We start from the raw sequence: 86,866 nt of genomic DNA, 5'->3' as shown, positions 1-86,866 counted from the left end.
ATGCGCCCCAAACCTGGCGTGGGTTGGGTGGTTGGGTGGGGTCACGCCGGAGGGCGGATGCCGAAGGCGCGGAGCCGGGCGGCGAGGGCATCCGGGCTGGCGATGTCGGACCAGCCCCAGCGCACGAAGGCGCACTGCCGGATGCCGCGGATCCAGTCCTCCCGCTGCTTCTCCTCGTCGATCACCTGCCGCGGTGCCCGGCCTCGGAGTATGTCCGGATCGGTGTACTTGATACCGCCGTCGAACTCCCCCAGCCATGCCTCTTCGCCACCGCCGACCGCGAAGTCGACCCAGTAGTCCCGACCATCGGGCGCAGAGACACGTTCTTGCAGCACGATGCGCCGGAAGCCGAGCTCGATCAAGCGGATGCGGCTGATGCTCTCACCCGGCAGATGCGCCCGCCCATCGGCGAAACGCATCACCCGTCGTGCGCGCGAAAAGCCGTGCGCCGACCGCGAGGCGATGGTCAGCACCTCGCGACGGAACTCCTCCGCACGCGCAGGGTGCTCCGGCCCGGGCCGCGCCCCACCGACATGGCGCAGCGCGGCATCCGCAATCACGACGGCCTGCTCGAAGTCGGCGGTTCGCGCAACATCGGCAACGGTGCGCGCGAGGGACGTGACGCGCGAGCCATCGATCTCGATGACCTCGTCGTCGCGCAGGCGCGCACGGTGACGGATCGTCGCGAGGGCGCGACCAGGACGACCCTCCCCCAGGCTGATGTGCAGATGGGTGGGATGCGGACGGAACAGCGGCAGTCCGTGCATCGCAGCTGCGGACTCGTGCGAGATCACGGGCGTTTCCGCGGACGTCAGGGTCAGCGCCCGTGCGCGCGCGATCACGCGCCCCTCCGGCCGTGCTCTGCTCCACTCGCCTTCGTCGGCAAAGACCCCGGGACGCACCCGGACGAGGGCGCCGGCGGCTGCCGCGGAGTGGTACCCCGACGCGCGACGCCGCACGGTGCCGAGGTCATCGGTCGTGAGCAGGGTCGGTATGAAGCGCATCCGCACAGGATGCCGCGCCCGCGGGCATCTGCCGCTGCTGTTTCCCGGCCCGTGTGCACAACTCCCCCGCCCCACCTCCCTGTGCGCAGCGAACGTCCCACCCGGCCCCGCGCCGTCTTCCGGGCCGGATTGCGCCGGGTTTGGGGCGCGGTCTCGCGTTTGGGGCGCCCTGGTGCCGCCCCAAACGCAGGGATCCGCCCCAAACCCGGCAGAGGGTTGTCGGGGTACCGGGGTGGGGCGCCCAGGGGCGGGGACGGACGGGAGAAAGGAGGGGTTAGCGGTCGAAGCCCTCGGCGATGATCTCGACGAGCTCCTCGCGCTCCTCCACGGGGAGGAACGCAGCCGCGGCGGCGTTGAACTGGAACGCCTCGAGGTCGTCGAGGGTGTAGTCGAACGTCGCGGCGAGCTGCGAGAGCTCCTTCGTGAGCGACGTGTCACTCATCGTGCGGTTATCGACGTTGACCGTCACCGAGAATCCCAGCTGGTACAGCAGGTCGAAGGGGTGATCGCCGAGACCCGTGCCCCACGCCTCGATCGCCCCGGTCTGCAGGTTCGATGAGGGCGACAGCTCCAGCGCGATCTCGCGGTCGCGCACCCAGCGGGCGACGGGACCGAGCTGCACCTGCACGTCATCGCCGTTGCGGTCGACGATCAGCAGATCCTCGGCGAGCCGCACACCGTGCCCGAGGCGCAGCGCGCGGCCGTCGAGCAGTGCGGAGCGGATGGAATCGAGCCCGGCGGCCTCACCGGCATGCACGGTCACGGGGAAGAACTGCTCAGCCAGGTAATCGAACGCCGCTCGGTGCGCCGAGGCGGGGAATCCGTCTTCGGGGCCGGCGATGTCGAAACCGACGACGCCCTCGCCGCGCATCGCGACGGCGAGCTTCGCCATCTCGAGCGTGTGGTCGGTGTGGCGCATGCCGCTGATCAGCTGTCCGACTCGGATGCTGCGCCCCGCAGCATCCGCCGCATCGACGCCCTCTTCGATTCCGCGCTGCACGGCCCGTACGGCCTGCTCTGGGCTGAGGCCCGCGGTCAGATGCTGCTCGGGGGCCCAGCGCATCTCGCCGTACACGACACCGTCGGCGGCGAGGTCTTCGACGAACTCCCGGGCGATGCGGGTCAGCGCGCCCTCGCTCTGCATCACGGCGGTGGTCAGTGCGAAGGTCTTCAGGTACTCCACCAGCGAGCCAGAGCCGCACTGGTCGGCGAACCAGCGGCGCAGCCCCGCCGCATCGGATGCCGGAGCGGCGATGCCGAACTCGTCGGCCAGCTCGATGATCGTGCCGGGCCGCACACCGCCGTCGAGGTGGTCGTGCAGCGACACCTTGGGAAGGTCGCGCACAGAGCGCCCCTGCACCGTCACGTCGTTCTTGGCCATGATGCTCCTCCGATCGTTCAGGCGGTGATGCGCTCGCGCACGATGGGACCCGCCGGCACGGCGGTGTCGCCGATCTCCCAGGCGCCCTCCAGCGCCTCCAGCGCACGCGCGAAGCGGGCGTCGTCGTCAGCCGACAGCGTGAACAGCGGCTGTCCGGCACGCACCTCGTCGCCCGGCTTGACAGCAAGGTCGATGCCGGCGGCGAAGATCACCGGATCCTGCGCGCGCGCACGTCCGGCGCCCAGACGCCAGGCGGCGATGCCGAACGGCAGCGCATCCATCCGAGTGATCACGCCATCCGCGGGCGCCGTGACCACATGGGTCTCCTTCGCGACCGGCAGCGGCGCGGTCGGGTCGCCGTCCTGTGCCCGGATCATCGCGTTCCAGCGGTCCATGGCGCGTCCGTCGTCGAGGGCGGCCTCGACATCGGCATCCGGCTGCCCCGACAGCGCGAGCATCTCGCGAGCGAGAGCGATCGTCAGCTCACGCACGTCGGCGGGTCCGCCACCGGCGAGGATCTCGACCGACTCACGTACCTCATTGGCGTTGCCGATCGCCAGGCCCAACGGCACGTTCATGTCGGTGAGCAGCGCGGTCGTCGCGACCCCGGAGTCGGTGCCGAGCGCGACCATGGTGCGGGCGAGCTCGCGCGCACGGTCGATGTCCTGCATGAACGCGCCGTTGCCGACCTTCACGTCGAGCACCAGTGCGTCGGTTCCCTCGGCGATCTTCTTCGACATGATGCTCGACGCGATCAGCGGAATCGCCTCGACCGTTCCGGTGACATCGCGCAGCGCGTAGAGCTTCTTGTCTGCAGGGGCAAGGCCCGAGCCCGCAGCGCAGATGACCGCGCCGACATCGCCCTGCATCTGCGCGAACATCTCCTCGTTCGACAGGGCCGCACGCCACCCGGGAATCGACTCGAGCTTGTCGAGGGTGCCCCCGGTGTGCCCGAGGCCACGACCGGAGAGCTGCGGCACCGCCACACCGAAGACCGCCACCAGCGGCGCCAGCGGCAGCGTGATCTTGTCACCCACGCCCCCGGTGGAGTGCTTGTCGACGGTCTTCTTGCCCAGGCCAGAGAAGTCCATCCGCTCGCCCGAGGCGATCATGGCGTCGGTCAGCACGCGGATCTCGTCACGCTCCATGCCACGCTGGAAGATCGCCATCGCGAACGAGGCCATCTGGGCGTCGGAGACGTAGCCGCGCGTGTAGGCGTCGACCATCCATCGCAGAGCGGGCTCCGGCACCGCTCCGCCATCGCGCTTCGCGCGGATGACGTCGACGGCGTCGAAGGGTTCGATCCGGGTGGGTTCGGCGGTCATCTCAGATACTCCTCTGGCCCTGAACCTGTCGCAGGCTCAACGGGCGTCTTCCAGGTCGCGCGGCCCGAACGCGTCGGGCAGCACCTCATCGATCGTGCGGATGCCGGAGACGGTCTCCAGCAGCATCTCGGGCATGGCGTGTTCGTACAGCAGCTGACGGCAGCGCCCGCAAGGCATGATCGTCTGGCCGTCGTTGTTGACGCAGACGAATGCCACCAGCTGTCCGCCACCGGACATGTGCAGGTCACCGACCAGCGCGCACTCCGCGCAGAGAGTGACACCGTAGGAGGCGTTCTCGACGTTGCATCCGGCGACGATGCGGCCATCGCTGACGAGCGCGGCAGCTCCCACCTTGTAGCGCGAGTACGGCGCGTACGCCTTCGTCATCGCCTCGGTCGCGACCTGACGCAGCTCGTCCCAGTCGATATCGGTCATCGGCCCTCCTAAGACTTGATGTACGGCACGCCGTCGGCCGCGGGCGCCCGCGAGCGTCCAACAAGTCCGGCCACGGCGAAGATCGTCACGACGTACGGCAGCATCAGCATGAACTGGCTGGGCACCGGAGACCCGATGACCGACAGCACACCCTGCAGGTTGGTCGCGAAACCGAACAGCAACGCCGCGAGCGTCGCCTTGATCGGGTCCCACTGGCCGAAGATCACGGCGGCCAGGGCGATGAAGCCCGCCCCGGCGGTCATCTCCTGGTTGAACCGCGGCACCGAGACGAGCGTGTAGAACGCGCCGCCCATACCCGCGACCGCGCCGGCCAGCAGAAGCGCACGGTAGCGCGTGGCCTGCACCTTGATGCCGACGGTGTCCGCGGCCTGCGGGTGCTCGCCCACGGCGCGCAGACGCAGACCCCACCGGGTGCGGTACAGCCCGAACCAGACCAGCGCGACCACGACGTACATCAGGTAGACGATGAACGACTGGCGGAACAGGATCGGTCCGATCACCGGGATCTCGCTCAGCAGCGGGATCGCGATGGTGTTGAACGTCGCGGGGCTGTTCAGCGTCTCTGTGTTCGGGGCGAGCACCTGGCGGAACAGGAAGGTCGTCAGACCGATCACCAGCACGTTCAGCACGACGCCGACGATGACCTGCTCCACGTAGTAGGTGATGGTGAAGAGGCCGAGCACGAGGGCGACCAGCGTGCCGGCGACCATCGCGGCGATCAGACCCGCCCACGGGCTGCCTGCCAGCGAAGATGCGACCGCGGCGCTGAAGGCTCCCGCCAGCAGCTGTGCCTCGATGGCGATGTTCACCACACCTGCACGCTCGCCGATCACGCCGCCCAGGGCTCCGAAGATCAGCGGGGTCGCCAGCGCCAGCGCGCCGCCGAGCAGGCCGATCATCGGCAGCGTCTCGCCCGCAGCGGCCCAGGCCAAGAACCCGAGCAGCAGCGCGGCGACGTACACCACGATCAGCCAGAGCGGGGTGTGTCGGCGCGAGCGCACCAGCCAGACGGCGTACGCCGTCGCCGCGGCCATGATCAGCACTGCGACCCACGCCGTCGCGTTGGCGGGCAGAACGACGTCGGGGATGGCGAAGAAGGCCGCGCCCGAGGTGAGGCGGAACGTCGTGGCGCCCTCACGCGGCGCCAGCAGCGGGAGCAGCGCGATGAGCACGGTGAAGATGCCGAAGATGATCGGCACCTTCCACGACACGACCGTGACCGTGCGGGGCGCGTCGATCTGCGCGTCGGCGGTCGAGACAGCGGCGCTCATGCCGACACCTCCTTCTTCTCTGCGCGCTTCTGCGCACGCTTCGCGGTCCGCGCCGTGTTGCGAGGCTTGCGCCCCGGCTGCGGCAGACCGAACATGGCGCGCACCAGCGGCGGCGCGGCGATGAACAGCACGATGAGCGATTGCACGACCAGCACGATCTCGATCGGGATGCCCTGCGAGGACTGCATCGTGAAGCCACCGGTCTTGAACGCGCCGAACAGGAGACCTGCGGCGAGGATGCCCAGCGGCGAGGAGCGACCGAGCAGCGCGACCGTGATGGCGTCGAAGCCGATGCCGGCGTCGATCGCACCGCCGAAGCCGCTGACCTCGGTTCCGAGGATCTGGCTGATGCCGGCGATACCCACCAGGGCGCCGGCGATGAGCATGACCACGAAGTACATGCGTCCGACGTTGATGCCGGCTACGCGAGCGGCATCCGGGTTCTCACCCACGGCACGGAAGCGGAAGCCGAGCGAGGACCGCTCCAGCAGCCACCACGTGAACGCGACGGCGGCGAGGGCCAGCAGGAAGCCGGCATGCAGCTTGTACTGCGGGCCGAGCAGCTGCGGCAGCTGTGCCGATTCGGGCATCGGCGCCGTCTTGGGGTTGTTCGACCCGTCGGCCTGCAGCAGCCCCTGGGTGGCAAGCATCCAGGCCAGCAGGTAGAAGGCGATGTGGTTGAGCATGATCGTCGTGATCACCTCGTGCGCGCCGGTGCGCGCCTTGAGGAAGCCGGCGATACCCGCCCACAGGGCCGCCGCCGTCATGCCCGCGATGATCGCGGCGATGAGGTGCAGCGGGAACGGCATGTCGAGCTGCGTGGCCACGTATCCGCCGGCAGCGGCCGCCATGAGCATCTGGCCCTGACCACCGATGTTGAACAGACCGGCGCGGAACGCCAGGCCGACGCCGAGGCCGGCCGCGATCAGCGGCGTCGCGAACTTCAACGTCTCGGTGAGGGGACGGATGCCCTTCGCGAAGGTGTCCGCGTTGTAGTTGTAGATCGACCCGCGGAAAAGCGCGGCATAGGCGCCGGTGACGGCCTCCCAGGCGGCGGCGATCGTGTCCATCGGCCGCGAGAAGAAGTATCCGGCGGCCTCCTGCACCTCTTTGTTCGTGGCGGCGATCATGATCGAGCCGACGACCACGGCGATGAAGACGGCGAGCACGACGATGATCGCGTTGCCCGTCGCGACGCGCATCCACGCCTCACGCCACTTCGACGGCGCCGGGACGTCGTTCGTCTGGGTCGCCGGGGTCTGGGTCTGTGCGGCGCTCATGCGCTCTCTCCGTTCGTGACCATACCGGCCATCATCAGACCGAGCTCGTCGCGTGAGGTGTTGCCCGGGACGATGCCAACGATACGTCCGCGGTACATGACAAGGATGCGATCGGCGAGGGCGGCGACCTCGTCGAGCTCGCTGGAGATCACGATCACCGGAACACCGCTATCGCGCGTCTCGACGATGCGCTTGTGGATGAACTCGATCGAGCCGACGTCGACGCCGCGGGTGGGCTGGGCGGCGACGAAGAGTGCCAGGTCGCGGCTGAGCTCGCGCGCGAGGACGACCTTCTGCTGGTTACCGCCCGACAGGCGACCGGCCGGCTGGCTCGGGCCCTGCGTGCGCACGTCGAACTCGGCGATCTTCTCGCGGGCGAACGCGTCGAGTGCGTTGCGGCGGATCGTGCCTGCTGAGACGAAGGGCTCCCCGTGGGAGCGGTCGAGCATGAGGTTCTCGGCGATCGAGAACTCCTTCACGAGCCCATCGACACTGCGGTCTTCCGGCACGTAGCCGACGCCGGCATCGAGGATCTGACGCACGGTGCGGCCGACGAGCTCCTGCCCGTCGAGGCGGATGCTGCCGCGCACGTGATCCTGCAGGCCGATGATCGCCTCGGTAAGCTCCGTCTGGCCGTTGCCCTGCACACCGGCGATGGCGAGCACCTCACCGCCGCGCACCTCGAAGGTGGCGTCGTCGACGAGCACGGTGCCGACGCGGTCGACGACGGTGAGGCCGGAGACGACGAGGCCGTTCTCCTGCAGCTGCGGGGCGTCCTTGTGCACGGTCAGTTCGACGGCACGGCCGACCATGAGCGAGGCGAGTTCCTCGTTGGAGGCGGTCGGGGATGCTTCACCGACGACCTTGCCCAGCCGGATGACGGTGATCCGGTCGGCGACCTCGCGCACCTCGCGCAGCTTGTGAGTGATGAACACGATCGACGTGCCCTGCGACTTGAGCTGGCGCATCGTGGCCATCAGCTCGTCCGTCTCCTGCGGGGTGAGCACGGCGGTGGGCTCGTCGAAGACGAGCACTTTGGCGTCGCGGGAGAGTGCCTTGATGATCTCGACGCGCTGCTGCACGCCGACGGGAAGGTCTTCGATCACGGCATCCGGGTCGACGTCGAAACCGAACCGCTCCGAGATCTCGCGCACCTTCGCGCGAGCGGCGTTCAGGTCGAGGCGACCGCCGAAGGTGGTCTCCTCATGGCCGAGCATGACGTTCTCGGCGACCGTGAAGACGGGGATCAGCATGAAGTGCTGGTGCACCATGCCGATGCCGGCGTTCATCGCGTCGCCGGGGCCGGCGAAATGCTGCACGACGTCATCGAGCAGGATCTCGCCCTCGTCGGCCTGGTAGAGGCCGTAGAGGACGTTCATCAGCGTCGACTTGCCGGCACCGTTCTCGCCGAGAAGGCAGTGGATCTCACCTGCTTCGACGGTGAGATTGATGTGGTCGTTGGCCGTCAGCGCGCCGAACCTCTTTGTGATGTCGCGCAGTTCAAGCTTCATGTTGTCGATCCTATTCAGCAGACCGGTCGGGCCGGGAGGGTCGCCCGGCAGGAAAAACGGGGAGGCCGACGTCAGCCGGCCTCCCCGTTTCAGGGTGTCACTCGCTCAGGTACGAGGTGACGGTCACCTTGCCGTCGATGATGTCCTGCTGCAGCTGCTTGACCTCTTCCTGCAGGCCGGCGTCGACCTTGTCAGCGAAGTTGTGCAGCTCGGCGATGCCGACGCCCTCGTTCTCGAGGGTTCCGACGTAGGCCTCGGGGTCGAACTCGTCGTTGCCGCTGGAGAGCACGGCCTGCTCGACCGAGAGGTCCATGGCCTTGAGCACCGAGGTGAGCACGATGTCGGCGGTGCTCGGGTCGGTCACGAACAGGTCGGCGTCGGCGCCGATGAGGGCGATGTCCTCACCCGACTCCTTGATGGCCTGCTGTGCGGACTGGTAGATCGGGCCACCAACCGGGAAGATCACGTCGACACCCTGGTCGAGGATGTTCACGGCCACCTGCTTGGCGTCCTGGTTGGCCTCGAAGCCACCCGTGAACGAGCCGGTCTTGCCGTCCCAGCCCACGACCTGGACGTCGGTGCCCTTGACCTCGTTGTAGTGGTTCACGCCCTGGAGGAAGCCGTCCATGAAGATCGTCACGGTCGGGAACTCCATGCCACCGAAGGTGCCGACCTTGCCGGTCTCCGAGTAGCCGGCCGACAGGTAACCGGCCAGGAACGCGGCCTGGGCGGTGTCGTACAGCAGCGGCTTGACGTTCTCGGCATCCTTCTCGCCGTTGAAGTCGTTGTCAGCCGCGTCGTCGACGAGGATGAAGTCGACGTCGGGGTTCGCGGTCGCGGCCTCCACGGTGGCCGCCGAGAGGGCGAAGCCGACCGAGACGATGGCGTTGCAGCCCTCGTCGACGAGGTTGGTGATGTTGGGGCCGTACTCGGTCTCGGCGTTGGACTGCACGGGTTTGAGCTCGACACCGAGCTCCTCAGCGGCAGCGGTCGCACCCTCGAACGAGAGCTGGTTGAACGACTTGTCGTCGAAGCCGCCCATATCGGAGACGATGCAGGGCAGGAAGTCGGGGGCTGCTTCGCCGCCTCCGTTTCCACCCGACTCGGTCGGGGCCTGGCCGCAGCCGGCAAGTGCGAAGATCACGCCCGCGGCGACAGTCGCCCCGAGAAGCTTCTTGGTGGTGGAGATGGTCAACTCATGCCTCCCTCAACGAACCCGCGGCCATCGCGGATCGATCAAAGTTACCCAGTGTTGCGGCCAGTTTGCACGCCGCTTCCGGGGGCACCTGGGAATGGTTACCAACCTGAAATCATCGCAACAGATGAGCACGCTAGCGTGCTCATCAGAGCATGTCGCGTCAGAGCACGTCCCCGCGCCCGGTCACCTTCAACGACTCCACCACGCCCTTCACGCGCTGCGCATGCTCAACGGTCGTCACCAGCAGCGCGTCCTCGGTGTCCACGACGACGATGTCCTTCACCCCGACCAGGCTGATCACGCGTGAGGTCTGGCTGACCAGGATGCCGCTGGCGGCATCCGTCAGCACGCGCGCCTTCGGCCCGAGCACCGCAAGGTCGTTCTTGCGGCCGTGGGTGATGAGCTTGGTGAGCGAAGCGAAGTCACCGACGTCATCCCAGTCGAAGTGCCCAGGGATCACCGCGAGCCGGCCGCGTTCGGCCGCGGGTTCCGCGACCGCGTAGTCGATGGCGATCTTCTTCAGCCGGGGCCAGATGCGGTCGACGGCCGGCCCGCGCAGATCACGGTCGTCCCAGGCTGCGGCAAGCTCGACGAGCCCCGCATGCAGCTCGGGCTCGTTCGCGGCGAGCTCTTCGAGCAGCACACTCGCCTTGGCGATGAACATGCCGGCGTTCCACAGGTAGCTGCGGTCGGCGAGATACTCCTTCGCCGTGTCGAGGTCGGGCTTCTCGACGAAGCGCTCCACCAGCGCCGCCTCCGGCGCCCCGTCGACGACAATCTCATCGGCCTTCTTGATGTAGCCGAAGCCGACCGACGGTTCGGTGGGCGGGATGCCGATGGTGACGATGTATCCCTGGCGAGCGACCTGCACGGCCTGCTGGACCGCCCACTCGAACACCTGCGTGCCGCGGATGACGTGGTCGGCGCTGAACGAGCCGATGATGACCTCGGGGTCGCGGCGATGCAGGATCGCGGCGGCCAGCCCGATCGCGGCAGCTGACTCCCGCGGTTCGGACTCGAGGAAGACGTTCGCGTCGGCGATCCCTGGCAGCTCGCCCTCGACGGCGGCGCGGTGCGCGCGGCCGGTGACCACAGCGATGCGGTCGGGGCCGGCGAGCGGCTCAAGGCGATCCCAGGTGTCGCGCAGCAGCGAGTGCCCCGACCCGGTGAGATCGTGCAGGAACTTGGGCGCATCGGCTCGGGAGAGCGGCCAGAGCCGGCTTCCGATACCTCCGGCGGGGATGACGGCGTAGAAGTCCGGAATCACGTGAGCCATGCAGCCAGGGTAATGGCACCCGGCGACGTGACCCGGACTGCTAAGGGTCGCCTTCGTCGCTCCCAGCGTTCAGACAGGAATAGGATGGTTGGGGAATGGGCGTGCCCTGAGGTGTGCCCATGTCATCGCATCGATCAGGGAGGACGACGTGTCCACGAGCACCCGCTTGACACCGTCGATTTCGGAGACGACTTCGAAGACACCGCGCGGAACCCTTTACCGCGGGAACGAAGGAATGTGGTCGTGGGTGCTTCATCGCATCACCGGCGTCGCGATCTTCTTCTTCCTGCTGGTGCACGTGCTCGACACGGCACTCATCCGGGTCTCCCCCGAGGCGTACAACGCGGTCATCGGCACTTACAAGAACCCGATCATGGCGTTCGGTGAGGTCGTCCTGGTCGCCGGCATCGTCTACCACGCCATGAACGGCCTGCGCATCATCCTCGTCGACTTCTGGTCGAAGGGCGCGAAGTACCAGCGTCAGCTGTTCTGGGTGGTCATCGGCGTCTGGGTCGTGCTCGTCGGCGGCTTCACGTTCCGCCACCTCTCGCTCGCATTCGCCGGATTCGGAGGAGGCCACTGATGTCCGCTGAGACACTCGCACCCGCCCGTCGCCGCAGCGGCGTCAACCTCGAGAAGTGGGGTTGGGTCTTCATGCGCGTATCGGGGGTCGTCCTCGTCGTGCTGATCTTCGGCCACCTGATCAGCAATCTGCTGGTCGGCGACGGCATCCACGCCCTCGACTTCGCCTTCATCGCCGGCAAGTTCGCCACCCCGTTCTGGCAGTGGTGGGACGTGCTGATGCTGTGGCTCGCCCTGATCCACGGCGCCAACGGCATGCGCACGATCGTCAACGACTACGTCATCAACCCCCGCGCCCGCAAGGCGCTGGTCTGGGCGATCGGCCTCGCCGCGGCCCTGCTGATCGTCCTCGGCACCCTCGTGGTGTTCACCTTCGACCCCTGCCTCGGCTTCGAGCCGGGTGGCGCACTGGACGAGGTGTGCAGCTGAGCTGCGCGGGCACCGCCATCGAGGACTGAGAAGAGAGCAAGAGAAGTGACCACGCAGACCCACGAGTCCGTCGTCCGCGACGGCATCCACTACCACGAGTTCGACATCGTCATCGTCGGTGCCGGCGGCGCCGGAATGCGCGCCGCGATCGAGGCGGGCCCCGGCGCCCGCACCGCCGTGATCACCAAGCTCTACCCCACCCGCTCGCACACCGGTGCAGCCCAGGGCGGTATGGCTGCCGCACTGGCCAACGTCGAAGAGGACAGCTGGGAGTGGCACACGTTCGACACGGTCAAGGGTGGTGACTACTTGGTTGACCAGGATGCCGCCGAGATCCTCGCCAAAGAGGCGATCGACGCCGTCATCGATCTCGAGAACATGGGTCTGCCGTTCAACCGCACCCCGGACGGCAAGATCGACCAGCGTCGGTTCGGCGGCCACACCGCAGAGCACGGCAAGACGCCGGTGCGCCGCGCGTGCTACGCCGCCGACCGCACGGGCCACATGATCCTGCAGACGCTGTTCCAGAACTGCGTCAAGCTCGGCATCAACTTCTTCAACGAGTACTACGTGCTCGACCTCATCACCGTGAAGGACGACGAGGGCAACACCCAGGTCGCTGGCGTCGTGGCCTACGACCTCGCCACCGGCGAACTGCACGTCTTCCACTCCAAGGCCGTCATCTTCGCCACCGGTGGCTTCGGCAAGATCTTCAAGACCACCTCCAACGCCCACACCCTCACCGGTGATGGCGTCGGCATCGTGTGGCGAAAGGGGCTGCCGCTGGAGGACCTGGAGTTCTTCCAGTTCCACCCGACCGGCCTCGCCGGCCTCGGCATCCTGCTCACCGAGGGCGCCCGCGGTGAGGGCGCCATCCTGCGCAACGCCTCGGGCGAGCGCTTCATGGAGCGCTACGCCCCCACCATCAAGGACCTCGCTCCGCGTGACATCGTCGCCCGCTGCATGGTGCAGGAGGTCGCGGAGGGCCGCGGCGCCGGTCCGCACAAGGACTACGTGCTGCTGGACTGCACGCACCTGGGCGCCGAGGTTCTCGAGACCAAGCTGCCCGACATCACCGAGTTCGCCCGCACCTACCTGGGCGTCGACCCCGTCGTCGAGCCCGTGCCGGTGATGCCGACCGCGCACTACGCGATGGGTGGCATCCCGACCAACAACGCCGGTGAGGTGCTCGCCGACAACACCACTGTCGTTCCCGGCCTGTACGCCGCGGGCGAGTGCGCCTGCGTCTCGGTGCACGGCGCCAACCGTCTGGGCACCAACTCGCTGCTCGACATCAACGTCTTCGGCAAGCGCGCCGGCCGCAACGCGGTCGAGTACGTCAAGACCGCCGAGTTCGTGCCGCTGCCCGAGAACCCCGCCGCGTTCGTGCGCGACATGGTCGAGGGCCTGCGCAACAACCAGGGCACCGAGCGGATCGCCGTGCTGCGCAAGAAGCTGCAGGACGAGATGGACAAGGGCGCGCAGGTGTTCCGCACCGAGGATTCGCTGCAGCACGTGCTCGGTGTGATCGAGGAGCTCCGCGAGCGCTACAAGAACGTGCACGTCGACGACAAGGGTCAGCGGTTCAACACCGACCTGCTCGAGGCCGTCGAGCTGGGCTTCCTGCTCGACATCGCCGAGGTCGTCGTCTATGCCGCGCAGAACCGCAAGGAGAGCCGCGGCGGCCACATGCGCGATGACTACCCCAAGCGTGACGACGAGAACTTCATGCAGCACACGATGGCCTACCTGGTCGGCGACCCGCACTCGTCGGATGCCGCGGATCACATCAAGCTCGACTGGAAGCCCGTCGTCGTGACCAACTACCAGCCGATGGAGAGGAAGTACTGATGTCCACTGCGCTCGTGGATCCGGAGTTCGCCGCTGAGGCAGAGGCCGTCGATGCGGCCGCAGACAGCGGGGTGCAGTCCTTCCTCGTCACCTTCAACATCCGCCGCTTCGACCCCGAGGTCGACAGCGAGCCGCGCTGGGTCGACTACGACGTCGAGCTGTACGCCACCGACCGTGTGCTCGACGCGCTGCACAAGATCAAGTGGGAGGTCGACGGCTCGCTGAGCTTCCGCCGCTCGTGCGCGCACGGCATCTGCGGTTCGGATGCCATGCGCATCAACGGCCGCAACCGCCTGGCCTGCAAGACGCTGATCAAGGACCTCGACATCTCGAAGCCGATCTACGTCGAGGCCATCAAGGGTCTGCCGCTGGAGAAGGACCTCATCGTCGACATGGAGCCGTTCTTCGCCTCCTACCGCGAGGTGCAGCCCTTCCTCATCGCGAACTCCAAGCCGGAGAAGGGCAAGGAGCGCATCCAGTCGATCGTCGACCGCGAGGTCTTCGACGACACCACCAAGTGCATCCTGTGTGCTGCGTGCACCTCGTCGTGCCCCGTCTTCTGGACCGACGGACAGTACTTCGGACCGGCCGCGATCGTGAACGCGCACCGCTTCATCTTCGACTCGCGCGACGATGCCGCCGACGTGCGCCTCGACATCCTCAACGACAAGGAAGGCGTATGGCGCTGCCGCACGACCTTCAACTGCACCGAGGCATGCCCGCGCGGCATCGAGGTCACCAAGGCCATCGCCGAGGTCAAGCAGGCCGTCCTCGCCGGTCGCCGCTGAACGGCATCCGGCGCCCCTCCGATCGCCCCGACGTCTCCCCTCACCCGGATAGGGTGGGTGGCGTGACGGAGGGGCGATCGCTGCGTATGCGGCTGGAAGGGCGCATCGAGCGGGCGTCGCTGTGGCGCGACCGTACCCTGGCGACATTCCCCGTGCGCGTGTGGCGCAATTTCTCGTACAACAACGGATTCCTGCTCTCGGCGGGCATGAGCTACTACGTGCTGTTCGCCCTGTTCGCACTCCTGTACATCGTCTTCGCAGGCGCGGGATTGTGGCTGGGCGCGAGCACCCGCGCGATCGACGCGCTCGTCGACGTGATGAACACGTACATCCCTGGGCTCATTGGTGAATCAGGGCTGTTCAGCCGTGAGCAGGTGACCCAGGTCGCCAAGGAGTCGACCGGGGTGCTCGGGATCACCGGTGCGATCGCCGTCGGCGTCGCGCTCTGGACCGCGATCAGCGCCGTCACCTTCACCCGCCGCGCAGTGCGCGACATCTTCGGACTCCCGTTCGACGCCCGCAGCTACTGGCTGCTGAAGCTGCGCGACCTGTTCGCCGCGGTCATCTTCGGCGGGGCGATGCTGCTCGGCGCGGTGCTCAGCTGGGCGGGTGTCTGGGCGGTGGAGCAGTTGTTCCACCTGCTGAAGTGGAACACAGGGTCGCTGTTGTTCCAGATCTCGGTGCGCGCGATCTCGATCTTCGTCGCCTTCGTGCTGGATGCCGGCGCGCTGGCGCTGCTGGTGCGCTTCCTCACCGGCACCTCCCTGCGCTGGCGATACATCTGGCCGGGCGCGCTGCTCGGCGGCGGCGCGATGGTCGTGCTGCAGCTGGGCGCCGGGCTGCTGCTCTCTCGCGCCCCGAGCAACCCCCTGCTGGCCTCGTTCACCGTGATCGTGGGTCTGCTGCTGTGGTGCCGGTGGCTGGCGATCGTCGTGCTGATGGCGTCGTCGTGGATCGCCGTGACGGCCTCGGACAATGATCAGCCCCTCGAGCAGGCCGATGAGACGGCCGCGCGGCAGGCTGCTGAGCGGGCACTGCTGATGGATGCCCAAGTGCGGCTGCGGCACGCCCAGGACGAGCTGGACAAGGCTCCGTGGTACCGGCGATCGGCCGCTAAACGAGGGGTGCTGCATGCCGCGCAGGCGGTCTCCGCGCTGCAGGCGAAGCACACCGCCGCCACCCCTGCTGCGCCGAGCGCTCCCCCGGATGCCGCTGCGGATGCCGCCGGCGGCGCGTCGGGCGATGTCGGAGGTCGCCCGTAGGCTGGGAGCATGCCTCAGCTTCGTGTCGCTTCTGTCAATGTCAACGGCATCCGTGCGGCGGTGCGCAACGGGATGAGCACCTGGCTCGACGCCTCGGGTGTCGATGTCGTCACCGTGCAGGAGGTCCGCGGGCAGGACGAGCATCTCGAGGCGGCGTTCCCCGGCTGGTCGATCGTGCACGACGAGGCGACGGCAAAGGGGCGCGCGGGGGTCGCTGTGGTGAGCCGCGAGCCGGCGCTCGCGAGCCGTACGGCACTCGGACCCGATGACTTCGACTCGAAGGGCCGTTGGATCGAGGCGGACTTCACCCTCGGCGGCACACCGCTGACCATCGTCAGCGCTTACGTGCACAGCGGCGAGGCCGACACCCCGAAGCAGGACGAGAAGTGGCGCTTCCTCGACGCGATGAGCGAGCGGATGGCCGAGCTCGGTTCGGCAGGTGCGCTCGCGCTCGTCACCGGTGACCTGAATGTCGGGCACCGCGAGCTCGACATCAAGAACTGGCGCGGCAACCGCACCAAGGCCGGCTTCCTGCCCCGCGAGCGTGCGTACTTCGACCGTTTCCTCGGCGCGGCGGGCGCCGAGGTGACTGGCGTGGACGGCACCACAGGCCCGGGTCTGGGCTGGGTCGACATCGGCCGCCGACACCACGGCGACGTCGAGGGTCCCTACACGTGGTGGTCGATGCGGGGCAAGGCGTTCGACAACGACAGCGGCTGGCGCATCGACTACCACCTGGCCACGCCCGCACTGGCCGAACGGGCCGGCGGTTACACGGTCGCCCGCGCCGAGACCTACGCCGAGCGATGGAGCGACCACGCCCCGGTGATCGTCGACTACTCGTACTGAGCCGCGCCGGCAGCGGTCGTGCGGCCTGGTCGCGGCACGAACCAGCCGCGATACTCCAGGAGTGTCCCTGCGAGCGGATGCCTCGCTGTCATGTCGATCGTGCGGCGGGCGTGCTCAGCATCCCACCCATCTCGCACCTGAATCTCGGGTCGCAGGCCGCGCGGCAGCGGCACGCGCAGACGGCCGAGCCGGATTGCGATGCTGCGCGAGGTGAGCGCGAGGGCACCATCTTCCGTCACGGTGCCATGCATGATCACCTCGACGCGCTTTCGTGCCCCGAGCAGGCTGCGCAGCTCGCCCTGACGCCCGGTCGGAGAGACGGCGTCGAGCAGCGTCTGCTCTCCCCCAGCGAACCGGAACCGGCGCGTCGTGTGCAGCACGGGGCGCCCCGCGGCATCCGTCGTCGCTGAGAGCTCGACCTGGAAGGGCACGTCGGTGTCGTAGCAGGTCACCACGGCCGACGCACCGACCATCGGGCGTGCCAGCGCAGCCCATCGCCCCGCGCGGCACCCGGCGCGATAGAACACTCCCGTCGCGGTCTGACGGGAAACGCGCTCACTCAGACTCGCCAGATGCGGCGCCGACAGGCGCAGCGCCTCGTCCCCCAGCGCGACCAGGAAGACCTCCCCGATCGCGGTCATTCGCGGGGCTCTTCGCGATACGGCTTGGTCGCGGCGGGTGCATCCGTGAGGGCAGGGAACTCGCAGACGAACTCGCCTCGATACCCGAAGAGCAGACCGAACAGTCGGTTGCGCACTTCGAGGTCGATGACGAAGCACTGCTTGTCATCGTCGAACCGCTCGGTGAGATGGGCGGTGCCGCTGAGCAGCATCGGGAAGCGGAAAGCCACCGGGCCCTCGTAGAAGCGCTGCTCGCCCGAGGTCAGCCGCAGCCCACCGTCGTCGGTCACTGACAGGGCGAGGTCGACAGCCAGATGCTGATGCGTGCCGAGGTAGTCGACGATGCGGCCCCGCGCTTCGCTGTAGATCATCGTGGCATCGAAGCGTCGACGTCTGCCCGGTCGAATGGTCATGGTGCGCACGAACGTGACCGTCTCGCGTCCGAGGCTGTCGACGTACGGGTGGTTGTCGATGATGAACGGGATGTCCCTGCCGCGTTCGGGGAACATGATGTTGCGCGCGGCGCCCAGCATGAGGAACGGCAGCGTCCACCACGGCCCCCGGCGGACCTCCGACATGACGCCGCGCCCGATGCATCCGTACCCCGCACCGACGCCGACCCCGAAACGCCGCTGAAGCTGCGGATGCAGGCGATCGAAGTCCGCCCCCATCGCGCGACGGAAGACGCCCTCGTCTGTCGCGCTCATGCGGCGAGCCCCGACAGCGACTCAGGCGCATCGGCCATGACGTCGGTGCCAGCGCGTCCCGGCGGTCGGGACAGGCAACGTCGAGCACTCGCGCGAGGCCCGGATCCCGGCAGGAGCGCGCGCCACCAGCGGGTGCGTTCCGGGGGAATCCCCTGCTCGGCCCACAGGCGCAGCCGATCGAAACTCCACGCGGTCAACCACCACACGAACCGGCGAGTAATCAGCGGGTCCAGCAGACGACCCAGTCGCCCCCAGCCTGGCGCGTAGTCGTACCCGGTGAAGAAGCGCACCCCATCGGGCGTGGGCACGTAGCGCCAATACCCGCGCCCGGCGCCCAGCGGCGAAAGGGCATCTGCGGTGTCGAACAGCAGCGCCGAGGTGCGCTCGCCCCCGCGACCCTCCTTCGTCCCCACAGAGATCCCCGTGCCGCGGATGGTGTGGATGCCGAGCCCGAGCGCGTAGTCGAACTCCTGCGCACCGTCTTCACGCAGGGAGGTGGGGGTGATCGAGGTGAATCGCGCATCCCAGCGCACATGCGCCTCGGGACTCTGCGTGAGCTGCCACACGACCTCCAACGGAGCGCTGATGTGGATCTCCACGTAGAGCGCGTCGCGTCTGCCCACCATGGCTCCACCCTAGGGCCGCTGGGGGCGACGGTGAGAGCAGCGCTCTGAGTCGCCCCATAGGATTGACGGGTGACCAAACCACGCCTCTACTCAGGAATGCAGCCCTCCGCCGACTCGCTTCAGGCCGGCAACTACATCGGGGCTCTGCTGCAGTGGCGTGACCTGCAGGACTCTTACGACGCCTTCTTCTCGGTCGTCGACCTGCATGCGCTGACCCAGCCCAACGACCCGGCCGCCCTGCGAGAGAAGACCCGCCGCACGGCGGCGCAGTACATCGCCGCGGGCATCGAGCCGTCACGCTCGACCCTGTACGTGCAGTCGCACGTGCGCGCGCACGCCGAACTCGCCTGGATCCTCAGCACCATCACCGGTTTCGGTGAGGCAGGGCGCATGACCCAGTTCAAGGACAAGTCGCAGCGCTACGGCAGCGACGCCACCAGCGTCGGCCTGTTCACCTACCCCGTGCTCATGGCAGCCGACATCCTGCTGTACCAGACCGAGGTCGTCCCTGTCGGCGACGACCAGAAGCAGCACGTCGAGCTCACCCGTGATCTCGCCGAGCGCTTCAACTCGCGCTACGGCCAGACCTTCACCGTGCCGAAGCCCGTGATCCAGAAGGACACCGCCCGCATCTACGATCTGCAGAACCCGACGTCGAAGATGTCGAAGTCGTCCGAGAGCGACGCCGGCGTGCTGTGGCTGCTGGATGAGCCGTCGAAGACCGCGAAGAAGATCATGCGGGCCGTCACCGACGCCGAGGGCTCTGTGCGCTTCGACCGCGAGGAGAAGCCGGGCGTCTCGAACCTGCTCACGATCTACAGCGCACTCACCGGTCGCTCGATCGAGCAGCTCGAGTCGGAGTACGCCGGCCGCGGCTACGGCGACTTCAAGAAGGGGCTCGCCGAGGTCGTCGTCGAGGAGTTCGGTCCGGTGCGGGAGCGGGTGCTCGCGTTGCTCGACGATCCGGCCGAACTCGACCGGATTCTTGCTGCGAATGCCGCTAAGGCCGATGAGGTCGCCGACGCCACACTCAGCGACGTCTACGACAAGGTCGGCCTGCTGCGGCGCGTCTGAGGCCGTCACCTGCAAGGATGTCCTCGTGAGCGATCCGATTCAGCCGCCGTCCGCCCCGCAGGTGCCACCCGCCTACCAGGCCCCGCCGCCCGCTCCCGGGTATCCGGCGCCTCACGGCGCCCCGACGTATCAGCCGGGCTACCAGGCACCTTCGGGCTACCAGGCGCCTCCCGGCGCCTATCCGGTGCCGGTGGGTGGCTATCAGGCGCAGACCGGCAGCGGATACGAGGTGCCGAGCGCGCAGGCCCCGGCCTCGTCCTCCCTCGGACTGCTGGCGCTGATCGCGGGCCTCATCGCCGCCGTCATCACCCCGATCGTCGCGGGCATCATGGCGTACCAGATCGGTTTCGCCGTACCGGATGCCGTCACCGACGGCACGATCGACGCGGGGTCACTGGCAATCCTCGCCCCCGTGCGCGATCAGGTGCTCTGGGCGGAGATCTCGTTCTGGGTCGGCACCGTGCTGGGCATCTTCGCTCTCGTCGCCGGCATCATCGCGATCGTGAAGCGGCGTGGACGCGGCCTGGGCATCGCCGCTGTGGTGGTCGCGGCACTGGGCCCGGTGATCTACTGGCTCGTGCTCATCTTCCTGCTCACGATCGGCGCCAGCGCCGGGGCGATGTCCACCTTCGGCGGTATCTGAGACTCGGCTCTCGCCGCGAAGTCAACCGCGCGAATGGTGCGTCTGCTGCGCGGCGGTGAGCCCCTCGCCGACCAGCTGCTCCACGGCATCCGCCACATCTGAGACGAAGATCGGCAGGGTCTCTCGCTCGGCGGACCCGAAGGGCGCGAGCACCCAGTCGGCCGGGTCCTGACGTCCGGGCGGGCGACCGATGCCGGCACGGACGCGGGGGAACTCCGGTGTCGCGAGCGCGCGTGCCACGTCGCGGACGCCGTTGTGTCCGCCGTGCCCACCCCCGACCTTGAGCCGGATGCTGTCGTAGGGGATGTCGAGTTCGTCGTGCACGATGATCACCCGCTCCGGTGGAACCGAGTAGAACTTCGCCAACGCCGCGACCGGGGTGCCGGAGACGTTCATGAAGCTGTTCGGCTTGGCCAGCACGAGCTTGTCCGCACCGGGGCGCAGCCAGGTCTCGACGACCCGCGCTCCGCCCTTGTGCTCCCGGAAGCGTTCACCGCGCCGGCGCGCCAGTTCGTCGAGCACTATCTGTCCGATGTTGTGCCTGGTCGCCTCGTAGCGCGGCCCCGGGTTGCCGAGCCCCACCACCAGCCATGTGGATGCCATCTCGCCTCTCCTGATGTGCGTTGCGCGGATATGACGAAGGGGACGCGATGTGCTCGCGCCCCCTCCCTCCTAGAACTGTCAGCGGATCACTCCGCGGCGGTCTCCTCGGCGGCTTCCTCGGCAGCCTCGGCGGCCTCCTCGGTCTCCTCCACCTCGACGGCGGGGATCGAGACGGCCACGACGAGCACCTCGGGGTCGGCGAGCAGCGTGACGCCCTTGGGCAGCTTCACGTCAGCAGCGGTGACGTGTGCGCCGTCCTCGAGGCCCTCGACCGACACCTCGACGTTCTCGGGGATGTGGGTGGCCTCGGCCTCGACCGAGAGGGTCGTGGCGTCGAGGTTGGCGATGGTGCCGGGAGCCGGCTCACCGGTGACGACGACGGGAAGATCGATCGCGACCTTCTCGCCCTTCTTCACGACGAGCAGGTCGATGTGCTCGATGACCTGGTGCACCGGGTCCTTCTGCACGTCCTTGACGAGCGCGAGCTGGCCCTTGCCCTCGATGTCGAGCTCGAGCAGCGCGTTGGCGCGACGGATGATCAGCGAGACCTGGTGACCGGGGAGGGCCACGTGCACGGGCTCGGTGCCGTGACCGTAGATGACGGCGGGGATCTTGCCGGCAGCGCGCAGACGGCGGGCGAAGCCCTTGCCGAAGTTGGTGCGCAGCTCGGCGTGGACCTTGGTGTCTTCAGACATGTGAGGTTCTCCTTCAGGACACGCGGTGGTGGGCCGCGCGGTGGTCGTGGATCGGCGTCTCGGACACGGACACGAGACGAGAAGCCACCGGGCTCACATCACCGCGTCGATAACGGATGCCCGCGCACGCGCGTCATCCCTCGCCGAGGAACTCCTCAATGGTACCCGAAGTGCCGCTAGGCTGGTGACCATGATCGATGGCGCATTCCTCTCGCACGCAATCCTCTGGCTGATCGGCGCCATGGCGGTCTGCGGCGTGATCACGTCGTTCGGCGCGATGTTCGCCATGGGTCGCTCCAGCTACCGCAAGGACTGATCCGCCCAGGGCGCAGCGCGCGGCTCCGCGCCGCGCGCGACACATCCGAGCACCGACCCGGCGCACAGCGATACGCTGAGAGCATCCACTCTCACGATCGAGGAGCCTTCTGTGCCCGAAGCATCAGCGAACATCGGAGTCGTCGGACTCGCCGTCATGGGCTCGAACCTCGCCCGCAACCTCGCCAGCCGCGAGGGCAACACCGTGGCGATCTTCAACCGCAGCTATGAGAAGACTCAGACGCTGCTCGACGAGCACCCCGAGGCCGGATTCGTCCCCGCCCACACCTACCAGGAGTTCGCGGACTCGCTCCAGAAGCCGCGCACCGCGATCATCATGGTCAAGGCCGGCGGCCCGACCGACGCCGTGATCGACTCGCTGCTCGAGGTCTTTGAACCCGGCGACATCATCGTCGACGGCGGCAACGCGTACTTCCCCGACACCATCCGCCGCGAGAAGGCCGTGCGCGAGACGGGCATCAACTTCGTCGGCGCCGGCATCTCCGGTGGCGAGGAGGGCGCCCTCCACGGCCCCTCGATCATGCCCGGCGGCTCGGACGAGTCGTGGGTCACGCTCGGCCCGATCCTCCGCTCGATCGCCGCGGTCGCGCCCGAGGATGGCGAGCCCTGCGTCACTCACGTCGGCCACGACGGTGCCGGCCACTTCGTGAAGATGGTGCACAACGGCATCGAGTACGCCGATATGCAGCTGATCGCCGAGGCGTATGACCTCATCCGCCGCGGCACCGGCAAGACGCCGGCCGAGATCGCCGACATCTTCGCCGAATGGAACAAGGGCGAACTGGAGTCGTACCTCATCGAGATCACCGCCGAGGTGCTGCGTCAGATCGACGCCTCCACCGGCAAGCCGCTCGTCGACGTCATCCTGGACCAGGCGGGCGCCAAGGGCACCGGTGCATGGACCGTGCAGACCGCCCTGTCGCTCGGTGTGCCGGTCTCGGGCATCGCCGAGGCCACATTCGCCCGCTCGCTCTCGTCGCACCCCGAGCAGCGCGAGGTCGCCCGCATCCTTCCCGGCCCGGACGAGGAGTTCACCGTCACCGACGTGGACGGCTTCATCGAAGACGTCCGCCGCGCCCTGTACGCGTCGAAGATCGTCGCCTACTCGCAGGGCTTCGACGAGATCCGCGCGGGCGCTGTCGAGTACGGCTGGAACATCGACCTCGCGGCGATCGCGAAGATCTGGCGTGCGGGCTGCATCATCCGCGCGCAGTTCCTCAACCGCATCGCCGACGCGTACGTCGAGAACCCCGACCTGCCCGTGCTGATGACCGCGCCGTACTTCGTCGACGCACTCACCCGCGGTCAGGCCGCGTGGCGTCGCGTGGTCTCGACGGCCGCCGAGTCCGGCATCCCCGCCCCCGCCTTCTCGTCGTCGCTGGCGTACTACGACGGCATCCGTGCCGACCGCCTGCCGGCGTCGCTGATCCAGGGTCAGCGTGACTTCTTCGGCGCGCACACCTACAAGCGCATCGACAAGCCGGGCACGTTCCACACCCTGTGGTCCGGCGACCGCACCGAGATCGAAGCCGAGGACACCCACTAACCCTCCCCTTCTCTCCCCCCTTTCCTGCCGGGTTTGGGGCGGATTCTCGCGTTCGGGGCAGCCGTAGGGCGCCCCAAACGCGAGATGACGCCCCAAACCCGGCGGTGGTTTGCGGGGAGGGGGCGGGTGGGGCGGGGGTCACAGATGGTACATAGGAAGTGCTTGGGAAACGCCAAGGGATGCCGGGGATGATGTACGCATGAGCCTCGAGCACCCCGAACTTCGCCGCCCTGACGGATCCCCTCTGCGCATCCTCGCCGTCGATGACGAGCCGATGCTCACCGACCTGCTCGCGATGGCCCTCCGCATGGAGGGCTGGGAGGTGCGCACCGCCGGCTCCGGTCTGGAAGCGCTGCAGGTGGCACGCGAGTTCGAACCCGACGCGCTCGTGCTCGACGTGATGATGCCCGACCTCGACGGCATGGGCGTGCTGCGCCGGCTGCGCGAGTCGGGCAACACGGTGCCGGTCGTCTTCCTCACCGCGAAGGATGCCGTCAGCGACCGCATCGCCGGACTGACCGCCGGCGGCGACGACTATGTCACCAAGCCGTTCAGCCTCGAAGAGGTCATCGCCCGCCTTCGTGCGGTCATCCGCCGCTCCGGTCAGGTGCGCACGGACGATGAGCAGGCGATCCTGCGCGTCGCCGACCTGTCGCTGAACGAGGACAGCCATGAGGTCGTCCGCGACGGCGAGGAGATCGAGCTCACCGCCACCGAGTTCGAACTGCTGCGCTACCTCATGCGCAACGAGCGCCGCGTGCTGTCCAAGCCGCAGATCCTCGACCGGGTCTGGAGCTACGACTTCGGCGGCAAGTCGTCGGTCGTCGAGCTGTACATCTCGTACCTGCGCAAGAAGATCGACGCCGGCCGCACGCCCCTGCTGCACACCGTGCGCGGCGTCGGCTACATGATCAAGGCCCCGCAGTAAGGGGCCATGGTGCGCCGCCCCCTCACCCTGCAAGCGCGGCTCATGGCCGCCGTCATCGGGTTCGTCTCGCTGATCCTCGTCATCGTCGCCATGATCACCAGCGCCACGCTGGGCAACACGCTCGAAGACCAGCTGGAACGTCAGCTCGACGCCACCGCCGACCAGTTGACCCAGCGGGTGCAGCAGTACGCCGTGCAGGCCAATCTGCTGAACGTGCCGCTCACGGCCGAGTACACGCTGGGCAATGTCGGCCCCGGCCCGGTGCGCGACGATGTCTTCCTCGCCGTGGTGCCCGCATCCGGCGACCCCAGCGGTGTCATCGTCACCGATGACGGTGCGACAAGCCTGACCAGCGCGCAGCTCTTCGAGGCGCTCTCGGGCGTCGACACCGCCTCCCCCGACCGCGGCCCCGTGCACTACAGCACGGTGAACGTCGGCGAGTCGGGCTCGTACCGCGTGACGGTCGACCAGCTCAGCGACGGCACCCTCGTCGTGACCGGCCTCTCCCGCGCCGAGATCCAGGGCACCATGACGCAGCTGTTCACGGTGATCGCGCTGGCGACGCTGGGCGGCCTCATGCTGCTCGCGGTGACCACCGCACTGACGATCAGCGTGAGCCTCCGCCCGCTCCGCGTGGCCGCCGCCACCGCCACCCGGGTCTCGAGCCAGCCGCTCGACCGGGGCGAGGTGTCCATCACCGAGCGCGTGCCCGAGTCGGAAGCCGACCCGCGCACAGAGATCGGCCGGGTGGGTGCGGCGCTGAACACGCTGCTCGATCACGTCGACTCCTCGCTGTCCGCGCGCCAGCAGAACGAAGAGCGGATGCGGCGCTTCGTCGCCGATGCCAGCCACGAACTGCGCACACCCCTGGCCTCCATCCGGGGATACTCCGAGCTGTCGCTGCGTGCTCTCCCCGCCGAGCCGGAGCAGGCGCCGTCACCGGCGACCGTCGAGCAGACACGCACGGCGCTCGACCGCATCCAGGCCCAGTCGCTGCGCATGACCAGCCTCGTCGAAGACCTGCTGCTGCTGGCCCGGCTGGATGAGGGACGCGAGCTCGTGCACGGCACGGTCGACCTCACCCAGCTCGCCGTCGAAGGCGTGGCCGATGCCCGCCCCACCGCGCCGGACCACGAATGGAACCTGCAGGTGCCGGCAGACCCGGTGATCGTGCTCGGCGACTCCGGCCGCCTGCACCAGGTCGTGACGAACCTGCTCGCCAACGCCCGCACGCACACCCCGCCCGGCACCCGCATCACCCTGAGCGTGGCACGCGTGAACGGCGGCGCCGAGTTGCGCGTGCACGACGACGGCCCCGGGATCGACCCGCAGGTGCGCGACGAACTGTTCGCCCGCTTCGCCCGTGGCGACAGCTCCCGCGCGCGTCAGACCGGCGGCACCGGCCTCGGGCTGGCGATCGTGAAGGCGATCGTCGAGGGGCATGGCGGCAGCATCCGGGTGGAGAGCGAACCGGGCGACACGACCTTCATCGTGACACTGCCCTCCTCACCGACGGCCGACCGCGCCGAGTGAGCCGCCTTCGCCTGGTGAGCGCCCTTCGCCCGGTCAGTACCCGGCGAAGGCGTCGGTGGTCAGTGACCTGGCCTTCTGCAGCGCGGGCGCCAGGTCGGCGATCAGGCGCGGCGGGCCGGAGATGAACGCATGCCGGGCGCTGACGTCAGCGACGTGATGCTCGAGCGACTGCGCATCCAGCCGCGCGCCCTGCGCCCACGTCCAGTGCGCGGGCAGGTCGGCGGGCTTGTCGCGAGTGAACACGATCACCCGCGCGCAGGTCTCGGCGAGCTCATCGCGGAAGGCCAGCTCCGCAGCATCCGCCGCCACGTAGACGAGCACGACGTCGCGCTCGACGCCGGTCGCGTGCAGCTGCCGCAGCTGTGACACGAACGGTGTCACGCCGATGCCGGCCGCGACCATGAGCACCGGCGAGTCACCGCGGGGCAGCACGAAGTCCCCCCAGATACCGGTGACCGCGAGCACCGTGCCCGGCTGGGCGGCGGCAAGGGCGCGCTTGTAGCTTGACGGATGCTTCTGATCGCCGTCCTTGTAAGCGATGCGCAGGGTCGGCAGATCAGCGGGCGCCGAGACGATGCTGAACTCGCGCCGCGTGCCGCGGGCATCGGGCCGGTGGTGCGGCACGTCGAGTTCCAGGTATTGGCCCGCGACGAACCGCAGGCGGCTCTTGGTGCGGAAGGTCAGCTCCTGCGCGGTCGGCGTGACGAACTGCCGCTTCTCGAGCACGAGACGAACGGAGCCGCGCACGGCGAACGCGAAAGCCAGCAGGTTGCCGAGCAGCAGTGCGCGCTCCTGACCGAGCGTGAACAGCCCGCCGATCGCGATCGGCCAGCCGGCCAGCACGCCCACGAGCGCCGCGACGCTGAACTGCTGCCAGCGGCGCGGGGGCAGCGTGAGGGGCTCAGAGAGCATGAAGGCGCCGAGGAAGAGATACGGCGACTGCGCGAGTGCGAGCCAGACGGCATCCGTCACGGCGAAGTCGAGACCCACCGCCTGCGCCTGCACCGCCTGCCGCACCACGCTCACCCCCACCGCGAGCAGCAGGAAGACAAGCACGATCCGTACCTTCTCGGTGCGCCACAGCACGAACAGCCCGAGCACGGCCACAGGCACGGCCATCGCGGGGGTGCCGATCCACCACGATGAGTACGTGCCGACCGCGTCGACCGGTAGGAAGGAGCCGACGATCGTCACCACCGCCGCGCCGAAGGCGGCGGGGTTGAGGATGTGCCGGCCACGCCACGCGATGAGGTACTTCGACAGGCTGGCGACGACACCGGCCAGCGCCACCGCCGCGAGGCCCCGCAGTTCGACGCTCGGCTGCAGCACGAACAGCAGGATCAGCGCCGTCACCAGCGAGGATTCGATGCGCCACGGCAGCCGCAAGATGCGCTGCGCCGCCGCATCGACGACAGAGATCACCACGGCGAGCACGACGAAGGTGGCGAGCAGCTCGACCGCGGTCGGCGCGACCAGGTCGGCGAACGAGAGTCCCGCCGCGATCAGCGCCAGGGTGGCCAGAGAGAACAGCACGAGCCGGTACATGGAGATCGCGCCGAGCAGAGCGAGCACCCGCTGCCGCAGCGCCGTGAGAGAAGTCAGCACCCCTCTACTCTTCCCCATCCCCGGGTGAAGAGCTCCCCGGAGAAGTCTGTGGAGCGCTGCACACGTCCGTCGGTCGACATGCGCACCCACTGCACACCCCAGGCCTCGGCGAGGTCGGGGCCGCCGTCGAAGAACAGCGCCGTGGCGATGGCGTCGGCCCGCATGGCGTCCGGGGCGATCGCCCACGTGGCGGCCCAGGTGCGGACGGGCTCGCCGGTGCGGGCGTCGAGCACATGATGCAGCCCGCTCCCCCAGGCGCGGCGGTTGGTCGCCGACGCGCACAACGCCTCGTCTTCGATGCGCACCACGCCGATCGCGCGGGTCGCATCGTAGGGGTGTTCCAGGGCGACCCGGATGCCTCCGCCGCGCACGAGCATGTCGCCGCTGGCGTCGACGATCACCGGCCCCCTGATGCCGGCGAGGGTGGCGTGGACGAGGTCGACGAGCCGCCCCTTGCCCAGGGCTCCCACGTCGATCGTCGCCGGGGTGGTGAGGGAGAGATCGGATGCTGACCAGCGCAGCATCTCCTGCCAGTCCTCCGGCGCCGGCTCGGACGAGCCGTGGTGCAGCGTGAGCGCGGCGTTGTAGCCCAGCGCCGCCAGCCCCTGCCCGATGAGCGGGTTGACGGCACCGTCGGTCGCGTCCGAGAGCTCACGGTACGCGTCGAGCATCGCCACGGTGTCGGCAGGGGCGGGCACACGGCCGCCGCCCGCACCGAGGCGGGAGATCACGGAGTCGCCGCGGAAGCGCGACCACTCCGCGTCGAAGGCTGCGATACGGGCCTGCACGCCCACGCGGTGGACGGCAGGGAGCTCCGCCGCGGTCTCGATCTCCCAGCGGGTGCCGATCGCGTCGAAGCTCCACGTGGTCATGCGGCCGCCTGTTCCTTGATGCTCTCCACCGCCTTGTTGAAGCCGCCGCTGGTCAGCGATGAGCCGGCGACCCGGTCGACGCTGAGTTCGTCGATGCTCACGCCGACCACCTCGTCGGCGATGCCGGAGATGAACTGGCCCTGGTACTGCTCGCTCTCGCGCGCCTGCGGGTCACCGGTCACCTCGACAGCGGTGACGGTGCCGTCTTCGAGAGTGAGGGTGACACTGATCGTCTCGACCGTCTCGGGCGTCTGGTACGACCCCTCGGCGGTGTATGTGCCGTCGGTGTACTCGCCCGCGGTGGTCGACGAACCCGACGAACTCGATGTGGTGCTCTCGTCGGTGGACGTCTCGGCGTCGGCCGTGCCGGAGCATCCGGCGAGGACGAGCGCGCCGGCGATGCCGACGAAGGCGGTTCCGGTGCGCAGGGCTGCGATCTTGTTCATGTCACCCAGGATGGGCGACATTCCTATGAAGAGTCTTCGCGTCGGCTACGCGTCGCCGCCGAACATGCTCGTCACCGAGCCGTCCTCGAAGACCTGGCGGATGCCGGTGGCCAGCAGCGGCGCGATCGGGAGGATCGTGAGGTTGTCCCACTGCCGCGATGCGGACAGCGGGATGGTGTCGGTGATGACGACCTCGTCGATCGAGTCGTCCTGCAGGCGCTCGGATGCCCGGTCGCTGAAGATCGCGTGCGTGGCCGCGACGATGACGCGGTGCGCCCCGTTGGCCTTGAGTGCCTGCGCGGCCTTCACGATCGTGCCACCGGTGTCGATCATGTCGTCGACGAGCAGGCAGGTGCGCCCCTCGACGGTGCCGACGATCTCGTGCACGGACACCTGGTTGGCGACCTTCGGGTCGCGACGCTTGTGGATGATCGCCAGCGGTGCGCCGAGGCTGTCCGACCACGTGTCAGCCACGCGCACGCGTCCCATGTCGGGCGAGACGACGGTGAGGATCTCGCGGTCCTCGGGGCTGAGCGTGCGCTCGAAGTAGTCCAGCAGCACGGGCTTGGCGAACAGGTGGTCGACCGGGCCGTCGAAGAAGCCCTGGATCTGCGCTGCGTGCAGGTCGACGCTCATCACGCGGTCGGCGCCCGCGGTCTTGAGCATGTCGGCCACAAGGCGGGCACTGATCGGCTCGCGGCCGCGCCCCTTCTTGTCCTGGCGGGAGTAGGGGTAGTAGGGGGCGACGACCGTGATGCGCTTGGCGGAGGCGCGCTTGGCGGCATCCAGCATGATCAGCGTCTCCATCAGCCACTCGTTCACGGGCGCGCCGAAGGACTGCACGATGAACAGGTCGCACCCGCGAATCGACACCTCGAAGCGGGCGTAGATCTCACCCGAGGCGAACGTGCGGTGCTCGACCGGGGCGATCTCGGTGCCGAGGGCTTCGGCGATCTGCCTGGTCAACTCGGGGTGCGAGCGACCGCCGGCGACGACAAGCCGCTTCTTCGTCTTCGCGATCAGGCCGGGAGCGATGTCGTTGTCCCGGTCCAGTTCCACCGTCTTCTTCTTGCGCCCCATCGGTCCGCCTATTCCGCCGATCGTGCCCGGGTTGCCGCGTCTGCGGCACCCGTGCCTGCTCTGTTCTTCTCGACCCACCCCTCGATGTTGCGCTGAGGGGCGACGCTCATGGCCAGGGCTCCGGCGGGGACGTCCTTACGGACGACGGCACCGGCACCGGTCTTCGCTCCAGCACCCAGCCTAACGGGCGCGACGAGCACCGTGTGCGACCCGGTGTGCACCTCGTCGCCGATCTCGGTGCGGTGCTTGTTCACATCGTCGTAGTTGGCCGTGATCGTGCTGGCGCCCAGGTTGACGCCGCGCCCGATCGTCGCGTCTCCGACGTACGACAGGTGCGGAACCTTGCTGCCCTCACCGATCTGCGCGTTCTTGGTCTCGACGTAGGCGCCGATCTTGCCGCCCTCGCCGAGCACGGTGCCTGCACGCAGGTACGAGAACGGGCCGACGGTCGCGTTCGCGCCGATGACGGCGAGGTTCGCGTCGGTGCGGCGCACGACGGCATCCTCCCCCACCTCGCAGTCGACGAGGGTGGTGTCGGGGCCGATCGTGGCACCGGCGGCGATCGTGGTCGCCCGCAGGATCTGCGTGTTCGGCAGCACAGTGACATCGGGCGCGAGGGTGGCGTCGTCGTCGATCCACGTGGTGGCGGGGTCGACGATCGTGACGCCTTCGCGCTGCCAGTGCCGAACGATGCGCGCGTTGAGCACTCGGCCCGCCTCGGCCAGCTGCGCACGGTCATTCACACCGAAGGTGGCGGCGACATCGTCGGCGACCTCGGCCGCGACCGGCTGGTTCGCCTCGCGCAGCAGACCGATCACATCGGTCAGGTACATCTCACCCTGCGCGTTGTTCTGGTCGACGCGTGCGAGGAACGTGCGCAGCAGCGGCGCGCGGAAGACGTACACACCGGCGTTGATCTCGGTGACGGCGGCCTCATCCGGCGTGGCATCCTTCTGCTCGACGATGCGCGCGACGCCGCCCTCGGCGTCGCGGATGACACGGCCGTAGCCCGTCGGGTCGGCCAGGTGCGCGCTGAGCAGGGTCGCTGCGGCGTGCGCGGCGTGATGCGCGTCGATCAGGGCACGCAGGGTGCTGGTCTCGAGCAGTGGCACGTCGCCGGAGAGCACGAGCACATCGCCACCGAACTCGTCCGGCAGTTCGTCCAGCGCGACCTGTACGGCACGACCGGTCCCGGGGATCTCGTCCTGGTCGACGATCCGCGCGGCCGGGTAGCTCTCGGCGAGCGCGGCGACCACCTGGTCTCGCTCGTGCCGCACCACGACCTCGACGATGTCGGCGCCGAGCGCGGTCGCCGTGGTGAGCACGTGGCCGACCAGCGGGCGTCCGCTGATCTCGTGCAGCACCTTGGGCAGGCGCGACTTCATGCGGGTGCCCTGTCCTGCGGCGAGGACGATGATGGCGAGGTTGTTCTCCGTCATGCTCCGCCGCCAGGACTCGAACCTAGACCTCACAGCTCCAAAGGCTGTCGTGCTGCCATTACACCACGGCGGACCACGGCCACCGGGGCCGCGAGACAAGTCTGCCATGTTCGCGGCGCCGCACTGTCGTGCGAGCCGTGTGCGATGACAGGGCGAGCCGGAAGGTGACCGTCATCCCCTGGAAACATGCGTCTGCGATCCTGTCGCCATGCCCCTCGAGATCGAGCGCGTCCGCACGGCGACCCCGGCGCTGGCCGCGTTCCTCGCCGACCATCACGCCGACATGGCCGGCACCGCTCCCCCGGAGAGCCAGCACGCCCTCCCCTTGGACCGTCTGCTCGCGCCGGAGATGCGGTTGTTCGCGATGGTCGATGACGGTCAGCCGATCGCCACCGGTGCGCTCGCCCCGATCGAGCCCGGCCACGAGGAGCTCAAGTCGATGCGCACCGCCCCCGACCGGCGCGGCGAGGGTCTGGGTGAGCGGATGCTGGGATTTCTGATCAGGGATGCCGCGGCGCGCGGCATCCGGCGCATCTCTCTGGAGACCGGCAACGACAGGTTCTTCCAGTCAGCGCACCGGCTCTACGCCCGTGCCGGCTTTGTCGACTGCGACCCGTTCGGCTCGTACCTGCCCGACCCGAACAGCCTGTTCATGACACTCGCCGTGTCGCCCGTTCAGCCGCCTGTGGGAAGGTCGACGGGTAGCGAAGGCGCCAGCCGTCGCAGCCGCTGATACGTGGGCAACAGCGCGTCGTACAGTTCGTCGAAGACCGGCAGCAGCGAGGAGTAGACGGCAGCCTGCGCCGGTCGGGGACGCACCACGCGCTCGACCGGCTGCATACTCGCGGCGACGTCGATCGAGTCGATGAGTCCGAGGGCCTGCATGCCCAGCAGCGCCGCGCCGAACCCGGAGCCTTCTTGGCCGGCGAGCAGCCCGATCGGGGCTCCGAACGTCTCGGCGAGTGTCTGCTGCCAGAGCGGATGCTGGATCACCCCGCCCGTGGCCCGGATCTCGTCGATCTCGAGACCGGCGGCCCGCATCGACTGCAGCACGAGGGCGAGTTGCATCGCCACGCCCTCGACCGCTGCGCGCACCAGGTGCTCACGTCGGTGCGCCCTGGTCAGGCCGATGTACGCACCGCTGGCGATGCTGCTCCAGTGCGGAGCGCGCTCGGAGAGCAGATAGGGCAACATCAGCAGCCCGCCCGAGCCGGCCGGTACCTCGGCGGCCTCGTCGAGCAGCGTCTGGATCGGTGTGTCCGGCTCGGCGATCTCACCCCGCACCCAGTCGAGGGTGACGCCGCCGTTGTTGATGGCGCCGCCGATGACCCAGCGGTCCTCGGTGAGCGCATAACAGAAGACGCCCCCGCGCGGGTCGACGGCAGGGCGGTCGACCGCGACGCGCAGCGCGCCGCTGGTGCCGATCGAGCAGGCGGCGACACCGGGTCGCACGGCCCCGACGCCGAGGTTGGCGAGGGGTCCGTCGCCGGCGCCGACGACGACCGGGGTGTTCATCGGCAGCCCGGTGGCGGCCGCCCCCTCTTCGGTCAGCCCGTCGAGCACGGTCGTGGTCGGCACGAGTTCCGGCAGCTGCTCGGCGCGGATGCCGGCGAGCGCGAGCGCCTCGTCGTCCCACCGGAGGCGATGGATGTCCATCAGCCCTGAGCTTGACCCGAGCGAGTGATCGGTGACGAGCGCACCGCACAGGCGCAGCAGCACCCAGTCTTTCGCGTTCGCCCAGATGGCGGCGTTCTGGCGGATGCGCGGCTCCTGTTCCCGGAACCAGACGAGCTTGACCAGCGGAGACATCGGATGCACGGGGGTGCCGGTGCGGCGGTGCAGTTCGAGCCCGCCCCCCGAGGCGCGGATGCGCTCGGCCTGCACCGCACCACGGGTGTCGGCCCAGGTCACCACGGGCGTGATCGGCTCGAGCTGAGCATCCAGCGCCATCAGGCTGTGCATGGCCGCCGAGAACGACAGGCCGGCGACCCGGTCAGTGCCGATCTCGGCGACGACCTCACGCACGGATTCGTACACGGCGCCGAGGATGAGGTCGGGATCCTGCACGGCGTGACCGGGGAACGGCTCCTCGAGCGGGTACCCGTGCGAGGCCGAGGCCACCAGCTCGCCGGTGACGGAGTAGGCCACCGCCTTGGTCGCGGTCGTGCCCATGTCGACGCCGATGACGATATCGCGTGCGGTGCTCATGATCAGAACAGAGCGTAGACCACGAGGACGAGCGCGAAACCGACGACCGATTCGATGGCCTGCTGCACGGTCCACGTCTTCAGCGTGGTCTTCACATCCATGCCCATCAGACGCCCGACCAGCCAGAAGCCGGAGTCGTTGACGTGGCTGGCGAACACCGATCCGGCAGCGGCGGCGAGGGTGATCGCAGCGACGTCGATCACGCCGAAGCCACCGCTGGTGACGGCCGGGGCCAGCAGGCCCGCCGTCGTGACAAGCGCGACGGTCGCCGATCCCTGCGCGACACGCAGCGCGACCGCGATGAGGTAGGCGGCGAAGATGATCGGCAGCCCCAGGTCGCCGAGTGTCGTCGAGAGCGCGTCGCCGATGCCGGAGGCGCGCAGCACGCCGCCGAACATGCCACCGGCGCCCGTGATGAGGATGACCGATGCCACGGAGCCGAGGGTTCCGTCGACGAGCTTCTCGAGGGCGGTGCCGTTCTCGCCGCGGAACTTGCCAAGCACGAGCAGGGCGACCAGTGCCGTGATGAGCAGCGCAACCGGCGAGGTGCCGATCAGCATGAGTGCCTGCACCCAGGTGGCCTCGGGATCCACGGCACCGACGCTGCCCAGGGCGTTCAGGCCGGTGTTGAGGAAGATCAGCACGAGCGGCAGCAGCAGGATCGAGATGACAGTGCTGACGCGGGGCGGGTTGACCGGCTGATCGTCGTCCGTGGTGCCGAACAGCGCGGGCACGATCATCGGGTGGCGCGAGTTGACGAACTTGCCCCACAGGTAACCGGAGAGGTACCAGGTGGGGAATGCGATGACCAGACCGATGAGCATGACCACGCCGAGGTTGGCACCGAAGAGCTCGGAGGCAGCGACCGGGCCAGGGTGCGGCGGCAGGAAGACGTGCATGACCGAGAAGGCCGCCGCGCCGCTGAAGCCGTACAGCAGCAGGTTCTTGCCGCCGATGCGGCGGGCCACAGCGAAGATGATCGGCAGCATGACGATCAGACCCGCGTCGAAGAAGATCGGGAAGCCGAGGATGAGCGAGGTGACGCCAAGGGCGAAGGCCGCGCGCTTCTCTCCGAAGATCGAGACCATCTTCTCGGCGATCACCCGGGCGCCGCCGCTGGATTCGACCAGCCGACCGATGATGGCGCCCAGTCCGATGAGCAACGCCACCGACCCGAGCGTGCCGCCGAAGCTCGTGACGAGCACTTCGCCGACGATCGCGTCCAGCGGCAGGCCCGTGGCGATGGCGGTGAGCAGCGACACCACGATGAGCACGAGGAAGGCGTGCAGGCGCACCTTGATGACCAAGAACAGGATGAGCAGCACCGCTGCGGCGGCGATCGCGAGCAGCGGCCCCGTGCCGAGGGTCTGAGTCCAATCTTCCATTGATTTCTCCGTTGAAAAGGGATGGATACGGCGTAAAAGTACTACTTAATGCGACCAGGGTCAATCGTAGTATGAATCTCGAACGCGGGGCCCGATCTGCGTTCGAGGAGGAATGATGATCCCCAAAGGCCTGCACGGCGACGTCTTGGACGCACTCGGTCACCGCATCGCCTCTGGCGACCTCACTGAGGGAACAGTCCTCACGCTCGCGCACCTCGAGGAGTCGTACGGCGCGTCACGGACCGTCGTCCGCGAGGCAGTGCGGGTGCTCGAGAGCATGGGGATGCTCGCCTCTCGCCGTCGGGTCGGCATCACGGTGCAGCCCCGCGAGCGCTGGGACGAGCTTGACCCGAAGGTGATCCGGTGGACCCTCGCCGGCCCCGCGCGCCAGCAGCACCTGGAAGCGCTGATGGAACTGCGGGTGGCCGTGGAGCCGATCGCCGCCGCCCTCGCCGCGCAGCGCGCGACGCCCGAGCAGCGGGCGGAGCTCATCCGCCTCTCGGACGTGATGACCGAGCTCGGCACCCAGGGCCAGGCAGACACCGCTCCCTATCTGGAGGCCGACCTCGCCTTTCACTCCCTCGTGCTCACCGCCTCGGGAAACCCCCTGCTGAGCGCTCTGGAACAGCCCGTGCGAGAGGTGCTCGCCGGTCGCACGCACTTCGGGATGCATCCGAAGACGCCCGCCCCCGGCACTCTCGAACAGCACGCCACGGTCGCGGCCGCGGTCGCCGAGGGCGATGCCGCGGCCGCCGAGCAGTCCTCCCGCGCACACCTGCGTGGCGTGTGGGAGGAGATCCTGCCCGGACGTGGTGCGGCGCCGCAGGACGGATAATGGAGGGGTGAGCGAGGCGGATGAGGTCGACCGGATCGTCGGCGCGTGGAACACCCAGCGCCCCGACCTGGACTTCTCGCCCCTCGAGGTGCTCTCCCGGATGGACCGCCTCTCGCGCCATCTCGACCGGGCCCGCCGCGAGGTCTTCCATCGCAGTGACCTCGAGTCGTGGGAGTGGGACGTCCTGTCGGCCCTGCGCCGCGCCGGCTCGCCCTTCCAGCTGAGCCCGAAGCAGTTGCTGCAGCAGACCCTCGTCTCCAGCGGCACGATGACCAACCGCATCGACCGGCTCGTCGAACGCGGACTCGTGGTGCGCGAGGCCGACCCGGATGACGGGCGCAGCGTGCTCGTGACCCTCACCGACGACGGCCGGCTGCGCGTGGATGCGGCGATCACCCGCCTGGTCGATGCCGAAGCCGATCTGCTGCGCGCACTCCCCCGCGGTGATCGCGACCGGCTAGCGGCGTTGCTGCGCAAGCTGAGTCTGAGCTTCGACGCATGAGGTCGCACTGATGGGCATGCCCTCTCCCCTGCCCGTGCGCGATGGGGTGGGCGCGACCCGCCTGCACGTGCCGATGACGGGTGCGTGGCCGACCATCGGCGCGTACATGGCAGAGCGCTTCTTCCACCTCGATCCCGAACGGCTGCTGACCCGGTTCGATCGGGGTGAGATCGTCGGCCGCGACGGCACGCCGCTCACCCGCGAGACGCCGCTGGGCGCCCACGAATTCGTCTGGTACTACCGCGAGCCGCCCGTGGAGCGGGAGATCCCGTTCGAGATCGACGTGCTGCATCAGGACGACGACCTCGTCGTCGCCGACAAGCCGCACTTCCTGCCCACCACCCCCGGCGGCAAGTACCTGCAGAACTCTGCGCTCGTGCGGCTGCGCAACAGACTCGGCATCCCCGAGCTCACCCCGATCCACCGGCTCGATCGGGCGACGGCGGGCCTGCTCATGTTCTCGGTGCGCCCGCAGACCCGCGGCGCGTACCAGCTGCTGTTCGAGAACCGCCAGGTCGAGAAGGTGTACGAGGCCGTCTCGGCACTGCCGGAGGGCTGGGATGCGGCATCCCCGACGCTTGGCGGCCGCGCGTTCCCCCGCGTCTACCGCAACCACATCGAGAAGCTGCGCGCGCACGTGTGCGTGCGGGTGGATGCCGATCGCGAGCCGAACTCCGAGACGCTGATCGAGCTCATCGGATTCGATCAGCACGTGCTGCACACACGGCTGCGCCCGCACTCGGGCAAGATGCACCAGCTGCGCGTGCACCTGGCGGCGCTCGGCGCCGGCATCCTCAACGACGGCTTCTACCCCGAGCTGCTGCCCGAGGCGCCCGACGACTTCACCCGGCCGCTGCAGCTGCTCGCTCGCGAGCTGCGCTTCATCGACCCGCTCAGCGGTGCGCCGCGCGCGTTCGTCACGCGGCGCACGCTGCAGGAGGCACCTACCGGCGCATGATCTTTCGGGCCAGTCGTGCTCCGAGCGTCTGCACGAGGTGGACGAACGCGACGATGAGGATGATCGCCGCCCACATCACGACCGGCTCGAACTGGCGGAAGCCGTAGATCTGCGCGAACGCACCGAGTCCACCGCCGCCGACGAGACCCGCCATGGCGGTCATGTCGATCAGCGCGACGACGATGAACGTGTACCCGAGGATCAGCGGGCCGAGCGATTCGGGGATCGCGACGGTGAAGAGGATGCGCCAGGGCCCCGCGCCCATGGAACGAGCCGCTTCGATCACGCCGGGCGAGACCGAGACGAGGTGCTGTTCGACAATGCGTCCGATCGCGAACGAGGCAGCGATACCGATCGCGAAGGCTCCCGCGTTCACGCCGATGCCGATGCCGATCACGGCCCGCGTGACGGGCATGAGCACCGCGATGAAGATGACGAACGGGATCGGGCGGAAGAAGTTCACGAAGAAACCGATGATGGCATTCAGCACACGGTTGGGCATGAGCCCTCCGGCGCGCGTGACGTACAGGCCGATGCCGATGATCGTGCCGAGCACACCGCTGAGCGCGAGCGCCACGGTGGTCATGTAGAGGGTCTCGAGGGCAGCCTGCCAGAACTCCGGCCACAGCTCGTTGAGGCGATCCATCAGCGTGCCCCTTCCTCGTCGGTGGCGTCGATCTCAGTGACCGACGCGTGGCTGCGGATGGATGCCAGTGCGGCGTCGATCGCGGCATCCGTGCCGCGGATGGCGAGCGTGAGGTGACCGAACGCGCGGCCGCGGATGTCGTTGATGCCGCCGTAGACGAGCTCGAAGTCGAGGCCGGCCTGCGCGAGGTCGACGAACACCTGCGCCTGCGACGAGTCGCCGTCGCGGAACGAGAACGTCACCAGACGCCCGCGGTGGCGCTCCCGCAGCGAGGCGCGCTCGGCCGGTGACGGGATGCCCTTGATCACGGTGCCCACGAAGCGTTGCGATGCCGGGTTCTGCGGGTCGGAGAAGACGTTGAACACGTCACCCTTCTCGATCACGCGTCCGTTCTCCATCACGGCGACCTTGGTGGCGATGGTCTGGATGACGTCCATCTCGTGCGTGATCACGACGATCGTCACGCCCTGCTCCTCGTTGACACGCTTGAGCAGGGAGAGCACCTCGTGCGTGGTCTGCGGGTCCAGGGCGCTGGTCGCCTCGTCGGCGAGGAGGATCGCGGGACGGGTGGCGAGGGCACGGGCGATGCCGACGCGCTGCTTCTGACCGCCGGAGAGCTGCTCCGGGTAGGCCTTCGCCTTGTCGCTGAGGCCGACGAAGGCGAGCAGCTCGGCGACGCGTTCGTCGATGTCGGCCTTGGACCAGCCGGCGAGCTTGAGCGGGTAGGCGATGTTCGCCTTGACGTTCTTCGAGGAGAACAGGTTGAACTGCTGGAAGATCATGCCGATGCCGCTGCGCACCTGACGCAACTCGCGCTCACGCAGTCGGGTGATGTCGACGCCGTCCACGACGATCGATCCGCTCGTGGCGGGTTCGAGGGCGTTGATGAGCCGGACGAGGGTGGACTTTCCGGCACCGGAGTAGCCGATGATGCCGTAGACGTCGCCGGCGTCGATGTCGAGTGAGACGTCGTCGACCGCGACGACGGTGCCGCCGTCCGGCGTCGTGTACGACTTCGTGACGCCGTTCAGACTCACGAGGGGCATGGGGTCCTCCGGGTGGTGGAGCGCGGGAATCGGGCGGTGCGCTCACACGCACCGCCCGATTCTCTCGCACTGGGTGCGGGAAGGCTGAGGGTCAGCCCTGTGCAGCGGTGTCTTCGAGCACCTTCTTCAGCGACGCCTGCAGGTCGGCGGCCGGCGTCTTCAGGGCCACCGCGGTGTCACCCGACGAGGCGAGCAGGCCCGCCTGCACCTCGGGGTCGGTCTGGAAGATCTCGACGAGCTTGAGGTAGGTCTCGTTGTCCTTGTCCTCCGCACGCGCGGCGAAGATGTTCACGTAGGGCAGCGCGTTCGGGTCGGCCGGGTCGTCCTGCGCGATGGCGTCTTCGAAGCTCAGCCCGGCCTGGGTCACGAAGTCGTTGTTGATGATCGCGGCGGCGACGTCGGGCAGAGCGTTCGGGATGAGCGCGGCCTCGAGCGCGGTGACCTTGACCTTGGACTTCGCCTCGTCGACGTCGGCCAGGTCGGAGAAGATCGTGCCGCCGCTCTTGAGCTCGATGAGCCCGGCGGACTGCAGCACGAGCAGGGCGCGCGCCTGGTTGGAGGCGTCATCCGGGACGGCGACGGTCTCGCCCTCGGGGATGTCGGCGACATCCTCGAACTTCTGCGAGTACAGGCCCAGCGGGTAGATCGCGGTGGAGCCGATCGGGGTGAGGTCCTCACCCGAGGCGTCGTTGTACTGCGCGAGGTAGACGATGTGCTGGAACTGGTTCAGGTCGAGCTCACCCGCGGCCAGCGCCGGGTTGGGCTGCTCGTACGAACCGAAATCGACCAGTTCGACGGTGATGCCCTCGTCGGCGGCGGCCTCGACGAAGGCGGGCCACTGCTCGTCGCTCTTGCCGACGACGCCGATCGTGACGGTCTCATCCTCGGTCGAGCTGCTGTTCGACCCCGCATCGGTGGAACCCGAAGCGCACCCCGCGAGGGCGATGAAAAGCGGTACGGCGGCGAGCGCGGCGATGACAGAAGTGGTGGTGCGGCGGGTCATGTGAAGGGCTTCCTCTCTTGGGGGACTCGGATACGGTACGTGCGCGCCGCAGCACGCACCGAATCGCTCCGTCACAGAACGTCACGCGCGGTGAGAGCCCGTCTCAGTCGAACTCCTCGATGCCCTGCAGACGCACCTGCTCGAGGTCGAGACGGGCCGCGATCCGCCGGACGATGAGGTCGTCGACCGCCCCGGATCGACGAAGACCCAGCAGCACCTCCCGCTTGTGATCGAGCATCGCGAGCTTCAGCCTCGTGAATTCGGCGTGGCGGATCAGCGGCGAGCGCTGCAGCAGGTCGACGTCGGTGGAGGTCGCGATCATCTGCAGGGTGACGCCGTCGATGACCGGGGTGGATCCGGCCGCGCCCGTCTCGTCGAGCGGCGCCTCGACGCGGGACGGCTCGCCGGGGACGGCCAGGGGGTCGGGCTCATCGAGCAGGGCATCGAGGGCCTTGGCTTCGGCATCCACCAGCGCCTGTTCCCTGGCGAGCGCCCTGGCGTTCGCGTACTCGAGAAGCAGGTAACCCTCTTCGCGCACCCGGTCGCGCACCTCCTGGCCGACGCCGTGCTCGACGGCCAGATCGTCGATCACCGCCAGAGACGCACCCGAGATGGCGCGCTCGGCCAGTTCGAGCTCCTCGTCCTGGCTGTGGTCGACCGGCATCCGCGCCCACCGCAGCACCGCGGGCAGCAGCGGCCCCTGCACGAGCAGGCTGAGCAGGATGACGCCACCGGTGATGAACACGATCGCGTCGCGACCGGAGACACCGCCGACGAACCCGACGGTGCTCGGCACCGACAGCGCGATCGCGAGCGAGACCGCTCCGCGCATGCCGGCCATGGTCGAGACCACCCGTGCGCGGGAGCGCAGCCCGCGCGGGATGGTCGTCGACCGGCTTTGGAAAGGCGTGTTCAGCAGCTGGAACAGGAAGCGCACCGCGAGCAGGGTCGCCCAGATGGCCACCGAGACGAGAGCCAGTCGTCCGATCGCAGCGGCGGAGATCTCATGCAGCACGAACTGCACTTCAAGGCCGATGAGGATGAACAGCGCCCCGTTGAGCAGGTACACCCCGAACGGCCAGACGGCGTCGGTCTGGCGCCGGGAGGACGCGGTCGTCACGCGGGGTGAGACGTAGGCGATGATCAGGCCCGCCACCACCACGGCCAGAACACCGGAGGCCTCGACGATCTCGGCGACGAGGAACGCCGTGAACGGCACCAGCAGCAGAGTGACGTTGATCGCCATGGTCGAGCTCACGCGGCGCAGCAGCAGGTAGGCGGCCCCTGCGACCACGACGCCGACGACGATACCGCCTCCGTACGACAGCAGCACCGCCCCGGTGACCGACAGCGGTGTCACCTGGCCCCCCACCGCGATGGACACGGCGATCGCGTACAGCACCAGGGCGGTGCCGTCGTTGCTCAGGCTCTCGGCCTTGAGCTTCATGAACATCCGCTGCGGCAGCATCCGTCCCAGCGCCGCGACAGCGGTCGCATCCGGCGGGGCGACGGCGGCGCCGAGGATGAGCGCGATCTCCCACGGCATCCCGCACAGCACACCTATTCCGGCGACGGCGAAGGCCGAGGCGACGACGAGCAGGGTGCTCATCGGCAGGATGTACCGGAAGTCACGACGGATCGACCGCAGCGAGGTGGTCAGGCTCTCCCAGAAAAGCATCACCGGCAAGAACAGCAGCAGCACCGTCTCGGGCGGCAACTGCACGTCACGCAGCGCCGGCACGAAACCGAGCAGCAGTCCGAGCACCACCAGCACGAGCGGCAGGGCCAGCCGCACCCGCGGTGCGAGCAGGGTGCCCACGAGGATCGTCAGTCCGAGCAGGACGGTGACCTCGAGTCCTTCCATGTACGTCTCCCAACGACAGCGAGAGAAGAAGGTTATCCCTACTTGATGCTGCCCTGGGTCAGTCCGCCCACGAGCCACTTCTGCAGGAACAGCGCCAGCAGGTAGATCGGGATGAGGCCGGAGAGGCTCGCCGCGGCCATCTGCCCGAACATCACCTCGCGCCCGCCCTGCATGAGGGCGATGCCGACCGGCAGCGTCTGTGACGCGACGCTCTGCGTGAGCAGCAGCGGGATGAGGAAGTCGTTGTACACGAGGATGAACACGATGATCGAGACGGCGATGATTCCGGGGGCGGTCAGCGGCAGGATGACCGACACGAGGGTGCGGATCGGCCCGCAGCCGTCGATCTGCGCGGCCTCGTCGATCTCGAACGGGATCGCGCGGAAGAAGCCGTCCAGCAGCCAGACGGCGACCGGGGTGAGGAGCAGGCCCTCGATGATGCCGAGGCCGATCACCGAGTCCATGAGGCCGGCGGCGCGCACGAGCACGAACAGCGGGATGATCGCGACGATGGGCGGCGCGACGTATGCCGAGACGATCAGACCGAGCGTCTGCTTGCCCCCGGCACGGAGCCGGGCGATCGCATAGTTCGCGGGGATCGAGATCGCCAGCGCGACGATCACCGCCACCAGCGCCGCGCCGAGCGAGTTGCGCAGGTAGATGAGGATGGGCCACTCCCCGAACGCCGCTGTCCAGTTCTCGAACGCCAGCCGGGAGGGAAGGATGCGGGTGGAGAGGATGTCGTCGGGGCTCTTGAACGACATGCCCACCATGTACAGGATCGGCAGGAGCGAGAGCAGGATGGCGATCACGATCACGGCGGACTTCAGCACCGTGACCAGCGCCGGCGGGCGACCGGGGCGCGAGATGTTCGCGGTGCGGACCTTCACGCGTCGGCGCCGACGCGCGGGCGGGAGCACGAGAGTGCGGGTGGCGCTGTCGTCAGCGACCGAGGAACCAGGGAACGTCTGAGACATGACTCAGCTCTCCTTGTGCAAACGCTGACGGGCGGCGTTCAGCGGGACGATGATGATCGTGACGAGCACGAGGAATGCGATGGTCTGCGCCGCGGCGGCACCGACGTCGAACGTCTGCAGACCCGTGCGGTAGATCTCGTAGCTGCTGACAGTGGTGTCGAAGCCGGGCCCGCCGCTGGTCATTATGAAGACCAGGTCGAAGACCTTGAAGGAGACGACGAGCTTGAGCAGCAGCACGGTGACCAGGCTCGGCAGCACCAGCGGGAAGGTGATGCGCCAGAAGGTCTGCCACACCCCCGCGCCGTCGACCTGCGATGCCTCGTATACCTCGGTGGGGAGCGTCTGCAGGGCCGCGAACACCAGCAGCACGCAGAACGGGGTCCACTGCCAGGCGTCGACGACGATGAGCGAGATCATCGCCGCGGGCGTCGACCCGAGAAAGAGGAAGGGCTCCGAACCCGGCGCGAGGGTCTGACCGATGTTGTTGAGCAGACCGCCGGTGGGGGCGAGCATGAGCTTCCAGATGACGCCGGCCATGACCGGCGGGGTCATCAGCGGCAGCAGCAGGAGCACACGGATGATGCGTCCGCCCTTGACTGCGGCATCCAGCGAGAGGGCCACCACCAGCCCCGCGATCAGGGCGATGAGCGCGGACGGGATGGCGAAGATGAGCGACCTGCCGAGGGACGGGAGGGTGACCCCGTCCCCCAGCAATGCCGTGAAGTTGTCGAACCCGACCCAGTCCGAGAAGGGCCGGCCCAGCGACGACTCCGAGAAGGAGGCGGCGATGATGTACCCGAGCGGGTAGATCGCGATGATCGCGACGGCGATGATGGCCGGCGCGAGCAGCGCGCGACCCGCCCAGGGAGCGCGCCGTGTGGCGCGGTCCCCGGTGACGAGCTGCGACATGGGTGGTCCTTTCTCAGAGGGGGGTGGGGAACGACGCCGGGCTCACTTAGCGAGCGTCTGCCACTGGTCCCAGGTCTGCTGCATGGCCTCTTCGGCGGTGATGCTGCCCTGCAGCATGAGCGCGAGGTTGTCGTTCAGCGACTGGATCATCTCGGGCGCCTCGGGCGAGGTCGGCCAGGACTGCGCGTTGGGCAGCACCTCTGCGGCGACGGCGGAGACCTCAGGAGCGAACTCCTGGTAGGCGGCGCTGTCCAGCGTCGAGGTGCGGATCGGGTCGACGCCCGAACCGGTGGTCGTGATGAGCTTCTCGTTCACGCCCTTCGACGAGGCGAACGCGACGAACTCCTTGGCGAGGTCTTCGTCGCTGGCGCTCGGGCTGATGCCCATCGCCCAGCCGGCGTTCAGCGCGCCGGAGACCGATCCCTCCGGGCCGACGGGCAGCGGGGCGACGCCCCAGCCGTCGACGATCTTCGACTGCTCCGGGTCCTGCGCGAACACGCCCAGGTCGGTCCAGAACTCGATCATGCCGACGGAGCCGGACAGGAACTGCGGGAGGGCCTGTTCAAAGCCGACCTCGAGCGGGCTGGGCAGGGCGTACGGTGCGGCGTCGAGCATCGACTGAGCCGCCGCGACGGCGGCATCCGTGTTCAGCTGCGGCATCTGCGGATCGATCGGGTCGGGCGACATGGTCGCCAGTCGGTTGAAGAACGTCGAGCCGATGTTGAACGCGTTCTTCGAACCGAGCAGCGCGTTGCCGTAGACACCGTCGGCCTTCTCCGCCTCAGTGATGGTCTTCGACACCTCGATGTACTCGTCCCAGGTGGTCGGGACCTCGACGCCGTTACGTTCGAAGATGGCCTTGTTGTAGAAGAGCACGTGCGTGTCACCGTCGATCGGCAGACCGTAGGTGGCGCCTTCGTACTGCGTGTACGGGGCGAACACCGCCTCGATGAAGTCCGGCGCGTCGATCTCATCGTCACCCTCGACCCAGTCGGTGATGTCGGCGAGGGCGTCGGATTCGGCGAGGGCACCGACCGAGGTGTACCAGTACTGGATGACGTCGTAGTTGCCGGTTCCGGACTGGGCGTCGAGGATCGCCTTGGTCTGGATCTGGTCGTAGGGCACGACCTCGACCTGCACGTCTACGCCGTCGTGCTCGGCCTCGAAGTCGGCCTCGAGGATCTTGCCCGCCCCCTCCTGGGGCGCGGCGATGAGAACCTTCAGGGTCTTCTCTCCGCTGTCGGAAGTCTCACCGCTGCCCCCGCCGCAGCCAGCGAGCGTGAGGGCGGCGACCGTGGTCGCGGAGACCGCCAGGGTCAGCCGGGTGGGACGGGAGAAGAGGGTTGAGGAGCGTCGTTGCACACTCATGGTGTGTCCTTTCACTGTGATGCGGGTTGGGGGTGAGGGTCAGGATGCGGACGCGTCGGGCGTCCACGGCTTGTCGACCTTGTCGCCGTCGACCCAGGGGGTCTTCACGAACACGGCGCGGAAGGTCTCGTCGAAGGGGTTGCGCACGAAGTGCTCCTCGTGCGGTACGGCATGCAGCACGTCGCCGGCGGAGAGGATCGCCGGCGCTTGCCGGTCGATCCAGAACTCGGCGCGTCCCTCGAGCACCACGAACGACTCGGTGTGGTGCTCGTGGATGTGGTTGCCGAACTCGTCACCAGGTCGCAGGACGACGACGCCGAAGGCGGCGTCATCCGACTGGGAGAGATATCCGGGACCCCAGTCGCCGAAGCGCAGCGCCGCATCGGCGGAGCGCAGCACCTCGGAGCTCATGCCGAGACCGTCGTCTCGCTGGCGCTGCGGAACAGCTCGAAGGCCTCGGCGGGGTCGAGGTCGTCGTGCACGACGGCGCGCACCGCGGTCATCATCGCCGCGGGGTTCGCGCTCTGGAAGATGTTGCGCCCCATGTCGACACCGGCCGCCCCCGCGCGCACGGCGCGGGATGCCATCGTCAGGGCGTCCAGTTCGGGCAGCTTCTTGCCACCGGCCATGATCACCGGCACGGGGCATCCGGCGACGACATCCTCAAAGCCCTCGTCGCAGTAGTACGTCTTCACGAGCTGGGCGCCGAGTTCGGCGATGATGCGGGTGGCCAGGCCCAGGTAGCGAGCGTCGCGGACGAGCTCCTTGCCGACCGCGGTGACGCCGAGCACGGGGATGCCGGCGGCGTAACCCTCGTCGACCAGGGTGGTGAGGTTGCGGATGCTGCGCGACTCGTGCACGCCGCCGACGAACACCTGCACGGCGACGGCATCGGCGTTGACCCGCACCGCGTCCTGCATGGCCATGGCCGTGTACTCGTCGGAGAGGTCCTTGAGGATCGACGGGCCACCCGATGCACGCAGCACGAGGCCGGCCTGCGTCGCCGGCGGAATCGAGGTGCGCAGTGCACCGCGCGTGCACATCAGGGCGTCGGCCTGTGCCGCCAGCGGGGCGATGTTGAGGTCGATCCGCTCCAGGCCCGACGTCGGACCCTGGAAGTAGCCGTGGTCGAAGGCGAGCATGACGGTGCGGCCGGTCTGCGGGTCGAGGATGCGGGCAAGACGGTTCTGCATGCCCCAGTCGAGGTTCGACGCGCCGCGGATGGCGTGGGTGAACGAGGCGGCGGGTACGTCGGGGTGGAACTGCTTGGCGGCGGAGTTGCCTTCGAGATCTGCCATGGGTTTCTCTTTCGTCGAGGTCAGCCGAGGGTGTCGGCGGTCGTGGGGCGGTGGGCGAGCGCGGCGCGGGCCGCGCCGGGCGGGGTGAACAGGGGGGTCAGGTCGGTGCCGGAGATCGAGAGCACGTCGCGGTAGACGCGGTGCCAGCGTTCGGCGATCAGCCGGTAGGCGTCGTGCTCGGCCGCGTCGGCACGCACGACGCGATCAGGCTCGCCCATCGGGGGGAGATCCGCGCCCACACCGCGGGCGGCGAGGCGCGCCGCGCCGTAGGAGGTCGCCTCCGGCGCGGGGGTGACGAGCGTGTCGAGGCCCGTGACGCCCGCGATGATGGTGGGCCACAGGGAGCCGGCGCTCGACCCACCTGTGAACGTCACGGTTCCCTCTGCCACGGCACGCCCGTCGGTGAGCGCCGAGAGGATGTCGAGGTGGGCACCGGCGACGATGGCCGCGGCCTCCTCGATCGCTCTGATGAACGCGCCGCGCGAGGAGTGCGCGGCGTCGTTGATGTCGAAGCCGACGAAGGCCGGAGCGGCCTGATGCCAGGCGTCGGCCTGCATGACGTTCGCCATGGTGGCGACGATGCCGTGGGATCCGGCCGGGACGCCGGCAGCCCACTCCTCCATGACGCTGAACGCGGACCGGCCGGTGAGGGCACCGGTGGCGGCGGCATCCGGGCACATCGCGTCGCGGAACCAGCGCATAGCCAGGCCGGAGAGGAAGCCGATGCCCTCAACCATCCAGGTGTCCCGGTCGACGTGGCACAGGGTGCGCAGGCGACGCTCGGGGTCGATGAGCGGCTCGGAGACGACGGCCGTGGTCTGCCAGAACGTGCCGGCGACGATCGTCGGCACCCCTTCCCGTGCGGCGATGCCGTGCAGCGCCAGCTGGGTGTCCGCGCCGCCCGTGACGACGGGGGTGCCAACGGGCAGGCCGGTGGCCGCGGCAGCGGCAGCGGTGACCGCGCCGACGATCTCGCCGCATTCGACCACCGGGGGCAGGATGCTGCGGTCCACGCCGACGAGGTCGGCGAGGTGGGCCGACCAGGTGCGCGAGCGCAGGTCGAACAGTGCCGAGCTGGAACCGCACGTGGGGTCGGTCACGAACTCGCCGGTCAGCTTCGTGGTTACCCAGTCGCTGATCATCCCGATGTGCCGGGCCTGGGCGAGCAGGTGCGGCTCGTGGCGGGCGATCCACCGCAGACGTGCGGGAGCGGTGATGGAGACCCAGTCCCCGGCCGTGGCGTAGATCTCCTCGGCGATGCCGAGTGCGACCAGTTCGTCGGCCTCGGCGCGGGAGCGGCCGTCGGTGTTGGGGCAGGCCCACAGCTCCTCCCCCGCAGACCCGTAGAGCACGAAACCTTCGCGCATGCTCGACGCGGCGACGGCGGCGACGCGACGGTCGCCCAGCGTGGCCACGACCTCGCGGATGGCTCCGCCGACCGCCGCCCACCCGAGGTTGGTGTCGAAGGTCGTGCCGCCCGGGTGGCCGGGGACGGCGACGTGCGTCCACTCGCGGGCCGCCTGTGTCACCAGGCGCCCCTCGGTGTCGAACGCGAGCGCGCGCGCCGAGCCGGTGCCGGCGTCGATGGCGAGGAAGACGTCGCTCATCGTTCCCACCGCAAGGGGTCACCGGCGACGAACGCCTGGATCTCGGAGGCGAGCATGTCGGCGCCGCGGGCGAGCGTCTCGTAGGTGGCGCCGGCCAGGTGCGGGGTGAGCAGCAGGTTCGGCTCGGCGACGAGCTCTCGCCACGGACCGTCGGGCTCGTTCACGTCGAGGGCGACGCCGCCGAGCTGACCGCTGCGCAGCGCCTCGAGCATCGCCTGCTCGTCGACCAGGGACTCGCGGGCGGTGTTGATGAGGAACGAGCCGCGGGGCATCAGGGCGATCTGCGCGGCGCCGATGAGGTGCCGGTTCTCGGCGGTGGCCCTGGCGTGCACGCTGACGACGTCGCTCTGGGCGAGCAGCGTGTCCAGGTCGCCGACGATGGTGGCGTCGGTGACCGACGCCGGGTCGACGAACGGGTCGTAGGCGAGGATCGTGGCCCCGAGTGCCCGAGCGCGCTCGGCGACGAGACGGGCGACGTTGCCGTAGCCGATCAGCCCCAGCCGCAGGCCCTTGACCTCCCGGCCGAACCAGCGGGCGCCCTCGAACGTCGACTCGGCGAGCGGGCGTCCGTCGGCGACGCGCTCGTCGACGTCGCGGACCGAGGCGGGGACGTTGCGCACGAGAGCGATGAGGAATCCGATGGTGAGGTCCGCCACGGCGTCGGCATTCTTGCCGGGGGTGGTGGTGACGCGCACGCCGCGTTCCTTCGCCGCGGCGAGGTCGACGTTGACGGGGCCGCCGCGAGCGCAACCGGCCAGACGCAGCTCGGGCAGGGCGGCGAGAACCTGGGCGGTGAGGGGGGCGGCGTGGAAGGCGATGACGTCGTACCCCTGGGCCACAAGGGCGACTTCGGCCGGGTCGCCCTCGAACTCGTGGATCTTCGAGGTGTCCCAGGTGGGGTCCGCGATCGTCATGGTCACGGCGTCGGCGGCGAGTCCGCGCTGCTCGAAGGCGCGCAGGAACACGTCGGCGCTCATGTAGCTGTCGCCGATGACGAGGATGCGGGGGTCGGTCATGTCGTGGTCTCCGTTTAGGTCGGGCGTCAGCGTGACGGTCGGGTCTCGGTGCGTCCGTCGGTCGGACGCGAGGCGGTCGGGTAGCGGCCAGAGGCGGTCTCGTTCGAGATGCCGCCGGCGTCGAAGCCGGTGTCGACGCTCACGCGCAACCGATCGGTGCGCACCGAGGCCCGCGAGATGTCGATCGGTTCGCCGTGCTGGTCGTAGGCGACGGCCTCGACGACGACGATCGGATGCCCGGGTTCGACATCGAGCAGGCCGGCGAGCACACGGTCGGCGGCGACGGCCTCGATGGTGCGGTGCATCCGTGCGATCCGAACGCCGACCACGTTGGTGATGGCGGCGTACAGGCTCGCGCGCGGGTCGCGGAGGTCGGGCAGCACCCCGGCGAACCGGGTGGGGAGGTAGTTGATCACGTGCACCGCGGTGCGGGAGCCGACGGCGCGCACTCGCTCAAGCACGAAGCCGGTGCCGTCGGGCGAGGTGCGACCGACGACCGCGGCAGCCCACGACGGGAGCGGTTCGATGCCGGCCCGGAGAATCTCGGATCGCAGCGCACTGCGCCCGTCTTCGCTGTACTCGCCGAGCAGGCTCGGAGCAGACGGCAGGGTCCACGCGGATGGACCCTGAGCGCGCTCGACGAAGGCGCCCTTGCCCTGCTGGCGCGAGATGATGCCCGCGCTCTCGAGCCGCGACAGCGCCTCGCGCACCGAGGTGCGAGAAGCGGAGAAGTGCGCGCACAGCTCGCTCTCACTCGGCAGACGGTCACCCGGCGCCCACGTGCCGTCGGCGATCTGCACCTCGATGGCGCGCATGATCTGGAACCAGATGGGGGCCGTCGACGCACGGTCGAGCGGGGGCAGCGTGAGCGCAGACATGCGGCCTCTTCGGGGAGCGGGTGCGGGGGCACGATTCGGGGGTTCGTGGTCGGGCATCGGTGCCTGACATGTATCGATCTTGAGGCACAACTCGTATCGAGAATAGATACAAGTCAAAAGTCTCCGACGGACTCTTGCAGGGATCTTGAAATAGTTGTTGACCAGGTTTTTTTAGATCATCTACTCGGCGGACGCCGATCCGAAGGGCCCCGCGCTCGCCCCCCGGCGGCGGGCTGACCATACAAGTTCGACACGAGATCAGGCCGCAGGGACCGCGAGGGCGAGCGGGCGCCCGGAGATGGGGCTGTGCCGGGCGGCCTCGAGGGCTATCGTGTGCCGTGTGGGGGTCGGTCACACCGATCGAAGGAGCAGTCATGAACGTGGCACCGTGGAGCACGATCGGCGGCGGAGTGGACTGGGCTCCCGTCCGCGCCATCCAGTACCTTCTCCGGGCACACGGCCACGCGGTCGCGGCGGACGGGGTGTACGGCCCGGCCACGACCGCGGCGGTCTCGGCGTTCCAGGGCGGCGCGGGTGTGAGTGTCGACGGGATCGTCGGGCCGGAGACCTGGGTGGTGTTGCACATCGAGACCGCGCAGGGGCAGACGGGCGATGCCGTGCGCGCCGTGCAACAGTTCGGACTGGTGCCATCACCGGGCATCGAGCCGCTGATAGTGGACGGCGACTTCGGTCCGATCACGCGCGAGCGCGTTCAGCACTTCCAGACGTCGTGGGGGCTGTCGATCGATGGCATCGCCGCCTACGAGACCTGGTCGTTCCTGAGCTCACTCGTCCCCGGCTTCCAGCGCTGGCCTCTGGTCAAGGTCGGATCGACGCAGGCCAGCAACTGGCGGGTGCTCGCTGCGCAGTACCTGCTGCGCCATCGCGGCGCGGGCATCGTCGCGGATGGCGTGTTCGGGCCGCTCAGCGGCGCGGCGATCCAGGCCTTTCAGCAGACCCTGCGCGCCACGTTCATCGGTGACACGGTCGGTCAACTCGACTGGCCTGCGCTGATCGAGACGGTGTCCCTCGGCGCTTCCGGCGACGCGGTGCGGGCCGCGCAGACGCTGCTGCCAGGATCCCTGACGGTCGACGGCGCCTTCGGCCCGGTGACGGATGCGGCGGTGCGCGACTTCCAGACGATGTTCGCGCCGCCCGCAGACGGCATCGTCGGCCCGGTCACCTGGCACGCGCTGACTCAGCCGATCTTCGACTGATCGGTACGACGTCTCAGCCGATCTGCTCGGTGAGGTCGAACCACTGCTCTTCGAGCGCGGCGATCTCGGCCTCCTGCGCGGTGATCACAGCCATCTTCTCGCCGAGCCCGGCATAGTCGGACTGGTCATGGTCGACGAGGGCGTGCTTGGCAGCATCCACCTGCTGGGTGAGCTTCTGGATCCGCCGCTCCAGCGCCGCGACCTCCTTCTGCGCGGTGCGCAGGGCTGCGCCGTCGAGACCGGGAGCGGATGCCGTCGCCGCCACGGTCGCGGAGGGCTGATCGGCCTGCTTCTCCTGCAGCTCGCGCAGGCGCAGGTACTCGTCGACGCCACCGGGCAGGTGGCGCAGTCGGTGGTCGAGGATCGCGAATTGCTGGTCGGTGACGCGTTCGAGGAAGTACCGGTCATGACTGACGACGAGCAGCGTGCCCGGCCACGAGTCGAGGAGGTCCTCGATGGCGGCGAGCATGTCGGTATCCATGTCATTCGTGGGCTCATCGAGAATCAGCACGTTGGGCTGCTCGAGCAGCACGAGCAACAGCTGAAGGCGTCGCTGCTGGCCACCGGAGAGGTCTTTCACCGGTGTGGACAGCTGCGCGGACGAGAAGCCCATCCGCTCGAGCAGCTGACCGGGCGTGAGGTCCTGCGCCTTGGAGCCGGTGCCCAGGGTGTACGACGTGCGCAGCCGCGAGATGACCACGCGTACGGGGTCGTTCCAGACGGCGTCGAGCTCGTCGAGGCGCTGGGTGAGCGTGCGCACCTGCACGGTCTTGCCGTGCTTGACACGGCCACTGGTGGGAGCGATGGTGCCGGCGATGAGGCCGAGGAGCGTCGACTTGCCCGCACCGTTCACGCCGAGGATGCCGGTGCGCTCCCCCGGCGCGATGCGCCACTCGACGTCTCGCAACACGACCTGGGTCCCTGAGCCTGTCGAAGGGTCTGAGCCTGTCGAAGGGTCTGAGCCTGTCGAAGGGTCTGAGCCTGTCGCCCGCGACGGGTAGCTCACCCCGGCATCCAACAGGTCGACGACATCTTTGCCGAGCCGCGAGACCGCGAGTGACTGCAGCGAGACCTTGTCGCGGATCTCGGGCACGTCTTCGATCAGCTGGTTGGCCGCCTCGATGCGGAACTTCGGCTTGCTCGTGCGGGCGGGGGCGCCCCGGCGCAGCCAGGCAAGCTCCTTGCGGGCAAGGTTCTGCCGCTTGGCCTCGGTGGCCGCGGCCATGCGGTCGCGCTCGACGCGCTGCAGGATGTACGCCGCGTAGCCGCCCTCGAACGGCTCGACGATGCGGTCGTGCACCTCCCAGGTCGTGGTCACGACCTCGTCGAGGAACCATCTGTCGTGCGTGACGACGAGCAGCGCGCCGGCGTTCTTGGCCCACCGGGTCTTGAGGTGCCCGGCAAGCCACGTGATGGCTTCGACGTCGAGGTGGTTGGTGGGCTCGTCCAGGGCGATGATGTCCCAGTCACCGGCAAGCAGCTTCGCCAGCGAGACGCGGCGGCGCTGGCCACCGCTCAGGGAGGAGACGGGCGCATCCCAGGGCAGGCCGCGCAGCAGCCCGTCGATGACATCACGGATGCGGGCATCCCCCGCCCACTCGTGATCGGCGGCGTCGCCGACCACGGCCGCGCTGACCGTCAGCGAGTCATCCAGGGTGTCGGCCTGGTCGAGCACCCTGATGCGGGTGCCGCCGCGGAACGTCACGCGTCCGGCATCCGGTTCCTTGGTGCCGGCGAGCATGGCGAGCAGGCTCGACTTGCCGTCACCGTTGCGACCGACGATGCCGATCCGGTCGCCCTCCTCGATGCCGAGGGTGATGGAGTCGAAGACGACGCGGGTGGGGTATTCGAGGTGGAGGCCTTCGGCCCCGAGAAGATGTGCCATGTCCTTACCAGGATAGGCGCCGGCCTGCGCGTGAGCCTGTCGCCTGCCGGGCCGTGAGCGTGCCGACAGGCATCCGCGCCGACAGCGTCCGCGCCGGCAGGCATCCGCCCCTCCGGCATCCGACCATCCGGCATCCGAATTTCGGAGAGACCTCCGCTTTTCGGACGATTTCGCCCGATCCGTCCGAAAATCGGCCATCCGTCCGAAATTCGGATGCTGCCGCAGCGCCCAACCGGGCAGACGACGACGCGGCGCGTCTGGGTCCCGAGCGAATCGAGGTCCCAGACGCGCCGCGCGTGTCACCTCAGCGCAGCGGCGATCACCGGCTCATGCCGTGCCGCCATCTCATCTCCCCAGTGTCCAAGCAGCTCCACGGTGGCGATACGGAAGGAGAGAGCGCGGATGAGAAGCTGTCGCCCCTCAGGCAGTCCGCCTGCCAGAGAGCACATCCGCTCCACCGAGAGGCCGTGCCAGCACGCGGCGTCGGCCAGTGCGATCGCGCCGCCCCACGCGGCAGGACGCCAGTACGGAGCCCAGTCGATGATCGCGGGAGCTTCGTGCTCTTCGAACATGACATTGCCCAAGAGGTCGCCGTGAATCATCTGCGATGGTTCGGCAACGGGCGCAAAGGCGGCGTGCAGGCGGCGCAGCGCCTCGTTCGGGGGTGCAGGCTGTTCTTCCCAGGCGATCCGATCGGCACGTGCCCACGGGTCATCTGCCGTGTCGAGAAAGTGCGGGCGCGGTAGGTGTGCGAGCGCTTGATGAAACGCTGCACCGGCCAACACGATCTCCGCCACGCGGGATTCGTCGGGCTGACCGGCGAGCCACTCCCACGCTTCCCAACCGTCGACCGCCCACGCCTGCTTGTCCGAACGGATCGGGCGCGCGGTTCGAAACCCTGCACCAGGAGGGAGCACAGCCAGTGCCTCCGCCTTCCACGCGGTCTCGTCGTCGGCCCCTGACGGGCGGAGGACGATGGATCCGGCGCGCCAGGTGAGGCCGCGGCCACCCGTCAGCCGTTCCGGCGCGACGGCCGCGTCGCTGAGGTCGATGCCGAAGGCGGTCAGCGCGGCATCGCTCGGTCTTGGTGAAGCACCCATGGCACCAAGTTACGTCACGACGCCTCGACGGACTCCGCGCCGACAGGCATCCGCGCCGGCAGGCATCCGAACCTCCGGCATCCGCGCCGGCAGGCATCCGCGCCGGCGGCATCCGCGCCGGCGGCATCCGACCATCCGGCATCCGAATTTCGGAGCAACTTCCGTTTTTCGGACGATTTCGCCCGATCCATCCGAAAATCTGCAATCCGTCCGAAACTCGGATGCTGCCGCAGCCCCGACCGGGCAGACGACGACGCGGCGCGTCCGGGTCCCGAACGAATCGAGAGGCCCCAGACGCGCCGCGCCGCGGGGTGTTGCAGATTACTTGTAGGACTGCACGATCTCGAGCAGGCTCGGAACGTTCGCGTACGCCTCTTCGGCGTTGTCCTTGGTGACGATGACCGGAGCGAGCAGGTAGGCCGGAACCACCTTCACGCCGTTGTCGTACTGCTCGGTGTCGTTGACGTCGACCGTCTCGCCGGCGCCGAGCTGACCGACCATCTTCACGGCCTGCTCGACGAGCAGGGTGGTGTCCTTGTTGATGGTGGAGTACTGGATGCCCTCCATGATCGACTTCACCGACTCGACCTCGGAGTCCTGACCGGTCACCACGGGCACCTTCTTACCTGCCTGCTCGACCGAGGTGATGATGGCGCGCGCCAGGGTGTCGTTCGGCGAGAGCACACCGTCGAGCTCGGCGGAGCTGTAGGTCGAGGTGAGCAGGGAGTCCATCCGACGCTGCGCGTTCTCGGCCTTCCAGCCCTCGGTCGCGGTCTGCGCGATCTCGGTCTGGCCGGAGAGGACCTTCAGCGTGCCGTCGTCGATCTTCGGCTGCAGCACGTCCATCGCGCCATCGAAGAACACGCGCGAATTGGCGTCGTCGGGCGATCCGGAGAAGAGCTCGATGTTGTACGGAGCCTCGTGGCCGGCGTTGGCCGCGAGGCCGTCCAGCAGCGCCTGCCCCTGCAGCTGGCCGACCTTGAAGTTGTCGAAGGCGACGTAGTAGTCGACGGCCTCGGTGTTCTCGATCAGACGGTCGTAGGCGATGACGTAGGCACCGGCGTCGTGCGCGGCTTCGACCTGCGTGGCGAGCTGCTTGCCGTCCTTCGCACCGATGATGATGACCTTCGCGCCACCGGTGACCATCGCCTGGATCTGGTTCTGCTGCTCGGCGACGGTGTTCGAGGCGGGTGCGTACTGCACGTTGGCCTTGTATCCGGCGTCGTTCAGCTTCTCGGTGAACAGCTCGCCGGCGAGCACCCAGTTCTCACTGGTCTTGTCCGGCAGCGCCACACCGATGGTCGAGCCGTCGGCGAAGCCTGCCATCTCTTCACCACTCGTGCTCTCGTCCGTCGTGGGGGTGCGCTCTGACGAGCATCCGGTCAGGACGAACGCACCCGCGGCGACGATCGCTGTCGCCGTCAGAAGGATCTTCTTCATGTGATCTCTTTCTCTCTTGTGTGCGGTGACCGCGAGCGGTCGCCTACTTTCCGCGTGCCTTCTCGGTGGCGGAGGTCGGGAAGGGTTCAGGGTCGCGGCGGGCCGCGAACCGGCGGGTGAGCCAGCCGGTGATCGACGGACGGCCCTGCTGCTTGTTCCACACGTCGATACCGACGGCGACGAGGAGCACGAGACCCTTGATCATGGCGACGACGTCGGCGCCGAAGCCGAGCAGTGCGAGGCCGTTGTTGAGGAAGGCCATCACCAGACCACCAATGATCGAACCGATCACGGTGCCGACACCGCCGGAGACCGCGGCGCCACCGATGAAGACCGAGGCGATGGCATCCAGCTCCCAGCCGTTGCCGTCCTGCGGACCGGAGGCGGTGGCCCGGGCGACGTAGAGCATGCCGGCCAGCGAGGCGAGCACCGACATGTTCATCATCACGAAGAAGTCGACCCAGCGGTCCTTCACACCCGAAAGGCGGGCAGCCATGCGGTTGCCACCGACAGCGTAGATGTGTCGGCCGAGCACGGTGTTGTTCATGATGAACGTGTAGAGGATGACCAGCGCCAGCAGGATGAGGCCCGAGATCGGGAAGCTGGTGCCGGGGCGCCCGGTGGCGAACAGCCAGCCGGCGACGAGGATCACGACCGACAGCAGCGTGACCTTGGTGACGCTCACCCAGACCGGCGCCATGTCCGATCCCATGCGGCGCTGCGCCCGGCGGATCCAGATCTCATGCCCGATCACCCACGCCACGCCGAGCACGGCGAGGATCATGGTGGGCACGTTGAACGGCACCGGGATGGGCAGCTCGGGCAGGTAGCCGGCACCGATGTAGGTGAATTCCTTGGGCACGGGGACCGTGGTCGACTGACCGATCCACTGGTTCGCACCGCGGAAGAAGAGCATGCCGGCGAGGGTCACGATGAAGGCCGGCACCCCGACGTAGGCGACCCAGAAGCCTTGCCAGGCACCCACCAGCGCCCCGACGCCGAGACCGAGCAGGATGCCGCCCCACCACGGGACGTTCCAGTCGGCCATGGCCTTGGCGACGATGATGCCGGTGAAGGCCGCCACCGAGCCGACCGAGAGGTCGATGTGGCCCATGATGATGACCATCACCATGCCGATGGCCAGGATGAGGATGTACGAGTACTGGTTGACGACGTTGATGAGGTTTCCGGGCGAGAGCGTGAGGCCCTGCCCCTTGGCGATGAACGTCCATACCTGGAAGACGACGAGGATGACGACGAGGCTGCCGAGGATGCTGAACTGGCGCAGCGTCGATTGGCCGCCTCCGAACATCTTGCGGATGTCGCCGAGGTGGAAGCCGCGCTTGTCGGTCTCGGACGTGGTGCTCATGCGGTCGCCTTCTGGTTGAGGGAGGTCATGCTGCGCATGAGGGCCTCCGGGGTGGCTTCGGAAGAGGGAAGGTTGTCGGTGACTCGGCCCTCGAAGACCGTGTAGATCCGGTCGGTGATGCCGAGCAGCTCGGGCAGCTCGCTGGAGATGACGATGACGCCCTTGCCCTGGGCTGCGAGCTCGGCGATGATCGCGTAGATCTCGTACTTGGCGCCGACGTCGATGCCGCGGGTGGGCTCGTCGAGGATCAGCAGGTCGGGGTCGGTGAACATCCACTTCGCCAGCACGACCTTCTGCTGGTTGCCGCCGGAGAGCTTTCCGACGCCCTCCTCGACCGAGGGGGTCTTGATGCGCAGCGAGGTGCGGTAGCGCTCCGCGACGGCGTACTCCTCGCGGTCGTCGACGACGCCGCGCTCGGCGATCTTCGACAGCTTCGCCGAGACGATCGACCGCTTGATGGTGTCGAGCAGGTTCAGACCGAGCGTCTTGCGGTCTTCGCTGACGTAGGCGAGGCCGTGCTTGATGGCGGATGCCACATCGGGCAACACGATCTCGCGGCCGTCTTTGATGAGCGTTCCGGACTCGAACTGGCCGTAGGAGCGCCCGAAGATGCTCATCGCGAACTCGGTACGCCCCGCCCCCATGAGGCCGGCGATGCCGACGACTTCGCCTCGGCGCACCTGGATGCTCGATCCCTTGACCACCTGCCGCTCCGGGACAGTCGGATGCCGCACCCACCAGTCCTTGACCTCGAAGAACACCTCACCGATCTCGGGCGTGCGGTCGGGGTAGCGGCTCTCGAGGGAGCGGCCGACCATGCCGCGGATGATGCGGTCTTCGTTGATCTCGCCGCGGCCGATGTCGAGCGTCTCGATCGTGCGGCCGTCGCGGATGATGGTGATCTCGTCGGCGATCTGCTCGATCTCGTTGAGTTTGTGACTGATGATGATCGAGGTGATGCCCTTGGCCTTGAGCCCGAGGATCAGGTCAAGCAGATGCTGGGAGTCGTTCTCGTTGAGCGCGGCGGTGGGCTCGTCGAGGATGAGGATCTTGACGTCTTTGTTCAGCGCCTTGGCGATCTCGATGAGCTGCTGCTTGCCGACGCCGAGGTGCTTGATGGCGACATCGGGGTCTTCACGCAGGCCGACGCGGGCGAGCAATTCGAGGGTGCGCTTCTTCTGCTCGGCCCAGTCGATGCGGCCGCCGTGGCTGATCTCGTTGCCGAGGAAGATGTTCTCGGTGACGGAGAGCTCGGGAATGAGGGCCAGCTCCTGGTGGATGATCGCGATGCCGGCCTCTTCGCTGGCCGCGATGTCCTTGAAGCGCTGTTCCTCGCCGAAGAGCAGGATGTCGCCGCTGTAGGTGCCGTACGGGTACACACCCGAGAGCACCTTCATGAGCGTGGACTTGCCCGCACCGTTCTCGCCACAGATGGCGTGCACCTCACCGGTGCGCACGGTGATCGAGACGTCGGAGAGGGCCTTGACGCCAGGGAACTCCTTGGTGATGTGCCGCATCTCCAAGATGGGGCCGGCGACTGTCGGCAACGTTGCTGTGATGCTCACGGATCTTCCTCGATACGGGGGCTGCGTCTCGGCTTCGATGGCGCAGGTGTCAAATGTGACCGTTCACATTGAACATGATCATGGTGCAACGACCGCCCCGGCCTGTCAAGCGCGGATCTGAATTTCGTGTCGTTACCGTGACACAGCGGATTCGCGGATCCGCAGCACGGGGGCGAGCGCACCGAACGACGGCGCCACCTCGCCACGGATCTGCGCGAGCAGCAACGCCACCGCTCGGCGCCCCAGCTCAGAGAAGTCCTGGTGCACGGTGGTCAGAGGCGGGGCCACGTGGGCGGCGACCGGGATGTCGTCGAAGCCGACGACGCTGACGTCTTCCGGCACGCGCAGACCCGCGTCTCGGAACCCGTGCATGAGCCCGATCGCCATGAGGTCGTTGGCCGCGAAGACCGCTGTGAAGTCGGGCCGCCGGGCAAGTTCCTGCCCCGCGAAGTGACCGAAGTCGGCCGTCCAGTCGCCACGGATCGGCGGGAACGTGGGCAGGTCGGCCTCACGCAGCGCATCGAGGTACCCGCGCATCCGCGACTCCGCCTCGATCCAGTCCTGCGGCCCTGCCAGGTGCAGGATCTCGGTGCGGCCGAGGGCGATGAGGTGCTCCGTGATAAGCCGCGCACCGGCCATCTGGTCAGCGGAGAGGCCGATCTCATCGGCTCCGGACGCGCTCTGCAGGGTGACGAACGGCACGGTGGAGGCCATGCCGCGCAGCACATGGAACACCCGCACCTGCGGGGCGAGCACGACGATGCCATCGACGTGCTCACGACCGAGCTGGCGCACGGCACTGCCGATGTCTTCGGGTGAAGTGCTGGTGAGGTTCAGCGTGGTGACCGAGTAGCCCTCGGCGCGGGCGGCCTCCTCGATCGCGGCGATCGACGAGGTGGGGCCGAACTCTCCGATCGTTGCGGAGAGGACGCCGAGGGTCTGCGACTTGCTGGTCACCAGCGCGCGGGCGGCGAGATTCGGACGGTAGTCGAGCACCGCGATCGCATCGAGCACGCGCGCCTTGGTCTCGGGACGGATGCTGGGGTGATCGTTGAGTACGCGCGAGACGGTCTGATGCGAGACCTCGGCGAGTCTGGCTACGTCGCGGATGCTCGGCATCCGACCGCGCTCGGAGGGGGACGTCATGCCAGCCCTCCTCGGTTGTGCACGGTCACATCGGTTCCATCATGGCACGTGTGCCCGGCATCCACACCCGGTTCTGGGCGCCCTTCGTCTCGTCGCTGCGCTCCTCGCTCAGGAACCGCGGCAAACCCTGCTCCGGTCCCTGAGCGAGCGCAACGAGACGAAGGGCGGCCCATGAACCGCGGCAAACCCTGCTCCGATCCCTGAGCGAGCGCAGCGAGACGAAGGGCGGCTCAGGAACCGCGGCAAACCCTGTTCCGGTCCCTGAGCGAGCGCAGCGAGACGAAGGGCGGCCCAGTGCACTCAGGAGATGACGGTGGCGCCGGGCACAGGCCCGTGCACGTGCAGCGCCTCGCGGCCCATCGCACGCAGCTCTTCCTGCACGACGCGGGCGGCGTCCGGCCCTGCGCACAGGAACGCGATCGTGGGGCCGGAGCCCGAGACAAGCCCGGCCAGCGCCCCCGCGCGCACGCCTTCGGCGAGGATGAGGTCGAGTTCGGGGCGCTCGGCGATCGCCGCGGGTTCCAGGTCGTTGAGCATCGCGGCAGCGAGATCGCCGGCATCCCCCGCCCGCAGCGCCTGCAGCACGGGCACCGGCACGTCGAGCGAGAGCGGCGGATCGTCGGCGAGCGCTCCCCGCTCGTCACGCATCTGATCGAGTCGACCGTAGATCGCGGGGGTGGAGAGCCCCTCGGGGCTCGTCGCGAGCACCCAGTCGAACCGCCCCCGGGCCAGTGCCGGAGTGAGCCGGTCGCCACGCCCGGTACCCACGGCCGTGCCGCCGTGCAGCGCAAAGGGCACGTCTGCCCCGAGGCGCGCCGCCAGGTCGTGCAGGCGCGCCGGGCCGACGTCCGTGCCCCAGAGAATGTCGCAGGCGACGAGCGCTGCGGCAGCATCCGCCGATCCGCCCCCCATCCCGCCAGCGACGGGAACACCCTTGCGCAGCTCCAGGGCAACCCCGGCCGTCACGCCGGTCGCCTGAGCGAGCAGCTTCGCCGCACGGATGGCGAGATTGCGATCATCGGTCGGCACCGTGGCCGGGTCGACATTGCCGGTGACGGTGACCGAGAAGTCGTCGGCCGGCGAGGCAAACACATCCTCATACAGCGACACCGCCTGGAAGACCGTGGCCAGTGCGTGGTAGCCGTCATCGTGCCGACCGCCCACACCCAGATAGACGTTGATCTTGCCCGGGGCGCGCACATGCACGGCATCCGACCGCTGCGCGAAACTCATCGTGAGATCACAGCTCCGACGAGACGGCCCAGAGGTTCACGTCGATGCCACCGGCGAGTTCGTCGATGGCCGTCAGCTCGACCTCCGAGAACTCCGGTCCGTCAACGGCGGCGATGTTCTCGTCCAGTTGCTCCGGGCGCGAGGCACCGATCAAGGCCGAGGCGACGACGGGGTCGCGCAGCGTCCACTGCAGTGCCATCTGCGCCAGCGATTGACCGCGCTCGGCGGCGATGGCGTTGAGCCCGCGCAGCACTTCCAGGCCCTCATCGGACAGCGGGCGCTCCGACAGCGAGCCGCGTTTCTGGGCGCGGTCGGCCGTGCCGTCGGCGAGGTACTTTCCGGTGAGCAGGCCCTGCGCGAGCGGGGTGAAGGCGATGGCACCGAGCCCCTCGGCACGGAGAGTCTCGGTGAGCCCGTCTTCGACCCAACGGTTGAGGATCGAGTACGAGGGCTGGTGGATGACCAGTGGCGTGCCGAGGTCGCGAGCGACGGCTGCGGCTTCGGCCGTGCGCTCGGCGCTGTAAGACGAGATGCCGACGTAGAGCGCCTTGCCCTGACGCACCAGCGTGTCGAGCGCCCCCACCGTCTCTTCGATGGGCGTGTCGGGGTCGACGCGGTGCGAGTAGAAGATGTCGACGTAGTCCAGGCCCATCCGGGTGAGGGACTGATCGGCGCTGGCGAGGATGTATTTGCGGCTGCCGAGATCGCCGTAGGGCCCGGGCCACATGTCCCACCCGGCCTTCGACGAGATGATCAGCTCGTCTCGGTACGGGCGCAGGTCTTCGGCGAGGATGCGCCCGAAGTTCTTCTCGGCCGACCCGTACGGCGGGCCGTAGTTGTTCGCGAGGTCGAAGTGAGTGATGCCGCGGTCGAAGGCATGGCGCAGCAGCGCCCGCTGGTTGTCCATCGGGATGTTGTCACCGAAGTTCCACCACAGCCCGAGGGAGATCGGCGGCAGGTACAGCCCGGAGGTGCCCACCTGACGGTAGGCGAACCGCTGGTAGCGGTCGGCTGCCGCCGCGTACGGCCGGTGCAGTTCGGGAACGTCGGGACGGAAGCGTGGATCGGTCACGGTGCCAGATTACTGCCCGCCGCCACCTGAGCGATGCGCTGGTAGTCATCGACGGTCAGGTCTTCGCCACGCGCGGTCGGGGCGACGCCGGCGGCTTCGAGCACAGCGGATGCCGCCGCGGAGCTGCCGAAGATGCCGGACAGCGCCTGGCGGAGCATCTTGCGTCGCTGGCCGAAGGCGGCATCCACGATCTCGAAGGTGCGGCGACGCTCCTCTTCAGAACCACGCGGCTGCTCGTCGCGGACGAATCCGACGAGCAGGCTGTCCACGTTGGGAACCGGCCAGAACACCTGACGAGAGACGCTGCCCGCGAGCTTCCAGGGACCGTACCAGGCGGCCTTCACGCTGGGCGCGCCGTAGATCTTCGAGCCAGGCTTGGCCGCCAGCCGCTCAGCGACCTCCGCCTGCACCATCACGACACCGCGCTGCAGGCCGGGGAAGGTCTCGAGAAAGTGCAGCAACACCGGCACCGAGACGTTGTAGGGCAGATTCGCCACCAGCACGGTGGGGTCGCCGGGCAGTGCGGTGACCTTCATGGCGTCCGCGTCCACCACGGTCAGCGCCCCGTCGGGAACCCCGCGCTCCGCGGCCGTCTGGGGCAGACGCTCGGCGAGGCGGTGGTCGATCTCGACGGCGGTGACGCTGGCTCCCGCCTCGAGGATGGCCAGGGTGAGCGAACCCAGACCCGGTCCGATCTCGACGACGCGCTCCCCCGGCTGCACGCCTGCGGCGTGCACGATCTTGCGGACCGTGTTGGAGTCGACGACGAAGTTCTGCCCCAGCTTCTTGGTGGGGGTCACATCGAGCTCACCGGCGAGGCGGCGGATCTCGGTCGCGCCGAGGAGGGAGACGGTCATGCATCCATTCTCCCCTACCCGCTCTCCGAGTCGCGGCGGCCGGGAGGGCGCGGGTTGATGGTGTCGCCGTCCCAGGTCAGATCGCTCGCCTCGTCGACCTCGTAGCTCTCGAAGGCCTCGTCTGCGAGCACCTCGTCGATGAGCGCGCGCGACCCGGCCACGATCGTGGAATCCCAGTCGATCTCGCTCGCCACGACCCAGCGCCGGTCGGCAGGCCAGAGCAGTTGTGGCGTCAGACCGGCGACGCCGGCGTGGGCGGGCCACGTCGGGTCGGCGAGTTCACCGAGCGAGGTGGAACAGAGCAGCATCTCGCGGCCAGGCCAGTCGAAGAACGGACCGCGGTCGATCACCTCCCGCACAGCCGGGGCGATGGCGCGGCGCCGCTCCTCGCGCAGCTCCGCCTCCACCCTGGCGCGCTCGCGGGCGACCGCCTCGGGATCACCGCCCTCCGCCATGAGCACGAGGCTCATTTGCGCCCCTCCATGCAGTTCGCCCCACCCGATCCAGAACGCGGCGGTGAGCAGCTCGGGCGTGCGGGTGTTGCGCACCAGAGGACCGGTGAGCGCCGCCAGCAGCTCGGCGGGTAGCCGCCCCTCCTCGGCCTGCCCGACGGCCCAGCCGTCGGGCCACTCCCGCCGCTCTTCCCGGTCGGTGAGGCTGAACCACTGCACGAGCGGATGCATCGTGCGCGCGTTACGGCGGGCGACCTCCGCCCAGCCCCACCGGGTGTCCTCGACGATGAGGGGACTGCCCCACTCGTCGGTGATGGTGGGATCGGTGCGCCATGCCTGCACCGGATGCAGGATGCGCGCGTACGCCTCGAAGCCGGTGCCGGCGACCCCGCCGACGGTCGCCCACGCCCCCGCGCGGGCACGTAGCCAGGCGCCCCGTTCGACGTCGACAGTCGGCTCCATCCCGCCACGGTACCGGTTCGCCCCGCGTCTAGGATCGGTCGGGTGACCTCCCTCGGCAACCTCATCGCGCCGCGCCGCATGGGGCGAGACTTCCGCTGGCTGCTGGCGTCATCGTGGACGAGCAACGTCGGCGACGGCGTAGCTCTCGCCGCCGCTCCCCTGCTGATCGCCTCGCTGACCTCGTCGCCGATTCTCGTGGCATCCGGCGCGGTGATGCAGTTCTTGCCGTGGCTGCTGTTCGGCCTGCACGCGGGCGCGATCGCCGACCGCTTTGACAGGCGGCGCATGGTGATGGTCGCCAACGCCGGCCGCGCCGTCGTGCTGGCTGCCCTCGTCGTGTTTCTGCTCACCGGCACCGCCAACATCTGGATCGTGCTGGCCGTCGCGTTCCTCTACGGCACCGCCGAGATCTTCGTCGACACGGCGTCCAGCACGCTGCTGCCGATGATCGTGAAGCCGGCCGACCTCGGCGTGGGCAACGCCCGTCTGCAGGCCGGGTATCTCGTCGCGAACCAGTTCGCCGGTCCCCCGCTGGGGGCGTTCCTCTTCGCCGCGGGCACGGCGATCCCGTTCATCGTCGAAGTGCTGTGCGTGCTGCTGGCGATCGTGCTCGTCTCGCGGATGGCGCACACCCCGGTGCCCCCGCGAGCGGATGCCGCGACGAAGGCACCCGTGCACACCGACATCGCCGAGGGCCTGCGTTGGCTCTGGCGCAACCCGCCGGTGCGGATGCTGGTGCTGATCATCCTGCTGTTCAATGTCACCTGGGCCGCACCCTGGGGCGTGTTGGTGCTGTACGCGACCGAGCACCTGCAGATGGGCCCGGTGGGCTACGGCATGCTCACCACCGCATCCGCGGCGGGTGGCATCCTTGCCACGCTGAGCTTCGGCTGGCTCGAGCGACACATCTCCTTCGCGACGATGATGCGGGTGGTGCTGAGCCTCGAGGTGCTCATGCATCTCGCGTTCGCGCTGACCACGGCCGGATGGGTGGCGATGGTCATCATGTTCTTCTTCGGCTTCTACGCGTTCGTGTGGGGCACGATTTCGACGACGGTGCGGCAGCGGCTCGTTCCGGCCGAGCTCCAGGGCCGCGTCGCGTCCGTGAACATGGTGGGCGTGTTCGGCGGCATGGTCGTCGGCCAGGCTCTCGGTGGCGTGATCGCGCAGGCATGGGGGCTCACGGCCCCCTGGTGGTTCGCCTTCGCGGGAGCAGCGCTCACGCTGCTGTTCGTGTGGCGTCCGATCTCGCAGATCGTCAGCGCGAGGCCGGCGCTCACGGAGACCGGCTCCGTGGCCACCGATCCTCAGTCGAACGAGCCGTAGACCGCCAGCGTGTTGGCGGCCACCTGGGCACAGAACTCGTCCACGTCCACACCCAACTCCGCGGCCATGAAGCGCACCGTGATCGGCACGAGATAGGGCGCGTTGGGGCGTCCGCGCAGCGGCACGGGCGTGAGGAACGGGGCATCCGTCTCGACGAGGATGCGCTCGCGCGGGGTGACCGCGAGGGCATCCCGCAGGTTCTGCGCGTTCTTGAACGTGACGTTGCCGGCGAAGGAGAGGTAGTAGCCGGCATCCGCGGCGATCCGGGCCATCTGCTCGTCACCGGAGAAGCAGTGGAACACCGTCTTCTCGGGCGCTCCGACCCGGGCGAGGGTCGCCAGGACGTCGTCGTGGGCATCGCGGTCGTGGATCTGCATCGCGATGCCGTGCTTCTTCGCCAGCGCGATGTGCGCCTCGAATGAGGCGTGCTGCGCGGGCCGACCCGGCTCGTCGGTGCGGAAATAGTCGAGCCCGGTCTCACCGATCGCCCGGGTGCGCGGGTGCGCGGCGAGCTCGTCGATCACGGCGATCGCCTCGTCGAGGCGCCCCTCCGCGGCGTAGATGGGCGCATCGTTCGGGTGGATCGCGACGGCCGCCAGCACACGGGAGTCGGATGCTGCCGCATCCACCGCCCAGCGCGAGGATTCGATGTCGCCGGAGGCCTGCACGACCCCGGCGACGCCGACAGCCGCCGCGCGGTCGAGCTGCTCGGTGAGGCTGAGCCCCTGGGGCCCAAAGTCTGTCTGCAGGTCTGAGCCCGCCTGCGGGCCGTCGGCGATCTCCAGGTGCGCGTGGTTGTCGTACACCGGAACGGTCAGCGGCTCGGGAGCCGCCGGATACTTCAGATCCTTGCGGCCGTCGCGGTCGCGCTCCTTCATGTACGTCTCGGCCATGGCCTCAGGCCGTCGACTCCACGCGCGGGAACAGCGGCGCCAGAGTCTGCACCTGCGTGCCGGCGGGGAGCACTCCCCACGCACCGGCCTCGCGGATCGGCTGCGCCTGCAGCGCCCCGAGCGCGCCTGCGATGCCGAGGGCATCCCACAGCTTGGCGGTCGCCTGCGGCATCACCGGCGAGAGCAGCACGGCGAGGGCCCGCAGACCCTCGGCGGCCGTGTACAGCACGGTGCCCAGACGCTCACGCTGCGCCTCGTCGCGGGCCAGCGCCCACGGCTCATTGTCGGTGATGTAGCCGTTGAGTTCATCAACGATCGTCCAGATCGCGGCGATCGCCTCGTCGATGCGGAAGTTCTCGATCGCCGCATCCGCCGCCGTCGCGGCATCGGCCACGACCTGCTGCACCACGAGGTCGCGCTCGGTGTACGCGCCGGGCGCCGGCACGACGCCGCCGAAGTACTTCTCGATCATCGCGACCGTGCGCGAGGCGAGGTTGCCGAAGCCATTCGCGAGCTCGGCCTGGTAGCGGGCCGACAGGTCCTCCCACGAGAACGAGCCGTCCTGCCCGAAGGCGATCGCCGAGAGGAAGTAGAACCGGTAGGCATCCGAGCCGAACACATCGGTGATCTCGGTGGGGGCGATACCGGTGAGCTTCGACTTCGACATCTTCTCGCCGCCGACGAGCAGCCAGCCGTGCGCGAAGACGCCCTTGGGCACGTCGAGTCCTGCGGCCATGAGCATCGCCGGCCAGATGACGGCGTGGAAGCGCAGGATGTCCTTGCCGACCACGTGGTAGCCGGGCCAGCGACGGTCGAAGTTCTCCTGGTCGGAGCCGTAGCCGATCGCGGTGGCGTAGTTGAGCAGCGCGTCGACCCACACGTAGATGACGTGCGACTCGTCCCAGGGCAGCGGGATGCCCCAGTCGAAGGTGGAGCGCGAGATGGAGAGGTCCTTCAGGCCCTGGCTGACGAAGCTGACGACCTCGTTGCGAGCCGAGTGCGGGCGCACGAAGTCGGGCTGGGTCTTGTACAGCTCGAGCAGGCGGTCCTGGAACTCGCTGAGCTTGAAGAAGTAGTTCTTCTCCTGCAGCAGCTCCAGCGGCTTTGAGTGGATGACGCAGACCTTCAGCCCCTCGAACGGGCCGGTGCCGTCGACGATCTCAGACTCGGGCTTGAACTCCTCGCAGCCCACACAGTAAAGCGCCTCGTACTCGCCCGCGTAGATGTAGCCGCGGTCATACAGGCGCTGGAAGAACGTCTGCACGTTGGTCTCGTGCCGCTCCTGCGTGGTGCGGATGAAGTCGTCGTTGGCGACATCGAGGGTCTCCAGCTGCGGGAACCACGACTCGCTGACGAGCTTGTCGACCCACTCCTGCGGAGTGACGCCGTTGGCTGCTGCTGCCCGCAGCATCTTCTGGCCGTGCTCGTCGGTGCCCGTCAGCATCCAGGTGTCATCCCCCGCCTGGCGGTGCCACCGCGCGAGCGTGTCGACCGCCACCGTCGTGTACCCGTGGCCGATGTGCGGCACATCGGAGGGGTAGTAGATGGGCGTGGTGATGTAGAAGGATTCGCCTGCGGGCATGCAGTCGATTCTAGGCGTGATGCAGCGGGGGTTCTGTTTCGTGACTGCGGAGTTGGGGCGCGCGCTTCGCGCGGCCTTGAGCGCTTCGCGCGGAGGAATTCGGCAGATCGGGCCGCGGGAAGCGTACTTCTCCGCGCCGAGCGCTGAGGTGCCTGCGCTCCTCGCTCAGGAACCGTGCTCACCGGGCCCTGAGCGAGCGCAGCGAGACGAAGGGCGTCCTTCGTCTCGTCGCTGCGCTCCTCGCTCAGGAACCGGCGGGCTTACGCACGGCGAGCGCCGCCTGGTACAGGTCGCGGGAGGACAGGCCGGTGGCGGCTGCGACCTCGGCGGCAGCATCCTTCAGGCGGATGCCGTCGGCGACGAGCGCCTGCACCTGCGCGAGGGCATCGTCGCCCGACACCTCGACGGGGGCCGCGCCCTCGACGACGACGACGATCTCGCCCTTCACCCCGCCCTCGGCCCAGGTGACCAGTTCGGATGCCGTTCCGCGGCGCACCTCCTCGTAGAGCTTGGTGAGTTCGCGGCACACGGCGATGCGGCGGTCGACACCGAACGCCTCCCCCATGTCGGCCAGCGCGGACGCCAGACGCGAGGGAGACTCGAAGAACACCATGGTGCGCGGCTCTGCAGCGAGGGCACGCAACACTTTGCGGCGCTCCCCCGGCTTACGAGGCAGGAATCCTTCGAAGGTGAACCGGTCGGTGGGCAGCCCCGAGATCGCGAGCGCCATGAGCACGGCACTGGGGCCGGGGATCGCCGTGACTGTGACCCCGGCCTCGACAGCAGCGGCAACCACGCCGTAGCCGGGGTCGCTGACGGCGGGCATACCCGCGTCACTGACGACCACGACATCCTCGTCTGCGGCGAGCGCGACCAGCTCCGCCGCCTTCTGCTTCTCGTTGTGGTCGTGCAGAGCGATCAGCCGCGGACGGTTCTCGATCTTCAGCGCCTGCAGCAATCGCTGCGTCGTACGGGTGTCTTCTGCGGCGACGACCTGGGCGTTCTCGAGCACCTCGATGAGCCTGCGCGAGGCGTCTCCGAGATTGCCGATCGGGGTCGCCGCGAGGATGATCATTCGCCCAGCTTAGGCGCGCTGTCTAGGCTGGGCGGGTGACCTCGCCTCCTCCGCTGCTGCCGCCCGTTCAATCGCGGCTGACGGTCCTGGGGAGGTGGCGCGCAGCCCTGGCATCCGATCCTGCTGTGCGCCGCGCGCTCGGCTGGCTGGCTCCCACCCTGCTCACCCTGTTCGCCGCGCTGCTGCGACTGGCGAACCTCGATCACCCGCACGAGCTCGCCTTCGACGAGACGTACTACGTCAAGGACGCCTGGTCGCTGTGGCTGCTGGGCTACGAGGGCACGTGGAGCGATGGGGCGAACGCGGCCTTCAACGCCGGTGATGCGGATGCCATCGCCTCGGCGCTCGACCCCAAGGGTTCGTTCGTCGTGCATCCGCCCCTGGGCAAGTGGCTCATCGCGCTCGGCATGGCGCTGACGGGGCCGACGTCGAGCTTCGGCTGGCGTGTGAGCGTCGCGGTGCTCGGCAGCCTCAGCGTGCTCGTGGTGTTCCTCATCGCCAAGGCCCTCACCCGATCGCTCATCGCCGCGAGCATCGCCGGGTTCCTGCTGGCTATCGATGGCCTCGGCATCGTGATGAGCCGGACGGCGCTGCTCGACGGCATCCTCACGTTCTTCATCCTGCTCGGCTTCCTGTTCGTGCTCTACGACGGGCGACGGACGATCCCGCGGATCGCGGCGGGGATGCCGGATGAGCCGCAGCCTTTCACTGGCCCCGTCACACTGCGGCATCTCGGCCGGCTCGCCAACGGTGCCGCAATGAGCCCCGGCCGCACCGTCATCTGGACAGAGAAGACCGCGCCGGCAGCACCGCGCGAGCACCCGGCCCCGCCGTCGGAGCTGATCGCCTACAACGCTCCGATCTTCTGGCGTCGCCCGTGGCTGGTCGCCGCGGGAGTGATGCTCGGCGCGGCCTGCGCGGTGAAGTGGTCGGGGCTGTACGCTCTGGCTGCCTTCGGCCTGTGGGTGGTGGTCAGCGATGCGCTGGCGCGGCGACGCGCGGGCATCCTGCTGTGGCCGACGGATGCGGTCCTCCGCCAGGGGCCCGTCTCGTTCGTGCTGGTGGTCGGCCCCGCCCTGCTGACCTACCTCCTGACCTGGACGGGCTGGTTCGTCACCTCGGGCGGCTATGCCAGGGGCAACTTCGCCAACCCGTTCACGGCGCTCGTGTACTACCACTCGTCGATTCTCGGGTTCCACTCCGGACTCAGTTCATCGCACCCGTATGCGAGCCCCGCCTGGCAATGGCCGCTGCTCCTGCGCCCCACCGCCGTGTGGGTCGACAAGCAGCCCAACACCTGCGGCACCGACAACTGCATCTCGGTGGTCAGCACGATCCCCAACCCGCTGCTCTGGTACGGCGGAGTGGTGGCCGTGCTCTACCTCGTGTACCGGATCACCCGCGGTCTGATCGAGCGCGCGCCGGTGAGCTGGGTGTACTCCGCGCCTCTGGTCGGCATCGCGGCGACCTATCTGCCCTGGCTGTTCCTGCCCAACCGCACGATCTTCCAGTTCTATACCGTCGCGATCATGCCGTTCCTCGTGCTCGCCCTCGTGCTCGCGCTGCGTGACCTCGCCGGGCGTCGAGACGACCCGCTCTCGCGCAGGCAAGCCGGGGAACGCACCGTGATCGTCATCCTCGTCGGCATCACGCTCGTGTCGGTGTTCTTCTACCCCGTATGGACGGGCATGAGCGTTCCCTACGAGTTCTGGCTCATACACAACTGGCTGCCGGGGTGGATCTGATGCCGAGCCCTGACGGCTTCGAATATCGACGGCGGGGTGACGACGTCGTGATCCGCCACCACGGCACGCCGGCGACCGTGCTGCGCGGTGCCGCCGCGGCCGACTTCCTCGCGCGGGTCGAGAACGAGGACCCGCAGCATCTGATGGCCCGCGTCACCGGCAACTATCGTCGCGGTAACGAGCGGACGGCCCGGCGGCATCCGCGCAATCAGCGCTGAGCACGCTCAGGTCCCGAGACGACCCTCATGCTCCGCCGCCCCTGACTCGGCTCATGGCCGCACTCAGGTTGTCGAGGATGCCCTCCAGCGCGCGGTCGTGCTGTCGTCGGATGAACACCGGCCACAGCAGCGCGAACGTGCCGCGAAGGCGGCCGTTCACGCTGTGTCGCACGTGGGTGTGCGCGTCGCCGACCGGGAAGAGTTCGAAACCGTGTCCGTCGGACAACGCCCAATCGACGTCGAACCACAGGCGCCTGCCCGGATCGACGACGGCCACGCGGTATGTGACTCCGTCATGCGCGACGGGCGCGCCCTCGTACAGTCCGTCGGGAAAGGCGAGGCTTCCGCTGCTCGCGGGATACAGCGAGCCGAGGTCGGCGAGCACCGGCCACACCTGTGCGGGAGTGCCGTCGACGATTCGTTCGTGCACGTTCTGCACCATGGGGTGTCCTTCCTGTCGGGGTGACTGCCACGCTACGAAGCGCAGGGCGCCCACACAGGTGCCATCGGTCATGGGCACCCCGCCGGTGGGCGGAACCATGACCGATGGCACCCCCGCATGACGTGCGGCGTGCGTACGATGCCGATATGGCCGCAGCATCGGGATGTCGACGATGACCGCCCCGGTCCGGGTTCTCGTGGTCGACGATCAGACCCTGGTGAGGCAGGGCATCCGCAGCCTGCTCTCACTCACCCCCGAGGCGGTCGTCGTCGGTGAGGCGGCCGACGGCGAGGAGGCGCTGGACATCCTCGCCACCGAGGACATCGACGTGGTGCTTCTCGATCTGCGGATGCCCGTCCGCGACGGCATCGCGACGCTGAAGGCCATGCACGAGCGCGGGCAGGCGGTGCCCACGCTCGTGCTGACGACGTTCGATGACGATGCACTCGTGCTCGGCGCGCTGCGGGCAGGCGCGAAGGGCTACATGCTCAAGGATGTGAGTCTGGAGCAACTGCTGGGCGGCATCCGCACGCTCCACAGCGGCGGCACACTGCTGCAGCCCGCACTCACCGAGCGCCTGCTCCGCGCTGTCTCCGCGACGCAGACCACACGCGCCGCGATGCCTGCCGAAGAGCTCAGCCCGCGCGAGCTCGATGTGCTGCGACTTGCCGCGGGCGGACTGTCCAACCGTCAGATTGCGCGCGGTCTGTTCCTCGCCGAGGGCACGGTGAAGAACCACATGTCCAGCGTGCTGCTCAAGCTCGGCGTGACGGACCGCACCAAGGCGGTGCTGCGAGCACTCGAGACGGGCATCCTCTCTCCCGATGAGAAGCAGTGAGTCTGCGCCGATGGATCCGTCTTCCCTGACCCAGCGCTGGATGGTGATCACGAGCCTGGTCTGCGCGGCCGCGGTCGGCGCCGTGACGATCCTCGAATCCGCGCTCGGTGACACTGCCCCGACCTCCGCCGCGTTGTGGTGGGTGTGCTACGCCGTCTTCGTGGTGGTGCTGCTCCTCATGCACGGCTTCCTGCCGACACCCCGCGCACTGTCGCAGAACGTACTCCTCCTCACCTTCGCCGCCCTGGCCATCGGCCTCGCTCTGCTGTTTCCCCGACAGACGTGGATGGCCGTCCTGTTCGTCCTCACGACGGCGATGGCGGCGTTCTCCTGGCGTCCACGCGCGGTCGCGGCCCTGGTGGTCATCCAGACCGCTGCGGTCGTGGCCATGGGGGTGCTGGCCGGCTGGTCGCTCGTCGATGTGCTGATGGGGGTGCTCGCCTTCGGGAACATGCAGGTGTTCGGCGCCCTCGTCGTCTTCACGGCGCGCGGCGAGGCCGAGGCGCGGCACGACCTGACCGTTGCCCTCGCCGAGCTGCGCTCCACGACCGCGCTTCTCGACCTGACCAGCCGCGAGGCGGAACGTCTGCGCATCTCGCGTGACCTCCACGACCTGACCGGGCACGACCTGACAGCTCTGTCGCTGGAACTCGAAGTCGCCGCGCATCTGACGGCGTCGACGGATGCCGGACACCACGTCGTTCGTGCCCGCACGATCGCAAAGGACCTGCTGACCTCGGTCCGCGCCGCCGTGAGCCGCATCCGCGAAGAGACGCCGTCCCTCGACGACGCCGTGCGGCACGTGACCGGCGACACTCCGGGCCTCGACGTGCTCGTCGAGGTCGAGGAGGTGGCATCCCTCGGGGCCGAGCAGACGATCGCAATCGTTCGCGGTGTGCAGGAGGCGATCACCAACGCCCTGCGCCATGCGCAGGCGGACCACCTGTGGGTGAGAGTCGGCGGCGACGAGCAGGAGGTGTGCGTGTCGATCCACGACGACGGAGTGGGCGCGGCGACCATCACCCCCGGCAACGGACTGCGTGGCATGCGCGAACGGTTCGAGGCGCTCGGCGGCACGCTGGAGGCACGCTCCCATTCGGCCGGCGGGTTCGCGATCCGTGGCCGGTTCCCCGTGGCGCAGCCGACGACGTGACGCGCAGTCCGCCCTGACATCGACAGTGACTTTCGGCACGCGCGGATGCCAAGGCCACCGCCTTAGCGTGGCGACATGAGCAGCGCGATCGAGGTGGCCGGCCTGACGAAGCGATACGGGCAGCGCGCCGTCGTGGACGATATCTCGTTCGAACTCGCGGCTGGACGGATGCTGGCATTCCTCGGCACCGATGGGGCCGGCAAGTCCACCACCATCAGTTGTCTCACCGGATCGATTCCGTTCGATGGGGGCGTGGTCCGCGTCGCCGGCGCGAACGTCGCGACAGCGCCCGACACTGTGCGTGCCCGCATTGGTGTGGTGTTCCAGGACTCGCTGTTGGACGACACGTTGTCGGTCCATCAGAACCTGCACCTCCGCGGGCGCATGCATGGCCTTCGTAGCGGTGACCTGCGCGCGCGCATCACGGCGATCAGCGAGATGATCGGTCTGAGCGACCTCCTCGGTCGCCGCTATGGCTCGTTGTCGGGCGGACAACGCCGCCGGGCCGACATCGCCCGGTCCCTCGTGCATGAGCCGGCGGTGCTGTTCCTCGACGAGCCGACGGCCGGCCTCGATCCCGGCAGTCGCGCGGCTGTGTGGGCGACGATCCGTCGCCTGCGCGAGGCACGGGGACTGACCGTGTTCCTCACGACGCACTACATGGAGGAGACCGAGCAGGCCGACGACGTGTGCATCATCGACGCCGGCCGGCTGATCGCACGCGGCTCGCCCGAGAGTCTGCGTGCGGCGCACAGCCGCAGCATCCTCACCGTCACGACGCTCGCGCCCGCTCGTCTGCGCGCCATCGCGAGCGACGCCGGTGCGACTCGCGCTGTAGGCGACGACGACGTGGTCGAGATCGACGTAGCCGATGCCGAGATGGCCCGGAGCATCCTGCTGGCGCACGCCGACTCGACGGTCGACTTCGAGTTCCGGCACGGGCGGATGGACGATGTCTTCCTCTCGCTCACCAGCGCGGCCAGGTCGGGGCGATGATGACGGGAGTGGGCGCGCTCGTCGCGCGAAATCTGCTGTTGTTCCTGCGCGACCGCATGGCAGTGTTCTTCTCCCTGCTGTCGGCGCTGATCCTCGTGCTCCTCTACACACTCTTTCTCGGGGAGCTCCAGATCTCGAATCTGCGCGAGGCATTCCCCACCGCGTCGCGCACCGAGATCGCCGCGTTCATCGACGCCTGGATGTTCGCCGGCATCGTGGCCATGACCGCTACGACGACAGGCCTGGGGGCGCTGGGGGTACTCGTCGACGATGCCGCTCGCGGACGCTCGCGCGACCTCCTGATCGCACCTGTCCCCACGGGCGCGATCGTGCTCGGGTACCTGCTGTCGGCGGTCGTGGTGACGCTGGCGATGACGTTCGGTGTGCTCGCGCTCAGCCTGAGCTATCTCTGGCTCGCCGACGGCCTGACGCTCTCTATCAGCAGTGTGCTCCGAGTGGCCGGCGCCGTGCTCGTGATCTCGATCGCGTTCACCGCGCTCGCGGCGTTGGTGACGTCGTTTGTGTCCAGCCCCGGGGCGTATGCCGCGCTGTCGACGATCGTCGGCACCGTGCTGGGCTTCCTCACCGGCGCGTACATCCCGGTGGGCTCGTTCCCCGAACCCGTGCAGGATACGGTCACCGTCCTGCCGTTCGCGCAGGCCGCCCTGTTGCTGAGGCAGGAGTTCGCCTCGGCCCCGCTTCACGCCGTCACGGCGGATCGGCCCGCGGCAGAGTCGCCGCTGCGCGTCTATTTCGGATTGGATGCCGCGATCGCGGGCCATCCGGTCGCACCGCCAGTCATCATCGCCGTGCTGATAGGCCTGGCCATCGTCTGCACGCTACTCAGCACGATTCGGATGCGCGGTCGGCTCGGTCGCCGGCACGTCGAGGGAGGTAAGAATGCCTGAAGAGATCACCCTCAAGCGCGGTGATACCCGCATCGCGGTGGAGAGCTGGGGATCGGCAGACGACCCGGTCGTGCTGCTCATCGCCGGCACGTCGTGCACGCGTGATTGGTGGCCTCCGGCGCTCTGCGAACGCGTGACCAGACTCGGCGCGCGGGTGGTGAGATTCGATCAGCGCGACACGGGCGCGAGCACCACGTGGCCCGTCGGTGCTCCGGGGTACGGCCTGACAGAGTTGAGGGACGACGTGCTGGGGATCCTCGACCTGTTGACCGTCCGCCGCGCGCATGTGGTCGGCTTCTCCCAGGGCGGCTGGGTTGCGCAGCTGCTCGCCCTGGATCACCCCGAGCGGGTCGCGTCGCTGACGCTCATCGCCACGCGCCCCACCGGTCACGGACCCGCCGATCCCGACTTGCCCGAGGTCTCGACACCTCTGCTGACCGCCTGGTCCGCGCTCCCCGAGGCCGACTGGCACGACAGCGCCAGCGTCGTCCGGTCTTACATCGACGGAGAGCGTGTGCTTGCCGGTTCGGTGTTCGACGAATCCCACGCGGCTCGCATCTGCACCGCCGCCGTGCGCCGCTCACCGCATCCAGAGTCCGCCTCCAACCACCCGCTGATCACCGGGCCCCGATGGCGTGAGCGACTTCCGCACATCGTCGCGCCCACCGTGGTGCTGCACGGCACACGTGATCCGCTCTTTCCGATCGAGAACGCGCGCGCCCTCGCCCGCGAGATTCCCGGGGCGACGTTGCGCGAGCTCCCGGGCGTCGGCCACGAGCTCCCCCCGCGCATCTGGCCCGCCCTCGAGCAGGTGCTGGCGGCGCACCTTGTCGGCAATGCCCCTGCGCGCAGCAGACCCCTGACGTGATCGGCCTCTCGCTCGTCGCCGCTCTCGGCTATGGTCTGTCCGACCTGATCGGGGGTCGCGCGGCGCGGATCCTCGATCCGCGTCTGGTAGCGCTGGTGAGCCAAGTGTGCGCGACCATCATCGCCTGCGCGCTGCTTGTCTCCCCCATCGGCGCGGGTTCCCCGACGGCGCACGATCTGGTGTGGGGCGCGGGGGCCGGACTGGGGGCCGCGGCGGGGAACATCCTCATCTACCGAGGCATAGCGCGGCATTCGGCCGTCAGCGTCGCTCCGGTGTCGGGCGTCACCGCCGTCGCCATCCCCGTGCTCGTCGATCTCGTCACGGGGGTCGTGCCGACGGTGCTGCAGGCTGTCGGGCTCGCGCTCGCCCTGCCCGCGATCTGGTTGGTGTCGGGAGGCGGTCGCGGGATCAGCAGAGCCGCGCTGCTGATCGGATCGGGCGCGGGAGCGGGGTTCGGGATGCAATTCACCTGTCTCGGGCAGACGTCACCGAACGCCGGACTCGCTCCCCTCGCCCTCGCTCAGACGGTCTCGGTCATCACTCTCATCGCCGCGGTCGGGTTCGCCGGCGCAGCCGCACGCCGTGCAACGGTTCGTGGCATCCGCGATGCGGCTGCTGCGGGGCTGCTCGCCGGAGTGGCGACCGTGGCGTTCCAGTTCGCCGTCCGGCTGGGTGCGGCCGGTATCGCGGCGGCGGTCACCTCGATGTACCCCGCGGTGACGGTGCTGGCGGCGGCAGGATTCGAGCGTCAGTCGATAACGCCGCGGGCCGGTGTCGGCCTCGGTCTGTGCGTCGTCGTGTTAGTGCTGATCGCCACCTGAGGGGCGTCAGTGCGCAGCGGCCTTGGCCGAGTGCCCCTCATCGAAGCTCGGCTTGCGGCCGAACAGGCGCGCGATGCCGAGCACGACCGCGACGATGATCAGACCCACGGCCAGTCCGACGACGGCCGAGATGGCGGTGTCGACGATCCAGACGATGACCGGACCGCCCCACTCGAACAGGTGGGTGACGCTGTGCAGGAAGTCGTAGAGGAAGGGCACACCCACCTCGCTGAGGTTCGCGATCACCAGGTGCCCACCCACCCACAGCATCGCGACGGTGCCGATGACGCTGATCACGCGGAACACAGCGGGCATCGCGTTCACGATGCGACGACCGGTGCGGCTGACGCGCTCGGCCGGGTTCTCGGCCATCTTCAGCCCGATGTCATCGAGCTTGACCAGCAGCGCGACGGCGCCGTACACGACCGCGGTCATGATCACGGCGATCACGGCGAGAACGAGCAGGGTCATGCCCAGCGACATTCCCGCATCGAGGTTGGCTAGCGAGATGAGCATGATCTCGGTCGAGAGGATCAGGTCGGTACGGATCGCGCCCCACACGAGCTTGTTCTCGTCGCGGGCTCCTTCATCGTCGCCGTGCCCGTGGCCGAACCCGAACCATTCGAGCACCTTCTCGGCACCTTCGAAGCAGAGGAAGGCACCACCGATGATCAGCAGGTACGGCAGCACCGAGGGCGCGAAAGCGGTCAGCAGCAGCGCGATCGGGATGATGATGACGAACTTGTTCGCGATCGAGCCGAGCGCGATCTTACCGACGACCGGCAACTCGCGTGCCGGGGTGAGTCCCTGCACGTACTGCGGCGTCACCGCCGCGTCATCGATGACGACACCGGCGGCTTTGGCCGATGCCTTCATCGCCGCGCTGAGGATGTCATCGACGACAGCAAGCAGACCAACCGACATGCGCTTCTCCCCTGCGGGTTCGTTCTTCTCCGGGGGTCAACGCTACAGCGTCGCGGTCATGCATCCACTATCTGGCGCGTGAGATCGCGGCGGCATCGTGCACGGGCAGGCGGCAGACGAACGCTCGACAGTCGTAGGCGGCGTCGCCTGCGGCATCCTTGCCCTCGAACAGTTCGAACCCGGCGTCGGCGAACGCGCGCGCCTGGGCGGGGCTGACGACGGCGATGACATCGGCATCCGCCTCGCGCGCCGCCGCTGCGAGCGGGCCGTGCGGATCGTCCGTGACGACGACCACCTGTCGCGGGCCCTCGGCGAGTCCGCTCGCGACCCGCAACGTCGCGCCGTAGGCGAAGGGCTCGGCGACCGCCCGCTCGGTGACCGTGGTGAGCAGAGCGGATGCCGCGTCGCGGTGCTCCTCGCCGGCGCCGAGCCGCCACGCCGACAGATGCGCGGCGGCGAGCGCGGCCGTACCCGAGGGCAAATCACCGTCGCTCTCATCCCCCGCCGTCGGGATGCCCTGCGCGGCGAGCACCGGATCGGCCTGCACCTGCGCGCCGAGCACGTCGAGCGCGGTGGTCGCCCACGCGGCGTCGCCGGTGGCGACCGCCAGCGCGAGCAAGCCGTCGGCGAGCAGCCCGATATCGGCACGGGTCGCGACGGCGGCGGATGCGGTGCCATCCAGTGAGGACCGCACGAGCTGGCCCCGATTGTCGCGATTCACGGCCAGCACCGCGCGCGCAGCGTCCTCGGCAGCCGCGATCCACGCGGGCTCGTCATAGGCGACGCCGGCGCGTGCGAGTGCCCCGATCGCGAGGCCATTCCAGCCCGTGAGCACCTTGCCGTCGACGGCGGGAGGTGCCAGATCGACGCGTTCCTCGGGGGCGCGCTGGTAGTAGCCCCCCTCACTGCGCTCGCCGTCGATCCACGACTCCGAGTCCTGCGCAGCACCGAACGCCCCGCCGTCGCGGCGCAGGGTCGCCAACAGGAAGTCGGCGATGCCGCGGGCGATCGGCTCGGCTCCGGCGTCGCGCGCGACGTCGAGCAGCTGGGCGTTGTCGGTCAGCATCCGTTCGTAGTGCGGAACGGTCCAGTCGCGCTGCGTCGCATAGCGAAAGAAGCCGCCGTCGGCGTCGCGCAGTTCCGACGCGGCCATCCCTGCCAGCGCCCGCCCCGCGACGTCGCCTCGTCCGACAGCGTGCAGAAACTGCAGGGTGGGGGCGACAGGGAACTTCGGCGCGCCGCCGAACCCGCCGAAGAGAGGATCCTCGCGCCCCGCAATGACCTCGGCTGCGGCGCGCAGCTGGGGCATATCCGGCAGCGGGGCCTCGCCAGACGCACGCGCCGAACGCAGCGCATCGACCACCGCATCCGCTGACTCGAGAACCTGCGCGCGACGCTGCGTCCACGCCTCCTGCACGGCCGTGAGCACGTCGCGGAACGAGGGCTGGCCTCCGCGCGCGAGCGGCGGCCAGTACGTGCCGGCATAGAACGCGCGACCGTCGGGGGTGGTGAAGACCGTGAGTGGCCAGCCGAGGTTGCGGGTGAAGGCGGATGCCGCGGCCATGAAGGCCGCATCCACCTCGGGGTGCTCTTCGCGGTCGATTTTCACGGAGACGAACCCGGCGTTCATCTGCGCCGCTGTCTGCGGATCGGAGAACGACTCGCGTGCCATGACATGGCACCAGTGGCAGGTGGAGTAGCCGATCGAGATGAGCAGCGGCACATCTCGGCGCTGCGCCTCGGCGAACGCCTCCTCGCCCCACGGATACCAGTCGACGGGGTTGTCGGCGTGTGCGCGCAGATACGGGCTGAGGGTGTCGGCGAGCCGGTTGGTCATCCCCTCACGCTACGCCGCCCTCCCCCGCGCCGAGACCCCGGGTTAGCGCCGACACCCCGCCCTGCGGGCGCCCACAGCACGGGGTGTGGACGACAAGGCGGGGTGTCGGCGAGAGAGAGCGAGAGAGAGAAGCGACAGCGGCGCGGTGCCTCAGTTCACGTCGTCGGGGTGCGCGCCCACGCGGCCGGAGCCGTCGAGCGGGTCGAGCGCGTCGATCGCGGCCATCTGCGCGTCGTCGAGAGTGAAATCGGTCACGTCGAGGTTCTCGCGGATGCGCTCGGGACGCACCGACTTCGGGAACACGATGTTTCCCTTCTGCAGGTGCCAACGCAGCACGACCTGAGCGGGGCTCTTGCCGGTCGCCGCAGCGGCGTCCGCGACGGCGGGGATGCTGAACAGGTCGTACTTGCCCTGCCCGAGCGGACCCCATGCCTCGATGTGCACGCCGTGGTCGGCGGCCCACGCGGTGATGTCGCGCTGCTGGTAGGCGGGGTGCAGTTCGATCTGGTTGACCGCCGGGGTCACGCCGGTCTCGGCGACGATGCGGTCCAGGTGCGGTACGAGGAAGTTCGAGACGCCGATCGACGTGGCAAGACCGCGCTCGCGGATGCCGATGAGCTTCTCCCAGGCGTGCACGTAGTTGTCCTGCGCGGGAGTCGGCCAGTGCACGAGGTAGAGGTCGACCCGGTCGAGACCGAGCTTCTCCAGGCTCTCGGCGATCGCGGCATCCGCCTCATCGCCGTCGTGGCGGTCGTTCCACAGCTTGGTCGTGATGTACAGCTCATCGCGCGGGATGCCGCTGGCGGCGATCGCGGCGCCGACACCCTCTTCGTTGCCATAGATCGCGGCGGTGTCGATGTGCCGGTAACCGGCCTCGAGGGCGGAGGCGACGGCGCTCTGCGCTTCGTCTGCCGGCACCTTGAACACGCCGAAACCGAGCTGCGGGATGCGGTGGCCGTCGTTGAGTTCGAGTGTGGGGATCGTCATCCATCCAGCCTACGTCGGCATGATGGCGCCGGCGCGGGCGGCGCCCCCGCTCAGGATTTCGGGACGGATGCCATCGCCTTCGCCGCCCGACCGACGAGCCGCTCCAGCGGGCCGCGACCGAAGAACATCGCCCACAGGGTCGCGGCCACCACGAGCACCAGGCTGAACCAGCCCCAGGCAGCCGAGTCGCTGAGGATGCTCTGCGGACCGGCGAGGATCACGATCGCGATGATGTGACCGGTGTATGCCGTCAGCGGCATCGATCCGAGCGCCGCCAGCGGCACCAGTGCCCAGCGCAACGGCCGACTGGCCAGCAGGCACAGGGCGATGACCGCCACGGCGAATCCTCCCGAGCCGAGCACCTCCGCCACACCACCGGTGTGCGGCTCGACGGCGAAGATCTGCCCGGTCATCACAACTCCCGGGTACTGCTGCAGAACGCGATGCGGGTAGCCCGCCCAGCCCGGCGCCGGTTCGCCCGGACCCGCCTCGTTCTCCTTGATCTCCTTCGCGGCACCCTCGTCATCGGTCGCGACGTAACAGGAGATCTGACCGGCGTAGCTGTCGCACACCATCCCGGAGAAGTCGAGCTCCTCGGGCGGCACGCCGAAGATGCCCTCCTGCAGCTCCTCCTCGACCCACGACGAGGAGCCCCCCACGGAACTTCCCTCGACGGTTTCGGAGGTCACCGCCGCGGCCCCGAGCACGCCGAGGCCGAGGTACCCGACCACCGAGATGACGACGCCCACCAGCAGCATCCATGCCGCTGTGCGCACGCGATCCAGCGGCATCCGCCCGATCGCCATGCCGGCGAGCACGAACGCCATCCAGACCGTGATCGGGTACGACCCGAACACGACCAGCTCGACGCCGGGGCCGCTCGATCCCAGGGTCACGACCTGCAGCCCGGCCAGCAGCGGCGGCCCGAGAACGGCCAGCACGCCGGCGGCGATGAGCAGCCGGGAGATGCGCCACCGCAGGAACGGGATGGCGGCGACGTAGAGCAGCCCGTAGACGGTGAGGATGACGGCGATCGGGGTTCCGAGCAGTTCGAGCCCGAGGCCGATCACGAAGATCGCCGCGCCGCGTCCGACGAGGTTCAGCCGCAGACCCGGCATCCGCTCCGGCGCGGGGATGCGGGTGCGACCGGTCATCAGCGCGATGGAGACACCGGCGAGCACGGCGAAGAGGATCGACGATCGCCCGTGCACGAGACTGCCCCAGGTCTCGATCCGCTCGATCTCGAGGACGGGTGTCGATCCGATGTGTGCGCCGACCATGCCCAGCACCGCCAGCGCGCGGGCGACGTCGAGGCCCATGATGCGCGGCGGAGCTCCGAACTCCCGCCACCAGCGCAGCGGCCGCGGTTCCGTGGTGGGTGGCACGACCGCGCGACCGCCGGTGTCGTCGGCGGGAAGGGTCGAGGCGTCGGTCGTCACGGCTTGATCCTAAGGAGCGCGCGACGCGATCACCAGCAACGCCTCGCCCGCAGCATCCACCCGCCGTCGTACGATGGAGGGCTATGTCTGCGCCCGTGATCACCTACCCGCCCGAGCTGCCCGTCAGTGCGGCGCGCGACGAGATCGCCGACGCCATTCGCGACAACCAGGTCGTCATCGTCGCCGGCGCCACCGGCTCCGGCAAGACCACGCAGCTGCCGAAGATCTTGCTCGAACTCGGCCGCGAGCGCATCGCTCACACGCAGCCGCGTCGGCTGGCGGCCCGCACGATCGCGGAGCGGGTCGCTGAGGAACTCGGCGTCGAGCTCGGCGGCCTCGTCGGATACAAGGTGCGCTTCACCGATCAGGTCTCGGACGACACCCGGATCGCCCTGATGACCGACGGCATCCTGCTCAACGAGATCCATCGCGACAGGCTGCTGCGCCGCTACGACGCGATCATCATCGACGAGGCGCACGAGCGATCGCTCAACGTCGACTTCCTGCTCGGCTACCTGCGTCGCATCCTGCCCGAGCGCCCTGACCTGAAGGTGATCATCACCTCGGCGACCATCGATCCCGAGAGCTTCGCCGCCCACTTCGCCTTGCCCGTTGCCGGCAGCGACGAGCCCCAGCCCGCGCCGATCGTCGAGGTGTCCGGGCGCACTTACCCGGTGGAGATCCGCTACCGCCCGCTGGTGGACGAGCGCGAGGATGCCCCGGAGCAGGCCGAGCCCGACGACGAAGTCACCGCGATCGTCGCCGCTCTGGGCGAGCTCGACCGGGAGGCACCGGGCGACGTGCTCGTGTTCCTGCCTGGTGAGGCCGAGATCCGTGACGCCGCGGATGCGGTGCGCGGCGCGTACCGCTCGGCGACCCACCCGGTCGAGGTGCTGCCGCTGTACGGCCGGCTCTCCGCCGCCGAGCAGCACCGCGTGTTCGAGCCGTCGAGCGTCGCCGGCGTGCGTCGCCGGGTGATCCTCGCCACGAACGTCGCCGAGACCAGCCTCACCGTCCCCGGCATCAAGTACGTCATCGACGGCGGCACCGCGCGCATCTCGCGCTACAGCAACCGCTCCAAGGTGCAGCGCCTGCCGATCGAGGCCGTCTCCCAGGCATCCGCGAATCAGCGTTCGGGTCGCGCGGGCCGCACGAGCGAGGGCATCGCGATCCGCCTCTACAGCGAAGACGACTTCGACAGGCGCCCCGAGTTCACCGAGCCCGAGATCCTGCGCACCTCGCTCGCCTCGGTCGTGCTGCAGATGCTGTCGCTCGGTTTCGGCGACATCACCGCCTTCCCCTTCCTCACCCCGCCCGACTCCCGCGGCGTGAAGGCCGCGCTCGACCTGCTCACGGAGCTCGGCGCGGTGACCCTCGGCCGCTCCGGCGCCGAACCCCGGCTGACGAAGACCGGGCGCGAGATCGCGCGGATGCCGATCGACCCTCGTTTCGCGCGCATGCTCCTGGAGGCGCAGCGCGAGGGCAGCGCGGGGGTGCTGCGCGACGTGCTGGCGATCGTGTCGGGCATGACGATTCAGGATGTCCGCGAGCGCCCCTCGCCGGAGGCACCGCAGAAGGTGCGCGATGAGGCCGAGCGCGCGCACGCACGCTTCGTCGACCCAACCAGCGACTTCCTCACGCTGCTGAATCTGTGGAACCATCTGCGTGAGCAGCAGAAGGAGCTCGGTTCGAGTGCCTTCCGCCGACTCGTGCGCAGCGAGTACCTCAACTATGTGCGCGTGCGGGAATGGTTCGACGTGCACCGTCAGCTGCGCACGCTCGTGAAGGGCCCTTCGACGCGCTCAGCCCGGTCCCTGAGCGAGGAGCGCAGCGCCCACCGCGGCCGGTCCCTGAGCGAGGAGCGCAGCGACGAGACGAAGGGCCCTTCGACAGGCTCAGGGACCCAGCACTCTGCGACAGGCTCAGGGACCCACCCCGCCGATGCCATCCATCGCGCGCTGCTCTCCGGACTCCTCTCCCAGATCGGCATCCTCGACGAACGCACGGCCCCGTCATCGTCGCGGTCGAATCGCCCCGAGCCGAAGGGCCGCCGTCAGGCCGAGTATCGCGGCGCCCGGGGCATCCGGTTCTCGATCTTCCCGGGTTCTGGTCTGCGCAAGAAGAGCCCACGGGCGGTGATGGCCGCCGAGATCGTCGAGACCTCCCGCACCTATGCCCGGACTGTCGCCGGTATCGACCCGGCGTGGGCGGAGGCGCTCGCCGGTGACCTCGCCAAGCGTCAGGTGACCGAGCCGCACTGGTCGAAGGACGCCGGCGCCGCCGTCGCGTTCGAGAAGGTGACCCTGTTCGGGGTCGAGATCATCCCGCGTCGCCGGGTGCAGTTCGCCCGCATCGATCGCGTCGGCGCGCGCGAACTGTTCCTCCGGCACGCGCTCGTGGAGGGCGAGTGGGATCCGGGGCGGATCGACAAGCGGGTGAGCGCGTTCTGGCGCGCCAACGCCGAGCTGCGCCGCCGCCTGGAGAAGCTCGAAGAGCGCGAGCGGCGCCGCGACATCCTCGCCGGTGATGAGGCGGTGTACCGCTTCTACGACGAGCGCATCCCGCAAACCGTCTTCGACGTGCGCTCCTTCGAGGCGTGGTGGCGTGAGACCCTGCAGAGCACGCCGAAGCTGCTGGTGATGCGCGAGAGCGACCTGCTCGACGATGACGATCGGGCCGATCAGGGTGAGTTCCCGACCCGGTGGATGCAGGGCGATCAGGTGCTCGGCCTCGCCTATCGGTTCGAGCCGGGTGCCGCCGATGACGGCGTGAGCGTGGTCGTGCCGTTGGCACTGCTGCAGCAGATCCGCGACGCAGGCTTCGACTGGCAGGTGCCGGGGCTACGCGCCGAACTCGTCACCGCGCTGCTGCGGGCGCTCCCCAAGGCCATCCGCCGCCATGTCGTGCCGGCCGCCGATTGGGCCGAGAAGTTCGGCGACGAGCTCGCGGCCGCCGGCCCCGAACACCATGCGGGTCTCCCCCCGCAGTCATTGAAAGAAGCGCTGGCGCGCCGCATCCAGCCGCTCGCCAATCAGCCGGTCTCGGCCGCCGACTTCGACGATGAGCGGGTACCAGGGCACCTGCGCATGAATTTCCGCGCCGTCGACGAGCGCGGCCGCGTGGCCGGCTCGGCGCGCGACCTCAGCGAATTGCAGGCGTCACTGTCGGATCGTGCCCGCGCCAGCGTGGCGCGGTCGATCTCCCGACCCGAGAAGGGGCGCGCACGTCCCGCCGACATCGCTGCCGCGGGTGCCGCACCGGGCGCGGGGGCCTCCGCCTTCGCCGAGCAGACGGGACTCACCTCCTGGACGTTCGGCGACCTGTCTGAGGTGCTCGACACCAAGGTGGCCGGCGGCATCGTACGCGGGTACCCGGCGGTGGTCGACCAGGGCAAGACCGTGACGGTGCGGGTGGAGGCCACGGCGGATGCCGCGGTCACGGCGACGCGTGCGGGCATTCTTCGGCTGGTGCTGCTGAACGTGCCCTCCCCCGTGTCGTATGTGCAGGAGCATCTCACCGCGCCCGAGAAGCTGGCGCTCGCTGCCTCCCCGTATCCGAACGTCGCGGCGCTGCTGGAAGACACTCGCGCGGCCGTCGTGCGCGAACTCATCGACCAGCGCACCGGTGGCACGGGCATCGTCCGCACCGAGGCCGCCTTCACCGCGCTGCGCGACGCGGTGAACGCCGCACTGGTGGACCGGCTCTTCGCCACTGTTTCGCTGGTGGCGCGCATCCTCACCAAGACGCGCGACGTGGAGCGCGCGATCAAGGCGCAGAACTCCCTCGCCCTGCTCGGGCCGCTGAATGACATCCGTACGCAGCTATCAGGCCTGATCCGGCCCGGCTTCGTCTCTGCCACCGGAACCGACCGCCTCGCCCACCTGCCGCGCTACCTCGACGGCATGCTCGAGCGGTTGCAGATCCTCGCCAACGAGCCGGGTAAGGACCGCGCGCGGATGACCGAGTACGAGCGGGCGGCGAAGGCCTTCGAGGATGCCGGGGGCACGATCCCCCTCGCAGTGAGCGCGCCGGCGCACCTCGTCGAGGCCCGGTGGCTGCTGGAGGAATACCGGATCAGCGTGTTCGCTCAGCGCCTGGGCACTGCCCAGCCCGTCTCACCGCAGCGCATTCAGAAGGCTCTCACGGCCCGGTGATCGCGAAGCGCGGGTAGCCTGACGACATGGCTCGCGCGATCGTCTACTCAGAAATCGGCTCACCTGACGTTCTGCACCTGGCAGAGATCCCCGACCCCGTGGCTGGCGACGGCCAGGTGGTCGTGCGCATCGAAGCGGTGGGCGTGAACCCGCTGGATGCCAAACTGCGCCGCGGCTTGCGCCCCGGGCCGCCGATCACCACGCCGCGCCGGGTGGGCTTCGACGGGGCCGGCACCATCACCGCGCTCGGCGAAGGCGTGACCGGCTTCTCGGTCGGCGATCGCGTCGCGATCCGCACGACCCTTGGCACATATGCCACCGCGCTCGCGGTGCCGGTGAGCCATATCGCCCGACTCACCGACGGCGTGACCACCGCCGAGGGCGCGGGAATCGGCATCCCCGTCGGTACCGCCTACCAAGTGCTGCGCTCACTCCACGTGCACAAGGGCGACACGCTGCTTGTGCATGCCGGGTCCGGCGCGGTCGGCCAGGCGATCGTGCAGTATGCGGTGCTGTGGGGTGCCACAGTGATCGCCACCGCCAGCCCCGCGCGCTTCGAACAGCTGCAGGCCCTCGGTGCGGCGCCCGTCGCCTACGGCCCAGGACTCACCGAGCGCGTGCGCGAGGCCGCACCCGGCGGTGTCACCGTCGCCATCGACTGCATCGGCACCGATGAGGCGATCGAGACGTCGCTCGCGCTCGTCGCTGACCACGACCGCATCGCGACGATCGTGCGCGGACCGGATGCTGCGGCCCTTGGCATCCGCGCCTTCTCCGGCGGCAGCCCGACGCCCCTCACCGATGAAGAGGAGAGCTGGCGGGCCGAGGCCCTGCCGCTCACGATCAACCTCATCGAGGCCGGTGACTTCCAGATCGAGCTCGGTCCCGAACTGCCGCTGGCCGAGGCGGCACGCGCACACGAGCTGGTCGAACAGCATGCCGCGCGCGGAAAGATCATCCTCATTCCCTGAGGCGGCGCCGCAACAGAACGACACATCCGGGCAGGCGCGGGCGTGGTTCCAGAAGATGGATGCCATGACCTCCTCCCGCGGCACCGGCTTCGCGACCCGGCAGGTGCAGGCGGCCTTCACCGCCGGCAGCCCGGCGTTCGGCGCTGTCCCCCCGATCCACCAGACCGCGGCCTAC

Annotated in this window: 81 protein-coding genes and 1 tRNA gene (1 of these 82 only partly in view); 29 read left to right on the top strand and 53 right to left on the bottom strand. The window is 68.8% G+C overall.

The window, feature by feature from the left end:
* Positions 1-41: 41 nt before the first annotated feature.
* From WDU93_RS06630 to WDU93_RS06590, 9 genes are all read right to left on the bottom strand, one after another.
* The gene (locus WDU93_RS06630) at positions 42-1,004 is read right to left on the bottom strand and encodes a hypothetical protein (RefSeq protein WP_337318811.1); all 963 of its coding nucleotides are present in this window, start codon (positions 1,002-1,004) and stop codon (positions 42-44) included.
* 274 nt (positions 1,005-1,278) lie between these two features.
* The gene (locus WDU93_RS06625; RefSeq protein ID WP_337318809.1) at positions 1,279-2,385 is read right to left on the bottom strand and encodes an adenosine deaminase; all 1,107 of its coding nucleotides are present in this window, start codon (positions 2,383-2,385) and stop codon (positions 1,279-1,281) included.
* Positions 2,386-2,402: 17 nt separating this feature from the next.
* Positions 2,403-3,710 carry a thymidine phosphorylase gene (locus WDU93_RS06620; RefSeq protein ID WP_337318807.1) on the bottom strand — a complete coding sequence of 436 codons (1,308 nt, stop codon included), beginning with the start codon at positions 3,708-3,710 and terminating at the stop codon, positions 2,403-2,405.
* A gap of 36 nt (positions 3,711-3,746) precedes the next feature.
* Positions 3,747-4,145 (bottom strand): cytidine deaminase, encoded by a 399-nt coding sequence (locus WDU93_RS06615; RefSeq protein ID WP_337318805.1) that lies wholly within the window; start codon positions 4,143-4,145, stop codon positions 3,747-3,749.
* An 8-nt stretch (positions 4,146-4,153) separates the two neighbouring features.
* The gene (locus tag WDU93_RS06610; RefSeq protein ID WP_337318803.1) at positions 4,154-5,437 is read right to left on the bottom strand and encodes an ABC transporter permease; all 1,284 of its coding nucleotides are present in this window, start codon (positions 5,435-5,437) and stop codon (positions 4,154-4,156) included.
* A complete protein-coding gene (locus tag WDU93_RS06605) occupies positions 5,434-6,717 on the bottom strand; it encodes an ABC transporter permease (protein ID WP_337318801.1) in 1,284 nt (427 codons plus the stop codon). Before WDU93_RS06605 ends, WDU93_RS06610 begins: the two co-directional genes overlap by 4 nt.
* On the bottom strand, positions 6,714-8,228 hold the full coding sequence (locus WDU93_RS06600; RefSeq protein WP_337318799.1) for an ABC transporter ATP-binding protein: 1,515 nt from the start codon (positions 8,226-8,228) through the stop codon (positions 6,714-6,716). Before WDU93_RS06600 ends, WDU93_RS06605 begins: the two co-directional genes overlap by 4 nt.
* A 97-nt stretch (positions 8,229-8,325) precedes the next feature.
* Positions 8,326-9,423 carry a BMP family lipoprotein gene (locus WDU93_RS06595; protein ID WP_337318797.1) on the bottom strand — a complete coding sequence of 366 codons (1,098 nt, stop codon included), beginning with the start codon at positions 9,421-9,423 and terminating at the stop codon, positions 8,326-8,328.
* A gap of 163 nt (positions 9,424-9,586) precedes the next feature.
* Entirely contained in the window at positions 9,587-10,702 is a 1,116-nt protein-coding gene (locus WDU93_RS06590; protein WP_337318795.1) for a mannose-1-phosphate guanylyltransferase, read from the bottom strand.
* A 148-nt stretch (positions 10,703-10,850) separates the two neighbouring features.
* On the opposite strand from WDU93_RS06590, the gene sdhC reads away from it, so the two are divergent.
* The 6 genes from sdhC to WDU93_RS06560 all read left to right on the top strand — a co-directional run bounded on the left by sdhC (position 10,851) and on the right by WDU93_RS06560 (position 16,463).
* Positions 10,851-11,285: a succinate dehydrogenase, cytochrome b556 subunit gene (gene sdhC, locus WDU93_RS06585; RefSeq protein ID WP_337318793.1), complete on the top strand. Its 435-nt coding sequence runs from the start codon at positions 10,851-10,853 to the stop codon at positions 11,283-11,285.
* Positions 11,285-11,713, top strand: coding sequence for a succinate dehydrogenase hydrophobic membrane anchor subunit (locus WDU93_RS06580; RefSeq protein WP_337318791.1), 429 nt, complete (start codon positions 11,285-11,287; stop codon positions 11,711-11,713). The genes sdhC and WDU93_RS06580 overlap by 1 nt, the downstream gene beginning before the upstream one ends.
* Before the next feature lie 45 nt (positions 11,714-11,758).
* Positions 11,759-13,564, top strand: a complete 1,806-nt coding sequence (gene sdhA, locus WDU93_RS06575; protein ID WP_337318789.1) for a succinate dehydrogenase flavoprotein subunit — start codon at positions 11,759-11,761, stop codon at positions 13,562-13,564.
* Positions 13,564-14,352, top strand: a complete 789-nt coding sequence (locus WDU93_RS06570; RefSeq protein ID WP_337318787.1) for a succinate dehydrogenase iron-sulfur subunit — start codon at positions 13,564-13,566, stop codon at positions 14,350-14,352. The genes sdhA and WDU93_RS06570 overlap by 1 nt, the downstream gene beginning before the upstream one ends.
* A 62-nt stretch (positions 14,353-14,414) precedes the next feature.
* Entirely contained in the window at positions 14,415-15,614 is a 1,200-nt protein-coding gene (locus WDU93_RS06565; RefSeq protein ID WP_337318786.1) for a YihY/virulence factor BrkB family protein, read from the top strand.
* A gap of 9 nt (positions 15,615-15,623) precedes the next feature.
* A complete protein-coding gene (locus WDU93_RS06560) occupies positions 15,624-16,463 on the top strand; it encodes an exodeoxyribonuclease III (RefSeq protein ID WP_337318784.1) in 840 nt (279 codons plus the stop codon).
* On the opposite strand, the gene WDU93_RS06555 is transcribed toward WDU93_RS06560, so the two are convergent.
* From WDU93_RS06555 to WDU93_RS06545, 3 genes are read right to left on the bottom strand one after another with little or no spacing between them, the layout of a single operon-like run.
* Entirely contained in the window at positions 16,451-17,104 is a 654-nt protein-coding gene (locus WDU93_RS06555) for a DUF4166 domain-containing protein (RefSeq protein WP_337318782.1), read from the bottom strand. The two genes, WDU93_RS06560 and WDU93_RS06555, sit on opposite strands and share 13 nt — an antisense overlap.
* Positions 17,101-17,790, bottom strand: a complete 690-nt coding sequence (locus WDU93_RS06550) for a DUF4166 domain-containing protein (protein WP_337318780.1) — start codon at positions 17,788-17,790, stop codon at positions 17,101-17,103. The genes WDU93_RS06555 and WDU93_RS06550 overlap by 4 nt, the downstream gene beginning before the upstream one ends.
* Complete coding sequence (locus WDU93_RS06545) at positions 17,787-18,416, bottom strand: SRPBCC family protein (RefSeq protein WP_337318778.1); 630 nt, start codon at positions 18,414-18,416, stop codon at positions 17,787-17,789. Before WDU93_RS06545 ends, WDU93_RS06550 begins: the two co-directional genes overlap by 4 nt.
* A gap of 69 nt (positions 18,417-18,485) precedes the next feature.
* Here WDU93_RS06545 and trpS point away from each other — a divergent pair, with 69 nt between their 5' ends.
* Positions 18,486-19,490, top strand: a complete 1,005-nt coding sequence (trpS, locus tag WDU93_RS06540; RefSeq protein WP_337318776.1) for a tryptophan--tRNA ligase — start codon at positions 18,486-18,488, stop codon at positions 19,488-19,490.
* A 25-nt stretch (positions 19,491-19,515) separates the two neighbouring features.
* Positions 19,516-20,133, top strand: coding sequence for a hypothetical protein (locus WDU93_RS06535; protein WP_337318774.1), 618 nt, complete (start codon positions 19,516-19,518; stop codon positions 20,131-20,133).
* A gap of 21 nt (positions 20,134-20,154) precedes the next feature.
* On the opposite strand, the gene pth is transcribed toward WDU93_RS06535, so the two are convergent.
* Positions 20,155-20,736 (bottom strand): aminoacyl-tRNA hydrolase, encoded by a 582-nt coding sequence (gene pth, locus WDU93_RS06530; RefSeq protein ID WP_337318772.1) that lies wholly within the window; start codon positions 20,734-20,736, stop codon positions 20,155-20,157.
* An 86-nt stretch (positions 20,737-20,822) separates the two neighbouring features.
* Positions 20,823-21,431 (bottom strand): 50S ribosomal protein L25/general stress protein Ctc, encoded by a 609-nt coding sequence (locus WDU93_RS06525; RefSeq protein WP_337318770.1) that lies wholly within the window; start codon positions 21,429-21,431, stop codon positions 20,823-20,825.
* A gap of 190 nt (positions 21,432-21,621) precedes the next feature.
* On the opposite strand from WDU93_RS06525, the gene WDU93_RS06520 reads away from it, so the two are divergent.
* The 4 genes from WDU93_RS06520 to WDU93_RS06505 all read left to right on the top strand — a co-directional run bounded on the left by WDU93_RS06520 (position 21,622) and on the right by WDU93_RS06505 (position 25,774).
* Positions 21,622-21,747, top strand: coding sequence for a hypothetical protein (locus tag WDU93_RS06520; protein ID WP_337318768.1), 126 nt, complete (start codon positions 21,622-21,624; stop codon positions 21,745-21,747).
* Positions 21,748-21,858: 111 nt separating this feature from the next.
* The gene (gene gndA / locus WDU93_RS06515; RefSeq protein WP_337318766.1) at positions 21,859-23,313 is read left to right on the top strand and encodes an NADP-dependent phosphogluconate dehydrogenase; all 1,455 of its coding nucleotides are present in this window, start codon (positions 21,859-21,861) and stop codon (positions 23,311-23,313) included.
* Positions 23,314-23,512: 199 nt separating this feature from the next.
* A complete protein-coding gene (locus WDU93_RS06510) occupies positions 23,513-24,241 on the top strand; it encodes a response regulator transcription factor (protein WP_337318764.1) in 729 nt (242 codons plus the stop codon).
* A 6-nt stretch (positions 24,242-24,247) separates the two neighbouring features.
* A complete protein-coding gene (locus WDU93_RS06505) occupies positions 24,248-25,774 on the top strand; it encodes a sensor histidine kinase (protein WP_337318762.1) in 1,527 nt (508 codons plus the stop codon).
* Between the two features lie 33 nt (positions 25,775-25,807).
* Here WDU93_RS06505 and WDU93_RS06500 read toward each other — a convergent pair whose 3' ends face one another.
* From WDU93_RS06500 to WDU93_RS06475, 6 genes are all read right to left on the bottom strand, one after another.
* Positions 25,808-27,379 (bottom strand): FAD-dependent oxidoreductase, encoded by a 1,572-nt coding sequence (locus WDU93_RS06500; RefSeq protein WP_337318760.1) that lies wholly within the window; start codon positions 27,377-27,379, stop codon positions 25,808-25,810.
* Positions 27,373-28,251: an FAD:protein FMN transferase gene (locus WDU93_RS06495; RefSeq protein WP_337318758.1), complete on the bottom strand. Its 879-nt coding sequence runs from the start codon at positions 28,249-28,251 to the stop codon at positions 27,373-27,375. The genes WDU93_RS06500 and WDU93_RS06495 overlap by 7 nt, the downstream gene beginning before the upstream one ends.
* Positions 28,248-28,697, bottom strand: coding sequence for an FMN-binding protein (locus WDU93_RS06490; protein ID WP_337318756.1), 450 nt, complete (start codon positions 28,695-28,697; stop codon positions 28,248-28,250). Before WDU93_RS06490 ends, WDU93_RS06495 begins: the two co-directional genes overlap by 4 nt.
* A 45-nt stretch (positions 28,698-28,742) precedes the next feature.
* Positions 28,743-29,777 carry a ribose-phosphate diphosphokinase gene (locus WDU93_RS06485; RefSeq protein WP_337318754.1) on the bottom strand — a complete coding sequence of 345 codons (1,035 nt, stop codon included), beginning with the start codon at positions 29,775-29,777 and terminating at the stop codon, positions 28,743-28,745.
* 8 nt (positions 29,778-29,785) lie between these two features.
* Positions 29,786-31,216 (bottom strand): bifunctional UDP-N-acetylglucosamine diphosphorylase/glucosamine-1-phosphate N-acetyltransferase GlmU, encoded by a 1,431-nt coding sequence (gene glmU, locus WDU93_RS06480; RefSeq protein WP_337318752.1) that lies wholly within the window; start codon positions 31,214-31,216, stop codon positions 29,786-29,788.
* Position 31,217: 1 nt separating this feature from the next.
* A tRNA-Gln gene (locus WDU93_RS06475) sits at positions 31,218-31,289 on the bottom strand.
* Positions 31,290-31,424: 135 nt separating this feature from the next.
* On the opposite strand from WDU93_RS06475, the gene WDU93_RS06470 reads away from it, so the two are divergent.
* The gene (locus tag WDU93_RS06470; RefSeq protein ID WP_337318750.1) at positions 31,425-31,949 is read left to right on the top strand and encodes a GNAT family N-acetyltransferase; all 525 of its coding nucleotides are present in this window, start codon (positions 31,425-31,427) and stop codon (positions 31,947-31,949) included.
* On the opposite strand, the gene WDU93_RS06465 is transcribed toward WDU93_RS06470, so the two are convergent.
* Positions 31,892-33,424, bottom strand: a complete 1,533-nt coding sequence (locus WDU93_RS06465) for a gluconokinase (protein WP_337318748.1) — start codon at positions 33,422-33,424, stop codon at positions 31,892-31,894. The genes WDU93_RS06470 and WDU93_RS06465 overlap by 58 nt on opposite strands.
* A 2-nt stretch (positions 33,425-33,426) precedes the next feature.
* Complete coding sequence (locus WDU93_RS06460) at positions 33,427-34,809, bottom strand: GntP family permease (RefSeq protein ID WP_337318746.1); 1,383 nt, start codon at positions 34,807-34,809, stop codon at positions 33,427-33,429.
* A 115-nt stretch (positions 34,810-34,924) separates the two neighbouring features.
* On the opposite strand from WDU93_RS06460, the gene WDU93_RS06455 reads away from it, so the two are divergent.
* The 3 genes from WDU93_RS06455 to WDU93_RS06445 are packed head-to-tail and all read left to right on the top strand — an operon-like array spanning position 34,925 to position 37,104.
* A complete protein-coding gene (locus WDU93_RS06455; RefSeq protein ID WP_337318744.1) occupies positions 34,925-35,644 on the top strand; it encodes a FadR/GntR family transcriptional regulator in 720 nt (239 codons plus the stop codon).
* Between the two features lie 7 nt (positions 35,645-35,651).
* The gene (locus WDU93_RS06450; protein ID WP_337318742.1) at positions 35,652-36,146 is read left to right on the top strand and encodes a MarR family winged helix-turn-helix transcriptional regulator; all 495 of its coding nucleotides are present in this window, start codon (positions 35,652-35,654) and stop codon (positions 36,144-36,146) included.
* Positions 36,147-36,162: 16 nt separating this feature from the next.
* Positions 36,163-37,104 (top strand): pseudouridine synthase, encoded by a 942-nt coding sequence (locus WDU93_RS06445; RefSeq protein ID WP_337318740.1) that lies wholly within the window; start codon positions 36,163-36,165, stop codon positions 37,102-37,104.
* Here the strand turns inward: WDU93_RS06445 and WDU93_RS06440 are convergent.
* The 12 genes from WDU93_RS06440 to WDU93_RS06385 all read right to left on the bottom strand — a co-directional run bounded on the left by WDU93_RS06440 (position 37,091) and on the right by WDU93_RS06385 (position 49,716).
* The gene (locus tag WDU93_RS06440) at positions 37,091-37,750 is read right to left on the bottom strand and encodes a methionine ABC transporter permease (RefSeq protein ID WP_337318738.1); all 660 of its coding nucleotides are present in this window, start codon (positions 37,748-37,750) and stop codon (positions 37,091-37,093) included. The genes WDU93_RS06445 and WDU93_RS06440 overlap by 14 nt on opposite strands.
* The gene (locus WDU93_RS06435; protein WP_337318736.1) at positions 37,750-38,796 is read right to left on the bottom strand and encodes a methionine ABC transporter ATP-binding protein; all 1,047 of its coding nucleotides are present in this window, start codon (positions 38,794-38,796) and stop codon (positions 37,750-37,752) included. Before WDU93_RS06435 ends, WDU93_RS06440 begins: the two co-directional genes overlap by 1 nt.
* Before the next feature lie 91 nt (positions 38,797-38,887).
* Positions 38,888-39,799 carry a MetQ/NlpA family ABC transporter substrate-binding protein gene (locus WDU93_RS06430; RefSeq protein ID WP_337318735.1) on the bottom strand — a complete coding sequence of 304 codons (912 nt, stop codon included), beginning with the start codon at positions 39,797-39,799 and terminating at the stop codon, positions 38,888-38,890.
* Positions 39,800-39,902: 103 nt separating this feature from the next.
* A complete protein-coding gene (locus tag WDU93_RS06425) occupies positions 39,903-41,663 on the bottom strand; it encodes a Na+/H+ antiporter (RefSeq protein ID WP_337318733.1) in 1,761 nt (586 codons plus the stop codon).
* A 38-nt stretch (positions 41,664-41,701) separates the two neighbouring features.
* Entirely contained in the window at positions 41,702-42,640 is a 939-nt protein-coding gene (locus tag WDU93_RS06420) for a carbohydrate ABC transporter permease (RefSeq protein ID WP_337318731.1), read from the bottom strand.
* Between the two features lie 3 nt (positions 42,641-42,643).
* On the bottom strand, positions 42,644-43,549 hold the full coding sequence (locus WDU93_RS06415) for a carbohydrate ABC transporter permease (RefSeq protein WP_337318729.1): 906 nt from the start codon (positions 43,547-43,549) through the stop codon (positions 42,644-42,646).
* 42 nt (positions 43,550-43,591) lie between these two features.
* Positions 43,592-44,917 carry an ABC transporter substrate-binding protein gene (locus tag WDU93_RS06410; RefSeq protein ID WP_337318726.1) on the bottom strand — a complete coding sequence of 442 codons (1,326 nt, stop codon included), beginning with the start codon at positions 44,915-44,917 and terminating at the stop codon, positions 43,592-43,594.
* 39 nt (positions 44,918-44,956) lie between these two features.
* Positions 44,957-45,328: a cupin domain-containing protein gene (locus WDU93_RS06405; protein ID WP_337318724.1), complete on the bottom strand. Its 372-nt coding sequence runs from the start codon at positions 45,326-45,328 to the stop codon at positions 44,957-44,959.
* Positions 45,325-46,215, bottom strand: a complete 891-nt coding sequence (lsrF, locus tag WDU93_RS06400; protein WP_337318722.1) for a 3-hydroxy-5-phosphonooxypentane-2,4-dione thiolase — start codon at positions 46,213-46,215, stop codon at positions 45,325-45,327. The genes WDU93_RS06405 and lsrF overlap by 4 nt, the downstream gene beginning before the upstream one ends.
* A gap of 20 nt (positions 46,216-46,235) precedes the next feature.
* Entirely contained in the window at positions 46,236-47,822 is a 1,587-nt protein-coding gene (locus WDU93_RS06395) for an FGGY family carbohydrate kinase (RefSeq protein WP_337318720.1), read from the bottom strand.
* Positions 47,819-48,838, bottom strand: coding sequence for an NAD(P)-dependent oxidoreductase (locus WDU93_RS06390; RefSeq protein WP_337318719.1), 1,020 nt, complete (start codon positions 48,836-48,838; stop codon positions 47,819-47,821). Before WDU93_RS06390 ends, WDU93_RS06395 begins: the two co-directional genes overlap by 4 nt.
* Positions 48,839-48,864: 26 nt before the next feature.
* Entirely contained in the window at positions 48,865-49,716 is an 852-nt protein-coding gene (locus tag WDU93_RS06385) for a GntR family transcriptional regulator (RefSeq protein WP_337318717.1), read from the bottom strand.
* A gap of 374 nt (positions 49,717-50,090) precedes the next feature.
* Between WDU93_RS06385 and WDU93_RS06380 the strand changes: the two genes are divergently transcribed.
* A complete protein-coding gene (locus WDU93_RS06380) occupies positions 50,091-50,933 on the top strand; it encodes a peptidoglycan-binding domain-containing protein (protein ID WP_337318716.1) in 843 nt (280 codons plus the stop codon).
* Between the two features lie 13 nt (positions 50,934-50,946).
* Here WDU93_RS06380 and WDU93_RS06375 read toward each other — a convergent pair whose 3' ends face one another.
* The 11 genes from WDU93_RS06375 to WDU93_RS06325 all read right to left on the bottom strand — a co-directional run bounded on the left by WDU93_RS06375 (position 50,947) and on the right by WDU93_RS06325 (position 63,514).
* Positions 50,947-52,818: an ABC-F family ATP-binding cassette domain-containing protein gene (locus tag WDU93_RS06375; RefSeq protein ID WP_337318714.1), complete on the bottom strand. Its 1,872-nt coding sequence runs from the start codon at positions 52,816-52,818 to the stop codon at positions 50,947-50,949.
* 299 nt (positions 52,819-53,117) lie between these two features.
* Positions 53,118-53,918, bottom strand: coding sequence for a hypothetical protein (locus tag WDU93_RS06370; RefSeq protein WP_337318713.1), 801 nt, complete (start codon positions 53,916-53,918; stop codon positions 53,118-53,120).
* A 14-nt stretch (positions 53,919-53,932) separates the two neighbouring features.
* Positions 53,933-54,076 (bottom strand): hypothetical protein, encoded by a 144-nt coding sequence (locus WDU93_RS06365; RefSeq protein ID WP_337318711.1) that lies wholly within the window; start codon positions 54,074-54,076, stop codon positions 53,933-53,935.
* 163 nt (positions 54,077-54,239) lie between these two features.
* On the bottom strand, positions 54,240-55,358 hold the full coding sequence (locus WDU93_RS06360; protein WP_337318709.1) for a sugar-binding protein: 1,119 nt from the start codon (positions 55,356-55,358) through the stop codon (positions 54,240-54,242).
* A 43-nt stretch (positions 55,359-55,401) separates the two neighbouring features.
* A complete protein-coding gene (locus WDU93_RS06355; RefSeq protein WP_337318707.1) occupies positions 55,402-56,727 on the bottom strand; it encodes an ABC transporter permease subunit in 1,326 nt (441 codons plus the stop codon).
* A complete protein-coding gene (gene mmsA, locus WDU93_RS06350) occupies positions 56,724-58,244 on the bottom strand; it encodes a multiple monosaccharide ABC transporter ATP-binding protein (protein WP_337318827.1) in 1,521 nt (506 codons plus the stop codon). The genes WDU93_RS06355 and mmsA overlap by 4 nt, the downstream gene beginning before the upstream one ends.
* A 180-nt stretch (positions 58,245-58,424) precedes the next feature.
* Positions 58,425-59,438 carry a LacI family DNA-binding transcriptional regulator gene (locus WDU93_RS06345; protein ID WP_337318705.1) on the bottom strand — a complete coding sequence of 338 codons (1,014 nt, stop codon included), beginning with the start codon at positions 59,436-59,438 and terminating at the stop codon, positions 58,425-58,427.
* Positions 59,439-59,738: 300 nt separating this feature from the next.
* Complete coding sequence (locus WDU93_RS06340; protein WP_337318703.1) at positions 59,739-60,671, bottom strand: 4-(cytidine 5'-diphospho)-2-C-methyl-D-erythritol kinase; 933 nt, start codon at positions 60,669-60,671, stop codon at positions 59,739-59,741.
* Positions 60,672-60,678: 7 nt separating this feature from the next.
* On the bottom strand, positions 60,679-61,743 hold the full coding sequence (gene mgrA / locus WDU93_RS06335) for an L-glyceraldehyde 3-phosphate reductase (protein ID WP_337318701.1): 1,065 nt from the start codon (positions 61,741-61,743) through the stop codon (positions 60,679-60,681).
* A complete protein-coding gene (rsmA, locus tag WDU93_RS06330) occupies positions 61,740-62,600 on the bottom strand; it encodes a 16S rRNA (adenine(1518)-N(6)/adenine(1519)-N(6))-dimethyltransferase RsmA (protein ID WP_337318699.1) in 861 nt (286 codons plus the stop codon). Before rsmA ends, mgrA begins: the two co-directional genes overlap by 4 nt.
* 14 nt (positions 62,601-62,614) lie before the next feature.
* Positions 62,615-63,514, bottom strand: coding sequence for a hypothetical protein (locus WDU93_RS06325; RefSeq protein WP_337318697.1), 900 nt, complete (start codon positions 63,512-63,514; stop codon positions 62,615-62,617).
* Between the two features lie 42 nt (positions 63,515-63,556).
* Here WDU93_RS06325 and WDU93_RS06320 point away from each other — a divergent pair, with 42 nt between their 5' ends.
* Positions 63,557-64,840: an MFS transporter gene (locus WDU93_RS06320; RefSeq protein WP_337318695.1), complete on the top strand. Its 1,284-nt coding sequence runs from the start codon at positions 63,557-63,559 to the stop codon at positions 64,838-64,840.
* On the opposite strand, the gene WDU93_RS06315 is transcribed toward WDU93_RS06320, so the two are convergent.
* The 3 genes from WDU93_RS06315 to rsmI form a co-directional block, all read right to left on the bottom strand.
* Positions 64,822-65,733, bottom strand: a complete 912-nt coding sequence (locus tag WDU93_RS06315) for a TatD family hydrolase (protein WP_337318693.1) — start codon at positions 65,731-65,733, stop codon at positions 64,822-64,824. The two genes, WDU93_RS06320 and WDU93_RS06315, sit on opposite strands and share 19 nt — an antisense overlap.
* 4 nt (positions 65,734-65,737) lie before the next feature.
* Positions 65,738-67,315, bottom strand: coding sequence for a methionine--tRNA ligase (gene metG / locus WDU93_RS06310; RefSeq protein ID WP_337318690.1), 1,578 nt, complete (start codon positions 67,313-67,315; stop codon positions 65,738-65,740).
* Positions 67,316-67,559: 244 nt separating this feature from the next.
* On the bottom strand, positions 67,560-68,390 hold the full coding sequence (gene rsmI, locus WDU93_RS06305; RefSeq protein WP_337318689.1) for a 16S rRNA (cytidine(1402)-2'-O)-methyltransferase: 831 nt from the start codon (positions 68,388-68,390) through the stop codon (positions 67,560-67,562).
* A 35-nt stretch (positions 68,391-68,425) separates the two neighbouring features.
* Between rsmI and WDU93_RS06300 the strand changes: the two genes are divergently transcribed.
* Together WDU93_RS06300 and WDU93_RS06295 are read left to right on the top strand one after the other, a co-directional pair.
* Complete coding sequence (locus WDU93_RS06300; protein ID WP_337318687.1) at positions 68,426-70,135, top strand: dolichyl-phosphate-mannose--protein mannosyltransferase; 1,710 nt, start codon at positions 68,426-68,428, stop codon at positions 70,133-70,135.
* Positions 70,135-70,353 (top strand): hypothetical protein, encoded by a 219-nt coding sequence (locus WDU93_RS06295; RefSeq protein WP_337318685.1) that lies wholly within the window; start codon positions 70,135-70,137, stop codon positions 70,351-70,353. Before WDU93_RS06300 ends, WDU93_RS06295 begins: the two co-directional genes overlap by 1 nt.
* A gap of 25 nt (positions 70,354-70,378) precedes the next feature.
* Here the strand turns inward: WDU93_RS06295 and WDU93_RS06290 are convergent, their stop codons facing one another.
* Positions 70,379-70,795 carry an SRPBCC family protein gene (locus tag WDU93_RS06290; protein WP_337318683.1) on the bottom strand — a complete coding sequence of 139 codons (417 nt, stop codon included), beginning with the start codon at positions 70,793-70,795 and terminating at the stop codon, positions 70,379-70,381.
* Positions 70,796-70,967: 172 nt separating this feature from the next.
* Here WDU93_RS06290 and WDU93_RS06285 point away from each other — a divergent pair, with 172 nt between their 5' ends.
* From WDU93_RS06285 to WDU93_RS06260, 6 genes are all read left to right on the top strand, one after another.
* A complete protein-coding gene (locus tag WDU93_RS06285; RefSeq protein ID WP_337318681.1) occupies positions 70,968-71,633 on the top strand; it encodes a response regulator transcription factor in 666 nt (221 codons plus the stop codon).
* A 10-nt stretch (positions 71,634-71,643) separates the two neighbouring features.
* A complete protein-coding gene (locus WDU93_RS06280) occupies positions 71,644-72,786 on the top strand; it encodes a sensor histidine kinase (protein ID WP_337318679.1) in 1,143 nt (380 codons plus the stop codon).
* A gap of 75 nt (positions 72,787-72,861) precedes the next feature.
* Entirely contained in the window at positions 72,862-73,782 is a 921-nt protein-coding gene (locus tag WDU93_RS06275; protein ID WP_337318678.1) for an ABC transporter ATP-binding protein, read from the top strand.
* Positions 73,782-74,690 carry an ABC transporter permease gene (locus tag WDU93_RS06270; RefSeq protein ID WP_337318677.1) on the top strand — a complete coding sequence of 303 codons (909 nt, stop codon included), beginning with the start codon at positions 73,782-73,784 and terminating at the stop codon, positions 74,688-74,690. The genes WDU93_RS06275 and WDU93_RS06270 overlap by 1 nt, the downstream gene beginning before the upstream one ends.
* Positions 74,683-75,558 carry an alpha/beta hydrolase gene (locus tag WDU93_RS06265; RefSeq protein WP_337318675.1) on the top strand — a complete coding sequence of 292 codons (876 nt, stop codon included), beginning with the start codon at positions 74,683-74,685 and terminating at the stop codon, positions 75,556-75,558. The genes WDU93_RS06270 and WDU93_RS06265 overlap by 8 nt, the downstream gene beginning before the upstream one ends.
* Positions 75,555-76,379: an EamA family transporter gene (locus WDU93_RS06260; protein ID WP_337318672.1), complete on the top strand. Its 825-nt coding sequence runs from the start codon at positions 75,555-75,557 to the stop codon at positions 76,377-76,379. The genes WDU93_RS06265 and WDU93_RS06260 overlap by 4 nt, the downstream gene beginning before the upstream one ends.
* Positions 76,380-76,385: 6 nt before the next feature.
* On the opposite strand, the gene WDU93_RS06255 is transcribed toward WDU93_RS06260, so the two are convergent.
* From WDU93_RS06255 to WDU93_RS06240, 4 genes are all read right to left on the bottom strand, one after another.
* Positions 76,386-77,303 carry a DUF808 domain-containing protein gene (locus WDU93_RS06255; RefSeq protein ID WP_337318670.1) on the bottom strand — a complete coding sequence of 306 codons (918 nt, stop codon included), beginning with the start codon at positions 77,301-77,303 and terminating at the stop codon, positions 76,386-76,388.
* 67 nt (positions 77,304-77,370) lie between these two features.
* Positions 77,371-79,140, bottom strand: a complete 1,770-nt coding sequence (locus WDU93_RS06250) for a thioredoxin domain-containing protein (protein ID WP_337318668.1) — start codon at positions 79,138-79,140, stop codon at positions 77,371-77,373.
* 150 nt (positions 79,141-79,290) lie between these two features.
* Complete coding sequence (locus WDU93_RS06245) at positions 79,291-80,127, bottom strand: aldo/keto reductase (protein ID WP_337318666.1); 837 nt, start codon at positions 80,125-80,127, stop codon at positions 79,291-79,293.
* A 50-nt stretch (positions 80,128-80,177) separates the two neighbouring features.
* Positions 80,178-81,566, bottom strand: a complete 1,389-nt coding sequence (locus WDU93_RS06240; protein WP_337318664.1) for a heparan-alpha-glucosaminide N-acetyltransferase domain-containing protein — start codon at positions 81,564-81,566, stop codon at positions 80,178-80,180.
* On the opposite strand from WDU93_RS06240, the gene hrpA reads away from it, so the two are divergent.
* The 3 genes from hrpA to WDU93_RS06225 all read left to right on the top strand — a co-directional run.
* Positions 81,506-85,720, top strand: coding sequence for an ATP-dependent RNA helicase HrpA (gene hrpA, locus WDU93_RS06235; RefSeq protein ID WP_337318662.1), 4,215 nt, complete (start codon positions 81,506-81,508; stop codon positions 85,718-85,720). The genes WDU93_RS06240 and hrpA overlap by 61 nt on opposite strands.
* A 26-nt stretch (positions 85,721-85,746) precedes the next feature.
* Positions 85,747-86,691 (top strand): quinone oxidoreductase family protein, encoded by a 945-nt coding sequence (locus WDU93_RS06230; RefSeq protein WP_337318660.1) that lies wholly within the window; start codon positions 85,747-85,749, stop codon positions 86,689-86,691.
* Between the two features lie 64 nt (positions 86,692-86,755).
* Positions 86,756-86,866 carry the beginning of an O-acetylhomoserine aminocarboxypropyltransferase/cysteine synthase family protein gene (locus WDU93_RS06225; RefSeq protein WP_337318658.1) on the top strand. It continues 1,194 nt past the right edge of the window, so 111 of the gene's 1,305 nt are visible here — the first part of the coding sequence; the start codon lies at positions 86,756-86,758; the stop codon falls past the right edge of the window.

The organism is Microbacterium istanbulense (assembly GCF_037204145.1).
Classification (GTDB): Bacteria; Actinomycetota; Actinomycetes; order Actinomycetales; family Microbacteriaceae; genus Microbacterium; species Microbacterium istanbulense.
The sequence above is the reverse complement of the archived record's forward strand: the minus strand, read 5'-3'. Positions and strand labels throughout refer to the sequence as shown.

Bases quoted from the DNA above. Each gene is read 5' to 3' on its own strand.
- WDU93_RS06630 (WP_337318811.1), bottom strand. From the start codon at position 1,004: ATGCGCTTCATACCGACCCTGCTCACGACCGATGACCTCGGCACCGTG.
- WDU93_RS06625 (WP_337318809.1), bottom strand. From the start codon at position 2,385: ATGGCCAAGAACGACGTGACGGTGCAGGGGCGCTCTGTGCGCGACCTT.
- WDU93_RS06620 (WP_337318807.1), bottom strand. From the start codon at position 3,710: ATGACCGCCGAACCCACCCGGATCGAACCCTTCGACGCCGTCGACGTC.
- WDU93_RS06615 (WP_337318805.1), bottom strand. From the start codon at position 4,145: ATGACCGATATCGACTGGGACGAGCTGCGTCAGGTCGCGACCGAGGCG.
- WDU93_RS06610 (WP_337318803.1), bottom strand. From the start codon at position 5,437: ATGAGCGCCGCTGTCTCGACCGCCGACGCGCAGATCGACGCGCCCCGC.
- WDU93_RS06605 (WP_337318801.1), bottom strand. From the start codon at position 6,717: ATGAGCGCCGCACAGACCCAGACCCCGGCGACCCAGACGAACGACGTC.
- WDU93_RS06600 (WP_337318799.1), bottom strand. From the start codon at position 8,228: ATGAAGCTTGAACTGCGCGACATCACAAAGAGGTTCGGCGCGCTGACG.
- WDU93_RS06590 (WP_337318795.1), bottom strand. From the start codon at position 10,702: ATGGCTCACGTGATTCCGGACTTCTACGCCGTCATCCCCGCCGGAGGT.
- WDU93_RS06580 (WP_337318791.1), top strand. From the start codon at position 11,285: ATGTCCGCTGAGACACTCGCACCCGCCCGTCGCCGCAGCGGCGTCAAC.
- WDU93_RS06570 (WP_337318787.1), top strand. From the start codon at position 13,564: ATGTCCACTGCGCTCGTGGATCCGGAGTTCGCCGCTGAGGCAGAGGCC.
- WDU93_RS06560 (WP_337318784.1), top strand. From the start codon at position 15,624: ATGCCTCAGCTTCGTGTCGCTTCTGTCAATGTCAACGGCATCCGTGCG.
- WDU93_RS06555 (WP_337318782.1), bottom strand. From the start codon at position 17,104: ATGACCGCGATCGGGGAGGTCTTCCTGGTCGCGCTGGGGGACGAGGCG.
- WDU93_RS06550 (WP_337318780.1), bottom strand. From the start codon at position 17,790: ATGAGCGCGACAGACGAGGGCGTCTTCCGTCGCGCGATGGGGGCGGAC.
- WDU93_RS06545 (WP_337318778.1), bottom strand. From the start codon at position 18,416: ATGGTGGGCAGACGCGACGCGCTCTACGTGGAGATCCACATCAGCGCT.
- pth (WP_337318772.1), bottom strand. From the start codon at position 20,736: ATGGCATCCACATGGCTGGTGGTGGGGCTCGGCAACCCGGGGCCGCGC.
- WDU93_RS06525 (WP_337318770.1), bottom strand. From the start codon at position 21,431: ATGTCTGAAGACACCAAGGTCCACGCCGAGCTGCGCACCAACTTCGGC.
- WDU93_RS06520 (WP_337318768.1), top strand. From the start codon at position 21,622: ATGATCGATGGCGCATTCCTCTCGCACGCAATCCTCTGGCTGATCGGC.
- WDU93_RS06510 (WP_337318764.1), top strand. From the start codon at position 23,513: ATGAGCCTCGAGCACCCCGAACTTCGCCGCCCTGACGGATCCCCTCTG.
- WDU93_RS06505 (WP_337318762.1), top strand. From the start codon at position 24,248: ATGGTGCGCCGCCCCCTCACCCTGCAAGCGCGGCTCATGGCCGCCGTC.
- WDU93_RS06495 (WP_337318758.1), bottom strand. From the start codon at position 28,251: ATGACCACGTGGAGCTTCGACGCGATCGGCACCCGCTGGGAGATCGAG.
- WDU93_RS06490 (WP_337318756.1), bottom strand. From the start codon at position 28,697: ATGAACAAGATCGCAGCCCTGCGCACCGGAACCGCCTTCGTCGGCATC.
- WDU93_RS06485 (WP_337318754.1), bottom strand. From the start codon at position 29,777: ATGGGGCGCAAGAAGAAGACGGTGGAACTGGACCGGGACAACGACATC.
- glmU (WP_337318752.1), bottom strand. From the start codon at position 31,216: ATGACGGAGAACAACCTCGCCATCATCGTCCTCGCCGCAGGACAGGGC.
- WDU93_RS06470 (WP_337318750.1), top strand. From the start codon at position 31,425: ATGCCCCTCGAGATCGAGCGCGTCCGCACGGCGACCCCGGCGCTGGCC.
- WDU93_RS06465 (WP_337318748.1), bottom strand. From the start codon at position 33,424: ATGAGCACCGCACGCGATATCGTCATCGGCGTCGACATGGGCACGACC.
- WDU93_RS06460 (WP_337318746.1), bottom strand. From the start codon at position 34,809: ATGGAAGATTGGACTCAGACCCTCGGCACGGGGCCGCTGCTCGCGATC.
- WDU93_RS06455 (WP_337318744.1), top strand. From the start codon at position 34,925: ATGATCCCCAAAGGCCTGCACGGCGACGTCTTGGACGCACTCGGTCAC.
- WDU93_RS06445 (WP_337318740.1), top strand. From the start codon at position 36,163: ATGCCCTCTCCCCTGCCCGTGCGCGATGGGGTGGGCGCGACCCGCCTG.
- WDU93_RS06440 (WP_337318738.1), bottom strand. From the start codon at position 37,750: ATGGATCGCCTCAACGAGCTGTGGCCGGAGTTCTGGCAGGCTGCCCTC.
- WDU93_RS06435 (WP_337318736.1), bottom strand. From the start codon at position 38,796: ATGCCCCTCGTGAGTCTGAACGGCGTCACGAAGTCGTACACGACGCCG.
- WDU93_RS06430 (WP_337318735.1), bottom strand. From the start codon at position 39,799: ATGACCCGCCGCACCACCACTTCTGTCATCGCCGCGCTCGCCGCCGTA.
- WDU93_RS06425 (WP_337318733.1), bottom strand. From the start codon at position 41,663: ATGGAAGGACTCGAGGTCACCGTCCTGCTCGGACTGACGATCCTCGTG.
- WDU93_RS06420 (WP_337318731.1), bottom strand. From the start codon at position 42,640: ATGTCTCAGACGTTCCCTGGTTCCTCGGTCGCTGACGACAGCGCCACC.
- WDU93_RS06415 (WP_337318729.1), bottom strand. From the start codon at position 43,549: ATGTCGCAGCTCGTCACCGGGGACCGCGCCACACGGCGCGCTCCCTGG.
- WDU93_RS06410 (WP_337318726.1), bottom strand. From the start codon at position 44,917: ATGAGTGTGCAACGACGCTCCTCAACCCTCTTCTCCCGTCCCACCCGG.
- WDU93_RS06405 (WP_337318724.1), bottom strand. From the start codon at position 45,328: ATGAGCTCCGAGGTGCTGCGCTCCGCCGATGCGGCGCTGCGCTTCGGC.
- lsrF (WP_337318722.1), bottom strand. From the start codon at position 46,215: ATGGCAGATCTCGAAGGCAACTCCGCCGCCAAGCAGTTCCACCCCGAC.
- WDU93_RS06395 (WP_337318720.1), bottom strand. From the start codon at position 47,822: ATGAGCGACGTCTTCCTCGCCATCGACGCCGGCACCGGCTCGGCGCGC.
- WDU93_RS06390 (WP_337318719.1), bottom strand. From the start codon at position 48,838: ATGACCGACCCCCGCATCCTCGTCATCGGCGACAGCTACATGAGCGCC.
- WDU93_RS06385 (WP_337318717.1), bottom strand. From the start codon at position 49,716: ATGTCTGCGCTCACGCTGCCCCCGCTCGACCGTGCGTCGACGGCCCCC.
- WDU93_RS06380 (WP_337318716.1), top strand. From the start codon at position 50,091: ATGAACGTGGCACCGTGGAGCACGATCGGCGGCGGAGTGGACTGGGCT.
- WDU93_RS06375 (WP_337318714.1), bottom strand. From the start codon at position 52,818: ATGGCACATCTTCTCGGGGCCGAAGGCCTCCACCTCGAATACCCCACC.
- WDU93_RS06370 (WP_337318713.1), bottom strand. From the start codon at position 53,918: ATGGGTGCTTCACCAAGACCGAGCGATGCCGCGCTGACCGCCTTCGGC.
- WDU93_RS06360 (WP_337318709.1), bottom strand. From the start codon at position 55,358: ATGAAGAAGATCCTTCTGACGGCGACAGCGATCGTCGCCGCGGGTGCG.
- WDU93_RS06355 (WP_337318707.1), bottom strand. From the start codon at position 56,727: ATGAGCACCACGTCCGAGACCGACAAGCGCGGCTTCCACCTCGGCGAC.
- mmsA (WP_337318827.1), bottom strand. From the start codon at position 58,244: ATGCGGCACATCACCAAGGAGTTCCCTGGCGTCAAGGCCCTCTCCGAC.
- WDU93_RS06345 (WP_337318705.1), bottom strand. From the start codon at position 59,438: ATGACGTCCCCCTCCGAGCGCGGTCGGATGCCGAGCATCCGCGACGTA.
- WDU93_RS06340 (WP_337318703.1), bottom strand. From the start codon at position 60,671: ATGAGTTTCGCGCAGCGGTCGGATGCCGTGCATGTGCGCGCCCCGGGC.
- rsmA (WP_337318699.1), bottom strand. From the start codon at position 62,600: ATGACCGTCTCCCTCCTCGGCGCGACCGAGATCCGCCGCCTCGCCGGT.
- WDU93_RS06325 (WP_337318697.1), bottom strand. From the start codon at position 63,514: ATGGAGCCGACTGTCGACGTCGAACGGGGCGCCTGGCTACGTGCCCGC.
- WDU93_RS06315 (WP_337318693.1), bottom strand. From the start codon at position 65,733: ATGGCCGAGACGTACATGAAGGAGCGCGACCGCGACGGCCGCAAGGAT.
- metG (WP_337318690.1), bottom strand. From the start codon at position 67,315: ATGCCCGCAGGCGAATCCTTCTACATCACCACGCCCATCTACTACCCC.
- rsmI (WP_337318689.1), bottom strand. From the start codon at position 68,390: ATGATCATCCTCGCGGCGACCCCGATCGGCAATCTCGGAGACGCCTCG.
- WDU93_RS06295 (WP_337318685.1), top strand. From the start codon at position 70,135: ATGCCGAGCCCTGACGGCTTCGAATATCGACGGCGGGGTGACGACGTC.
- WDU93_RS06290 (WP_337318683.1), bottom strand. From the start codon at position 70,795: ATGGTGCAGAACGTGCACGAACGAATCGTCGACGGCACTCCCGCACAG.
- WDU93_RS06285 (WP_337318681.1), top strand. From the start codon at position 70,968: ATGACCGCCCCGGTCCGGGTTCTCGTGGTCGACGATCAGACCCTGGTG.
- WDU93_RS06280 (WP_337318679.1), top strand. From the start codon at position 71,644: ATGGATCCGTCTTCCCTGACCCAGCGCTGGATGGTGATCACGAGCCTG.
- WDU93_RS06275 (WP_337318678.1), top strand. From the start codon at position 72,862: ATGAGCAGCGCGATCGAGGTGGCCGGCCTGACGAAGCGATACGGGCAG.
- WDU93_RS06270 (WP_337318677.1), top strand. From the start codon at position 73,782: ATGACGGGAGTGGGCGCGCTCGTCGCGCGAAATCTGCTGTTGTTCCTG.
- WDU93_RS06265 (WP_337318675.1), top strand. From the start codon at position 74,683: ATGCCTGAAGAGATCACCCTCAAGCGCGGTGATACCCGCATCGCGGTG.
- WDU93_RS06255 (WP_337318670.1), bottom strand. From the start codon at position 77,303: ATGTCGGTTGGTCTGCTTGCTGTCGTCGATGACATCCTCAGCGCGGCG.
- WDU93_RS06250 (WP_337318668.1), bottom strand. From the start codon at position 79,140: ATGACCAACCGGCTCGCCGACACCCTCAGCCCGTATCTGCGCGCACAC.
- WDU93_RS06245 (WP_337318666.1), bottom strand. From the start codon at position 80,127: ATGACGATCCCCACACTCGAACTCAACGACGGCCACCGCATCCCGCAG.
- WDU93_RS06230 (WP_337318660.1), top strand. From the start codon at position 85,747: ATGGCTCGCGCGATCGTCTACTCAGAAATCGGCTCACCTGACGTTCTG.